Source organism: Flaviflexus ciconiae (assembly GCF_003971195.1).
In the GTDB taxonomy this organism is placed as follows: domain Bacteria; phylum Actinomycetota; class Actinomycetes; order Actinomycetales; family Actinomycetaceae; genus Flaviflexus; species Flaviflexus ciconiae.
Map to the genome: position 1 here is coordinate 2,709,461 of NZ_CP034593.1, position 110,978 is coordinate 2,820,438.

The window sequence follows — 110,978 nt, forward strand, 5'->3', positions numbered from 1 at the left end:
AACATGTTGCCAAGGACTACCACGAGAACTACGACCTCGACGCAGCCATCAACCTCGTTGAGGAGCTGGCGACCGCTCACGGGATCGTGGCGATCGGGGAGACCGGCCTCGACTACTTCCGCACCGGAGAAAAAGGACGAGCGGCTCAGGCTGAATCCTTCCGTGCACACATTGCCCTCGCCAAGCGTCTCGGCCTGCCCATGCAGATCCACGACCGGGAAGCCCACGAAGACACCGTCCGCATTCTCCTCGAAGAGGGAGCCCCGGACCGCACCGTCTTTCACTGCTTCTCGGGCGACAGGGCGCTCGCGGAGATCCTTGCCGAGCACGGCTGGTACGCCTCCTTCGCGGGAACGGTCACGTTCCCCAAGAACGAGGACCTGAGGAAAGCGGCCCAAGTTCTTCCCGCCGAGCTCATCCTCGTCGAGACCGACGCCCCCTACCTCACCCCACACCCCTACCGCGGTCGGCCCAACGCTCCCTATCTCATCAACCTCACGGTGCGTTATCTTGCCAAGATTCGGAGTGTGGCGCTAGACACACTCTGCACCACGCTTGTGAATACCACGAACTCCGTCTATTTCGTGTGATTTCAACGAAAAGTCCCTGTCGTGCAGATGTAAAAGTGCTTATTGTCTGACTCTGGCCGGTCTCTTCCTTCGAAGACTAGGTCACGTTTTGATTACAATCGAGCAACATTTGATTACACTCGATCAAGTATTCAGAACATCCAGACTGATGAGGTTAAGAAATGGGACGACACTCCCGCAAACCGAACCAGGCTCCTGCCGTCCCGCAGGCACCGAGTGAGACCCAGCTGCCAGCAGTTGCTGCCTGGGCCGGTGGAGACGCCGTTAAGACTTCCAGCTCGCATGCGAGCAAAACTCCCAGCTCCACCGTGAGCTCGCGCCGCTATGGCGCCGTTGCCGCCCTTGCGGCCGCAACCGCCCTTTCCGCGGTTGCCATGACTGCTGAGCCCGCCGTTCCCACGGCGCAGGCCGCTTCCTTTACCGCACCCATGCAGATCGATACGGCTGAGCCCGATCTTTCCGTTGATGTCATCATCGTTGCCGACGGCACCGCGCAGCTCGTCAACACCGAGGCTGACACGTGGGGCCAGGTTCTCTCCGAGAACGGAATCACCGTTGGCGAGGATGACATCGTCAATGTTGAACTGGGCGATCCTGTTGTTGCCAACGAACGCGTCACCGTGAAGCGCGTGACCTTCGAAGAGGTTGTTGAGGAGAACACGGACGAGTTCGAGACCGTCCGCGAGAATGACTCCACCCTTGAGAAGGGCACCGAGAAGGTGACGGCCGAAGGTCAGGACGGCGTTACCCGCACGACCTTCCGCGTCAAGTACGTCGACGGTGTCGAGGACTCTCGCGAGGAAACAATTAACGTCACCGTGTCCGAGCGGGTCGACCGTGTCATTGCAGTCGGCACCAAGGAACCCGAGCCCGAGCCCGAGCCGGAGCCGGTTGCTGAAGCGCCCGCCGCCACAACCGAGACTCAGACCCAGTCCGCCCCGGCACAGACCCAGGCGGCCCCGGAGCCCGAGCCGGCACAGTCGCAACCCGTCGTTGTCAACAAGGGCGGTAACAAGGGCATCGCACAGCAGATGGTTGCGAACAAGGGTTGGAACAACTCTCAGTTCCAGTGCCTCGAGACCCTCTGGCAGCGCGAGTCCGGCTGGAACCACCTCGCACAGAACCCGTCGTCCGGTGCCTACGGCATTCCGCAGTCCCTCCCGGGCTCGAAGATGGCGTCGCACGGTGCTGACTGGCGCACGAACCCGGCAACGCAGATTGCCTGGGGCCTCGACTACATCCAGGGCCGCTACGGCACGCCCTGCGGTGCACTGAACCACTCGTACAGCGTTGGCTGGTACTAGTCTCCTCACCCCGAGTGATATCCGGGAGCTGAGCAACAAGCTTGGCATCCGTCCAACCAAGACACTCGGACAGAATTTCGTTGGCGATGGGGGCACGGTCCGCAAGATCGTGTCCCACGCCGGCGTATCCGAAGGCGACAGGGTCCTAGAAATAGGGCCCGGCCTAGGATCCCTCACCCTCGCCCTTCTTGAGGCGGGGGCCTTCGTGTCTGCTGTCGAGATCGACCCGAAACTCGCCGCAGCGCTCCCGGAAACCGTGAACGCCCGGCACGACCGTCCCGAACGTTTCGCAGTCGCCCAGTTCGATGCCTTACAGCTGGCCGACAATGAGCTGGCGGTCCCGCCGGAGCTCGACGCCTTCGTGCCCACGCACCTCGTGGCAAACCTGCCATACAACGTCGCGGTCCCCGCGATCCTCACGGCCCTCGAGCACCTTCCCAGTCTCCACATCGTCGATGTCATGGTCCAGCTGGAAGTGGCCGAACGACTGGCAGCCAAGCCGGGATCCCGGGTCTACGGTGTCCCCTCGGTCAAGGCTGCCTGGTACGCGGAAGCGGCCCGCGGCCCCCTGATTTCCCGGAGTGTCTTCTGGCCTGTCCCGAACGTTGACTCCGCACTCGTGCGCTTTGATCGTAGGCAAGAGCCCGATGCTGATCGCGAACTGGTCTTCAAGGTCATCGACGGTGCATTCGCCCAGCGACGCAAGACCCTGCGCCAGTCCCTCGCATCCTGGGCGGGAAGCCCGGCACGTGCCGAAGAGATCCTCCGCTCCGCAGGAATCGACCCGGCCCTGCGGGGCGAGAAGCTGACGATCGAAGACTTCGTTGCAATCGCCGAAGCCTCGCAGGCGTAGAAGCGAGCCCGAGACGAAAGATAGAAATTAAGAATAGGCATGATAGTCCGGGCCACGTGCTCCGGACTTTTGCTTTTGTTCGTCCGCTTCTCCCGGATTGGTTCCGTGCACAGTCGTCATTATTCGGTGAGCGCGCGTTACCGCGAGTATCCTGGCATAGTGCTGAATTCCGTGACTGTCCAGGCTCCTGCCAAGATCAATATGGCGTTAAGAGTGGGGAGCCCGCGTCCAGATGGATTCCATCCCCTCGCCACCGTGTTTTGTGCGCTTGATCTAAGGGACGAACTGACAGCCAGCGCAGCTGATGAATTCAGTCTTGAGATCCACGGAGTCCCTCTCGATGTCGACGAGGATAACCTCGTGTACCGAGCCGCCCGGCTCCTCAAAGAACGAACCGGAACCGATGCCTGTGCATCGATATCCATCGACAAGTCCATCCCGGTCGCTGGCGGTCTCGCGGGTGGGAGCGCGAACGCTGCCGCAACCCTTGTTGCCCTCAACGAACTGTGGGAACTCGGATTGAGCGCGGGAGAACTGCACGATCTTGGTGCGGAGCTGGGCTCCGATGTTCCCTTCAGCCTGCTCGGGGGCTTGCCCTCGGCACGTCGCGCGGAGAAGAGCTCGTTCCGATCCGTCCCGGTGCCTTTCAATCCTGGGTGCTGGTGATGGATGGGGAGGGGCTGTCCACGCCCGCCGTGTTCCGCGAGTACGACCGGCTGCATCCCGATCCGCACAAACCGGCCCCGGTCGATGAACTTGTCGAGGCTCTTGGTTCTTCTGCCATTTCCGATCTTGAGGGACTTCTCGTCAATGACCTGGCCGAACCTGCCTTTGCCAAGAGGCCCGATATTGCCGATACTTTCCGCAGCATTGAACATGCTGGGGTTGCCACTGTTCTTTCAGGGTCCGGCCCTACCATTGGTGTTCTGTGCGCGAGCGACAACGAGGCAGATGTTCTTGCCGGTCAGCTCCGTAACGACGGGTTGAAAACGGTTCGTGCGGATGGTCCGGCGGCCGGTGCACACATTGTAAGGAGCAGCTAATGGCGCACCTTCTGTCACTAGAAGATGTTGGAGTCACCCTCGGTTCCCGTCCCATTCTTGGGGGAATAACCCTCGGCCTGGATGACGGTGCCCGCGTGGGCGTTGTCGGCCCGAACGGCGGTGGCAAATCCACTCTCCTGCGTCTCATCACCGGTGACCTCGAACCGCAAGGCGGCAGGGTTACCCATTCCGGTGGCCTGCGGATCGCCATCCTCTCCCAACGTGATGATCTCGAAGGACAATCGGTCCGCGAAGCCATTCACGGCACCGCTTCTGAGCACGAGTGGGCTTCCGAGCGCGCGATCCGGGAACTCCATGCCGGGCTAATTCCCGATGTTGATCTCGACCGAAGCGTTGACGAGCTTTCGGGCGGTCAGCGAAGGCGAGTTTCCCTTGCCGCCGTTCTGACTGCCGATGCTGATCTCATTATTCTCGATGAGCCCACAAACCATCTTGATGTCGACGGTGTCGAGTACCTGCACCGGTACCTCAACGACCGCTTCGGCAGGGGCAAGGGCGCCCTTGTTACGGTCACGCACGATCGCTGGTTCCTTGACGCTGTCTGCGACCGCATGTGGGAAGTCGTGCCCGGTCACGATGGTGCCGGTGGACGCAATCCACAACCCGGTCATGTCGAACAGTACGAGGGCGGGTACGCCGCGTACATTCTGGCCCGCGCAGAGCGAGAAAGAATGCGTAACCAGGCGGAAGCTAAGCGAGCCAACCTGCTCCGCAAGGAACTGGCTTGGCTCCGCAGGGGAGCCCCCGCCCGCACCTCCAAACCCAAGTTCCGCATTGACGCTGCCAACGACCTGATTGCGGACGAACCGCCGCCGCGCGACTCCATCCATCTCGAGAAAATGGCAACCGCCCGGCTCGGTAAAGATGTCATCGACCTCGAGGACGTTTCCTTCGCATACGGTGATAAACCCATCCTCGACACCACGACGCTGCGCTTAGCGCCGGGGGAGCGGCTCGGAATTGTTGGTGCCAACGGCTCCGGCAAGTCCACCCTCCTCGGGTTACTTGCAGGCAGGCTCGAGCCGACCGAGGGCAGGGTCAAGCGAGGCAAGACGGTTGAGATGGCGGAACTGTCCCAGCACACGACCGAACTGGATCAGGTTGCCGACAAACGCGTTGTTGAATCCGTGTCTATGATCGCCACGTCCATTGAAGTCGCTGGCAAGGACATGTCGGCGGGTCAGTTGGTTGAACGACTTGGCTTCACCCGCGAACGTGCCTGGACCGAAGTGTCGAGACTGTCCGGTGGTGAGCGACGCAGGCTCCAACTGATCAGGCTCCTCATGGGAAGCCCCAACGTGTTGCTCATGGATGAGCCAACAAACGACCTCGATACCGATACCCTTTCTGCGATCGAGGACCTGTTGGACGGCTGGCCCGGTACTCTCATCGTTGTCTCCCACGACCGGTACCTGCTTGAACGAATCACAGACCGTCAGGTGGCCATTCTCGAAGGGCGTGTACGTGACCTGCCTGGAGGCGTCGACGAATACCTGGCTCTCCGTGCCGCACAGACCGTTGTTGACGAAGCCGCGGTGTCGGCCGACACCCCGGTCGTTTCCGATGCTGCGATTGCCCGCACAGCCAAGAAAACCATGGCACGGGTGGAACGACAGTTGACGAAGGAACGTGCGAACCTCACCAAGGTCCAAGAGGACATGGTCCAGGCCTCCCTCGATTTTGAAAAGCTCGGGAAGCTCACCGAGGATGCTCGGCGCATCCAGGACCGGATCGACCAGCTGGAAGAAGAATGGCTCTGGGCCGCCGAACAGGCAGAATAGTTTCCTTGAGCTCCTCACAGTGGAGCGCTGTTTGTTCGCTCATCTGCGGTCGTGGATGCTCTCCTAAATCTGCTTGTGAATCAATCGCCGACAGAGCAGCAGAGGGCGCTGTCGCGTGAGTATTGCAGGTATTCTCCTTGCTGGGTTCCTGCTTGCGAGCGGTGAAGAAATACGGCCCGTTGCGATCGGTGATTCCTATGCGTCGGGCAATGGTGCAGGGTCCTACAGCGATACTCTGTGCATGAGGTCAAATGATGCAGCGAGTGAGGTGGCCGCTGAGTTCTTTGGAGTGGATGCCATCAACGCATCTTGTAACGGTGCATGGACCCATCACTTGACTGAGCCGAGAATGATCTCGGATATGAGGAGGGATATATCGGATCCCGAGGGATTCGGATCCGCTGCCCGGATCGCCTCGCTACTTGCACAGTGCGGTGTTGGTATGGATGGTGCTCAGCCAGACTTCACAATAGAGCAGACTGAATCCGGGTTTACGGCACTGTGCTCAGTGACCCTTGACCCACAGATCCAAGCCTTGGGGGATGCCACCGATGTGTTCGTGACAATCGGCGGTAATGATCTCGGTTTTGTGTCCGTAGCTTCCGCGTGCTTAATCCAAGAAGATGAAGCTCTGTGTCGGACTGCCGTGGAAGATGCAGAAGAGCGACTGGACGGCATTCTTGAATCCGAACGGGTTGCGCTTGTTGCATTGAAGGAAATCAACCCGGATGCTCGAGTTCACCTCGTTCCGTACCCACGCCTGCTCGAGGGTGATCTGACCGTAGGCTCCTACGACGTATCCGGCGAGATCGAAGACCTGCAGGGGCGTTGGGAGACTGGCCTAGAAACCATGGCTGACGACCTGAATGAGACGCATGGCGGATTCTATTACGTTGGTGCGGTGACCGACGTGTGGGAAGGGCATGGGCTTGCGGGAGAGGAACCGTGGATTCACTCGGACGGGAATATTGCCGAGATTCTCCACCCAACGGTGGAGGGCTGGGCGGCAACCGGCCACGCATACCTCGTACACCTTGGGACGTCGATCCTCAACGGGCACCCCTGAGACCCAATATTGCTAACAGCATGACAGTTCCGGCTATCGCCATGGGTTCTCTCCCCACGGGTCTCTTCGCCAACTGGCGTAGCTCGGCGAAGTAACTATTATCGAAAGGTCAACACCCGTCGATGACCACCGGCGTCCGAGACCACACGTTGCGAATCCCGCACGGAAGGAAACAGCATGACCTCGAAGATCACCCACGGCGTCCACTCCGAAGTGGGCCAGCTACGCAAGGTCCTTGTGTGTCGGCCGGGGCTTGCACACGAGCGGCTGACCCCGTCGAACTCTGATGATCTTCTCTTCGATGATGTTTTGTGGGTCGAGGCGGCGCAGCGGGACCACCGGGACTTCGTTGACTCTCTAACCGGAAACGGAGTTGAGGTCGTCGAGCTCCATGACCTTCTTGCTGAGACCATGGCAATACCGGAGGCTCGTACCTGGGTCATGGATCGCAAGGTCATACCAAATCAGGTCGGTATCGGACTTGTCGACGGGACGCGGGCTTTCCTTGACACGTTGGCAGAGAAAAAACTTGCCGAATACCTCATCGGAGGTTTCTCTACCGAGGATCTGCCGGAGGACTATCGGACAGAGTCACTTGCTCTGGCAAGAGAATCGCCGGACTCCCGCGAGTACCTTCTGGCACCCCTGCCGAACACGCTCTTTACGAGGGACACAACCTGCTGGGTCTATGGAGGGCTGACCCTGAATCCGCTTTACTGGCCCGCACGTAAAGAAGAAACGTTGCTCATGAAGGCCATCTACTCCTTCCACCCCGAATACAAGGACTCGACGGTGTGGTGGGGTGATCCCGAAGAGGACTTGGGTAAGGCCACTCTCGAAGGTGGGGATGTTATGCCGGTGGGGAACGGTGTCGTCCTCATCGGCATGTCCGAACGAACCTCCCGCCAAGGCATTACCCAGCTAGCGAAAGCCCTCTTCGATAAAGGAGCCGCGACCGAAGTTGTTGTTGCCGGAATGCCACGGCTACGCGCTGCCATGCACCTCGATACGGTTTTCACGTTTGCCGACCGGGACCTCGTGACCCTGCACCCGAACATCATTAACTCCGTCCATCCCTTCGTCATCCGGCCCTCCGACAAGAGCCCTGGCTTCGAGGTAGAAGACTGCGGCCAAGAAACCAACTTCGTTGATGTTGTTGCACGCTCCATGGGACTGAAGAAGCTCCGCTACGTCGAAACCGCGGGCAATGTTTATGCCTCCGAACGTCAGCAGTGGGACTCCGGCAATAATGCTGTCGCCCTTAAACCCGGGGTTGTGTACACGTACGACCGTAACACCCTCACGAACGCGGCCCTGCGGAACGCTGGAGTTGAAGTCATCCCGATCGTTGGTGCCGAGCTTGGGCGTGGCCGCGGCGGCGGACACTGCATGACATGTCCAATGAGCAGGGATCCGCTTGACTAGCGCCCACCCCCTCACGCCTAGTCTCCAAGACGATTCTGCGCATTCAGTTCTTACTTTCCGGCGACTGAGCGGGGTAGAGAACAGGGATCGACATCGCCGCTGAGCATTTATCTCGATTTCGAGTAAACTGGGCGAATGGATGACAATGTCAGGAAGACTGACGAAGTTGATGAGATCGTTGCAGCGTGGCAACGCGAGCGCGGGGACCTTGATTCTTCACCCCTTGAGATCTTCTCGCGCCTCCTCCGACTCAACCGTCACCTCGACAAGTTTCGCCGAGAAGCATTCGCCGCACACGGCCTCGATGTGTGGGAATTCGAGATGCTGTCCCTCCTGCGCAGACAGGGCGAGCCTTACCAGGCGCAGCCTTCCCAGTTCATGTCGGAGCTCCTTGTGCCCTCCGGGACGCTGACCCACCGGATTAACACCATGGTGGAGCGGGGCCACGCCATCAGGCATCAGGACTCTAAGGACCGTCGCGTTAAGTACGTGCGTGCCACACCGCTCGGAATTGAGCGGTCTGACCGAGCCATGGCTGATCTTCTCGAGAGTGAAGAGGCAATGCTGGAGCCGATTCCCATGAAGGACCGCCGAGAGATCAGCCGGATACTCCGCGACCTCCTCCTGCCCTTTGGTGGGACCGGCTCCTAACGAGGAACAGGTCCAGGCCATCGATCGAGACTGAATGCCTGACTTGCACAGGTTTAGCCACCCTTCTTATCGGGTGGACACCCCGTACTCTCTTCGGATAGACACTGCATTCCCGCCAGGTCCTTTACCTCGTGCTTGTTCTGGAAAGGTAGTGTGACACTACTTACACCCTCCCGCCAGCATGTTGCTCAGATTGGATGATCATGGCTCTTGACCCGAACCTGTCAGAAGACGAGCTCATTAGCCTCGCCAAAGAACACCCTGAGAAGTGGGGAGAGATCTACCAGCATCCGAACCTCACGACGAAAGTTTCGGTTGCTATCTCCCAGTTTCATTCCCAGAGAATGGGGAGTCCCATCACCGGTGAACGGTGGGGTGGCGACATGACTGAAGAAGAACGAGCGCAGGCTGAAGCAGACACTATCGAACGCCTTATCGCCGAACGTGAGGCAGCCCGAGCTCAAGCAAGCGAGGCGGGGGAGAACCCCGAAGTCGCTACAAGCGCAAGCGCTACCCAACCCTTGGAAGAGGCTTCCATGGAGATCGGGAAAACTAAACCACGCTGGGCCTTGTGGCGGAAGTAAATTCTGTTGAAAGTGAGGTCAGCATAGTTCTCATTCGTGGCTAAGGTCCGGAAAAATTAGGTTGGGGGAGACCGGATATCCAGCCTCCCCCAATGACGAGAGCAGCCACTTGACGATCACTCAATCTGGGACTTTTCCCGTGATCTTAGCTCTTCTTGAACACCTCGGTGAGCTTCATGCGGGTACCGGTGTGCAGGATAGAGCGTTCGTAGATCTTTCCTGCCAGTGTTGCCAGGATTGGGATCGTGACGAGGCAGATGCCAACGGAGATGAGAACATCCGACATGGGGACCTCGGTGATAGCTGAACGGATCGGCAAGAGGAACGGGCTGAAGAACGGTATGAAGCCGATGATCTGAGTGAGCGTCGAGTCCGGGCTGTTCGGCACGTAGAACATGGCGAAGTAGAACGGCACGATCGACAGGAAAATGATCGGGGTCGTGATCGCACCAATGTCTTCCTGACGCGACACCGTTGCTGCGAGGCCGCCGGTAATCGAGGCGTAGATGATGTAGCCGAGCACAACCCAGAGGAGAAGCATCGGAACATACGTGGTGATGTTGATATCGGGGAGAATGCCGGCGATTGCCCCGGCCCCCACTATCGCGGCCGTATAGACCGCCACCATCAAGAAGATCGCGCCGCCAATGCCGAGGAACTTACCCATGAGCAGGTCCCTGGGCTTGATCGTGGCAAGCAGGATTTCGACAACACGTGACGATTTCTCTTCAACCACGCCCGTCGCCAGCATGGATACGCCCATGACGATGACGCCGTACACGAGAGAAACGGTTATGAGGCCGACAATAAAGGCGATTGGATCGAACTCGTTGGCGCTAAAGATCTCCACTGAAAGGTTCTGTGCATCAGCTAAATATGCTTTAGCTTCCGGTGTTGCCTGGTCCCCGAACGTGTCGGTCAGGACGTAGCTTCCGGCCGCGGATTCGGTTGCTTCGGTAATGAAGTCAAGATGCTCAGCGTTGTCGAGAGCAAAGATCTGGGGCCTGCTCGGCTCCGCGGCAATAACCGCATTTAGGTCCTCATTTGCGGTGAGGATGTCCTCGGCAGGGCCTTGGACGTCAATGACGGTGAGGCCAGCGGCCTCCAGGTCTTCAGTCAGCGGGGAAGCCGAGTTGGTGACACCAACGGTGGCGACAATCTGGTCGGGGTTGTCGTCTGGCTCGAGGAGGAACCTGCCGAGGACACCGGCGGCGAGGATCAGCACCGCCATCACCACAGTCGAAATGATGAGTGCCTTGGAGCGGGTCTGGGCAATGAACTCGCGGCGTGCCACGAGGAAGATCGGGCTCATCGGTTGTCCTTTTCGGCGTCGGGGGCGGTGGATACGACATCTCGGAAGAGTTCTTCGAGATGTGGGCGGCGGGGACTGAACTCGTACACGGGACCATCAGCTAGAGCGGTGCGGAGGATCGACTGACCGTCGAAGCCTTCCGGTGTGACGATGCGCCTTTTCATCCGGTCGCCCTCGATGCGTTGCTCGGGAACCTTCACCCCGAGATGGTCGAAGCTGGTCCGGGAGTCCGCGTGCGTGACGAGGATGTACTCGGGGGTGTCCGTGTGGCGCAGTTCGTCAATGGTGCCCACGGAGACCATCGCTCCCTGGGAGACGATGCCAACGCGGTCGCAGAGCCGCTCAACAAGGTCGAGCTGGTGGGAAGAGAAGATCACGGGGACGCCCTCGCGTGTCTTTTCCCGAAGGACCTCACTCATAACGTCAACCGCAACGGGATCTAGGCCCGAGAAGGGCTCGTCAAGAACCATGAGCTTCGGTTCGGACACGAGAGCGGCTGCGAGCTGAACACGTTGCTGGTTACCGAGCGACAGGGTCTGAACGAGATCGTCACGGCGATGGGCAATCCCCAGCTTCTCGGTCCAATACTCCATGTCGGACGTCGCCTTGTCGACCGGGTCGCCGTGAAGCTGAGCCAAGTAGATGAGTTGCTCGCCCACTTTCATGCGCGGATATAGACCGCGTTCCTCCGGCATGTACCCGATTTCCTTGCGGGTCGCGAAGTCGACCTTGCGGTCGTTCCAGGTGACCGAGCCGGAATCGGATGCCAGAACACCAAGAATGATTCGCATGGCGGTGGTTTTGCCGGCACCGTTCGAGCCAACGAAGCCGAACATCTCTCCGGGATGGACCTGGAACGACATTCCGTCCAGGGCTTTGACAGTTCCGTAAGATTTATACAGATCCTCGATGACGAGCATAGGGGTTCCAATTGGAGTCGGGGACTGGGGTGTTGTAAACAATCAACAATTTACCCGAATCGCGTGTCTGCGGCGTGATGAGACGAGCCAGTCGGTGATAAGTCCACCTCGTGGTATCGGCGCTTTGCGTTACTCAGGATTCGGCGGGCACGATCTTTTCGCCCTCGTCCGGCCATCCAATCGGCCGGGGCTTGAGCTCGAGGTTGTGGATACCGTTCCACAGCAGGTTGACGGTGTGCGCGGCCACGTCTTCTTTAGTGAGCGGTGAGACGGGTTCGCCGTTCTCGGCGGCTTCCTTCTCGGAGATCCACCACATCCCGATCTGGGCGACGGCGCCACCGAGCAACTGGCCGTAGAGGGGCGTGCTGGTCGCTTCGAACCCGAGGCGTTCAAACATGGAAGCAAGGAGAGCCGTGAGGTGCTCGGTGACTTCTCCGATAACGGGGGAGAACACGCCCGTTGAAACCCCGTCGGGGGACTGGTGGGCGAGCAGTCGGTAGCCATCCGGGTTTGTTTCAAGATAGTCGAGGAGAGCGACCGTGGTGTGCTCGAGTGCCTTCCGAGGCGAAACGCCATCGGGCAGAGACTCTGCCAAGGTCGACATGAGGAGGGTGATTTCCCGGTCGACGATCACCTGGTAGAGGCCCTCCTTGCCACCAAAATGTTCGTAGAGGACAGGCTTAGAAACCCCTGCGGCTATCGTGATTTCTTCGATCGAGGTGGCGTCGTAGCCGCGTTGTGCGAAGCTGGCGCGCGCGATCTCGATGAGCTGGAGCCGCCTCTCGGATCGTGACATTCGGACTTTACGGGGTGCGGTGTGCTCGGTCATGTGACCAGTATTCCATGCCGCGCGGGCCGTATCGCTTTGTCACTGAGCATTAATAACTGGCAGACTAAAGGGCGTGCGGTCCGCCCTGGTGTAATGGCAGCACAGGGGCCTTTGAAGCCCTTAGTTCAGGTTCGAACCCTGAGGGCGGAGCCACAGAACTGGCGGTTCAGGCGCTATTCGGCGCCGATCCGTCGTAGGCTGGGAGCGTGATGGAGAAGACCGTGAACAACAGCCAACGTCCGACCGCGATCGTACTGGCCGCAGGTGCCGGCACGCGAATGAAGTCAGAGACCCCGAAAGTACTCCACGAAGTAGCCGGACGTAGCCTCGTAGGCCACGTCCTTCACGCGACTTCGGCACTGGACCCCGAAAACCTTGTTGTCGTTGTCCGGCACGAGCGCGAACGCGTTGCTAGCCACGTGACCGCGCTCGCCCCGAATGCGATCATTGCCGACCAGGACGATGTACCGGGAACGGGCAGAGCCGTCTGGTGCGCCATGGAGGCGCTACCAGTGGACCTCGAAGGCCCCGTTCTCGTGACGGTTGCCGATACTCCGCTCCTCGATGGTGACACCCTGCTCGCCCTGCTTGCGGCGCACGAGGGCAACACCGTCACCGTTCTGACGACGCGCGTTCCCGATCCGCACGGATACGGCAGGATTGTCCGAGACCAGGACGGCAATATCTCCTCCATCGTTGAGCATAAGGATGCGCTTCCCGAGCAGCTCTTGATCGACGAAATTAATGCTTCCATGTACATTTTTGATGCTGCGTTCCTGCGGGATTCGCTCGGTTCGCTCGGAACCGACAACGCGCAGGGCGAGATGTACCTGACCGACGTGGTTGAGGCCGCCTACAAGCAGGGTCTCCCGGTCGGTTCCTTCATTGGCGATTCGATGACTGTTGAGGGCGTGAACGACCGCGTTCAGCTCTCTGTGCTCGGAGCCGAAAAGAACCGCAGGCTACTGGTGAAGGCCATGAGGGCAGGAACCACGGTTGTCGATCCCGGTTCGACCTGGATCGATGTCGATGTGGCATTCGAGCCCGATAGCCGCGTTCTTCCCGGTAGCTATCTGACCGGCACCACCACGGTGGCCAAGGGTGCCGTCGTGGGCCCGCACGTGCGCCTCCACAACGTTACGGTGGGCCCCGATGCGTCAGTTGCTTTCGCAGATCTTTCAGACACCACCATTTCAGTCACTGACAGCGCAAAGTAAGGACGGACAGTCATGACAGGTATTCACTCCACCGGAGCCAAGCATCTTGTGATCGCAAGCGGCCGCTCCCACCCGGCACTCGCGTCGGAGGTGGCGGAGTCCCTGGACACGGAGCTGCTCCCGGTAACCGCCTACGACTTCGCAAACGGTGAGATCTACGTCCGCTTCGACGAGTCCGTGCGCGGTGCCGATGCGTTCGTCATCCAGACTCACACCCCGCCGGTCAACAAGTGGCTCATGGAGTCCCTCATCATGGTTGACGCACTCAAGCGCGCCTCCGCGAAGAGGATCACCGTCGTTTCTCCCTTCTACCCCTACGCGCGTCAGGACAAGAAGCACCGCGGCCGCGAGCCGATTTCTGCCCGCCTGATCTCCGACCTGTACAAGCAGGCCGGTGCCGACCGGATTATGAGCGTCGATCTCCATGCCGCTCAGGCGCAGGGCTTCTTTGACGGCCCCGTCGACCACCTTTGGGCCATGCCCACCCTGGTCGAATATGTCCGCACCCGCATCGATCCCCAGAAGACCGCGGTTGTTTCGCCGGATGCTGGTCGTATCCGCGTGGCCGAGCAGTGGGCCGACCGCCTTGGTGGCACTCCGCTTGCCTTCGTGCACAAGACCCGCGATATTTCCCGCCCGAACCAGGCCGTTGCCAACCGCGTTGTTGGTGATGTTGAGGGCCGCACCTGTGTCCTCGTTGACGACCTCATCGACACCGGCGGAACGATCACCGAAGCCGTTCGCGTTCTCCACGAGGCAGGAGCCGCCGAGGTTATTGTGGCAGCCACCCACGGCGTCCTCTCCGATCCCGCGGTCAAGCGACTATCCGACTCGGGTGCCCGCGAAGTCATCGTGACCGATACGGTTCCGATCGAACGGGAGAAGCGCTTCAAGGAGCTCACCGTCCTCCCGATTGCCCCGGTTCTCGCCCGCGCAATCCGCGAGGTCTTCGATGATGGCTCGGTCACGAGCCTTTTCGACGGCGCGATCTAATAGACATCGATCGCTTTCGTCGCACACGCGTAGACAGCCCGCGACCACTGTGCAGATGACGCAGCACAGGGAGTTTGCAAGTAGGTAGTAACGTCATGGCCTCCGAATTTCGGGGCCGTGACTCTCCCCGGTCCGCTGCCTGTTAAGAGGCTTCATCGGCCGCACCAGGATCGGGGTAATTGGTCGCATAGCCACATTGGCCCTGGCTGGGAGTACTACGTGAGCGGTGTCATTGCGGGGTGCCTTTCGGGGTTCTGGGCCGGTGCGCTACTATGTTGTGGTTGCCTCGGCGAGGGAGGCGGCTCTGCCGCACTCCGTTATCGACGCGGTCCAGGTGTCATCCGGCACGTGGCTTTCGAGGCTCATGCACGCCTCGGCGTGCCGAACACTAGGAGACATCATGGTTGATTCAGTAAAGCTGACAAACGAAACCCGCGAGGACTTCGGTAAGGGCGCTGCCCGCCGACTCCGCCGCGCTGGCAAGATCCCCGCGGTCCTCTACGGGGCAGGCGACGAGACCATTCACATTGCTCTCGACGCACACGAGACGTTCCTGGCTGTTCGCCACAACGCGAACGCCCTCGTCACCCTCAAGATCAACGGTAAGAACCAGCTTGCTCTCGTCCGCGACATCCAGCATCACCCGATGACCTGGGACATCGAGCACGTTGACCTCATCGGCGTCCGCAAGGGCGAAAAGGTCGAGGTTACCGTTCCGGTTACCGTTGTTGGCGAGCCGGCCCCCGGCACAGTCGTCACCACCGATCTTCTGTCGCTGGTCATCCTGGCCGATGCGACCGCGATCCCCGAGTCGATCGAGATCGACGTCGAGGGCAAGGAAGAGGGCACCCAGATCCGTATCGGCACCATTGACTTCCCCGAGGGTGTCACCACCGACATGGATCCGGAAGACCTCGTCGTTTCCGTTAACGTCCCGCAGGTCGACACCTCGATCGAAGAGGCTGACGCAGCGCTGGCCGCTGAGCAGTCCGCCGAGACCGAGGATGAGGCACCGGCTGAGGACACCGAGAAGGATTCCGAGTAACTTACTGAGACAGCGCCCGGGTGTAAAACCCGGGCGCTCCTCATGGGAGCAGGTATGAAGGCAATCGTTGGACTGGGAAATCCCGGGCCGAAGTATGCGAACACGAGACATAACGTCGGCCATCTTGTCATCGACGAACTCGTTGCGCGCTCGCAGGGCAAGCTGTCGGCGCACCGCTCCCGCACCTACCTCATGACGGGACGGCTCGCATCCGCCCCCGTCGGTGAAGGCGGCTTCGTTCTTGCTGTCTGCGATAGCTACATGAACGTATCTGGGGGCCTGTCAAGGGTCTCCTCCAGTATTTCAAGATTGAGCCCTCCGACCTGTTCGTCATTCACGACGATCTGGACATCACCGAGCACACGCTCCGACTCAAGGACGGCGGTGGGGAGGGCGGCCACAACGGCCTCAAGTCCATCTCATCCGCCATTGGCACCAAGAATTATCAACGCCTCCGCATCGGCGTGGGCAGGCCGCCCGGCCAGCAGGACGCCGCCGACTACGTGCTCAGCCAGATCACGGGTACCGCAAAAACCGAGTATGGCGTCACGGTTGCGAAGGCAGCCGACGTTGTTGAGGATGTTCTTTCCCGCGGCTTTGCTGCCGCCCAAGCAGACTTGCATACGAGCTGATGAAATCCATCCTCGATAGGCTCCGTCACGATGATACTCTGGCGGGGCTTCCCCTTTCCCGGGATAAGCGCCTCGACGTTGGCATGCCACTCGGCCTCATTCCTGGATCCCTCGCACTGCTTGCTGAAGATGGCGAGAGACCCATCGTTGTAGTCACCCCGACGGCAAGAGACGGTGAAGAGCTCGTTGGCGCTCTTGCCGCCTACCTGCCCCGTGACGAAGTTGAGTTCTTCCCCTCCTGGGAGACACTCCCGCACGAGCGGCTCTCACCCCGCGCCGACACGGTAGCGACCAGACTCTCCGTTCTTCGCAGGCTCGCCCACCCGGAAGAGTTCGGTAAACTCTCCGTCGTTGTCGTCCCGATCCGTGCGCTCCTCCAGCCGATCGTCAAGGGTCTGGGTGAAATGGCACCCGTGCGCGTGCGCACCGGGGACGAAATTGAGCTTGAGGCCCTCGTGCAGGGCCTTGTTGATGCTGCGTATATTCGCGTCGACATGGTGGAGTCCCGCGGGCAGTTTGCGATCCGCGGCGGAATCCTCGATGTTTTTCCGCCCACGGAGGCACACCCCCTCCGCATTGAATTCTTCGGCGACGAAGTCGACGAAATCCGCTCCTTTGCCGTCGCGGACCAGCGATCGCTCGAAACCGTGGGCGAAATGTACGCCCCGCCCTGCCGGGAAATCCTGCTCGATGACGACGTTCGTGCGCGTGCCCGCATGGCGGCAGATCAGTTGCCCGGGGCCCGGGACATACTGGAGAAGATCGCCGAGGGCATTTCGGTTGAGGGAATGGAATCCCTTGCCCCGATCCTCGTGGACGGCATGCAGCCCGTCCACGAACTGTTTGACCCTGCCTCCCGCGTTATTGTGGTTGAGCCCGAACGCGTTTACTCCCGCAGCGAGGACCTCGTTGCGACAACAGAAGAGTTCTTGGCGGCAGCATGGTCGTCTGCCGCCGCGGGCGGCGACGTTCCCCTGACCGTTTCCGACGCATCGTTCCTGGAACTACCCGCGGTCGCTTCTGCGATTCAGCGTGCCGGAATGTCCTGGTGGACCTTCGGCGGGTTCACGGGTGACAGCGAAATTGATTCGACCAAGAAGTCGGTGGACGCTCGCGAACCCCGCACCTTCCACGGCGATGTTGACGCTGCGTTGTTGGAGATGGGGATGCTAGCCAAGCAGGGCTGGTGGCCGATTATCGTCGTCGAAGGCGGAGGTCTTGGCCGCCGCATTGCCTCCGAGCTTGGCGAGCGGGACATCGCCGCCGAGTTCGTGACGGAGCTGGAGAAGCCAATTGCCGGTATGGTCACGGTGACTGCCGGGCCGATCTCTACCGGTTTTATTGCCTCGGGCATAAAACTCGCAGTTCTTGCCGCTTCCGACATCACGGGCCGTGGCGGCTCGTCGACAAAGGATATGCGGAAGATGCCGAGCCGCAGGCGGGCCGGTGTCGATCCGCTCCAGCTCAAGCCCGGCGACTACATCGTTCATGACCACCACGGTGTCGGCAAGTTCCTCCGCATGGATTCGCGGGATATTGACGGTACCGACGGTGCGAAGCGCGAATACCTTGTCGTTGAATACGCCCCGTCGAAGAGGGGTATGCCCGGGGATCAGCTGTGGATCCCCACCGACTCCCTTGACCTTGTTTCTCGGTACTCCGGCTCCGAGGCACCCTCGGTGTCGAAAATGGGAGGGGCCGACTGGGCGAAGACGAAGGCGAAGGCACGGAAGGCCACCGAGGCTATTGCCGGTGAGCTGGTCCGGCTCTATGCCACGCGCAAGGCCACCAAGGGTTACGCATTCTCTCCCGACACTCCCTGGCAACGGGAACTCGAGGACGCCTTTGCCTACCAGGAAACCCCCGATCAGCTGGTAACGATCGACGAGGTGAAAAAAGACATGGAGTCCGAGACTCCCATGGACCGCCTCATCTCCGGCGACGTTGGCTACGGCAAAACCGAGATCGCGATCCGAGCAGCGTTCAAGGCCGTTCAGGACTCCAAGCAGGTTGCAGTTCTCGTGCCGACAACCCTGCTCGTTTCCCAGCACCTGGAGACCTTCCAGGAGCGGTATGCAGGATTCCCGGTCAACGTGGCAGGCCTGTCTCGCTTCCAGTCCGACGAAGAGTCGGAAGAAGTGAAGATGGGAATCGAGGACGGCAGCGTCGACGTTGTTGTCGGAACCCACCGCTTGCTCACCGGGTCAATCAAGTTTAAGGACCTTGGCCTTGTCATCATTGACGAGGAACAGCGCTTCGGTGTTGAACACAAGGAAACGCTCACCCAGTTGCGAGCAAACGTTGACGTGCTATCCATGTCGGCAACCCCGATCCCGCGAACGTTGGAGATGGCGGTGACGGGAATCCGGGAAATGTCGACTCTGGCAACCCCACCCGAAGAACGTCACCCGATCCTCACCTACGTCGGCGCAGCAGAAGACAAGCAGATCACCGCCGCCATCCGGCGCGAACTGCTCCGCGACGGCCAGGTCTTCTACGTCCACAACCGTGTCCAGTCGATCCGTGCCCAGGCCAAGAAAATTGAGGAACTTGTTCCCGAGGCAAAGGTCGGTGTTGCTCACGGCAAAATGTCCGAACGCCAGCTCGAGACGATCATCCAGCAGTTCTGGGACCGCGAAATCGACGTGCTTGTCTGTACGACAATCATTGAAACCGGCCTCGACATCTCCAACGCCAACACGCTGATTGTCGATAATGCCGAAAAGCTTGGCCTGTCCCAGCTACACCAGCTGAGGGGCGCGTTGGTCGCGGTCGCGAGCGCGCCTACGCCTACTTCCTGTACCCGCCGGACAAGGCAATGACAGAAACCGCGGTGGCGAGGCTCCGCACGATCGCCTCCCACACCCAGCTCGGTTCGGGAATCCAGGTCGCCATGAAGGACCTTGAGATTCGCGGCGCAGGCAACCTGCTCGGTGGCGAACAATCCGGCCACATCGCAGGTGTTGGCTTCGACCTGTATGTTCGCATGATCTCCGAGCAGGTCGAGAACATGCAGGCAATGCTGACCGGCGGGAAAGTTGACGAGCCGGAACCGGCTCCCATCAAACTCGATATCCCTATCGAAGGTACCGTCCCCAACAACTATGTTCCGCAGGAAGGCCTGCGCCTCGATATCTACGCGAAGGTTGCGAACTCGACGAGCGAAGAGGAACGAGACCAGATCCGCGAAGAACTCGTCGACCGCTACGGCCCGATCCCACCCGCGGTTGAGCGCATGTTCCTCATAGCCCGGATCCGGGAAGCAATGAGGGTAGCGAAGCTCGAAGACGCCGTTGTTCAGGGAGAATACCTGAGGCTCTATCCGGTTGCCCTGCCGGATTCCCGGGAGGCACGTCTCAAGCGCCTCCACCCGCGCACCGTTCACAAGCCTGCCGTTCGTTCTGTACTGGTACCTATGCCAGTCAAGGAACAGGCCCGCCTTGGCGCTGCGCCCGAGCCGGTTATGAACGAAGAATTCGGTGAATGGTTCGGTGACCTGCTTCGCGCAGTGTTCCTACCCGATAGCGAAGGAAGCGGCGGTAACGACCCGGGTCTGCCGACCCGGTGAAATCCAGAAACAAGTCTTAAGATACTTATTAGTCAACACCTGGAGGAAAAGTGAAGAAGCTTGTCGCACTGGCTGGGGCAGGACTGCTCCTAGCCGCATGCTCGAACGACCCGTCGGCGGCCGCAACCGTCAACGGCGAAGAGATCACGATCGAGGAACTGTCGGAAACACAGTCCTACCTTCGTGACTACGGCATCGACTGGGAGTCCGCAGATGTTCTCAACCTCCTCATCGTTGCTGAAGTGACGAGCGACGTGGCAGAGGCCGGAGAGTACGACGGGCTCGCCGATATTCAGGAGCAGACTGAAGTTCTTCTCGGTCGTGACGACAACCCGGAGTACTCGGAAACCATCGAAGAGGTCGCTACCTATATTGCCCTCGAGCAGGCTAACGCCAGCCTGCTCCTCACGATGGAAGAGCTCCAGGAGGTTTCAACTTCCCTCCTCGAAGCCGACGTTGATGTCAACCCGCGCTTCGGTGAATGGGATAGCGAGATTGGCTCCCTCGTGGGCACCGAATACGAGTGGCAGGTCCCCTCGACAGAACAAACACTCCCGGGACTCTGAACAAACCCCATCAAGAATTTACTTCCTGAGAACCAATTCAGCAGAGCGTGGCCGTGCCTCTTGGCGCGGCCACAGCAGTATCCGAACGTCGTGCCAGTACCGAGCGGAAAACGAACCTCGGGCTGGTCGAGAGACCCCTTCTTCCGTTATCGAGGCGTTCGCTGACAGTTGGATAAACGCATATGCCACCGAGTGCCCGGAAGCCGGTGGCAACTTTTGCCAAGCGTGAACAGCATTCCTTACTTCCCGGAAGAATGCCGCCTGTCTGGCTTGAATGAAATCTCCGAGGGGCCCACGGGGCTGGGTGCTGGGGAGTGTTCGTGCTGGTAGGAGCGTCGAACTGTCTTCGAAGGTGATACTGGGGCGGACTGGTTGGAGGATATTGCCACCGGGTGAGGCAGGCGCGATTGTGCACCGACGTTCATCTTTCCTTGATGAATTCTGATCGGTAGTAAAGTCCCGGTTCAAAATGGGCAAAGACGGACTAGAATGAATGTTGGTTATACGACCGCATGTCTATCTTGTGAAGGAGTCCCAGTGGCCATTATTGAGGCACTGAACGCCCGCGAAATTCTCGATTCCCGCGGCAACCCGACCGTTGAGGTCGAGGTCCAGCTTGATGACGGTGTTTACGCCGTCGCACAGGTTCCCTCCGGAGCTTCCACCGGCGCCTTCGAGGCAGTCGAGCGCCGCGACGGTGACAAGGGTCGCTACCTGGGTAAGGGCGTCGAGGACGCCGCGAACGCGGTGATTGAAGTTATCGAACCCGAGGTCGTTGGCCTCGAAGCCGATGAGCAGCGTGTTCTCGACCAGACCATGATCGATCTCGATGGAACACCGAACAAGGGCAAGATCGGTGCGAACGCCATCCTTGGTGTTTCGCTTGCCGTTGCCAAGGCCGCAGCAGAGTCCGCTGGCCTTCCCCTCTACCGTTACCTGGGCGGCCCGAACGCACACGTTCTGCCCGTCCCGATGATGAACATCCTCAACGGTGGATCGCACGCCGACTCCAACGTTGACATCCAGGAGTTCATGATTGCTCCCGTTGGCGCACCGACCTTCAAGGAGTCCCTCCGCTGGGGCGCCGAGGTCTACCACGCCCTTAAGGCCGTCCTCCAGGAGCGCGGTCTCGCGACCGGCCTCGGTGACGAGGGTGGCTTCGCCCCGAACCTTGAGTCCAACGCAGCTGCTCTCGACCTCATTGTCGAAGCAATCGGCAAGGCTGGCCTCGAGCCCGGTAAGGACATCGCCCTCGCTCTTGACGTTGCCTCGACCGAGTTCTTCAAGGACGGCAAGTACGCCTTCGAAGGTGGTCAGAAGACCGCTGAAGAGATGATTGCTTACTACGAGAAGCTCGTTGCCGACTACCCGCTGGTCTCCATCGAGGACCCGCTGTCCGAAGACGAGTGGGACGACTGGACCGCGCTGACCACCCAGATTGGCGACCGCGTTCAGATTGTTGGCGACGACCTGTTCGTCACCAACCCCGAGCGTCTCAACAAGGGCATCAAGATGGGTGCCGCCAATGCGCTCCTCGTCAAGGTCAACCAGATCGGTACCCTCACCGAGACCTTCGACGCAGTCGATTCCGCACACCGCGCCGGCTTCAAGTCGATGACCTCGCACCGCTCCGGCGAGACCGAGGACACGACCATTGCCGACCTTGCTGTGGCCACTAATTCCGGTCAGATCAAGACCGGCGCACCGGCACGTGGCGAGCGCGTCAACAAGTACAACCAGCTGCTCCGCATCGAGTACGGCCTCGGTGACGCAGCTGCCTACGCGGGACACAACGCCTTCCCGCGCGCGGGCTACTGAGCCCTGCTGGCATAAGTCAGTAAACGCGAAATAAGCGACACAGAGTCCGGCCCTGCGGGAAAACCCGCGGGGCCGGACTTACTATTGGAACCATGAGTTCACGACGCCCAGGAGCTTCGCGCGGCCCAACACGGCCGGGTGCATATCGCCGAACCACCGGGGCATCACCCTCAGGTCGACCAAGCCCCCGCCCACAAAAGCCCGGTAAGCCGGCCAAGACCAGTAAATCCACTGGGTCGGGCAAGGGCGAAGAGAACAAGCCGCGGCTCAAGCCGAAGGAACGCGTCAAGCGGTCCATTATTCTCGGTGGAGACTCCGGCAAGGCCCGGGCCGTTAGCCTGCGCCTCATGTCTGTGGTTCTCATGGCGGTGCTCGCCGTTATTATCGTCACGCCGACGCTGACGAACTATCTTGACCAGCAACAGCAGATCCGCGAGCTCAACCGGTCCGTTGAGGAAGCCCGCGCACACATCGACTCCCTGGAGAATGAGCGTCGGCTCTGGAACGACGACGAGTACGTCCAGGCGCAGGCGCGGGAACGACTTGGCTACGTCAAACCGGGTGAGGTCCTCTACACGGTGGAAGACCCCGAAGAGGGTACTGCGGAGGACGAACGGAACGCTCTGGCGGTCGAACTCGAATACAACAGGCGTGCCGCGACCCCGTGGTTCACGACCATGTGGGATTCCGTGAGTGTTGCGGGATATAGTTCGGCAGGCGGATCTGAAATCGTCGATCCGACAGATCCGGTCTCGCCCGGAGAAACAGGAGAAACCGAGTGAGCGTATCCGAGAAAGACATTGAATCGCTTCGCAGGCAGCTTGAGCGCGTGCCACGCGGAGTCATCGGCGTCGCCGCCCGATGTGGATGTGGAGAACCCACCGTCGTTGAGACCGCTCCGCGACTCGAGGACGGATCCCCGTTCCCCACGCTCTTCTATCTCACTCACCCGCAGATCGTCCTCGAAGTTTCCCGCCTCGAGGGAAGCGGGCTCATGGCTGAACTGACTGCGCGCCTCGAAACCGACGAGGAACTTGCCGAATCCTACCGGGCCGCCCACGAAGACTACCTCGAGCGCAGGAACCGCCACGGTGAAGTCGAGGAGATTGCCGGTATCTCCGCGGGCGGCATGCCGACCCGCGTCAAGTGCCTCCATGCTCTCGTTGGCCACAGCCTCGCCGTTGGCCCCGGTATCAACCCCATCGGCGATATTGCCCTGTCGATGATCGAATGGACCGAAGATACCTGCACGTGTGCGGATGACGCAGAGTCTGACGAGAACTGACAGAGCAAGCCGAGCATGACCGGCGCGGCGCTCGAGCTGCACAGGGTGCGGCATAACGGGGCTGGGCGGATGTGCTGGTCGCAACGGAGGAACATCACGATTTCAGGCTCGAAACGGACCGGGGATCGTGGCACTCTTGAGGAGTGAAAGTTGCCGGTATTGATTGTGGAACCAACTCTATTCGCCTCCTGATTGCGGATGTGGAGCCAGGTAAGCCCCTTGTTGACGTTGTTCGTGCCATGGAGGTCGTTCGGCTCGGCCAGGGTGTCGATACGACCGGGAAGTTTGCCGAGGAGGCGCTGGAGCGTACCTTTGCGGCCACCGAACGTTATGCGGCACTGTGCGAAGAGCACGGAGTTCAAGCAATCAAGTTCGTTGCCACCTCGGCAACCCGCGATGCTGAGAACCGCGAGCTCTTTATCGACGGCATCCGTTCCCGTCTTGGGGTCACCCCGGAAGTAGTTTCTGGTGACCGCGAGGCTCAGCTGTCGTTCTTCGGTGCTGCCTCCGTGATCGACATCTCTGCCCCCGTAGCCGTTGTTGATCTCGGGGAGGATCCACCGAGATCGTCCTTGGCTCGAAGGCAGAAGGCGTTATCGGCGCGTGGTCAATGAACGTTGGATGTGTCCGCATGCAGGAACGACACCTCCAAACCGACCCGCCCACGGAACAACAGATCGAGGCGGCACGCGTTGATATTCGGGCCGCACTTGATGAGGCCACCAAACATGTTGACCTGCGCCGCGCAACCCGCCTCATCGGCCTTGCTGGCACGGTAACGACGGTGACGGCACGTGCGCTCGGTCTTCCCGCCTATGATCCCGATGCAATCGATGGAACAGAGCTCACGGTCGACCAGGTCATTGAGGCCTGCACGTGGCTCATGACCGCAACCAGGGATGAACGTGCCGCCGAGGGCTACATGCACCCGGGCCGTGTTGACGTGATCGCCTCCGGTGCCCTCGTGTGGTCGGAAGTCGTCAAGAGGTGCCAGGAAGACATGGTGTCACTCCCGGTCGTCACCACCTCAGAGCACGACATTCTGGACGGGATCGCCCTGTGGGCGGCAGGGGCACTCTCGTAGGTTTTGCCGCAGAGTAGCCGGGGCTCTCTCCCCGGTTGAACCTTGGGTGGTGGGGCTGTTCTCGGGAGTCTTGTCTTGTCTCCTTTCGTTATAAGCACGTGCGCTTGAATTGTTCCCCGGAGATAAGGGCTCCCCGGCCCACACGAACCTTTTGGTTCGGTGACCCCGGGGAGCCCTTCTAGAAGCGATCAGCCTGGCTTTGCCTTGCTTCTAGGCGGTGATCTTCTCGCTTGTGACGTCAGCCGGTGCCGCGGTGACCGCGTCTTCCTTCAGGGTGGGGCGGAGGAGCATCATGGCGATGGCGATGACGAGAAGCACGGAGGCTTCGTGGACCAGCATGCCGATCGACATGGTCACTCCGCCGAGCAGTACTCCGAGAAGGAGCAGGGCAACAACAACGAGTGCGACTGTGATGTTGAGGCGCATGGTACCGACCGTTCGCTTGGCAAGGCCGAAGGCGTAGGGGAGGCGGGGCAGACGGTCTGCCATAAGAGCCAGGTCCGCCGTTTCGATCGCGGCGGGGGAGCCAGCTGCACCCATGGCCACACCAACATTGGCCGTTGCCAGAGCCGGGGTGTCGTTCACACCGTCACCGACCATGGCCACCGTGCGTCCAGAGGCCTGGAGTTCCTTGACGATCGTGAGCTTGTCTTCCGGCATGAGCTCAGCACGTACCTCATCCACTCCGAGCTGCTTCGCCACGTTGTCGGCTACTCGCTGAGCATCGCCCGTTGCCATGACAACCCTGATGCCCTTGTCCTGCAGCTCCTTCACCGCAACCAGAGCGTCGTCCCTCACCGTGTCGGCAACTGCGACGATACCGATAGCGCGACCATCGAGGCCCACGAACATTGCGGTGCGGCCGCGCTCGTTCAGTTCCAGGATTCGTGACTGGTCCGCGACGTCGTTAAGAAGTTTTGCGGAGCCAACGGCAACGACTCGACCATCAACGTCGGCCCGGATACCCTGGCCGGCAATCGGCTCGGCCAGTTCAACCGGCTCGACGACCAGGCCGCGGTTCTTGGCGCCGCGGATAATTGCGTCGGCAAGGGGGTGCTCGGAGGCAGTTTCAGCGCGTGCCGCAAGGAGAAGAATGTCGTCTTGCGTGTAGGCAGGGTCCAGCGATTCAACATCCGTGAGCTCCGGCCTACCGTTCGTCAGGGTGCCCGTCTTATCAACAACAACGGTGTCGACCCTGGCAGCGGTCTCCAAGTATTCGCCGCCCTTGATGAGGACGCCGTCCTTTGCGGCGCGTCCGATGCCGGCAACGATCGAGACCGGGATCGAGATAACGAGAGCGCCGGGGCAACCGATGACAAGGAGGGTCAGAGCAAGCTCAACGTTCTGGGTGACCAGACCGATGATGAGAGCGAAAATCATGACGCCCGGGGTGTACCAGGCGGAGAACTTCTCCATGAAGGTCTGCGTCTTTGCCTTGTCATCCTGAGCGTCCTCGACGCGGTGGATGATCTTTGCAAGCGTGGAGTCAGAACCAATGCCCACGGCTTCGATACGGAGCAGACCTGCCCTCAGCCAGGTTCCCGCAAACACCTGAGAACCGGCAGACTTCTCGGCAGGGACGGATTCACCCGTGATCTGCGCTTCGTCGACACCGCCGTTACCGCTAATAACCGTGCCATCAACCGGCACCTGCTCGCCGTTCTTGACGATCACCGTGTCGCCGGGCTCAAGCTCCCACAGCTCCACAGTTTCCGTGGTGCCATCGGCATTCAGCTTCGTTGCGGTTTCCGGGGCAGCATCAACCAGGTCGCTGAGCGCCTGCCTCGTCTTGTTGAGAGTGGCCTTCTCCAGTGCGTTACCGAGTGCGAACAGGAAGGTGACAGCGGCGGCTTCCCACCAGTTCTGCAGGATCATGGCGCCGATGGCGGCGACTGACACAAGCAGGTCAATGGACACCATCTTGATGCGGAGAGCCTGAATAGCGGACCAGGCGATCTGGTAGCCGGCAACAACCGTTGCCACAATCATGAGGATATCGGGCGTACCAAACGACTCGGTGTCCTGACCAGTAATATCGGCCCCCGCGATAAGAGCAACGATGATGAGGAGGCCAGATACGATGACCACTCCCCATGTCTTCCACAGTGATTTCATTGTGTCCTTCAATTCGTTCGAAACTGCCTTGTTACTACCTAAGCTATGAGTTTCCGTTTCCCATCTCCTTGACCTGGATCAACCCGAGCATCGAGGACTTTTCACCCTAGATTGCAAGGAATTGTCCTGCTTGTGGCTACCGGTGATATCACGGAGGGAGCGCTGCTTCTCGGTCCAATGACGCTTTGCTCAACAGAAGAGCGGGCCACCCGGTATGGGAGGCCCGCTTGGCGGTCTGTGGTTTAGATGGCAGAGGGCTTGGCCGTGTAGCCAATCTCGGCAACAGCATTGACGAGGTCGCGAACGCCAACGGCGTCCGGGTTGTGGTCGACAATGATGCGGCCCGAGGAGAACTTGACCTCTGCCTTCGACACGCCTTCTAGTCCGTTGAGCTTCGTTTCGATCTTGCTCACGCAGGACGGGCATGAGAACTCGTCGGAGCGGAGAGTGGTGGTCTTGTTCTTAGCTGCGGTGGTCATGGTGTAATTTCCTTGTCTCCGGGCTGGGTTTCGACCCGGCTTGATTAACCATGACTTTATGGAAAGTGCAGGCTTCGTTCCTTGACCTGGATCAAGCGATGGACACGAAGCCGTGGTGGTATTCCTGGCCGGCGATCTAAGGGTGTCGTTGAGGAAAAAACGCTGTTTGAGGAAAGAAGTAAGCCCCCGAGGTTCGTCGGGGGCTTACGGCGTTGACGCTCAGAGGAGCGTTTGGGACCTCTACCGGGTCGGTTGTGAGCCGGTATCCGGGTCGGTGTTTGGCCTGCCGTCGAGGCGAATATCGTCGGATGTGGCATCGCGTTCGGTTGGGTCCGCCTGGGCGATTGGATCGAAGTTCGGCTTGCCATCAAGACGAATATTGTCCGAGGTTGCATCGTACTCGCTCGGCTCGTCGCCGCGGTGCGCCTTCGCCCTCATGCGCAGGGCGAAGCCACCAAGGATTGCGGAGATGACAGAGCCGATGATGACGGCAACGCGGGCGTAGCCGGCGGCCGGATGGTCGGGTGCGAACGACAGCTGTGCGATAAGGAGGGAGACGGTAAAGCCGACACCCGTAATGAGGGATACTGCGCCAACATCGGGAAGATGAAGTCCCTTGCCGAGGCGCAGTCTGAAGATCTTGGTGAGAAGTGCAGTGCCGCCCCAGATCCCGAGGAACTTACCGATTGGAAGTGCAAGATAGACGGCGATCGCAACCGGATGGGTGAACATGTCGAGGACACCACCGGAGTCGACCACATTCACGCCAGCCGCGAAGAACGCGAAAATGGGGAGAACAATGCCGGACGAGGTGAAGTCGATCTTTTCACCAAAGTACTCGGTCAGTGGCTTCTTCTCCGAGCCCTTTGCGAGTGCGGGAGCCGAGAGGCCGAGAAGGACGCCAGCAATGGTGGCGTGGACGCCCGAGGCGTGCATCGTGCCCCAGGCGATAAGAGCCAACGGCCACAGCATCCACCAGTGGACGATCCGCTTGTTAACAAGAACCGCGAAGATCGCGATCGCCACAAAAGATACCGCCATCCACAAGAACGAGATCCCGCTCGTGAAGAAGACCGCGATGATGGTGATGCCAAGGAGATCGTCAACAACGGCAAGAGTAAGAAGGAAGGTGCGGGCTGCCGTGGGAAGCCCCTTACCGAACAGGCCAAGGACAGCGAGAGCGAAAGCAATATCGGTGGCGACGGGGATTGCCCATCCGTCATAAACGTCGCTTCCAGAAATGGTGATGACTGCGACGTAAACAAGGATCGGTCCGATCATGCCGCAGACTGCCGCGATTATGGGGACAAGAGCCTGCTTCATGTCCCGCAGGCTGCCGGTAATGAACTCGGTTTTTAGCTCGAGTCCAATGACAAAGAAGAAGATTGCGAGCAAACCGTCAGAAGCCCAGGCCGCGAGCGACAGGTCCAAGTGAAGCGCAGAGGGGCCCACCGTGGTGCTCGAGATCGTGGCATACGTTTCTCGCCACGGTGAGTTAGCCCAAATAAGAGCGATGACTGCGCCGAGCATAAGGACACTGCCGGCAAAGGTCTCGGAATGCAGCTTCTTCTTGTACCAGCTGATCGGATTGGTGGTGGCCACGTTACTTCTCCAAACGGTGCTCCGCGTTGATCGTGTATAGGCCTAACTTTACCCCTCAGCGGTCCCTACGATTCTGAGAATATCGTCATGGTTCGGCATAATAAGGACGAGGCCCCCGTAGCCCAATCGGCAGAGGCAGTCGACTTAAAATCGATTCAGTATGGGTTCGAGTCCCATCGGGGGTACAGAAAACTGCGCGGAACCGGCAAAGTCTTAGAAATGGCCACGTGTTGCCAAGAATTACAAAGCATTGCAGTTATGCGGGACCAAGGGCCGAGAAATGCGTGTTGTTGAGCCAGTCACACCGTGGCAACGGGTTGGCAACCATGGCTCTGAGCGGAGTGTGCCGGTGGGTGCCACCTCTGGGCCAGTCCCGGGTGCAGTGCGTCTTCTCCGGTCTTGGGATCGGTAAGTTCCACGGTCGTGCCATCCGGGTCTTGAACGGGGAACGACCAGTAGCCCACCCAGCTGGGCTCGTCGAAGAGGTGGGGGAAGCCGGCGGCGGTTACTCGTTCGACCGCCTTGAGGAACTGGTCGGGTGAAAGTGCGATCGATGAGGAGCGCATGCGCGCTGTCTCCTGCTCGAGCGGGACCGGGCCATGACCCCAGCCGGGCTGGAACGCCCACCCCGTCGCACAATGCGCTACGTGACCGCGTGCCGTCTCGCCATGCTTGTCATCGTGAAATTGGGGGCCTGCTTGCGAGAAGAGAACCTGGACTGAGTCATGAATAAAGGCGAAAGAATCTTCTTCATCCCACACTGCCTCCATGCCGATCAGATCAAGATAGAACGCACGGGAAGCCGTGATGTCATCGGTGAACTCGTACGCGAACCATGTGAGCATGATGTCCCCTCTGTTCGGATGGGGTGAACGCTACCAGGCAGGCCACGTCGGAGACAGTGATGCGGAGAAGCCAGCCCGGGCCAGTACTGTTGCGAGCAGCCATGCTCCTCCACAGAAGGGCAGGGCGGCCGGAGTTGAGGATCCACGTGACCGGCACCGTGTCTTCAGGGTCTGCCCCGGCGCCTACCGGGCGATAGCGGGAAGCCGTTCACTCTGCCTTACGGGCGCGCCCCTAATCGAGCAATGTTTCGCCAATGTAGCCACCTTCGGAGCATCCGGGTGGGATTGCGAAAACGGAGGAACCAACCGGCGTGGTCCAAAGGTTGAGCATGTCGAGCTCGTCGAGACGCTGCTGGATCGGGACGAACTGTTTGTCCACATCTGCTTGGAAGGCGGCAAAGACTTGCCCAGCGTTTGAAGCTGTGGCCGTATCCTGTTCTCCCTCATAGTTGTAGGCGCGGCGAAAAATGACCTCGTCGGGATTGTCGCTGCGGGCCCTGCGGACGTGGGCGTAGTCGGCGATGATGGGAAAACCGAACTCGTTCACGGCCTCGAAGTCCGGTTCGTCCAACTCCGCACCACCCGTGAGGGGAGCGCCCGTACCCATGGTGCGCCCGACCGACTGTTCCCTGCCGGGGCGATCTATCTCATCCCACCCCTCCAAATCCATGTCGATACGGCGGATAACAAGACCGGTTCCGCCCGTGAGCCAACCATCCTGCGACCACACCACCCGGTCAAACTCTTCGGTTCCCGGAGCTGGATTAACCGTGCCATCGAGCTGGCCAAATAAGTTCCTCATTGTGAGCCCAACCTTCTCGGAACCGTGGGCCCGCCGGAAACCCTTCTGCGTCCATCGCAGTGATGCGAAGGTGCGAACATCCTTGAGGAGCATCCTGGAAGCGTGCGAGACAGTCAGGGGATCGTCAGCGGCAACTTGGATGAGGAAATCACCATCGGACCACGAGGGCTGGAGCCGGTCGATTGTGAACTCGGGAAGAGGCTTTAGCCAGGGCGGGACGGCGCTCGGATCGGCTCGGCGTACAAACTCGGGTCCGAATCCGAAGGTGATGGTGAGCCGTGCCGGGACTTCGGCGAGTTCCGGTTCTGAGTCCGCGAGAGCGGCCCTGCCCTGAGTCAGCCGCGCACCATCATCGGTCAGTAACCTCATCATTCGCCGCAGACCTTCCCGGTCCACGTCATCGAGCAGGTCGAATCCGTAGAACGTGGCATGCGCCTGCGGTGCGGTGGCAATGCCGGCCTGGTGGGTACCGTAGAACGGTTCCGTCTGTTCCCCGTGCGTAGCGGGTTGAGTCGATGATGGGCTGGTGCTGACGGCACGATCAATGCCGATAGCTGCCGCGGCCCCAAGACCGGCTGCGCCACCCAACAGTAGCCCGCGCCGAGAGAGGTTCCTTGGCTGATCAGTCAGTTCGTTATTCTTCATTGCGAGTCGTGATAGGTCTCGTTTGCTCCCGTGTATTCCTTACCGATTGCCTCAAACTCGAAGGTGGAACCATCGTCGAGCGTGACGACGAATGTCACGGCATCTCCGGCAATAACGGGCTCGGTCAATCCGACAAGCATGAGGTGATGACCGCCGGGCTCAAGGACAAGCTCCTCTTCGGGCTCAATCGTGAAGCCGCCGGAAATCTCCTGCATGCTCATCGTGCCGTCAGTTCCCATCACCATCTCGTGCATCTCCACGGTCTCCGACTTGTCGGAAGTGACTGAGGTGATAACGATTGGTTCGCTCTGCGAATGGGAAATGATCCCAAAGGCACTCGTCATGTTCTCATCGCCGGCCTTCACCCAGGCATCGACAACCTCGATCTGATCGGTAGCGCCCGCCGATGCTTCGGTGTCTGCGTCGCCGTTGGAGCAGGAAGTAAGAGCGAATGCGGCAGTGAGAGCCGCGGCGAACCTCAGCGTTCTTGACATGGTTCAGTTAACTCCTTCTCGGGAAGTAGGAAAAGTACGAGGTTGGCCCACTGCCGGGCAACACTGTCTGCGGTGTCGTCGTGGCAATCTTCCTTCTCCTGGCTGAATTATATCGATATGCTGGGCGGACTCGAATCAGATATCTCGGAGTGAGGAAGGAAATACCCCCTCATCACGAGTCCGGTATCCCTATCTCGTAAGTGGAGCGGATGTTCGCCCCAAGTTAACGAACCTTGGGTTGACGAGCGGGATTGGTTTCCTCAGTTTCCTCACGAGTGCAACGCGATGCTGATGAGAGGCTGGATTGGGTAGTTCGCCCCTCAACGAAATGCTATGGACGTTCTGGGAATGACCAGGTGACTTGTATAGACTGCTGGCAGTGCCAACTTAGATCTTGGAGGAATTGCACATGAGCAATCCGATTATGTCGCGCAACCCGTACTTCACGGAGCAGCGCACCCCCGCCGGGTACCCGGCGATGCCGGGCTACCAGCCCGGCGGTGACCAGAACCAGCAGGGCTACGCCCCGCAGGCTGATCAGTCGTACGGCCAGTACAATCAGCAGTACGGCCAACAGCAGTACGCACAGCAGGGCTATGGTCAGCCGCAATACGACCAGCAGTACGAACAGACCGCCTTCGGCGGACAGGACGTCAACCGCGCCGCTAATGGCGAGCCGGCCCTGACCAACGAAGATGTCATGATGAAGGTCGGCATCCTCCTCGGTGTCACCGTCCTCACGGCTGTCCTTTCCTGGATGTTCTTCGTCCCCGCCGACATTAATGCCAGCGGTTACGGCCTCGCCATGGGCATCGCGGTCGGTTCGTCGCTCGCAGCATTTGCTCTCGGCATGGTCATGGCTTTCAAGCGTCAGCTTGGGCCGGGCCTCACCATTGGCTATGCGGCCCTCGAAGGCGTCTGCCTGGGAACGCTGACCGGTGTCATTGAACTCATGATTCCCGGAACTGCCATTCAGGCCGTTCTTGCCACTGCCGCCGTTGTTGCGGTCTGCTGGTTCCTGCACTCGACGGGCCTCGTCAGGACCACCGCCAAGGGCATGAAGATCGCCATCACGGTTGCGCTTGCTGGAATTGTCTTCTCGCTCGCCAACCTTGCCCTCTCCTGGACCGGCGTTGTCGACGCTCCCTGGGGTATGCGTTCCGCCGAAGTTATGGGTATCCCGCTGGGTGTCATCCTCGGCGTTGTCATGATTCTCGTCGCCTCGTACATGCTGATCAATGACTTCGAGGTCGCCCAGATCGCCGTTGCCAACCGTGCACCCCGCTCCTTCGCGTGGACCGCAGCCATCGGCATCGTTATGACGATCCTCTGGATCTACCTTGAGATCCTCCGCCTGATTGCCATCCTCAACCAGGACTAACACTGAGCCGCGTGATGCGGACACAGCAGTAAATGAGTGGGCCCCGGTTTCAAACCGGGGCCCACTCATCAGTAGTTACGAGAGCCTACCTTATAGCTACCTGTTGGCTGGCGTCAGCGGACTCAGCAAAGGTGCCTTGGCCTAGTGGTAGCCGGTGTCAGCAGGTTCGTTCTATTTGACGCCGACGATGTCGACAACGAAGACGAGCGTGTCGGTGCCGCCAATACCTGCCTGGGGGACGCCACGGGCGCCGTAGCCCTTCTCCGGCGGGATCGAGACGATAAGGCGGGAGCCAACGGTCTTACCGACCAGCGTCTCGTCCCAGCCCTTGATAACCATGCCAACGCCGATCGGGAAGTTCGTGGTATCGCCACGCTTGTAGGAGGAGTCGAATAGTCCGCCGTTCCAAACCTGCCCGTGGTAGTTGACCTCGATCTCGCGACCGGGGTTCACGACGGGGCCGGTGCCCTCTTCAAGAACCTTGACGTGGAGTCCAGCGGGAGCCTGCTCGGTCGGGAACTCGAGGACGGGCTCTTCGCCAAACGAGCCGGAGGCGGCGGGAAGTTCAACAGCCATGGGTAACCTTTCGATGGAAATGGATGAACGAAACAAGTCTGGCACACTTCACCAGACGGATCTGAGCGTGGCTAGTTGGCGTTACCTAGCGACGGGGCACGCTAAGCCTGTGCGGGCGTGGCAGTTGTAGCCGAACGGATTCTTGTCCAGGTACTGCTGGTGCTCATCCTCGGCCAGGAAGTACGTCTGGCCGGGCTTGTTGACCTCCGTGACAATCGTGTCCCGACCGGCCCCGTCGAGGACCTCCTGGTAGAGCTCACGAGTACGCAGAGCAGTCTCATACTGCTCGTCGGTCGAAGCGAAGATCGCGGAACGGTACTGGGTGCCGCGGTCATTACCCTGACGGTTCAGAGTCGTGGGGTCGTGGGATTCAAAGAATGCCTGGAGGATCTCGCCGTAGGAGATCTTGTTCGGATCAAACACGACTCGAACGGTCTCGGTGTGCCCGGTCATCCCGGTGCACACCTCCATGTACGTCGGGTTCTCCGTGAATCCACCCATGAAACCAACGGAGGTGGTGTAGGCGCCGAGCTCCCAGAAGATCTTCTCCGCACCCCAGTAGCAACCGAGTGCGAGGAAAGTCTCTTCCATGCCGTCTGGAACCGGCCCATCAATGGGGGTGCCAAGAACCGTGTGCGGCGCGGGATTGGGGAGTACAGGTACGCTACGCCCCGGCAGTGCGTTATCCGCCGTGATTGTTGGTGGCTGGCCAAATTGAAGAAAACCCATGCCTGAATTGTCCACCCTCCGAAGGGCAGACTCAAGGAATCTCGCCCACAATGGAATGGCGGGTGGGAGACAATCTCCACGGAGCAACGAGGAGTGCCTATTGTTGGTCATCGGACCCGAGTACGGATACGGCAAGATGATGAGGCTGGAATATGGGGCTAGTCTGACAAGACCAACGGTCAGCTAGTAGAGCTAGGTCCCGTAATTGCCACTATCAGATGAATCCGCTGAGAAGAATGGAATGGTCGGCATTACAATGAGACGCAGTGAACTGAGAGGGAGCAATGCCGCAATCAACCGGTGACGACAAGCGAACCATTAAGCAACGCGCCCTCGAGCGACGGAAGCGACTGTCACAGGGCCCCGTCCAGCGGACAGATACTGCTTTCCAGTCTCGTCAGGAGGTCCCGGAGGACCAAGAAGGCGGTAGCTCCGTGCCCTGGGCCCTCAAAGCTGCGGCCAGCTGGTCATGGCGGATCATCCTTGTTGCGCTTGCACTCGCGGTCATTGGCCGTGTTCTTACGTTCTTTAGCGTCATTCTCCTGGCGATCCTTATCGCGATCCTGCTCACGGTCCTCACGGAGCCAATCATGAGGTTCTGTAGGTCGAAGCTGCGTATGCCGAGAACATTGGCCGCAGTTGTTACTCTCATCTCGTTCCTTGTTATTGTTGGCACCCTCGTAGGCGGCGCAGGAGCATCGATCGCTTCGGGCTTCTCCGACCTGACCGACAAGGCCGCGGATGGCTTCAATGAACTGCTTGACTGGCTTGCCGAAAGCCCGCTCGGTCTCGACTCGACGGTGATCAACCAGTACGTCGATGAGATCCAGTCCCAGCTCTCCGAGAATGCCTCCGTTATCGCCGGCGGTGTCGTTAGCGCCACCGGATCGCTCGTCTCGTTCTTCACAGGCCTGATCCTTGCTCTCTTCACGATGTTCTTCTTCCTCAAAGACGGTCGCAAGATGTGGTTCTATGTCGTTCGTCTATTCCCTGCACGGGCACGCAATGACGTGAACGAGGCCGGTATTCGGGCCTGGTACACAATCGGTGCGTACACGAGAACCCAGATCCAGGTGGCCTTTATCGACGCCGTCGGTATTGCCGCCGTTGCCGCAATACTCGGTGTTCCGCTCTGGTTCCCCATCGGCGTTCTTGTCTTCGTCGGTTCGTTTATCCCGATCGTTGGTGCTTTTGTCACCGGTGCGATTGCTACACTCGTGGCCCTCGTCGATCAGGGCGTTGCGGATGCGATCCTTATGCTTCTCGGTGTTCTCCTGGTGCAGCAAATCGAAGGCAATGTCCTCCAGCCGTTCCTGCAGGGCAGCAAGCTTTCCCTCCACCCCGTCGTGGTCGTCGTCGCAGTCGCTGCCGGATCGTCCGTCGCAGGTATCTTCGGTGCTCTCTTTGCGGTGCCGATCGTTGCCGTCGTCAATGTCGTCATCAACTATCTTGTGGGCCGTGACATGTATCCCGAACTCAACTACGACCCGAACAGGCCGGGCGGACCGCCCGAAGCCCTCGACGAATATTTCGTTGCAAGCGACGCGAAGCTTGCGAAGAAGGCGCAGAAAGCTCAAGCCAGGAACCGGGAGCGAGTCGCTGCCGAAATGGGCAACGGCAATAACTCGGATGATTCGTCATCCCATGTCGGCGAGGAAACCGGCCCCGATCACGATGAGGTTGAACGCCAGAATGACGATGCTTAGGGGCGCCCCTTAAGCGGCTTAGCTAAGCCGCTTCGCCACCTCAAGAATCATCTACGTATCTCCGCCCGTGTTTGCCACGCGGGCGGAGACGTCTGTTGGGACTTGCGAGTTAATCGTGGTCGTGGGCCGCATTCCGGATCACGTGATAGGTGGGTTCCTCATAGGGGTGGCTTGCGTAAAGAGTTTCGAGGACGTGCTTTTGAATTTCGCGGGGGAAGCTGATTTCGACCCTGTTCTCGGGTACGTGCTCGAGCGCGCCAACAGAACCAATTGTCGGATTCGCAGAGTCGACCGGACGGAACTGGCCCATCCCACGAGACACGAACGCGCATTCCCGGTACTCGCCAACAACTCCGGCGCCAGTCTCAAACAGGTCTCTGAGAACCGACTTGGTGTCGTCAATCGGCACGTAGAAAACAAGAACATCCAACATGGAAACTTACCCTCCTTTTGCTCAGTGTGTCACGGACGGGGACTGCTGGGGAGGGAACCCCGCTGATTGTAGTCGGGCAGGATGCGTGACCACGTTATTCATACTTTCGAGGAAACTGAGTATTGTCCGGATACGAGAGTGCGGCGGCAACCGAAATGGTTACCGCCGCACTCAAGAAGTCAGATAGCTACCCGTTTTAGCGGAGTGCTTCGAGGCTGATGATCTTGACCGTCATGTCCTTGCCGTTGGGTGCCTGGTAGGTGCGTTCGTCGCCTACCGATGCTCCCATGATTGCTACGCCCAGGGGAGCGGCCTCTGGGAAGACATTGATGTCAAGGTCCGCAGCAGCCTGGCGGGAGCCGAGAAGGAACTTCTGTTCCTTACCGTTGATCTCGGCGGTTACCACAACACCGGGGCCAACCTTCGACGTGTCGACGTTGCCTTCGCCGACCTGGGCGTCGCGGAGGAGGATCGTCAGCTCAACGATCCGCCCCTCCATCTTTGACTGCTCCTCACGAGCGGCCTGATATCCGCCGTTCTCCCGGAGGTCCCCTTCCGAGCGTGCCGACTCGATCCGTTCCGCGACTTCCTCGCGACCGCGAGTCTCGAGGTCGCGAAGCTCCGCGGAGAGGCGATCAAAGCTTTCCTGCGACAGCCACGTGGTCTGCGTTTCAGCCATCTTGTCTCCTTGGTGCGATAAGAATATAAAAAATATGCCGCTCTCTGCGGCATGCCTAAAGGCACATGTTAGCAGGTGTAACCTGCAGACTCCTAGGGGACCCGGGAGCAGTATTCGATCGAGCCGGATGCTGCGCGCTCGGAGGTGGCCAGGGTAAGAGCCCGAGTTTCGGTATCCTTTTCCATTGTCCACGTCCATTCCTTGGCGCCGACTTCCGCGAAATCATCGTTGACTGCCGTTGCCGAGCATTCGAGTTCCACACCGGCTTCGCCGTGAACCGTGTACGTGATTAGAACCGCGGAGTTCGATTGAACTGTGTGTCCGGTGTTGTGTAACTCAATTGTGGGTCCGCGGCCAATGAACTGCATGGCGATGGCGACAGCGGCAATGACGACGGCAAAAGCAACGAGCAGGTAACCGATGATCTTGGCGGGACTGCGGTTAAGACCGTAGCGGTCTTTCATCTCATCAGGTAGGTCGGCCATCGTCACGGCTTACGCCTTTCGGGAAGTAATTAGTCTTGACATCGATTATCTCAGTACTATCGGACAAGAACATAATTCTTGGAGGGACTGAGGACCAGTGTCGTTTGAACCGAGGCTCATGGCCGTTCACGCCCACCCCGATGACGAATCGTCAAAGGGTGCCGCAACAATGGCCCATTACGCCACTCTTGGCAGGGTGCGTGTCGTGACCTGTACGGGTGGCGAGCGAGGCTCCATACTCAACCCCCGCCTTGTGGGCCGTGCCGATATCGAAGAGAACATGCACGAAGTGCGTGTCCAGGAAATGGCGAATGCTGCCGAAGCCCTTGGCGTCGAGCATCACTGGCTCGGCTTTATTGATTCGGGATTGCCCGAGGGTGACCCGCTTCCGCCGCTTCCCGAAGGTTCGTTTGCCACCGTTCCGATTGAGGAACCGATCGAGCGCCTTGTTGCCCAGATCCGGGAATTCCGCCCCCAGGTTCTTACCACGTACAACGAGCTCGGCGGATATCCGCACCCGGACCACATTCGTACACACGAGATCTCAATCGCTGCTGTCAAGGCCGCGGCCGATCCTGAGCAGTTCCCGGAAGCTGGGGAGCCCTGGACAGTGTCCAAGGTCTACTACGACGTGGGGTTCAACCCTGAGCGGTTCAAGACGTTGCACGAAACGCTTGAGAGTGCCGGAATTGAGTCGCCGTACCGGGGCTGGCTGGATCGCCGGGGCCGGGCCCCGATGAGACGAGTGGATGCTCGTATCGAGATCGCCAAATACTTCCCCCAGCGCGATAGGGCGCTCCTTGCTCACGCCACCCAGATTGATCCTGAGGGGATGTTCATGGCGGTGCCGCGCGACATTGAAGCTGAAGTGTGGCCCTGGGAAGAGTTCGAGCTCGCCCACTCTGAGGTGGGTATGCCAGACGGGATCGAAACCGATCTGTTTGCAAGGATCGAGGAGTAATGCGCATCGACAGGCTCATTGAGCCCGAACCAACCAGCCCGGCAGATATTCCTACCGAACCGTGGGAAGCAACCCCGGGAGTTGAAGGCTTCCTTCTCGGGTTCTTCTTCATCGGAACTTTCCTCGCGTTCCTCATGTGGGCAATGAACCGTTCCCTGCGCCGTATCAAGCACAATGCGCAGAACGAAGATCGATCGGCGGCTCGCAACACCGAGGATTCAGCGGTGAAGAATGCAGCGAATGGCAGTTCTGCTCCGGATGCGACCAAGGAGCAGGATTCTGACAGTGTCGCCTCGAGCCCGTCCGGGACTGGAAATGGCACTGAAAGCCCAACAGGTTAACTGCGCCGGACGGTAACGAAACTACGACTGGTAGAGGGTGGGGCGGAGCCGTTGAGCTCCGCCCCACCCTCTACTTGAACGAGCTTTAATCGAGTTGCAGATAAACCCGAGTCAGCTAGTTCTTGGCGCCTTTACCCTTCTTCTTTTTCGACTTCTTATCCTTCTTCGACTTTTTGGACTTCTTGTCTTTCTTGGACTTCTTGGACTTGTTGTCCTTGTCTTGATCCTTGGCGCCTTTGCCGACACCGGTGGATGCGGCAGCCATCGTGCGGACGTTACTGAGCGCCTCGTCTTCCTCGGATTCTTCCACCGTCGGTGCCCTATCGCCATCATCGACAGTGGCGAGCTCCGCGACCTTCTCCTTGGTCTTCAGGTAGTCGCCGTGATCATCTTCGGCATCCGCCACCTGTTCGGCAACGGCCTGCTCGAGCTCGTCAACGATGTCCGGGTCAACGGTTTCAAAGAGACGCCGCTTTTGAACATCGACGTGCCAGCGGGGCTTGGGCCACTGCGGATCAATGTCGATAAGGGCCTGCGTGAGAAGCTCCGTGACGGCGACGCGTGAGTACCATTTCTTGTCGGCCGGAACAACGTACCAGGGGGCGTAGTCGGTGGAGGTCAGGCGGAAAACGTCCTGGTAGGCCTCCTGATAGTCGTCCCACTCTGCGCGAGTATCAAGGTCGCCAGGATTGTGCTTCCACCTCTTGTCGGGACGTTCGATCCGCTCAAGTATCCGGCCAGCCTGCTCTTCCTTGGAGCACATGAGGGCAACCTTGATGATTGTTGTTCCAGAGTCGACAATTTTCTGCTCGAACCTGTTGATCTCGTCGTAACGCTTGCGCCACACTTCTTCCTCAACGAGCTCGTCGACACGAGCCACGAGAACATCCTCGTAGTGCGAACGGTCGAAGACACCGATTTTGCCGGGCTCGGGTAGTTCCCTTCGGACCCGCCACAGGTAATGGTGGGAGAGCTCTTCTTTGGTGGGTACTCCAAACGACGCCATGGCGACACCCTGCGGGTCAACCATGCCCATGACGTGGCGAACAATTCCGCCCTTCCCGGCGGTGTCGAGGCCCTGGATCACAAGAAGAACGGATTCTTTGGCGCCATGCTTGCCGGCCGCAAAGAGCCGCTCCTGGAGTTCGTTGAGCAGCTCCGCGCGCTCCTCCATGCGGTCCTTCCCATCATCCTTGTCGCCGTCGAACCCGGGCGTGCTTGACCGGTCAAGACCAGCAAGATCAAAGTTGGCACCCGCTCGCAGTGCCAGATGGGGTGCGGTTTCCCAAAGCTTCTTACTCATGTCATCCTCCGTGATGTGGGACATAATTAGGATTTTCCGAGTCTATCGGACGAGTAAGCGCAAGGGAGAGCTCGCGGCATGACAAGGAGCCACTGGCGTAGAGAACCGAGCAGTGTTCGGCGTTGAGACGTGGGGTGCTTGGTAGAGAAAAACCTGTCCCGCCGACAAGGAGCTAGCCGGCGGGACAGAGTATGTGGCAGCGCGTGCGCGCTGATTATTCGTTAGGAGACGGCGTATGCGAGGGCAATGGCAACAGCATGGCACGCGTAGGCAAGCACCGTGCACAGGTGGAAGAACTCGTGGAAACCAAAGTGGCGTGGCCACGGGTTCGGCCACTTGGTCGCATAGAAGACGGCACCGACCGTGTAGACGACACCGCCAGCAATGATAAGAAGAACGATTGCGGGGGTCCCTGCCTGCCAAATCTCCGGCAGGTACCAGATCGCCACCCAGCCCACGGCAATGTAGAGAAGCACGTAGAGCCAGCGGGGGAAGTCCACCCACGACATGTGCATGATCGAGCCAATGATGGCTCCACCCCACACGAGGCTCAGGCAGGTAACGAGGGAGCTCCCTTCGAGAAGCGAGATCGTAATCGGCGTATAGGTTCCGGCGATCAGAACAAAGATGTTGGCGTGGTCGATCTTCCGCAGGATCGCCAGGGCCTTTGGGGACCAGTTGCCCAGGTGATAGAGGGCGGAGAACCCGAACAGGACGAGTGAGGCAATGAGGAATACCACGGCACCGATAACTTCGGCGGCGGACTCCGCAAACACAATGAGGACAACGCAGAAGGCAACAGCAAGGGGTGTGGCAACGAGGTGAAGAACACCGCGGGCAGCCGGCTTACCGGACTGCTGGCGTAACTCCCGGTAGCTGGGCCGCTCCGAAGATGTCTCGGGCTCGTGAGGGGGTACGTGATCAACCGACGTCATAACCTAAGCCTAACCTCATGAAGGCACGGTAACCTATGAATAGTTTCCGAAGGGAGCCGGCACAGGTGTCAGTTAAGGACTCAATTAAAGACATTCTCTATTCTGTCTACGAACAGAGGGTGTCCCATTCGCTTGAACGGAACCGGCTGCCTCGCCACGTCGGCGTGATTCTTGACGGCAATCGCCGCTGGGCAAAAACCATTGGTGCGTCCGCTGCGCACGGCCACCGCAAGGGTGCCGACAAGATCAGCGAATTCCTCAGCTGGTGCGACGAGGCAGGGATCGAACTCGTCACCCTCTGGCTCCTGTCAACGGAAAACATGAAGCGAGATGCCAAAGAAATCGATGACCTTGTTGAGATCATCGTCTCCACCGTCGAGTCTCTCGCGCACGTCGGCCACTGGAGACTACACCACGTGGGTGACCTCAAGGTCCTGAGTGAGGAACACCAGGAGCGTCTCGTCACCGCAATCGAATCAACGACCGACAGCAATGGTGCCCTCGTCAATGTTGCGGTGGGGTATGGCGGGAGGAGTGAGATCACCGAAGCCGTCAGGGAATTCATCCTCACGAAAGCCGAGGAAGGCCTCGAACCTGAACAGATCGCTGCCGCCGTCTCCGATGAGGAGATCGAAGCACACCTCTACACCCGTGGACAGCCCGACCCCGACCTGGTCATCAGAACATCCGGCGAACAGCGTCTATCGGGCTTCATGCCCTGGCAAACCGTCCACTCCGAATATTACTTCTGCGAAGCCTACTGGCCGGATTTCCGCAGGACAGACTTCCTCCGTGCACTTCGCGACTACGAAGCACGCGACCGCAGACGCGGCAAGTAACCCCGTACGCGGCGGTGAATAGCACCATATACGGCGGTCAATAACCACCGACATGACGTGACCAGTAGCCCGTCGTATTAGCGGGGGGACTGCGCTCGCGGTCGTTAGCTCCGTGACCGGGCGCCGCGTTCCTGCCTGCCCGGCAGCTGATGACTCGTCACTCAGGCTATGAGTAACTCTGTACCGGCGCCGCTCTAATAGCTTTCCCCGCCGGGCAGAGATGAACCGAGGCGGGGAAAGGCTGAGAAGGTAGACCGGAGCTATCCGGGAGGGCCCTAGACGTCGACGATCGAGTAGGACGAGACGAAGTCGAGAAGCTCGTCCCGCGTTGGTGCGACAGCTCCGCGGCGGCTGACAGCGATAGCGCCACCGGCGTTCGCATAGCCCGCAATTGTCTTGAGCTGGCGTTCTGACAGCAACCGCCTGGATTCGGCTGAGCCCGCTCCGAGCATGCTGGTCCGACCCAGAGCATCGATAAGGGCCGACATGAAAGCATCGCCTGCCCCAACCTTGTCCACGGCCTTAACCCTCGAGGCAGAAGATCTGATCCGGAGGTTCTCGGTAGCGAGAATGGCTCCATCCTTACCGCCGGTGATGGCAACAAGCTGGGGGCCCATATTCAGCCATTTTGTGATCACCGCCTGCTCGGAGAGTCCCGGATACAGGCCGGTAATGTCAGCCCGGGAAGCCTTGACAACGTCGGACAGTCCAATGAACTCTTCGGTACGCGTAAGAACCTCGTCGTGGGGGCCCATGGATTCGCGGTAGTTCGGGTCATACGAGATCGTGGAGACCGCCGACAGCGCGTTGATCCAAGCCTTGATGGCTTCGGGCGCAAGATGAACTGCGAGCGAGCCGGTGTGGAGGATGTTGGGTGAGACCTTGACGAGCTCCGCTGCTTCCTCCGTGCCGCCCTGGGGCGGCGTGGGCGGGGTGAAGTGCAGATCGAATTCGTAGGTGGGGGAGCCATCCTCCGCGATCGTGGGGTAGGCAACGGATGTTGGGTTTGTGCTTCTGCTTCCGGGCCACAGTTTCGTCTTTGATGCTGCGAGAGTGGATGCAAGCAATTCGGCGCGGTCGCCGCTACCGAGATCGGTTGCCAGATAGGCCCTTCGGCCAAGCATGCCGAGCCCGCGGGCCACGTTGTACGGTGCACCGCCGGGGAGTTCAACAACCCCTTCCTCAGTTGTGAAAACGTCGACGAGAGATTCGCCAACAACCAAGCACGTCATTCCTCATCTTCCTCTGCTGAGTCAGCCGGGACGCTCTTACCAACCTGAGCGGCCTGAAGGCGCGCCCGCGCCCCATCAAGCCACTGCTGGCAGCGTCTGGCGAGGGCCTCGCCCCGCTCCCAGGCCGTAATCGATTCCTCGAGCGAACCGGTTCCCTGTTCGAGCCGCGTCACGATCTCAATGAGCTGCTGGCGAGCATCCTCATAGCTCAGTCCAGCAACGTCCTCATTAGACTTCTTCTCGGTCATCACCGCTCCTTTTCGCTATGACTTCGAGACCGAGACGACCCGAGGCCAACAGAGCCTCGAGCCGGTCGCCCGTCTCAACACTTTCGGTATCGCGCACCACCGCGTCCGGGGTGCGCAGGACCGCATATCCGCGGTCGAGAATGGACTGTGGTGACAGAGACCGAAGGTGCCTGCGTAGCGCGTCGAGCGCCGTGGCGGCATCGGTAATCTTCCTATCCATGAGTTCCGTCAGCCGTTCGGCGGCACGGTTGAGCTCATCTTCCCGCGTCTCAATGATTGATTGCGGATTCGCAAGAACCGGGCGGGTCATGATTGATTCCAGTTCGGACTGCGCAGTGGACAGTTGCCTATCGATTGCCATGCGGCCGCGACGCAGACCTTCCTGGAGGATCTTCCGTTCCTCCGCAACGTCGGGAACGATCCTTTTCGCGGCATCCGTCGGGGTGGATGCTCGATAGTCTGCAGCATCGTCAACGATGGGACGGTCACCCTCGTGACCGATTGCCGTGACAACGGGAGTGCGGGCAGCGACAACGGCGCGCACCAGCCCCTCATCGGAGAACGGCATGAGGTCCTCAACGGACCCGCCGCCGCGGGCAATGACAATAACGTCAACGCCTTCCATAGCATCGAGCTCAGTCAGTGCTTCCCTGACCTGCCCAGGGCTCGATGGGCCCTGGACCTTTACCTCGCGGATCTCAAAGTCGACTTCGGGCCACCGTGCCTGAGCGTTGACGATGACGTCGTCCTTCGCCTTTGCGTTTGACCCACAAATAAGCCCGATACGCCTGGGCAGGAACGGGAGCGGAAGCTTCTTGTCGGAGAGAACAGACCCTCGCTCGCCAGCTTCTTCCGGAGCGCTTCGAGCCTCGCAAGGAGATCACCGACCCCGGCGAACCGGATCTCTGCGACCTGCAGGGACAGGGAGCCGTTGCCAACCCAGTAGTCGGGCTTCACCCGCAAAACAACCCGGGAGCCTTCCGCGAACTCGTCGGGAACAACGTTCGTCCACGCCTTGCAGTTAACAGAGACCTGCTCTTCAAGGTCACGGAGCGTAAAGAACTGCACGCGGGACGATCCACGTGGCGTGTACTGGAGGACTTCGCCCTCCACCCACATGGCAGACATCCGGGCAACGTACTCGGAAATTTTGGCTGAGAGCAGGGCAAGAGGCCACGGCCGGTCTGCAGTGGTTTCGGCAGCCAGCTGCGGCAAGTCAGATGGAATGACAACCTGCGAGCTCATAACTAGTAGTTTCCCATGTCAAACAGGGAGATATTCAAATTTGGTCCCAGGCCACGTAACCAAAAGACGACAAAGTCGGACAGGAGTGAAAAGAGAAATTCTGGAATAACACTGATTAATGTGCGGATTCGGACAATTGAGCGGATTTCGGACCATGGCGAAGATCATGGCCGAAGGTCACATGCTCGCGTACCCTGGATGGGTGAGCACCTCCACTAATCCAACGTCGCTTGCCGGGATCTCCGCATTCCCCGGCGATGTTCCCTCGACGCCCAATGCGGAGGGCAAGAAGGTTCTGCTTGCTGCCCCACGTGGATATTGCGCCGGTGTTGACAGAGCGGTTGACGCTGTCGAGAAGGCACTCGAGCTGTACGGGGCCCCGGTCTATGTGCGCAAGGAGATCGTCCACAACAAGTTTGTTGTCGAAACTCTGAGCAAGCGCGGTGCGATCTTCGTAACGGAAACCGATGAGGTGCCCGAAGGTGCGCGCGTCGTCTTCTCGGCCCACGGTGTCTCGCCAGCCGTACACGCCGAAGCGGCCGTGCGTCAGCTCGACACGATCGATGCCACGTGCCCGCTGGTCACCAAGGTTCACAAGGAAGCGGTCCGTTTTGCGAACTCCGACTATGACATTCTCCTGATCGGCCACGACGGCCACGAAGAAGTTGAAGGTACGCAGGGAGAGGCTCCCGACCACATCCAGGTTGTCAACGGGCCGGAAGATGTCGACGCTGTTGAGGTGAGAGATCCAGACAGGGTGATCTGGCTGTCCCAGACCACATTGTCTGTCGACGAGACGATGGAGACGGTGAACCTGCTTCGCAAGAAATTCCCGAACCTCCAGGACCCGCCGTCGGATGACATTTGCTACGCAACCCAGAACCGGCAGGGAGCCGTCAAGGAACTCAGCCCCAATGCCGATGTTGTCATCGTCGTTGGCTCCGCCAACTCCTCAAACTCCGTTCGTCTCGTCGAGGTAGCCCTCGAAGCCGGAGCCGGTGCCGCCTACCGCGTCGACAAGGCCGAGCAGGTTGACCTCGCCTGGCTGGAAGGCGCCTCCAACGTTGGCCTCACGTCGGGTGCTTCAGTTCCCGAGATCCTCGTCCGCGAGGTTCTCGAACTGCTCGCTGAGAATGGCTTCACCGATGTTGAGACTTTCAAGACCGCAACCGAGGACGTCTTCTTCACGTTGCCGAAGAACCTGCGTGCCGATCTCAAGGCCGCGGGCTACGAAGTGGACCGGCCCAAGAAGCCGCGTCCCGCCCGCCGCAAATAGCGACCCTGCCCGGGGTCAGTACCCGAGCACGTCATCGGGCACGGGTCCAGTGTTTTGCCAAGGCGCTGGTGAACCACGCACAGATCGTAGATCGACGCGGGGCTCGGTGCTGTGCTGAGCACATGATTGAGCGCCTTCTAGCCTCTGCATTCAAAGGTTGAGGGCTCGATACTTTGCACTGGCTCAGGCACCCGCACGGTGGTCGAACGGCTCGTGCCGATCATCACCGAGGTCATCGTCACCAAGGAGTTCACTGCGGGTGATTAACCTGATCTGATCGGAGTCCTTATCGAGCTGCGAAACCTCGAGATGGTCGGAGGGGAGCGACTCGAAGTTCCGTGCCGTGACCAGAAGCCTACTCTCAAGTGTGCCGATAGACCGGTTGTAGGCGGTGACCGTTCGGGAAAGGTTTGTGCCGAGCGTACTCAGGTGCTTGCTCAGGTCACCGAGCCGGTTCACGAGGTCCTTCCCGAGAGCGAGAACCTCGGAAGCTTCCTCGGTCACCCGAGATGATGACCAGGTGGCGGCGACAGAACGTAGCAGTGCCAGGAGCGACGAGGGTGAGGTGAGTGCAATGCCAAGACGTGCCGCCTCATCCAAAAGATTCGGATTCGCATGAACCGCTTCCGATAGTAGCGACTCGGTAGGCATAAACATGATCGTAATCTTTGGGGAATGCTCAAACTGGCTGGGGTAGTCCCGCTTGGAAAGAGCAAGAACGTGGGCACGAACCGCCTTCGCATGATCCTGGAGTAGTCGTTTGCGTTCCTCGCGTTCCGCAGGATCATCGTCGGAAAGCTCCGCTGCCCTGAGGTAAGCGCTAAGGGGTACCTTCGCGTCGACCGCAATCGTGCCATCGCCCGGGAGATAGATCAGCATGTCGGGACGCCGGCGGGTGCCGTTAGATTCGATAGAGGCCTGTGTATCAAAGTGGACGTGCGGGAGCATCCCGGCTGAGGAGACGATCCGCTCGAGCTCGGCCTCACCCCACACGCCGCGTGCGCTCGTCGATGTCAGAGCGCTCCGGAGTGATGAGGTGACGTTGAGCAGATCTTTGGAGGCCTCGCTGGTTGTGCTGAGTTGCTGGCCAAGCCTACTTGCAGCAGCAACCTGAGCTTTCTCAAGTTGCCCCACCTTGGTTGACATGTCGGCCAGCCGTGCAGAGATAGGGGAGAAGGCCTGGAGAAGGTTCTGGTCGCGGCCCGCCCTGTCAATCAGGCCGTTGTTCTCCTCCTCGAGCCGCTCGGCACGTGCGGTGAGCTGGGCAATCGTCACCCGATCATCGGCTGAACGCGAGGATGTACGGGCAGCGCCAATAAGGTAGCCAAGCCCAACCCCGAGCGCGAGAACGACGAGGATCAGAACAAGTAGAAGGGGAACCGAGATCTCCATGCACCCAACTGTGCCAAAGCCACCGGGCAGAACCGCGAGCAAAACTCCGAAAGGAGCGCGCCGTTAGTGCGGTGGTGCAGAGTAAATTCGCTGGGTTGTATGGCGTCAAGGTGGGTACGCTGGCAGGCGGGAAGGAAGAAGCATGTCGTACAGCAATACCCATCAGGACCCGAGGGACGTCCCCTCGTTTGGTCAGGAAGACCGGCCCGTTACGCTTGCTGCGCCGGTTTCCGAGTTCGATTCAATCCATGTTGCGACCTCGCCTCCGATCTTTGGCATGACGCTGATCCTGCGGATCGTCATTGCTGGCATGGCGGGGTGGTCTGCCTACGCGATGGTGCACAATGCCTACAACCGTGGGGGAGGCTCGTGGGAATCCGCGTTTGATCAGGCCATCTACTTCACCACATTCTCGGTGGTGATCGTTGCCCTTGCCTACGGGCTGTCGGTTCTAAGGGTTATCTTGCCGGGCTCCTTGAGAAGAAAGACCGAGGGCAACTACGGGTGGTTCCGGGGCCTCGCGGTTCTCATGTCCGTCATGACCGGCATCATCTTCGCGGCCCTACTTGATGGCACCTACCCGGATCTTCGAGGGCTCTTTGCGCATCTCCTTGTTCCCATCCTGGTCGCCATCGACTGGGTGTTTCTGGGCCGGAACCAAGAGAAACTTCATCCGGCCACTCCGTTCCTGTGGGCCGCGCTTATCCTTCCCTACCTCGCTGTCTACTGGTGGGATGCTGAACGCGAAGGTGGCGGTGGCCCCATGTACAACTTCCTCAAACCCGCCAGCTCCGATTTCCTCCAGACGGTCCTCATGCTCCTTGCCGGTTTCCTTATCGCAGGCTACGTTCTCTGGGGAATAGGTCGCCTCAAAGCACTGATGACCGGCACGAGCACAACGATCCCGTACAGCCACGTTGCCTCCTACCAGGTTGTCCCGAACAGTCAGGCGGCACTCAACTACCACCGGTACGATCCGAATGCAGACCCTCGATTCGGTGTTCACGAGCAAACTGCGCAGGGGAGCCCAGGTCAGCGCCACCCGGGTCAGGAACACACTGCGAACGACCATCCCCCGCAAGGTACCCAGCACTATCCACATGACAGGTCTTAGACAAACACCGGTCGTAGCTCGGAGCAAGTAACGGGCTGGGTCGCCGGAAGGTCCTGCTTTGGCTACGACTGTGGGATGTGTGACGGGACCGCTACGGTGAGGAAGCGTCTCATCTACTAGAATGGTCAACCGTGGCACTAACAATTGGAATCGCCGGTCTCCCTAATGTCGGCAAGTCGACCCTGTTCAACGCGCTGACTCGCGCGACCGTTCTCGCGGCGAACTACCCGTTCGCGACGATCGAGCCCAACGTGGGAGTCGTTCCGCTCCCGGACCCGCGACTCAATGTTCTTTCCGAGATCTTCAATGCTCGTAAGATCATTCCTGCCACCGTCTCCTTCGTTGACATTGCCGGCATCGTCCGCGGAGCATCCGAAGGTGAAGGACTCGGCAACCAGTTCCTCGCAAACATTCGCGAAGCGGATGCTATCTGCCAGGTGACCCGCGCCTTCTCCGACCCCGATGTCACTCACGTCGATGGCAAGGTCGATCCGGCCTCCGACATCGAGACCATCACGACCGAGCTCCTGCTTGCGGACATGCAGACGCTGGAGAAGCAGATCCCTCGCCTCGACAAAGAAGTTAAGGGCAAGAAGACCCCGAAGGAACACCTGGACACCGCCCAGGAGGCCCTCAAGGTTCTTGAAGAGGGCAAGACCATCAACTCGGTTATGGACCGTTTTGATCCCGAAATTATCAAAAGCTTCCAGCTCATGACAGCCAAGCCCTTCATTTACGTCTTCAACACCGACGATGAAGGTCTGGCTGATGAGAAGATGCAGAAGGATCTCAGCGATCTGGTTGCCCCCGCCGAAGCGATCTTCCTCGATGCGAAGTTCGAGTCCGAGCTTGTTGAACTTTCCGAAGAGGAAGCAGCAGAAATGCTCGAAGAAACCGGCCAGGAAGAAGCCGGTCTCGACAAGCTGGCCCGCGTCGGCTTCGAAACCCTTGGCCTTCAGACCTACCTGACGGCAGGCGAGAAAGAGACCAGGGCCTGGACGATCAAGAAGGGCTGGACCGCTCCCCAGGCCGCAGGCGTTATCCACACCGACTTCGAACGAGGCTTCATCAAGGCCGAAATCGTGTCCTACGACGATCTCGTCGAGCTCGGATCCATGCAGGAAGCCAAGGCCGCAGGTAAGGTCCGCATGGAGGGCAAGGAATACGTTATGCAAGACGGCGACGTGGTGGAATTCCGCTTCAATAATTAGTTGACTAGGGATTTCAGATGCCTATCGTTGTCTCGTGGACCATCTGAACTTCGTCGAGTCGACGCTGCCGCTGGACGGGAATCGGCCTCGTTCCCAGTATCTCGACCTCGTCGTGAACGGCTCATCCCTGCGCGCTTCGATCGGTGAAGATTTGCTGGGGTGGACTTCCACTCCGTTGCGGTCTGGATGGGATCTGGAAGCCGGGATTGGCTGGATAGCGTCCTTGTCCCTAGGGCTACAGGACAGTCTTCCTGGTGGCCGGGTGGAGCTGTACGTGTGTCGCGAGTGCGGCGACCTGGGCTGTGGGGCGCTGACGGTCAACATCGAACGATCCGGGTCAGTGGTGCGATGGAGCGAGTTCGGATGGGATGACAGCCTCAGTGATGAGCCGTACGACGCCATCGGGGACCCCTTGGAATTCACCTTCCAAGCGGCGTCCTATGACGAGACACTCCGCGCCGTGGGGGAGCGGCTGCTCGCGAGGCAACGTCCGCCAGCTCCGACCGGGCCTCAGTGGCGGCGTGACCCAGGCTTCGTTGCGATCGATCTGTGACGCCTATTCCCAACGCAATGAGGTCGAATGGAGATTCAATTTGTAGAAGAGCTGGTCAGAGCTGTTGGGCGCGAGCTGGTCGGGCGGCATGGGGGAGTGTTCGCGTCAACAACTGGCCTCGCGCTTGGGTTGGGGCATGACGCCGGACTCCGGGGTGCGGAAGATCTGCCCTGTCGCGGGGAGACCCTCGACCGTCTCTGCGACAGGTTTCTTCGGAGCCCAGTGGGGATCGGGATCCGGCTCGATCGTGAGCGGGGACCACCGGAACGGCAGGCCGGCGGCCATGGCCGCTTGGGGCCGGTCCATCAGCTGGAAGTGGAGATGGGGTTCGCTGGTATTCCCGGTGTTCCCGACCGCTCCCAGGACATCGCCGGCCCGGACTTTCTGCCCGACGCACACGGCTGCAGATCCGTGCTTGAGGTGGGCGTACATGCTGAACGTGCCGTCGCTATGGTCGAGGATCACGTGATTGCCGATGATGGAGCGGTGCCCGGCCAACTCTCGACCGAAGGCCTCGAGCGACATCATGTAGATCAGGCCGGGCCAGGTGTTCCGGGCGCGATGGTCACGCTTGCCGTCATGGGCAGCGATCACGGTGCCGGAGCCCGCTGCCAGGACAGGCTCCCCGAAGCTTGGGAACTCCTGGGGCTCGGCCTGTCTCCATTGCCAGCCGGGGGCGCTTTCGCGGGGAGAGTCTGATGCCTGCAGGATGTCGACTGCGAATGCCTGACCGAGCGTGCGAACGCCGTGGCTGGGGACCTTCGTCGCCGGGCTGTTGATGGCGACCCAGCGGCCCGTCACGGGAGCATGCATGGTCTGGGGAGACTCGTCGTCTGCACGTGGAGAAGGGACTGCGATCGCCAGGCCCAGCGGCGCGAACACGAGCCACACGGGGACCTCGATGACGAAGCTCAGCGCCACGAGCAGGACGAAGGCTCGAAGGAGCCAGGGGGAAGCCGCCTTGAGCATGCGCATCATCGGCGCGCCCCCAGAAGGGTGGTGAGCAGGGGGACGACTCGTTCGGCCGGCACCGTGTGTCTGCCCCCGGAGCCCGGCCTCAACCACCCGGCCGAGGTGAGGGCGCGAAGGTGGTGATACACCTGCCCGGTCGACCCCATGGACTCCAGTTCTGCAAGTTCGCGTGCGGTGCTGTTCTCCCCGGTGAGCACCTCTTTGAGGATGCGCAGGCGGATGGGGTGCGCCAGTGCGTCCAGCACAGCAGTGACCGTGTCCCACTCGTCGGAAAGGAGCTCGTCGGCGTGCGCTCCGATCTGCCAGGAGACGGGGCCGCTGCCCGGAAGCTCGACGGAGCCCACGAGCATGACGGTGCCGCCCTCGCTGTCATCCTCGTACTGCTTCAGGCCGCGAAGGGCCCAGAGGTGATCTTGTGTGCTTGGTGAACTGCCTTGCGCGCCGTTCGTATTTCCAGTGTCACCAGCGGCGGGGGTGGCGTGTGCCTCGACCGCGACCATCCGCTTCTCGAGTGCAGCTACTCGACTGGCCAGTGAGTCAGGTGCGTCCGGTGTCGTCATGGATACATAGTTCCAGAATTACGGAATACTGTAAAATCGCACTACGGACCTGCCGCGGGGGCGAGTAGGCGACCTCTGGGTGACGGATTTCGGTGGAGTCCGCTTCAACGTGCGAAGGTCCCTCTGCGCCCCAGGGCGGGCATGAAGGGCGAGGACGTTCTCGTAGGCAGTGCTTGACCGGGATTTCGCTCCCGCGCATTGCTGGCCTGGGTCATGGCGGTGATCCACAGGGGGTCTGTCGGGTCGGCCTTGCGGGCGGCGGGGAAACTCGTGAAGAGCTGCGAACCGCGATCATCACCTGGATCGAGCGGACCTACCGACGCCGCCGGCGGGCCTTCCTGGGTCGGTTGGCCCATCGATTGCGAGCCCCTCATGAACCCGAGCCTCAACCTAGTGGCCTAGACCCAGCTGCGCTTGCCCGTTCATTGGTCCCGTCGCGCCGATGTGCACCCAGATGGTTCTATCCATCGGAACGCGGTGGAGTTCCGCTTCAACGTCTAGTCGCGTTTCGAATTGACTTCCAGTGAGGCTGATTCGATGAGCGGGTTGGGTGCGGTGCTTCGGTGCCGGATCCAGCCCGCTTTTTTGCTAGTTTGGGGTGATGGCCACTCTTTCGTTCGCTGAACAAACGGCATGGTTGCATTCGATGCGACCCAAAACCGCGTGCATCGAGTTCGTCTTCAATGATGGAGACAAGGAGCACCCGTTACTTGAACTACTGCCGCACCTCGATTCGGTTAGAACGATCGGTGTGGGGCCTGGAAACGGCTACTATGGGAGGGCTCGTCCGACCGTGGTCAAACGCAGCTACGACTACAATCGTGACATAATTCTCGCGATCGAAAGGCTTGGTTGTTTCTTCCCAGAAACTGCGAGCAAAAAGCAGTGGACGGAGCTGGGAGATGTCGATGTTATTTTCCTCGATAGGCGCGGCAAGATGCTCGGGGCGACTGTGACCCACGAGCGCATGATCATCACGCCAGAGCACGAAGAACGTTCGATTCGTTAGCGATGCGGTTGGTATCTGCGGCGACGTGGTGGACTTCAAGTTCAACGTCTAGGTCCGTGGCAAGTCGGTAGCACGTTTTTCGATTCGACGCTTTGGGGCACTACTGGGGTTCCCGGTAGTCTTCTTAGGTTGAGCGGTTCAGTTTTCCTAACCTAAAACTCGTTTGAGCGTGCTATCCGCTGGTGTGCCTCCGATGCTGCTGCTCATAAGGGGCGGGCGCTTCATGAATACAAGGCGTAGGTCGCGCCTGAGGTCAGGTCGAGGAGGATGCCGTGGCTGACTGAGGCGTAGTCCGAGTTTCCGCACCCCTGGCCTCTGGTGTACGCGCTAGCCCCGCTCGGGGTAGCTCACGAGGAGATCGTTGCCGATGACTGCGCCGTCGTTGAGCGTTGCCTCGCTCACCTTCGCCCCGGCTGCCCCCAAGCCCATGATGTGGCCAACCTCGTCACCGTGGGCGATGAGATGGTCGGCGATGATACGCCGGTGGCAACGCCACCACACCGCCTCGGAGCACATGATCGCGGTGGGGGTTTCGGCGGCGTTCACCCGTAGCTGCGAGAGCGCGTCCGAGAACTCCTCGCCCAGCGCATGGTCGGCGTAATTGTGGAAACTGCGGTTACGCCAGTTGCCGTTAACTTCAAACGGCACCGAGTGGGACACGTTGCGCCGCCCGGTGAGGCCCTCGCTTCTGCTGTAAGTGATGCCACATGTAGGAAGGTGTTCGGCAAGGTGGTCGCTGTTGAACCACGGGTACTTCCTGGACCCGGGCAGCTTGCGCACATCCACGATGGATGCCACACCGGCAGCCTTCATCATTTCAGCGAAGTCCTCGAACTCGAGGTTGGAGTGGCCCACGGTGAAAATGCGCATGTCGCCAATGCTACGCGCCAAGCGGGTACACCCGCATCGGCGTCCGGGTATCGTGCATCGGCAGGTGGTCGGACCGGTAGAACGGGGGGTGCCGAGTCCCTAATAAGCGATCACATGCTGCCAACCGACCCTGGTGGCAACACCCCCCGGATCATTAAATAGACAGGGGCAAGACACCATGCCAGGGCGGCTGACCGACAGTCCCAATCAACACCCGCCAATCAGAACCTGTCAACAAGGTAACGGGGGAAGGCGCCGAGCTACGCCGAACTAGACGAGAGCACGAAACAGAGGATTAGGACCCCGGGTACATCAGGTGAGGCTGTTGACCCGGTCCACGGCAAGTACAGCTGGTATTCCATTGAGGTAGCCCACCCCGATGAAACCGGTGCCATTGCACTTGTCTACTTCCACCGGGATGCTGAAGATCGGCTCAACACAGAGCTACTTGTCCTGCTCGCCATCGCGGTAGCGGTACTCATCGCCGTTGGTGTTGTCGCCTACTGGGCATCCGGCCGCATCCTTGGGCACACGACCCGGTTCGCCGAAGAAGCAAACAAAGCCCTGCATTCACCGAACCTACGGCTACCTGAAGAAGGAACGGAAGAGTACGAGGCGCTCGCGAAGAGCGCCAACAAGCTCCTCGACAAAGCCGATGAGAAACTCGACGACGAGAAACGCTTCAACGAAGACATCACGTTCGCTCTCCGCACACCCCTTGCCATGATCCAAGGTGGGCTCGAGGGACCAGGACAGACCGGTGAGTGGTCCAAGGGCGATAGTGGGAAGCTCCTTGGCGAAATCCAGCATCTGCGCGACATGGTCGACAACCTTGCGGTGATTGCCCGGGTGAGCCGGGGTGACTACATCGGGCAGGGTGTGGCAATGGACTCCACCATGATCGCCCACGATGCTGTCATCGACTGGCGCGAACGCATGGAAGAACGCGAGCTTCCCGTCGTCATCGAACTTGACGCTTCACCCAAAGACGCCCATGTCGTGGTTGACCAGGCACGCCTGCGACAAGCCGTTGATGAAATCATTGAAAATGCTGTTGATGCTGTGCTGCATGCCCCGGACGAGCCGGCGGAAAACAACGTCATCACAGTACGGACCGCCTTCCACAGCGATGGTCATGAACGACGGGTGGCACTCGAGGTCATCGACCGCGGCCGGGGAATCCCCGAAGAAGACTTCTCTGTCGTACAAAAAAGATTTGGGAGGACTTCCAACGACCCCCACCCCTCAGGAGGACTGGGACTGGCAGTCGCAAAGAACATCGTTGCTGCCATGCGAGGCCAGATCGAAATCCGTAACAATCAGCCAGGGCCGGGCGTAACAGTCGCCATCAGCCTTCCCTACGTAGAAGACCCGAACGAAGAAGTGGGAAGCGAGTAGATGCCGTGCATACCTGATCTATATGGTTCATGACAATGACATACCAGTATGACGTTCTGAAGCCGTTGCCATGCCGAGTTCTTATGTTGGGTGGAGCCCAGTGCGATATGTAGTCGTCAGATGACGCACGAGTAGAGAAGACTCTTGTGAGCAACTAGTACAAGTTGTGCAATGGTGGCATGACTTCCGTGACCCTCTCCCAGTTTCGTAACCGCCAAAGCGACTATATTGCAGCGGCCCAGCGTGAACCCATTGAGATTACTTCTCGTGGTGCGGGTCGTCGCGCCGTGGTGGTCTCTCCCGACTTTTATGATCGTGCTGTGCGGGCACTTGAGGACCAGGCAGATATAGAGGCTGCTGCGCAAGCGCGGCGCGAAGAGGGTCGGATCTCGCACGAAGAACTTCTTCGGAGCCTTGACGACTGACATTTAACAATGCCGTACGAGATTATCTACGCTCCGTCGGCCGCTAAGACGATTCGTAAACTGGACCGGAATGTTGCCAGGCGGTTGCTGGTGGCCATCGGAAAGCTCGCTGAGGAACCGCGGCCTCCTGGATGTATTCAACTCAAGGGTGGCAACGGTGAACTGTGAATGCGCGTGGGGGACTACCGAGTGATCTACGTGCTGAACGATGGAGAGTTGGTGGTGCTAGTTCTTCGAGTTGGACACCGTCGCGAAGTCTACCGCTAGAGGAGATGCGCGAGGTTGTGTTGCTAGGCGGCACGGCCATAACAATGCGCTCTGTCGAGCATTGCGTTCGGGGTTTTATTGCGCCCAGTTGATCGAGGTGGATTATTCAGGTGAGCCTTGTTTGGAAACGTTGCACAATTTTGTCTGGTCCCTGAGGTCTCGTGACCGGCTGGAACTATTGAACTGCTTCACTGCGGATCCTAGGGGCTCGCTGGAGACTGCGAGCCCCGTGCTGGGAAACGTGTCGAGTGCCGATACTTCTCATGTGTGGCGATTGAGGGCTCGTCGTCACAATGGCGGTATACGACTTGGCATGCTCGAGTGCATGAGTATGACAACCATCAAAGTCTCAACGGAGCTGAGGGATCGCATCAATCGTGATGCTAAAGAGCGGGGTCTGACTGCCGCAAGCCTTATTGAGAAGCTGCTTGATGCATATGAACGGAATTGCCGCATGGAAGCATTTGGGCAAGCGTTTAAAGGTGCCGACGCTGAGTACTGGGATGAGTTTTCGGCATGGGACATTGCCTTAGAGCTTGCGGCAGATGAAAACTGAACTTCGCCAAGGCACGGTTGCCTGGGTGGATCTCGATCCGGGTCGGGGAGAGAGCAACCTGGTCGCCGGCCCGTCCTCGTGGTTGCGAGCGAGCTCTATGTGAAGCAGACAGACACCCTTGCCGTCACTCTTCCGTGCACGACGCGTGACCGAGGGTGGCCGAACCACGTGAAGCTCGCTGGGAAGGATCTGAAACTGCCCAGCGATATGTATGCCATGACGGAGCAGCCGCGGACCATTGCTCGGGAACGACTGACAGGTGTTGCCGTGATGATCGATGTCGCGGTGATGCGAGAGGTTGACATGTGGCTACGTGACTTCACTGCGTTGCCACAGTTCTCACGGTAAGAAATGTGGAGGCGGTTCGATAAAGCCTGAACTGCTTGCTGATTGTGCTGGATTGCCAGTTAAGAAGATGGCGCCTACCTGGTGTTTGACCGCCAGGTAGGCGCCAGTATTGCTAGCGGCCGAAACTAGAGAGCTCTCGTGTTTTCTTGGTCGGCTGCCTTGAGTGAGGCGTACGTGCCCTGGTATGCCTCGCAACCATCGGCGGGAACCGTGTAATTGTTGGTGACCGTGCGAAGCTCCGCAAAGAAGGCGTCTTTGTCGGAGGGGCTCTCGGCGCCTGCAATGGCTTCGGTTAGTTCACGGACCCGTGTGAGCTCGGGGTGGTTCGCGCCGTGAACGCGCTCAATAAGTGGTGCAAGCTTGGTTGCTTCGTCAAGGGCAGGCATTTCTATCTCCATTATCGTTGGGGCTGTTAAACACTCTGAGAATATGAGCTCCTCCCATAGGAGTCATTGACCTGCATCAAGTCCGTAAGCGCGGAGACAGCTCGATCTGCGTGAGGCGCTATAGAGCTCTTTGGCTGGGAGGTTGTGACCTGGGTGTGCATGGCCTGGGGTGGTTGTGGAGCGGTTCCCAGCATCTCGATCTTTTGTTGATATTCCATGGATCTTGAGGGGGTGTCAAATAGATTGTGTACGGGTCACCGATGAAAGGACATGATGGTGACTGTGACTGATACGCAACCAAACCCGAGACGGGCTGAAGAGATCGTTGATCGGCTCAAGGTATCTGGAGCTCTGGACGAGCTGTTCGCGAAGATTGATTCTGGTGAGGTTGAGCTGACCGGTGATGGTGGACTCGTGCCTGCCCTGATCAAGGAAACTCTCGAGCGTGGCCTGCAGGCTGAGATGACTTCGCATCTGGGTTATGCCGCGGGCGATCGTGAAGCGAAGACCACGACAAACGTACGCAATGGTTCGTACCCGAAGACGGTAGCCTCAGATGTCGGCGACCTTGAGATCATGGTGCCCCGCGACCGGGATGGGTTGTTCACACCGCGGCTGGTGCCCAAAGGCAACCGGCGGCTGGGCGGGCTTGATGACATGATCATCAGTTTGTATGCGGGCGGGATGACGGGTCGATGCCCTTTCCCTGCATGAGGCGCGCCCCGTCGACGATCTCTGCCCCGCGGCGGAGGATCTTCTTCGGGTCACAGCCTCGAAGCACGCACGTCCCGCCATAGGACAGGCTGTCGACGATGGCGACTCGCCATCCCTCCTTCGCGCATGCAGTTGCTGCAGTGGATCCGGCAGTGCCGGTGCCGATGACGATGAGGTGGGAGTCCGTCACTGTGCACTCCTCTCGGATGTGCTAGTCGTCGGGTTAAGGCGGAGCCGGGTCGGAGGTGCCGTTGACGACGTGTGCTGCGGGTTCGGCTCGGCCGATGCACCTCGCATGATGGTGTGATCCAGACTATATACGGTGCTATTCTTCAGGTTCACCGGAGGATCGGAAGCTTTCAGCTTCGCTGTCCGTGACGAGCCTGGCCGCGCAGGCAGGAAGGTCATCAAATGAACGAACATCACAGAATCTCCTACATCGAGCTCGGCGTCACCGATCTAGCAAAAACCCGCAACTTCTACGAAACGGCGTTCGGATGGGAGTTCAACGAGTACGGCCCCTCGTACTGCGGGATCAGGTCGTCCGATGGGGACGGGGAGATCGGTGGACTGGACGCTGGTTCGGCTCCGAGAGACGGAGGGCCGCTCATCCTCATTTTCTCCAACGATCTGGAGGCGTCTGTTGAGGCAGTGGAAAACGTCGGCGGAACCCTCGCAGTGCCGCCCTACGCCTACCCGGGCGGGCGCAGGTTCGAGTTCCTCGATCCCAGCGGCAACCGGCTAGGGGTCTTCTCAAACGAATGAGCCGGCGGCCAGTCCGCTCAGCTGCGGCCGGTGAAGGCCGGAGCGGTCGTGCTGGCGGTCAAGGTCTTCATGAGCGTAGCGCACTGTGTCGATGGTCGGCAGCGTATGAAAGGATCTCCCTATGTTTTTCGACTCCTGGTCAGATCTCAGCCGCATCCTCATCATCGGCGTCCTCACCTACGGCGCCGTCGTCGTCGCACTCCGGCTGACAGGCAAGAGGACGCTGTCGCAGCTCAACGCCTTCGACTTCATCGTCACCGTTGCGCTCGGCTCCGTCATGGCGACGATCATGCTGTCATCCGACGTCTCGCTCAGCGAGGGCGTCCTCGCCTTCGGGCTCTTGGCCGGGCTGCAGTTCGTCGTCGCTTTCGTCAGCTCCCGAGTGCCCTGGGCTCGCAAGCTCCTCACGTCCCGCTCGGCGCTCCTGGTGCACCAAGGGAACGTCCTTAGCGAGGCGCTCGTCGAGCATCGGCTGAGCGAATCGGCGCTCCGACAGGCGGTCCGCATGAAGGGATTCGGCGGACTCGACCAGGTCGGGGCTGTCATCCTCGAGACGAACGGAACGCTGAGCGTCATCTCCGTTGACAACATGGGGGACCGGTGGGCGCTCGCGGATGTCGAGGGCGCCACGGACCTGACCGAGCGAGACTGACAGGCCCGCTCCGTCGAGTGAAGCGAGGAGCGTGCGACCGTTGCGATGACCGGGAGCGAGGCGGACCTGTATCTTGACAGCATTAGACATCCACTGATCGGAGAACCGTGAGCACAGAAATTGATGCAGGCCGGTATGCCGGCCTGCGCAGGTACAACATCATTGCCGCGGTCATGCATGCGGCCCAAGCAGTTGCCGTGGTGTTACTCGCAACTGACTTCACGCTGCCGGTCACGGCCAGCTACCTCGCAGGCCCTCCGGGAAGCCCTCCCGGTGAGGCGGTCACGTTGTGGGACGTGCCAATTCCGATGGCGATCGCTGCGTTCCTTGCGCTGTCCTCGCTATTTCACATCATCGTGTCGATTCCGCCGTTCTTCCAGCGCTACCGAGATGGTCTGGCGCAGGGCCACAACTACTTCCGCTGGGTCGAGTACGCACTGTCAGCCTCGCTCATGATCGTCATCATCGCCCAGCTCGTCGGTATCTCCGACGTCGTTGCCCTCGTTGCAATCTTCGGTGTCAATGCCTCAATGATCCTCTTCGGCTGGCTGCAGGAGCGCTATCATCGGCCGGGCGATGGCGGGTGGCTGCCCTTCATCTTCGGATGTTTTGCAGGCGTCGTCCCCTGGATCGGCATCGTCATCTACACGATCGCCCCGGGCTCGACCACGGGAGCAGAGCCTCCCGGCTTCGTCTACGGAATCATCGTCTCCCTCTTTCTCTTCTTCAATGTCTTCGCGATTGTCCAGTGGCTTCAATACCGCCCCGTCGGAAAGTTCCGCGACTACCTCCTGGGAGAGCGCCTCTACATCACCCTCAGCCTCACGGCGAAGTCCGCTCTGGCATGGCAGATCTTCGCAGGAACCCTCGCCGCCTGACAGTTGAGCCACACCGGCCCGAGTTCGCTGCCCCTGAAGAAGGGATGCCCATGCGGACCAGCCGCGTAGGCTAATCCCCCATGAAGCGAACGGGGCTGGAGATGACGGAGGACGGTCGGTACATCGTCGTCAAAGGGCGGCGGTGGCGAGCATCTGATCCGAGCATTCCGGAAGAGTTGAAGGATGAGCTGGTGCGGGAGCTCATGCGGGCTCGTCGAGCCATCAAAGGCGGAGATATGTCAGCCCGCGCGCGGGTTCACGCTGCCAAGACGGCCCTTGGGGAGCGCGGAGAGCCGTGGTGGGAGCAGACTGCCGACGGGAGGCGCTCGCGAGCAGTGGCAACTGTGTCAGCTTTGCTGAGCGGCCGCGATGGGGAGCCTGTCCACTCGCGTGAGGTCGCGCAGGTCGTCGGCGGCGAGCAGTGGCAGAATATCGTCGAGATCGCCATGCGGGAGGCCGTCGGAAAACAGTGGGCCCTGCGAGAGCACGATGGTGGGCTTGCGGTCTCTCAAAAGCCAGTGGCCAGAGGCGGCGCAACGACGCCAGAGCCCAAGGAGAGCTGAACGGATCACCGCCTGAGCCAGACGAGATGCTCCTCGTCTCCCTGGAGCTCCAGCCGGCGCCAGAGGACACTGCCGGGAACGGCTTGCGAGGCGTGGTGAGCGATGGCGCGGCGCTGTGCAGAGCGGTCGACCGTGAGGACGAGGTCTCCGACCGTCTCGCATCCAGCGAAGGGTGCTCCCGTCTCTTCCATCAGAGCCTGGGCGACGTTGTTCGACAGCGTCCACGCCAGTACAGGAAGATCAAGCTCGTCTGCTGCAGCCACGGCCGCCTCGGAGGCTGCGATGTGGTCGGGGTGAGCGGTAATGCCGGTGAGATCGAAGACGAGCATGCCATCCGCATCAGTGCCTCGTGCGGCGTCTTCGACCCTTGTTCTCAGATCTTCGAAGTCCCAGGCGCCCAGTCCGCCGTCGGGCAGGTCGAGCAGCCTCGTTGACGCGGCGCCGATCTCTTGCGCCGCAGCATGGAGCTCGTCGGCCCGAATCTCAGCGAGGTTCGGCGCTGCGCCCAGCGTTGAGGCTTCTCCCTGGGTGAAGCACAGCACGTCGACCTCCGCGCCATTCTGCGCGAAAGCATCGATGATCGCTCCAAGTCCGAACGACTCATCGTCAGGGTGTGCAACAACAACGAGGACGCTCTTCCAATCGGGCAGACGTGGTGAAGTGGCCATGCACCCAATATACCCCCAGGGGTACCGTGAATGCGCGGAGAATTCTGAATTCGCCGTGTCGGCCGATCTGGTGGGCATGATCGCCGAGGCTGCAGAGCAGATGATGCGTCTCAGCGGCGGCTCAGCGGTCTGTGCGATGACGAAGGCGGGGACGTCTGTTCCCGGGATCAAGTATGCGGAACGCTGATGGGCAGGGCTGCGAGAAGTCGAACGTGCGATAGCGGGCGATTCGAACGCCGATGTTGCTGTGCACGCTGTGGCCGCACGGTGGCGTAAAGGGCTCGACACGGCGATTGAAAGGGATGCGGGACGCGATTGGGCGGCGTATTAGCACGGCGGAGTCGATGCGGTGGCCGACTTCGCTGATCGCCTGCGGTGAATGGCCGAGAAGGGAAATGTCCCGAGCAGCGGCGAAGCGTCGCAGATGCTGTCGTTCAGCGCTTGCTGCGGAGCATCCTCCGGTAATGTGTGGGCATGGCAAGCCACCTCAATCGATACCGTGAGATCGCAAACGTTCTGACCCGCAATGGACTTCGTGCCCTGGCGCTCCAAGCGGGGCTGGGGAGGTGGCTTCCCGCCGAAAGCGAGACGGTCGAGGCGGGAGATGACGACGCTCTGCCCGAGCTTCTCGTCTCCGCCTTCGAAGAGCTGGGGACAGCTTTCGTCAAGCTCGGCCAGCTCATCTCCATGCGACCCGACATCTTCCCTGAAGCGTATTGCACAGCGTTCGGCCGGCTCACCGATGACACGAATCCGATCCCCTTCGACGAGCTCGCTGAGGTCGTTCACGAAGACCTCGGTGCGACGGTGGATGAACTGTTCGAGTCGTTCGACCGCACCCCGCTCGCCTCGGCATCGATCGGCCAGGTCTACGCGGCGCGCCTGCACGACGGTCGTGAGGCCGTCGTCAAGATCCGCAAACCCGGAGTGGTGGAAGAGGTCAACATCGACCTTGAGATCCTCCACAATCTTGCTCGTCGCATGACCCGCAGCTCGGACATGCTCGTCGACATGGACTTCCCAAGCGTCGTCGAAGAATTCTCAGACGCTCTGCGAGCAGAGCTCGACTATCTCGTCGAAGCTCGCGCGTGCGAAGAGATCGGTGAGAATTTCAAAGATGTCGATGGTGTCCACGTCCCGTGGATTGACTGGGAGACGACGACCTCGAGAGTGATGACGATGGAAGGGCTGTCTGGCATCCGCATCGACGATGTCGACGCCCTCGATGAGGCAGGGATTGACCGCTCCGATCTCGCCTACCGGGCAGCCGAGATCTTCATTCGGATGATTTTCGAGGACGGAGTCTTCCATGCGGACCCGCATGCGGGGAATCTCTTCGTTGAGCGCGACGGCACCATCGGCATATTCGACTTCGGGTCCGTCGGCCGCATCAGTGAAGACCTCCGTCGCCGTTTCGCCAGCATGATGATGGCCTTTGTTGAGGGCGACACCGATGGCCTGGCCAGCTCTCTCCTCCGCATCGCCCCACCCCGGGGCCCGCTCGATCGGCGCCTCCTGCGAAGTGACGTCGCACGCATCACCGAGCGCATGGACGGCCAAACGCTTGCCGAGATCGACATCGACAGGCTCGCCAGCCAGATATTCTCGATCGTCCGCACGCACCGTCTCTCGCTCCCACCCAACGTTGTGCAGCTCTTCCGCATGCTTATGATCGCTGACGGGCTTGGTCGAACAATCCATCCCGATTTCGACATCAACGAGGCACTTACCCCTTACACGAATCGCCTAGTCGAGGAGAAGCTTGATCCTAAGTGGCTCGCAGAACGTCTACGGGCTGCGGCCATGACCGCTGCAGAGTTCAGCACCGAGCTGCCCAGCTACATCCGCACAATCATGGAGCAGATCGAGCGAGGTGGGGTCGACATCAACATCCGCGCAAGCGAGATCGAGCCGCTTGTGGAGCGCATGGAGCGGACGGGCGACAGGATGGTCGCCGCCCTCATCGTCGCCGCCATGATCACCGGCGGAACGAACCTCCTCGCGGCATACAAAGACAGCCTCGGCCGCTTCATCGGCCCCATCGCCGCGGCCGGTGGAGCGGCTCTCACCGGTGGCAGTGCCTACATCGCTTGGAGCTCGCGACCGCGTCGCCTGAGGTAGGTCGATCGAGCGGGGCAGGACAGACCTGTTATGCCCGCCAGTTGGACTGCCCGAGTATTCATGGGCAGCCCGCCTATGCTTGACGTCAACGCATTGATCGAATGGGAGACAAGAATGGCCGAGACAATCCGTACGACGCACGTCGGCTCGCTGCCGCGTCCAACCGCCCTCATCAACGAGAACGTCGCGCTCTAGAAGGGCGAACTAAGCCGCGCTGACTTTGACGAGCGCCTCCAGACGCACATCAACGACGTTGTTGCCCGCCAGCTCGACGCCGGCATCGACCTCGTCAACGACGGCGAATTCGGCAAGCCGGTCACCGAAGAGATCGAGCCGACCGCATGGGTCTACTACGCTTGGCATCGCTTCAACGGTCTCGGGTTTGCCGAGCACAATGATGGTGTCATGCCGAACGTGAACGAGGTGCCGGGCAAGTATGACGAGCCAGACGTGACGACCTACGCGAACAGGCGCGACTATTCGGCTTTTAAGGAGGCGTACCTCTCCGATCCGTACAATGCGGGAATCATGGCGGCTCTCGACAGCCCAACCGCCCCGGCGATCATTGAGGACGTCGCGTACGTCGGTCAGGATGCAGTTCGTGCCGACGCGGAAGGGCTCCGCGCAGCTCTCCGCTCTGCGGGCGCAGAGGGCCGAGGATTCATTTCCTCCATCTCGCCCGGCATGCTCTCTTCCATGGGCAACGCCCACTACGAGTCGCGCCACGATGCGGGCATGGCGCTCGCGGCCGAGCTCAACAAGGAGTACCGCGCCATCGTCGATGTTGGGCACACGCTGCAGATCGATGCGCCGGACCTCGCCGACTCGTGGGATCAGATGAATCCCGAGCCGACCGTCGAGGAGTACCTCAAGTACGTGCGCCACTCGGTGGAGGAGATCAACGAGTCGATCAGGGGAATCGACCGTGACAAGGTCCGCATCCATGTCTGCTGGGGCTCGTGGCACGGCCCGCACACCACTGACATCCCGTTCGACGACATCGTCGACACGATCTTCGAGGCGAACGCCGGCGCGTTCGCCTTCGAGGCCGCCAACCCCCGTCACGCGTGGGAGTGGAAGATCTGGAAGGATCGCACGCTCCCGGAGGGCACCAAGCTCATTCCCGGAGTCATCTCCCACAACACGAACATCGTGGAGCACCCGGAAACGGTGGCACAGTCGATCATCCGCTTCGCCGAGCTCGTCGGCCCCGAGAACGTCATCGCCTCGCCGAGAAGTACATGGGGCTGTAGGGCAGCGGGTCAGCCCGCGCGCGACGGTGCTCGGGGCAGCATAAGCAAGCTGGCCCTGTGCGAGGAAGGAATGCTCTGCTTCGCGCGCTGATACTGTCCGACCCCTTCGGAGGCGGCATCTCGTAACTCCCGGCCTCGTCGACCTGGTCCGAATGCGGCTGAGGTAGTCGGCGTTGCGCATCTCTCTCGATTCGGTGGTGGCCCCGGGCTGCGTCAGTCCGGGGCCACCACCCGCGCCTGCATGCTGCCGAGACGACGGACGAAGTCGATTTCTGCGGGCATGGGACTGGAGAGAATCTGTCAGCGGTGACGTTCATCCAGTGCTTTGGAGTTCGAGTTCTCGCACGGGCTGGCCGCAAGGGATGAATTCCGGTCGAACTCCTGAGATGAAATTGAGATCCATGTTACTCTTTGTCTACAAAAAGAGTCTTCCACAATGCCAGCGAGAGGAATCACCGTGTCCCACGCCTCGTCAGAAAAGGGTCGGCGCCAGAGACAGGCGCCGCACGACTCGACAGATTATGCGGCTGTACAAGGCGGCCTTGCCCCCGATGGGGCCGCGGTCGGCGAGATTGACCCCCACGATCACGAAGAGTTCATGCTGGAGCCCGTACCCCGGTTAGCGCGACGTTCGTGGTTTGCAATGTTCGCCATTTGGGTTGGATTCGGCTATGTCCCTACGGGATTGATCGTCGGTGGTCAGCTGGCTGGTCAGGGCGGCACGGATGGTATGCCCTTCGGTGAGGCAGTGCTCGCAATTCTCGTGGGAGAAGGCCTTCTCCTCGTTCTGACATTCCTGCTCGGCTTTGCCGCCATGAAGACGGGGCTCAACCTGTCCCTCATCTCGCGGATCTCGTATGGCAAACAGGGAATGATCGTCCCCATGCTCATCATGGCGTTGTTGACCCTGGGTTGGTTCGCCTCGATCGTCGGAATGGTGGGAGAGATTTTCGACGCTGCCGTCGGCGACATCACCGGCATCACGATCATCAACGATCTATCGCTTGAGTACGTTCTGTTCTGCCTCTTCTGGGGCGCCGTCTTCACCTATTCCGCTTGGCGCGGCATTACAGCCATCGAGAAGATCTCGGCCGCTGCCGCCCCGTTCGTGTTGATCATCGCCGTTATCGTCGCCTTTCTGATGGTCAACGAGTTCGGCGGATTTGGGAATGTCCTCGATGAAGCGGCTACACGCGATGGCATGAGCCAAGGAACGGCAGTCACCCTGCTGATCGGCGCCTGGATCGCTGGAGTTATCATGGGTGTCGATATCTTCCGATATGCCAAGAACCCCGTACATGTCTTCATCGGCGCGGCTGCCTGCTTCATTCTCACGAACCCGCTTCTCAACATCATCGGGTACACCGGATCCATTGCAACGGGTGACTCCAACTTCATCGCATGGATGGCGGAGAACGGCGTGCTCTTGACGATTCTCGGAGCCGTCCTGTGGGTCCTCGCGCTGTGGACGACCAATATGTCAGAGCTTTACTGCAACGCTCTCTACGTCGGTCCTGCTGCCGAATCGAGCGGCTTCAGGATCAAACGGGGAAAGATTGTCATCGTCGTCGGCACGATCGGAACGATCATGGGAGCAATGGGCTTCTACGCGTACTTCTTCGCGGACTTCATCACCGTGCTCGGCGCCGCATTCGTTCCGCTGGCAGGCCCGATTCTGGCTGACTTCTACATCGTCCGCCGGGCCGAATATGCCACAGCTGATCCCAACCGGATGCCCGCGGTGCGATGGCCCGCCATCGTCTCCTTCGTGGTCGGCGCCATCGCCGGCATCACGTTCCAGTATTGGCTGCCGCTGCCTTTCGATTTCCCAGCCGGGATCGCAGCACTGGCTATAACGTTTGTCCTCCATCTGCTCCTGTCGAAGGCGCTCGCATCGCGTCCTGAACAGCAGCAGGTGGTGACCGAAGGGTTCGTCAGCCCCAGCGCAGGCGCAGCGCGCGTCATCTAGAACTCGAGTCGCGCAGCGACCGGGCTGTTCCACCATTCTCTCGTGTCCCGGTGATCGGCGGCTGTCCTCAGGTGCCGACGGGCGGGAGCTGAGGCGGACATCGGGACGGGAACCAAGAATGCAGAAGGGGACGGATGATATGACGCTTCCGCGGATCAGCATTGGAGCTCTGGGCGGCACCATCGGGATGACGGCAGGACCAGACGGCACGGTCACTCCGCAGCTCGACGGCGACGACCTGGTCGCGGGGGTGCCGGAACTCGCGGCGCTCGCACAGCTCCGCACCCACACCGTCACCACGAAGCCGTCACCGTCCATCACCTTGGCCGACCTCGGATCCGCGCTGGAATGGGCTCACGCAGAAGTCGAAGGAGGAGCTCAGGGCATTGTCCTCACCCACGGCACTGACACCCTGGAGGAGACGGCATTCATCCTGGATCTCGTGTGGGGCCGACCTCAGCCGATCGTGCTGACGGGCGCCATGCGATCTGGGAGCCGATTCAGCTCTGACGGCCCCGCAAACCTCGCCTCCGCAGTCGTGGCAGCGGCGAGCCCAGACGCTCGCGACGCCGGTGTTCTCGTCTGCATGAACGAAGAGGTCCATCTCGCGAGACTCGTCACGAAGGCAGATTCCCAGGCGCTTGAATCGTTTCAATCTCCCGGTGCGGGGCCTCTCGGATATGTGAGGGAAGGCGTCTTCCGACGTCAATGGCACGCACAGCGCACTGCCATCGACGCGGTGGAAGGTTCTGGGTCTGCGCCGGAAGACACGTGGAGGGACCGCCCCATGGTCAATATTCCGATCATCGAGGCAGGACTGGCGGACGACGGAGCGCTTTTCCGAGCCCTGATAGATCACGGCGTCGGCGCGGTGGTAATCAATGGATCCGGCGTCGGGCATACATCGGCGTCGGCGGCTGAGCAGGTCCGGAACGCAGTCGATCACGGCGCGGCCATAGTCGTCGCCTCCAGGACTCATCAATCCGGCACAGCCCGAAAAATATACGGCTACGCCGGATCCGAGTCAGATCTGATGAGCGCCGGTGCGATTCTCGCTGGCCGGCTCAGTGCCCGGAAGGCTCGGTTGGCGCTTCGCGTCCTGCAGGATGTCGGGCTGAGCATTGAGGAGATGAGGGACGTTTTCGAACGTCATTGGGGTGGGCAGGCCTGAATCGGAAGAGCCCTTAGAGCAATGAACAAATTTTGCCGATAAACTGAAAGGTAGCAAAGGAAATGACGGAGAAGAACATCAAAGTATGCATCGGCGTTCACGTCGACGCGGTCGGCGGCTGGCTCGGCTCCTATGAGGGAGAAGATTCGCCGAATGACATCCAGCGCGGAATGTTTGCCGGCGAGGTCGGTATGCCGAGGCTGAACCAGCTGCTGTCCCGGCGAGGACTCCCCGCCACATGGTTCATCCCGGGACACTCCATGGAAACCTTCCCGAAGGAGACAGAAGCCGTCGTCGAGGCCGGCTTCGAAATCGGACTCCACGGCTATTCGCATGAGAACCCAGTCTTCATGACGAAACAGCAGGAAGCGGATGTCCTGGGGAAGTGCATCGAACTATCTGAGAACCTGACGGGCAAGAAGCCTGTCGGCTACGTGGCGCCCTGGTGGGAGATGAGCGAGAGCACCGCTCAGCTGCTCGCGGATAACGGCTTCAGCTACGACAACTCGCAGAGCTATCACGACTTCCTGCCGTTCTATGCGCGGGTAGGCGATTCCTGGACCAAGATCGACTACTCGAAGCCGGCGAAAGAGTGGATGAAGCCGCTGCAGCGCGGCAAGGAGGTTGACCTCGTTGAGATTGCGGCAAACTGGTACGTCGACGACCTCCCGCCCATGATGTACATCAAGGGGTATCCGAATTCGCACGGCTACGTGGCCCCACAGGTCATTGAAAAGCTGTGGACCGACCAGTTCGATTGGATCTACCGGGAGATGGATTATGCTGTCTTCCCGTTCACCATTCATCCAGATGTCTCAGGCCGTCCGCAGGTGCTCCTCATGCTTGAGCGCGTCTTCGACCATATCTCCCGCTATCCGGGGGTCGAGTGGTGCACGTTCGAAGACGTCGCAGCAGATTTCCGTGAGCGTTTCCCGTTTCAGGGCTGAGGAGTAACCTCGACGACTCCAGCCAGCGCAGCGGATGCCGTAAGGCTCCTCCTGCCGCCGGAGATATCCGGGGCTCACAGGTGCCGCAATTCGGGCGGCCGCGCCACGCCGCCCGAATTTCGGCAAACGGGAAATGCGGCGTGGCAGGCACCTTCGAATCCGGAGGATCAGCTGAGGGCTCGAAAATTGGCGGTCGGCAGGGCCCGCGTCTCATCTGAGAGTGTAGCCCCGCGGTTCTTCCTCACCCCGACACGAGACCTCGGACGGATCAAGGAGAGTTACCTGCTCTCCGACATCATGCCCGACTGGCAGAGGTGGGGCGGCTCGTCACGCGGACTCTGAGTCTGCTTCCGACTGCCGATCGCTCGAAGCGATCACTCCAGGCGCTCGCGGATCTCATGTCAGCCTCAAACAGCATCTGAGCGCTGCTCAAGTCGGCTGCTCGATTCTCGTCCCAACCGAGCCTCGCTGCTCCTGACAGGGGACGGGCGTCAGTCAAGTGAGGTGGATACGGGCGGCTCAGCCGCGCTCCTGAGTCGGTGAGCGCCGAAGAATCCGCGTTCTAGAACAGCGTCGTCGACGGTTCCGCGAAACAGAGGACGGAGTCGACCGAAGTCTCGCCGATGATGGGGATGCCGTAGCTACGCGCCTTCTCGGCCTTTCCCGACTGTGAGTCGGGATCGCCGGCGATAACAACCTTCGTCGATCGTGCAATGCCCGCGACCTGCACCTCCTGGGCCGCGAAGAACTCCTCCCAATACTGCTGGGTCTTCTCGACCGGCCCGGTCACTGTCACTCGGTCGCCTGGCTGCAGCGTGATTGCCAGCGGAGAATGGCCATCCTGCGGCCGCGAATCGCACGGCGCAGAAGCCTGCGGGATGTCGGCTCTGATCCCGAGGAGCTCCGACACTGAGGAGATGGTGCTCTGCTCCTGCTCGGTGATGATGCCGTCAGCTTCGGTCGCCCGGATGAGGAGGTGAACGTAGTCGAGGTGGAGACGTCGAAGATCTGCCGGGGACAGGCCGCTCTCCTCGGCGAAGCGGAGCAACTGGATCTGTTCTGTCTGGGACAGATATGGTCAAGCAGAACAGCGTCGAGAAGGGTGAAGTATCGCGCTTGTGTGACATCGTCGGGAATGTCGCGCGAGCCGATCGCGCGGTTCATCCACGCACCGTTCGCCAGGGTCTCCGGCGCTGCGGCCGCAGCGCCGCGATTGCGCAGCCGCTCCCGGGTGCAGTGGGGGTCGTGGATCGTGTATCCGCGGAAATCCAGCGATGCGCTGACGATCTTCTGCCAGTCGGGCGAGGTGCAGGCATCCTCGCGGATGAACGCCTGAAGGATTTCAGCGGTCGCATAGGCATCGGTCAGGGCGCTGTGCGCATTGCTGTTCTGGATTCCCAGTGCTGCGCAGACCTGCCCCAGTTTGAAGTTCGGCAGGTGCAGTATCCGTCTGGCGATCGCCATGGTGTCGAGGAACGGGATCCGGCTGCCGTCGAGACGTCGAGCGGCGGTGAGCTCCCCCCTGCGCAAAATCCGCATCGAACCGCGCGTTGTGGTCGACGAAGACGCTCCCCGAGAGTTCAGCCGCGAAGAGGTCGGCAATGTCCTCGAACGTCGGGGCTCCGATGACGTCGCGTGCGGAGATTCCGTGGATACACCACCGGCATTCGTGCCCTCGTCTACGACCGGAACGCCGCCATTGTGTCGTCCGCCTACACCGATTTTCCCGTCTACCACCCCAGCCAGGACAGGGTGGAGCAGGACGCGTCAGAGATCTGGAGCGCGGGGCTCGCCATGATCCAGAAGGCGCTGGCCGGCGCGCAGCTCCAGCCCGAGGATGTGACCGCAATCGGCATCACCAACCAGCGCGCTACCACCGTCATGTGGAACCGAGACACCGGTGAGCCGATCTCCCGTGCCATCGTCTGGCAGGACACCCGCACCTCCGACCGTGCCGCCGAGCTTCTGCCCGAGTGGGGAGAGAAGGCATACTCCCGCCCCGGCTGGTCGCTGGCTCCCATCTACTCCTCGCTCAGCATCGAATGGATCCTCGACAACGTCGAGGGTGCGAGGGAGGAGGCTCAAGCGGGGAAGCTCGCCTTCGGCACCGTCGACTCGTGGCTCATCTACAAGCTCACCGGCGGAAGGGTTCATGCGATCTCCGCCTCGAACGCAACTGTTGCCGGCTGCTATGACCTCCTGGCGGATGAATGGTACGAGGAGTTCCTCACGGCCCTCGACATCCCCATGAGCCTCTTCCCGAGGTGAAGGACGACTCGGGAATCTTCGGCACGACCGACCGGGACGTCCTCGGTGCAGAGATCCCCATCGGCGCCGCCATCGCCGACCAGCACTCTGCGCTCTTCGCTCAGGGCTGCATCGAAGCGGGCACGGTCAAGTGCACGCATGGCACAGGAACGTTCCTCGACATGACAGTCGGAGACAAGCCGGTCATCGACACGACAAGTGGGCTCACATCTCAGATCGCGTGGCGGATGAACGGAAAGACCACGTATGTCATCGAGGGATACGCAGGCACGACAGGAGCGGCCGGTCAATGGCTGCGCGACGGTGCCGGAATCATCTCCACCTCGGCAGAATCTGAAGAGGTTGCGAGATCGGTTCCAGACTCGGGCGGCGTCTATGTCGTCCCCGCCCTCACGGGGCTGTCCGCCCCGTACTGGGACCCGTACGCACGAGGCGCAATTCTGGGAATCACGCCCGGAACAACGCGCGGCCACCTCGTGCGTGCGACCCTGGAGGGCATCGTCTTCTCCGTTCGTGACTTCATGGATGTCATGAGCGAGATGTCGGGGTATCCGATTACGAAGATCGCCGTCGATGGCGGTGCCTCGCAGAATGATCTGCTGGTGCAGATGCAGGCGGACCAGCTCAATGCGACGGTCACCCGCCCCGCAAACACCGAGGCAACAAGCCTCGGCGCGGCCTTCATGGCGGGTCTTGCGACCGGCGTCTGGGATTCCGTCGAGGATGTCCTCAAGCTCGTCGAGCTCGACGCGACCTTCGAGCCGCAGATCTCCGACGAGGAGCGCCAGGCCGCCTACATGGTCTGGAAGCGGGCAGTCGAGCGCAGTCAGGGCTGGGCTCGGAAGTAGGGCGGCGAGGAGAGAGGTGAGGAGATGAAACGGCTGACGATCCCCGAGGCGCAGGGGCAGGATTTCGACCTCATCGTCATAGGCGGCGGAATCACCGGCGCCTCAACCGCCCGCGAGGCCGCGCTCCGCGGACTCTCCGTCCTCCTTGTCGAGAAGAACGACCTCGCATCCGGCACATCCAGCAAATCATCGAAACTCGTCCACGGGGGCCTTCGATATCTGCAGACCTACCAGTTCCATATGGTTGCGGAGTCGCTGCGGGAGCGCGAAAAGCTGGTTAAGACGGCGCCGCACCTGGTGAAGATGAGGCCCTTCCTCTACCTCGTGTACGAGGGGGACGATTACGGGAAGGGCATGCTCAACCTCGGCCTCACCTTCTACGACGTCGCGTCGGGGGAGTGGCGCAAGCGCCGCCACTCGATGCTGTCGAAGGACGAGGTGCTCAAGCTCGAACCCCACATCAGTCAGGAGGGGCTCCTCGGTGCGGGGAAATACTATGACGCGCTCACGGATGATGCTCGGCTGACGATCGACACGGTGAAGAGCGCCTACGAGTACGGAGCGCAGCTCATCAACCACGCCGAGGTCACCGATCTCATCCTGGAATCGGGGCGGGCCCGGGGAGTGCAGGTGACAGACACGATCACCGGAGAGTCGGCGGAGATCCGCGGACGCCAGGTGATGAGCGCCGTCGGTCCGTGGACCGACCGGGTCCGGCAATTCGAGCACAGCACACAGAAAGGGCCCGGGCTCCGTCCCTCGAAGGGCATCCACATCGTCGTCAAGAAGTCGGATTTCCCCCTCAACAACGCGATCTTCCTGACCTCGCCCGACGACGGCCGAACGGTGTGGCCGATCCCCTCGCTCGAGGAGGACCTCGTCTACATCGGGACGACCGATACGGACTACACGGGCGATCTCAACCATGTCGTTCCGGAGCCCGAGGAGATCCAGTACCTCCTCAACGTAGCGAACAAGGCGATCCCCACGGCGAACCTGCTCCACAGCTCCTGCTGGAACTGCTCCATGATGTGGCGCGGGGTGACGACGAGGATGCGTTCGCCCCTGCCGCGCCTGATGAGCTCCGCCAGCGTCATCCCGATCTCGAGGGTCTTGCCCAGCCCGACCGCGTCAGCTATGAGAACACGACGCCGGGGTTGTCCGTGGAGAGCGCCTTGCGGACCGCGCTGATCTGATAGTCGAGCGGGTCCGGGAGCATCTGATGGGAGACGGACAGCTCCTCCTGGTAGAGAGGGACCGGCGTCTGGCGCAGCGTGGTCTCCAGCCACAGTCGCGTCTGGCGGTAGCCGGGGGACCGGTCAGCCACAACCTCGACCTTCGTCGGGTCGAGGACCTCGATGTGATCGAGTGCGGTATAGAAGGTCGCTTCCTCATCGCGGACGTATTCCGACAGTCCGCGGACCTTGAGCCGATAGCCGTCGACCGAGCGGGCCACGTTGGTGATCATCCACATCTCGTCCCGCACAGCGACGACCGCGCCGGGCGCATAGTTGTGCTGAGAAATCTGCGTCGTTGCAGATGTTTGTGTTTCACCCATAGAGCCATCCTATACAAACCTGAAAGCCGATCAGCCATCGAGGCCGACGATGTCCCCGCCTGTTCACATCAGTAGCGCGCTTACACTTGTCCACTATGCACGTGCGGTGCGACAGAATGAGTCCTTGTATTCGACAACGGTCGATGACTAAATGAACATGTGCATCTCCCTTCCGAACTCAGGGCCTTCATCCGAGCATCGCTTGTCGACCGGGTGCAGGGTCGCCGCGAAAAGAGCCCAACGCAGGTCCGCAGACGCCGGATCGTCGTCACCATCACCCTCCTTCTCGGGGCCGCCGGGCTCGGAGCCGCACTGGACGTGGCTCCGGGAGAGCCCCTCTTCTATGTCGCCTCTCTCGGCGTTGCCGCTATCTGGACCATCGGCGCCTTTGCCTCAGGGCCGCTGTCGCGCGGGCGCTCGTGGACTAGAGAGGGCGAGCCGGGCGGGCGCGCGGTCGTCCAGGGTCTCATCCTCGGAGGATCGCTCCTCGCCGTGTTTCTTCTCGGGGCTATGGTCGTCGGCCAGGTCGATTTCCTCAGAGGCCCGGTCGATGATCTTCTGGAGCATGCGCACTTCGGCAATATCGCGATTGTCGCTGCCGTGACTGCGATCAGCGGCATCGGCGAAGAGCTGTTCTTTCGCGGCGCTGTTTTCGCGGCGATGCCACGCCGCTGGGAAATCATTGGCTCGGCACTGATCTACACCCTTTCGACCGTGCTTTCTGGCGTCCCGCTCCTGAGCTTCGCCGCGCTATGCCTGGGACTCTTGACGGGCGCGCAGAGGCGTGTCACCGGCGGAGTGCTCGGCCCAATTGTGTCGCACCTAACATGGTCGCTAGGTATGCTGTTCCTTCTACCGTCCGCACTATCGATTGGAGATCTCCTATGGTGAGCGAGAATAATGGGGCGCGGCGTGCCCTGGTCACTGGAGCCAGTGGTTTCATTGGATCGCGGCTCGTACCGGCCCTGTTGTCGGACGGGTGGAAGGTGCGCGTCCTGGCGCGGACGCCCGACAAACTCGATGTTGCCTGGAGGGATGATGTCGACGTCTTCCAGGGCGATGCGACTGATGATGAGGACCTGAGTCAAGCTCTCGACGGCATCGATGTCGCCTACTATCTCCTGCATTCAATGGACGGCAAGGGCGACTTCATTGAGCGCGACAAGAAGCTTGCCCAGGGCTTTGCCAAGGCCGCCGAGCGGCATTCCGTCGGCAGAATCGTTTATATGGGCGGCCTGCACAACGACGAGGCGGAGCTAGCTCCGCACATGGCATCTCGCGCCGAGGTTGGGCGGATACTCGAGGAAAGCGGCGTGCCGACCACAATCCTCCAGGCCGGAATCGTGCTCGGCGAGGACTCGGCCTCGTTCCAGATGCTGCGCCACCTCTCAGAACGGCTACCGATCGCGATCGCCCCCAAGTGGGTGACAAACCAAGTCCAGCCCATCGATATCGACGACGTCATCCACTTCCTGGTGCGCGCCGCGGACCTTCCGAGCGAGGAATCGGGCGCACTCGATGTCGGCATGGAGCAGACCTTGAGCTACCGGGAGATGATACGCCGCTACGCGGAGGTGACTGGGCTGTCGAAGCGGTTCATGGCGACAGTTCCGGTGCTCACCCCAGCACTGGCGAGCAGGTGGGTTGGGCTCGTCACCCCCGTCGGCGCCGGCGTAGCCCGACCCCTGGTCGGTAGCCTCATCGACGATGCGGTAAAGGGACAGGGTAGCGCGCGCGACGCATCCGAGGTCCTGGGGGACCCTGAACGCGGGCTCATGAACTTTGAGAAGTCTATCGAGACCCGGACGAAGGATGTGGACACGAAACGCTTCTGGCGGGTCGGACGCAGAGTCATCGCCGCCGTCGGAGCCGCGGCAGTCACCGGGAGCATCATGACCAAACCCGACGGAACCTGGTATCAGTCGCTGAAGAAGCCGTCCTGGCAGCCCCCCGCTGCAGTGTTTCCCATCGTCTGGACAGGACTCTACGCAACGATTGCGGCAGCATCGACGATGACGATCGCGGAGCGGATCGAGAATGGCGACGAGAAAGAGGCGCGCGACTACGCGACCGCGTTGGGCGCGAACCTCGTGCTCAACGCTGGCTGGTCGGGTGCGTTCTTCCGTGGGCATTCGCTCCTGCTCAGCGTCGCAACTGCCGGACTCCTCACGGCCAGCAGCGCCGACCTTGCACGGAGAGGCGGGCGGACTCGCCCGCAGATCGGCGCGCTCCTCAGCCCCTATGCCCTATGGTGTGGCTTCGCGACAGCACTGAGCGCTGCGATAGCGCGCCAGAACGCGTGAGCGGAAGATGACGACGCTGGTCGCGAGTCGTGCCAAGACGGACGGCGGCAGACGCGCAATAGTCTGAGACTGCCGAGGAGACGACGCGTTCGCGGTCCGCGACCTTCAAGAACGGCGATCTGAAGTGGCTTCGGCAGTCGTGGCTTGAATCCACGCGTCGGGCAGATTTCGATCTTGCTCAAAACCCGGCCTGGCGCGGGCTCCAGATCCTCGACGCGGTCCACGGCGGTCCGAACGACACATTCGATATCGTCGAGTCTTGGGCTACCTGCCTGGACGACCGTGGCGGGTTCGGTGTCCTCCACGAGAGCTTCCGATTTCTGAGGTAGGTCGCTTGTACTGCCTCGATGGAGAGGTGCGCCAGCCCTGTGACGCGCGGCAAAGCGGCTTGCTGTCTCTCGCTCCTGTCTGCTGAGCGGTCGCTATGCTCGCGGCAGCCCTTGACGCGGTAGGACCGTGAAATGAGAACCGGGGGGAGTGCAACACGAAGGCGTTCCGTGCTCAACTTCTCATAGCTATGATCGCCTCCCCGTCCGATTGCCCTGCGGTGTCGAAATGAGAACCGTGTTGCGACAGCGGCCTGTTAGCGAACGCGCTCCCCGACCGGACCGATCTCGGCCCGGTCGGACACCAGCTACCGACACGATGAAAGCCGGGGCTATGAGCCGCACCTTCGCAGAGCCCCAGGAGTTCGCGCAGAATGTCTGTGAGATGCAGAGCTAGTTCAACGACACGTATCCATAGTCGAGGCTCGTGAAGTCGATGTTGCGTTGATTGGAACGATCCGTCGAAACCGAAAGGCCGAGGGTAGAGATTCGGCGGTTGAGTATGTAAACGGTGATCAGAGAGTCAAGGTTTCCTCGTCTCACTCTCCTGTGCCGGGCAACCTGACGTAGTGTTCCCTACTTTTGAGCATATTGTAAGGGTCGTCTCATTCGGGAAACTCATGTGGATGCAAGCTCTCCGGCAAGCCGATGCACTTTCTCGTTAATCTCGTCGCGAACCAGGCGCATGCGTTCTTCACCTTCGATTCCACGTTCGGATGGTTCATCAATGGTCCACGTTTCGATCGTACCGACCATGTCACTAACGGGCTCAACCTTCGCCTCGTTTCCGATAATGACGATGCGGTTCACCGTTCGTAGCAGAGCGGGGTCCATCGGCTTGGGGTATTCGCCATCCATGCTGGCCCCTACCTCCTCGATTGCTGAGGCGGACATGGCGTTAAGTGAGGTTCCGGGAACAGTGCCGACGGAATGAACGTCAATGGCGCTACCGGCATGGTGACGCATGAGAGCCGCCGCCATCTGCGACTTACCGCCATTCTTTACGCAAATGAACAGAACGGAGGGTTTCTGTATTTCAGTCATGATGGGCTCCTCTGAGAATGGTCGATGGTCAATGAAATCTGGGGAGCGGGTATTGAGGTCGGCACGAGAGGTTGACGTGCCGAGGTCTGTTGCTGAGTTAAGCGTTCTCCCCAGTCTTGGTCGCGCGAATAATTGCCCCGTGTATACCCTCTGCAACCTCGTGGGTAAAGAGCACCTCGGCGTCGGTGAAGCCAGCTTGCTTGAGTCCTTCAAGGTATTCGGACTTGGAGAGCGCACCTGCAATGCAGCCGACGAACGATCCTCGTTCGGCGCGTTCGGTGGGATTGAGGCGATCCTCGGCGACAATGTCGGTTATGCCGATTCGGCCGCCAGGATTAAGCACGCGAAACATCTCTGTCATGACGGTGTTCTTGTCGATCGACAGGTTGATGACGCAGTTCGAAATCACAATATCCACCGAGCTGCCAGGTAAGGGTATGTCTTCGATTGTGCCCTTGAGGAATTCTACATTTGTGGCACCGGCCTTTGCTCTGTTCTGTTCGGCAAGCTCAAGCATTTCGTCCGTCATGTCCACGCCGTAGGCAAAGCCGGTCTTGCCAACACGGCGTGCTGATAGGAGCACGTCAATTCCGCCACCGGAGCCAAGGTCGAGAACAGTTTCGCCCTCACGGAGTTCAGCGACAGCTGTCGGATTCCCGCACCCGAAGGAAGCGGCAAGAGCTTCCGCGGGGATAGCGCCCTGCTCTCCGGCGGGGTAAAGGGCGGAGCCGAAGCCCTCCATGGTCGTTGCGTCGCTATCACAGCAGGAACTGGTCTTGGTAGGGGTGCAACAGGAAATGTTCCCGGCGGGCGCGCAACATGTGTCCTCGGTGGAGGTGCAACAGGAACCGTCGCTACTGGAAGTGTTGTGTGGGATCTCTTGGGCGGGCGCGCAACACGATTGGCCCGTGTCTGTGGCAGGTAGGCTCGTGCGATTGTCTAGGCCAGCGGCAACAGCCAGTTGGCCATATGCGTCGCGCACCTGCTCGCGAGTAATGCCGGTGCCTGGCTCCGTCACTATGAGCCTCCTATCGAAAAGCTTTAATGTATTAATCCTGCAGAACGTATCGAAGATTTTCAATACGTGATTTAGCATGGGGTCATGACTGTGAGGATCGAGCTGCCGATTGCACATATCGATTCGGGGGAGTGCTGTACTCCGGCGACCAGCAGCGTTGGCGACGATGCTGACATTGACCGGCTAACCCGCGTATTTAAAGCCCTCGGTGATTCCACCCGGCTGAAGCTGCTCCTCATGATTGCGGAGTCGGATCCGTCCGAGCTCTGTATTTGCGATCTGACAGAACCGGTTGGGCTTGGCCAACCGACGGTTTCTTACCACATGAAGCGTCTGGTGGATGCTGGGCTTGTCACGCGGGAAAAGCGTGGAAAGTGGGCGTACTTTCAACTGATTGATGGGGCATTGGAGTCGGCGGTCCGGGTATTGGGCTTGGAGTTATTCCAGACAAAATGACGTTCCGTGATTCCGATTGAGTAATGATGAGCGTCGAGGCTTAGCGGGCGGCTGAGAGGGTGGTGTCTCTTTTTCTTATCTATAGGATGGTTGAAGAAGGACGAACAATTCCGTTCAAAGCTACTGAGGGGAGTGTCTGTCATGACTTTCAACGTGTACCTTTCCGGTGAAATCCACAGTGACTGGCGTGAGGAAGTCCGCCGGGGTGCGGAAGAGGCAGGACTCGATGTTGTCTTCACTGCACCGGTGACCGACCATCCTGCGAGCGATGCGGCGGGTGATCATCTCGGTGATACCCCCAGTGACTTCTGGCGTGACCACCAGTCTGCGAAGGTTAATGCGATCCGCACCCGTACCTTGATTGAAAAGGCTGATCTTGTTGTCGTCCGATTCGGTGACAAGTACAAGCAGTGGAATGCGGCATTCGATGCTGGCTACTGCGCCGCTCTCGGCACCCCCTACATCACGCTCCATGATGAAGATATTGTGCATGCGCTCAAGGAAGTTGATGGTGGCGCGCAAGCCTGGTGCAAGACCACTGATCAAGTTGTGGAGACCCTCCGCTACGTCCTCGAAGATTAAGTTTCGGCGGGCACGAGTCCGCTTGCTTGGCTTGACGCGTCAGTGATTCGAGAAAACAGTTCTGAGGTGCCATCCGTTGGCGAACTCTGCGCGCACAGCGTTGGCGCGCAGCAACTTTGCCTTCCTGATGCGTGACGGCCAGTCCCAATGGAATGTGACGTTAACGGTCTGAGTCTTCTGGGGACGAAGCGGTCAATTGTATCCTGGACTGTCAGATCAGCGTGCCCTCGGTGGTAGAGGCTATGGCTCTGCGGTGCTCGATGCCTTTGTGTGCGGTTACATCCCACGAGAAATCGTGCTCAGTACCTTTGGGCTTGAGGGCAATACCGATGCTCTCGCGGCCGAAATAGACTCCCCGGCTACCCCTCGTATTGCTGAACTTGCTTAGCACGATCACGTTACTTGCTGATCTGAAGCTCGATCTTCCCTCCGGTTTTGCCGAGCGTCAGTTTGTTGCTGGTCCAGCCAGTCCTACGTCTGTGACAACTACGCCGCGACCTGGTCCGGGTTTACGTGCATGTCGTTCATCAACGAAGTCTTCGCGCGCCATATTGCCGGTTGGATTGTCGCCTCGACACTTAAACTGGAGTGTCGCCTCGACAGTTAAAGCCGAGATCCTTCCTCTCCAGGCCCTGGGAATGGCTGCCTGGCATATGGAACAACAAACGACTCCACGGCGAGTTCGCATACCAAACACCCCTCGAAGTTGAAGTGGCCCACTCTGCTGAACAGAATCACTTCTGGCGCCAACCCAGTGGCAGGGCGACTGGTCGGAACCAAACGCAGGTCAAATCATTTCCGGTTAGCGGAGCTTCTGTTCCCTTATGCGACCGTGCCAGCGCCACACCCGCCGCCCATCAGCTGTCTCGTGGAGGGACAGGCCGCTCGGGCGGTCGCCCTGGAAACCGTCAATGTAAAGGGTGCCGGGGACGTCGAGAGGAATCTGATATTCGCCTTCGGGCTTGTAAAGGACACGGATCCAGTCGGATACTCGGTTGCGGTTTGGGCGGGGCGGATTCATTCGGAAATTCCTGGCGCCAGGCAAACCGATTGTTGAATAGACCTGCGGTTGCCACGTCCCGTTCAGAGCGCTCTCGGCGGCTTTTTTGATTTTCTTGCGGCCCCGCCAAGCAAGCCAGCCAGTTACCCCTAGGGCAGTGGTTAGGAGAACGATCATGGAGCGCATCACCCATGGGCTTTCGGTGTAGGGCTCAGCCTCAGTGGACCAGACGGTCAGTTTGTCTCCGACGTCCCACGGGTCCCCACATCTCCCAACCGTCTCGGTCCTGCTCATTCCATCCTCTTGCCACGTCAGGGTGTATTGATCCCGGTTGCGACGAGTACAGAAATCAACTTTCTGAATGTTTGTGACGGTTGCGGTGGCCTTGGTGCTTTGCCCCATGATGTGCTGGACGTTGCCCGGATATCCAGCCACCCCGCCAAGCAGAACAATGACGAGGGCTATGACACCGACGAGGCCAACAGTAAACAGCACGCCGTTCCACATCTTGTGCGCACGCTCCAGGGCTTTCTGTTCTTCAAAAGACACAAACCATTTTTACCGAAAACGAGGAGCGTGTGGGTGAGATTCAATGGAGAGAGCAATCCAATGAAGAAGGGAAGTAAAGATCGATCCACCCGGTGCAGGCTGCCAATGACATCGAGAGTGAGTTGTAAAAGATGAGAACAAAGCAAGCAAAGTGCGAACGGTGCAGCGGCTGGGCGAGAGAAGCGACTGTTAGCATGGCGGGGACTTAATGAGCCGTATTCCAGGAGGAAACAGTGGAACTAAGTATGGATAAGGGCAACCAGTTTGTTGCCGAGACTCAGACACCCGAAGGCGCAGAAACCTGGAAGAAGCAACTGGATGAGTTCGCTCCCGGATCGTCCGACTGGGTTGTTGGAGCCGTCTTTGGTGGCACCTACCAGCGTGAAGGACTGGAGCTACGTGACCGGCAGATGTTGAACATGGCAGCGCTTGCCGCCATGGGAGGCGTCGAACCGCAGCTTACCGGCCACATCAAGACCGCTGTTGATGTTGCCGGAATGAGCAAGGAAGAGGTTGCCGAGTGCTTCGTCCACCTCATGCCCTACATCGGCGTACCCAAGACGCTTGCCGCAATGCGCTGCATGAAAGCGGCGTTCGGGGACTGATGCAACTGCGTCAGTGTTGAGCTGACCATTAAATTGCAACAGAGCCCCGGATGCGGAACAGCATGATTCCGTCCCGGGGCTTCGTGATGCTGGAGAAAGCGGTCGGTGCCTGGGTGTGTCGGTGCCGGTACGTCGTGAAACCGAGCGCCGATTCGGAAAGCACGGGCTAAGGTATGACAGCTGCCCGCTGCTCCATAATCTGCCAGGTTAGTTCTGATGAGTCTGGTTATCCCATGTAAACAACGGCCCGGGAGAGAGTTGCGAATGGGGCTTTCTGACTGCTGGGTTTCTCCCCAGCCATGACCCAATTGATCTGAGCATCAAGAATGTGGAGTACGTGATCTAAAGTGAAGATCTTAACGTTCAATGAGAACCGGAGAGGGCTGATGGATCCGGGAGGCGGTAGGGGCTTCGTTTTGGGGCGGTTTATCCGTGCTGAGGCCGCGGCCCGCACCACGTGACGTAGTGCTATCCACTGTTCGGTCGTTGCGGTGGCGAAAACGGTTCTCGTCAGAGCGACGGTGGCTAGCCTCTTTCCGTCATCCCTAAAAAACTCAGCTGAGTGCCCGGTGCGCGACCAGTGAATGAACCGGACCTCCGCTATGGCGGAGAACGGGAAGGTCCCCTTCTTGCTCCGGACCGTTCCTTCGGCGATAGAGATGGTCACGCGAGGTGGGAGTGCGTAACACGGAAGGATGAGGGCGGCCGTGGCTCCCGAGGTGATGAGAACAGCATCGATGGGAGCTTCGCTGCCGATAAGGCCGATGATGACCACGGCAACGACAGTTCCGAAAAGTAACCACATTTAAAGGCCGAGTCCCCGGTTACAGCGGACCGTGTGTGGAAGCGATGCAGGTGTCGTCACCCTGCCACTGTGACGACACGTAAGGCGTGGTGGTGATTGATAGTGGGGGAGGCAGACCCTGATTGTGGCGCTAAGAAAGGAATGTCCCCGGGTGCCTGTGAGAGGCTACCCGGGGACAGCGGTGAGTGAACCTAGTCCTTCTGCGTAGACCGTTCGGGGTTGGTCTCGGATTCCAACTCGGGATCGGTGTCCGATTCGGAGTCGGTTTCGGGACCTTCCCAGGTCTCGTCGATCTCGCCGCCGACTGCTAGGTCGCCAGCAACCTTGATGTCACCTTCGAGTAACCAGGCACCATCCTCATGTTGCCAGGTTGGCTCGGGGAGCGGATTGCCGTCCTCGTCGTATCCGGGTGCTGGCCTGCTAGCGCCCTCTTCGAGAGCGTCAGCGTCGAACGTTCGATCCCACTGCCTTGTCTTGACGGGGGCTTCGGCTGCGCGGTCTTCGCTCATTGCCTTGAGTAACGCCCACATCATGAAGAACTCGATGAGGAAGAACGGCAATGCCACGATAATGACAACGTGCTGGATTGCCGTGATGCCATCATCGGGTGCGATGAGGAGGAGGGCTGCGGTAACGGCGCCGATTCCAACCACCCAGCCGACGCGATAGATCGTGGGTGATTTGTTCTCTTCGCCGGTGGCAAACATGTCCATGACGAGCCCCGCGGAGTCCATTGACGTAATGAAGAAGACAACAATCACGATGAGTGCGATTGTGCCGACCAGGCCGTAGGCGGGATATTGCTCGAGCAGGCTGAACAACGCCATCTCGGTTCGGCCATTTTCGACTACGGGTTCTGTGAGAACCCCCGGATTGTCCTTTTCCATTTCCAGGGCAGCGCGGCCAAAGATCGAGAACCAGATGAGAACGAAGCCTGAGATTAGCCCAAGGACGCCGCCAATGAAGCCGCGGATGGTGCGACCGCGGGAGATTCGGGCAATAAACATCCCCACGTAGGGGCCCCAACAGATCGTCCATGCCCAGTAGAACGCCGTCCATGTGGATAGGAAGTCTGGGTTCTCGTTGTGGCTGTCAACCCAGAACATGAGCTCGGGGAGTGACGAAGCATAAATGCCGAAGGATTCGACGCTCTGCTCAATCAGGGTGAGGGTTGGTCCTGCGAGCAGGACGAAGATCATGAGCCCGGTGGCGAGCGCGATGTTGATGTTCGACAGGATCTTAATGCCCTTGTCGAGGCCGGTGCCGACGGAAATGCAGGCGGCGACGGTGATGAGAAGAATGATGGCAAGGTGAATGTGGGAGGCGATCGGCACATCCCACATGATGTTCATGCCAGCATTGATCTGGAGCACACCAAGACCAACCGAAACAGCGATACCGAACGTGGTGCCGATGATGGCGACGGCGTCAATGAGCTTGCCGGGCCACCTATAGATCTGGCCTTTAAGGAGCGGAGCGAACACGGAAGACATCCGCTCCGGCATTTTCCTCTTGTAAATGAAGTAGCCGAGCGCCAGGCCGGGCAGGGTGAAGACCACCCACATGTGCGCCGCGAAGTGATAGTACGTGAACTCGAAGGCCTGAGTGATGGCCTCCTGCGACATGGGTTCCATGTCGCCACGCGGTGGATTGTAAGCATGGTGCAGTGGCTCTGCCGCTCCCCAGAACATGAGAGTGGCACCAAGACCTGCAGCGAACAGCATCGCGAACCATACGGGAGTGGAGTACTCGGGTTCGTCACCATCGTCACCGAGCTTGAGGTTCCCGTACGGGGAAACAAACAGCACAATAAGGAAAATGAAGATCAGTGAGACGCCGCCAATATAGAGCCAACCGAAGTTCTCCATAAGGGCACCGGACACGTTGCCGTACAGCTGGCGGGCGCCCTCGCTAAATGCGATGGTGCCAGCGACAAAGACAAGAATGAATCCGCCTGCGGCTAGAAAGATCAGCGGATCTGTCTTAAGCCACGGCATAAACTTCCGGGGATTTTCCTGCCCGGTATCTGTCGTCTGTGCCTGATTTTCTGTGATCTCTGCGTTATTCGCTCTGGAAGACATAGTTCTATTTCAGGTAGGGAGCGGCGAAATTCTTAGCTTAGCGGGACCGCCATAACTATCCGAAGTGTTTTCCCAGAAAGTGTCTACTTGTCCATAATCAATGACTCATCGGGCAAAAGGTGATATTAGAAGCGCGTCAAAGAATGGTGCAAACGAATACTGACCACAGAGTGCTTCTAAAGGAGATTGCGAGAATCGAAACTGGGTGGAAAAGCTCCAGAAGATCTCCAAAAGGGTCATCAATGTGCGGAAACGTCGATCAACGTGGCGATGATCGGCCCGGGCGGATGAGAAAGCACAAGTCCCTGCCCAACGAATGTTCACCGGGCAGGGACAGGACCCTGAAGGGCTCGTTTGATTGAGGTCAGGCGGAGAGTGCGTCCGCTGCGGATGTTGACGGGCGGCCGATCAGATCCTGAAGGTCGGTGCTCTCCGAGTAGAGGGCGCCGTTTTCGATAGCAGGCTCCATCCCCGCAAAGGCAGCGGCGGCTTCCGTGGGGAGACCGAAGCTCTCGAGAGTGGCCCGGTATTCCTCGACGGACTGATCCACGTACGTGACCTCGGAGCCAATGACCTGGCCCGCGGCGTCGGCGATCTCCTGGTAGGTGAGGCTCGGGGAACCAGCAAGCTCGTAAACCTTGCCAGCGTGACCATCCGTTGTTGCCACAACGGCAGCGGCCTCGGCGTAGTCGCGGCGAGCAGCCCCCGAAACCTTCGCGGCACCGGCAGCGCCAAAGAACTTACCCGCGGCGCGACCGGAGTCGAGGGCGGAAGCGTAGTTCTCCCAGTACCAGCCATTACGCAGGATCGTGTGGTCAATTCCGGACTCGGCAAGGAGCTTCTCGGTATCCCGGTGTTCGGGAGCCAGGCCAAGCTCGGAGGTATCAAGGTTAAGAAGGCTCGTGTAGGCGATGAAAGAAACACCCGCGGCCTGAGCGGCCTCGATGATGTTCGAGTGCTGAGCAAAACGCTTGCCCACTTCGCTACTGGAAACAAGGACCAGACGATCGACATCCTCGAGTGCCTTCGTGAGAGCCTCCTTGTTCTCGTAGTCGGCTACGCGGATTGTCAGGCCGCGCGCTGCGAGATCGGCAGCCTTCTGGTCGTCGCGGACGATTGCGGTAATGACCTCGGGGGCCACACCCCGCTCAAGAAGGTAATCAATAACGAAACCACCAAGGTGGCCGGTTGCTCCAGTAACTGCGAAGTTCATGCTTGTCCTGACGTCGTGGGGAAGTCCAACACGAAAACAATAGCACTAACTAAAAGAAAGTGAATACTGGAAGTTAGTGAAGAAGTATTAGGGTGGGGGTATGGCCAGCAACGACGACACCCTTGGTTCGCTCCCGGACCCCAATGTTTTCTCGCGAATGTGCTCATCTCGCGACGTTTTTCATCACGTCACCGGAAGGTGGGGTGCGCTCGTCATCGTTGCGCTATCGGAGAACGGTGAGCCCATGAGATTCAGTGAGCTCCGCCGCCACGTGGACGGTGTCAGTGACCGTATGCTGTCCCAAACCCTTGCTCAGCTTGAACGTGAAGGGGTGGTAGTGCGAACCGTGCACAGTTCAATCCCGCCCCACGTCGACTACCAACTCACAGAGCTTGGAAACAAATTGTCCGGCCCACTCAGTGATCTCAAGGGAATCGTCGAAGGGGAACTAGGTGGCATTCTCCAGTCGCAAGAAGCCTACGATAAGGCCCATGCTTAGCTGATCGGGTGCTCGCTTAGGTGTTCGGGCGCTCGCTTAGCTGATGGGGCTGACACTTATCCGTTGAATCGCGCAGGCGTGTTTCCGAAGAATGGACCGGAATAGAAATCTGGGCGGAAGCACATAGGCTCGATTGCGAGACGAATGGAGAATTCGAATGGCTAATACAATCCGCACCACCCACGTTGGTTCGCTACCCCGCCCCGAAGCGCTAATCGCTGAGAACATTGCCCTTCAGAACAACGAGCTGGATCGAGCAGAGTTCGACGAGCGACTGCAGGCCCACATCAACCACGTTGTTGCCCGCCAAATCAACGCCGGAATCGACATCATTAACGATGGTGAATACGGCAAGCCCATGGTCGAGGAAATTGAACCGACCGCCTGGGTTTACTATGCCTGGCACCGCTTCGACGGCCTGGGCTTTGCCGAGCACAAGAACGGCATCATGCCGAACCCGAATGCTGTCCCCGGCAAGTACGATGAGCCGGAGCTCACGACCTACGCAAACCGTCGCGACTACCAGGCATTTAAAGAGGCATATCTCGCCGATCCGTACAATGCGGGGATCATGGCTGGTTTGGACAGCCCGACGGCGCCCGCAATCATCAAGGAGATCACCTACACGGGCCAGAATGCTGTGAAGGCTGACGCCGAGGGCCTCCGTGCAGCACTGTCTGGAGCGGGAGCTGAAGGCCGTGGATTTATCTCCTCAATCTCGCCCGGAATGCTCTCGTCCATGGGTAACGCCTTCTACGAGTCACGCCACGATGCTGGTATGGCGGTGGCGGCAGAACTCAATAAGGAATACCGGGCGATCGTCGATGCTGGACATACTCTTCAGATCGATGCACCCGACCTTGCCGACTCGTGGGACCAGATCAATCCCGAGCCGACCGTCGACGAGTACCTCAAGTACATTCGTCACTCAGTCGAAGAGATCAATGAAGCCATTAAGGGCATTGACCGCGACCGAGTGCGTATCCATATTTGCTGGGGTTCCTGGCATGGCCCGCACACCACCGATGTTCCGTTCAACGACATCGTTGACACGATCTTTGAGGCCAACGCAGGGGGCTTCAGCTTCGAAGCAGCCAACCCCCGCCACGCGTGGGAATGGAAGATTTGGCAGGACCGGAAGCTCCCCGAGGGCGTAAAGCTGATCCCCGGTGTCATCTCGCATAACACAAACATCGTGGAACACCCCGAGACCGTGGCACAGTCGATCATCCGCTTCGCGGAACTCGTGGGTCCCGAGAACGTCATCGCCTCTACCGACTGCGGTCTCGGCGGGCGCCTCCACTCGCAGATTGCGTGGGCAAAGCTCCAGGCACTTGGCGAAGGCGCTGCCCTCGCAGAAAAGTACATGAGCCTATAAAGGACTAAACCGTCTGGTTTTTGCGCTCCGATGACTGACAGCGCGGCGACACGATTGTGTCGCCGCGTCGTCCTTGGGGCGAAGTGGGACTGGCGGGAGCGGGGATTGGGTAGCAATGTCCGCTGCCAATGGACTTTTCCGCTGTCCGCAAGGAACCTAGCCAATACTGGGGACTGTCGATAGGTTGGGCCGAGGACAGGTGGCCGGTGAGAATGCCGGCGCTCGATATCGACGATTGGAATCCTTTTGGCTCGCGTACCACTCAGTGTTCTTGACCTTGTTGGCGTTTCGGAAGGGGCAACGCCCCGGGATGCAATCGAAGATTCGATGAAGCTTGCGAAGATTGCTGACACGCTTGGTTATACGCGGCTCTGGTTCGCGGAGCACCACAACACTATTAATTTGGCCTCGAGTGCCACCTCCATCCTGATCGGACGTGCCGCCTCGGAGACCGAGCGGATCAGGGTTGGCTCGGGTGGCGTCATGCTTCCCAACCACGCACCTCTCATGGTTGCTGAACAGTACGGGACGCTCGCACAGATGTACCCGGGCCGTATTGATTTGGGTCTTGGTAGGGCGCCCGGAACTGACCAGATGACAGCGCGGGCTCTGAGCAGGTCCTCGGCTGAGCCGCAGGAGTTCGCGCAGAACATTTATGAGATGCAGGGGTGGTTTAGCGACCGGGGTGCGGGGCAGACCATGCCGATTGTTTCTGCTGTCTCCGCGGGAACAAACGTGCCGATTTGGGTTCTCGGCTCTACCGTAAACGGCGCATCGATCGCTGGCCAGCTTGGCCTGCCGTTCTCCATTGCCTCGCACTTTGCTCCGGACCAGGTGAACCAGGCGATTGCCGTGTACCGGGAATCCTTCACAACCGAAGCCCCCACCGCACAGATCGAGAAGCCCTACGTTCTTGCTGGAATTAACGTTCTTGTTGCGGACACCGCTGAGGAAGCGGAGCGGGAGTTCACCACCATTCTCCAAATGTTCGCCGACACTGCTATGGGGCGAAAGCGGAAGATCCAGCCGCCGATCGACCCCGAGCAGGCGCGGGAAATTGATAACCCGATGCTCAGAATCAGAGCGGTCGGTTCCCCGGAAAATGTGGTCCGTCGGCTCGACGAGTTCGTCGAAGAAACTGGGGCCGATGAAATCATCACGACCACCTACTCCTACGATCCTGTCGTGCGGGAACGCTCTTTGAAGTTGCTTGCTGAGAACTGGTTCTAAGCACCTAGTTCAACGACTACATATGTTGGCGGATGGCAGGCTGCGGCCTGCCATTCTTGCTCCGTCGAGCAGGCGTTCTCGTTGAATGTGCATAGCAAGTCGGAGCGTAATCTTGCTTGGTATGGTGGCGGGGATATCGCCGTATGCAAGGAGTGCAATGGACACGCAGCAGTTTGACGGACTCGTTGATCTCTTCGAAAAAGCCACCGACGGGGAGGGCAATAAGCTCAACATGCATTACCTGCTGGTCAAGCAGGCGGACAGGGAATTCTTCCATGCCTTCGGCGGGCGAACCGAGCCGTCGGACATTAGGTCGCTGTCGAAGACTGTCATGGCCCTTGTCCTCGGCACGATCGTCGAGAGCCGGGATGACTTCACGGAAGAGACTCCCGTGTGGCCCATACTCGAGTCGCTATGTACTCTCACGAATGAGGAAAACCGCGAGAAGCTTGAGCGGGTCAAGATCAAGCACCTTATGAACCACACGATCGGTTACGACAAGGTCCTGATGATGAGAGGGGATATCGGGCACCTCGATCCCTCCGAATACATTGATTACATCGTCAACGCTCCAATTGTGCACGAGCCCGGCAAGCACTACCTGTACTCGAATGCTGGGTTCTACCTTCTGTCTGTTGTCCTTCAGGAACTCCTTGGAGAAGATCTCGAAGACTACGTGCAGCGAGTTCTTTTCAATCCGCTGGAAATTACCGATTACAGCTGGGAGCGGTACGGCAAGTACCTTGCCGGTGCGACAAGGCTTTGGTTGCACCCCCACGATCTCCTAAAGATCGGTGACGTCTTGCTCTATGAAGGCGCGGGAATTGTATCGCCCAAGTGGATCGAGCGCATGAAGCAGTTCACCGAGTTCACGCCTGAGCAAGACACCCCAACGAATCCGCTGTTCCGACGCTGGGCTTACGGCTCCAGTCTCTGGCTGGGCAAGAAGAACGAGATCTTCTTTGGCCACGGAACGGATGGGCAGTCGCTCGTCATCGTTCCCGATCGTGAAGCAGTTGTTATTACGACCGCCCACCAGGTTGATGTGGTTCGCCTGGAAGAACTCGTCGACAAGGCAGTTGCCCTTCTATACTGAACCGGTCAGTCGTCGCACTCTCGGGTATCAGGTCGTTCCCGCTAGTGGCCCAGGAGGCTAGGGAACTAGGAAGCCAAGTGAACTGCGGCGGCATGGCAAAGGGCCTTCCCCTGGAGAAATCAATCTCCGCGGGAAGGCCCTTTGCTGTTCCAGCTATTGGGGTGGGTTCTTGACTATGTCAAAGCAATTGATTGGCGAGTGCTGCTGACCTATCGCCCGGGCCTACGCGGTACCCTGGCTGTGGCGCGAAGTTACCTCCGCAAGCTCGTCGTAGACGTTTCCGTCTACAAGCGCGAGGAACGCCTTCTCGAACACGTGGAAGTACTCGGTGTAGACCGCGTGGTTCGCCATGTTCGGCTCAATGAAGCCGTGAGTATGGACCATGTTCTCGATCGCCTCGTCAAGATCGGGCAGTGCGCCTGCGCCAACGGCACCGAGAATTGCTGCTCCAAGGACGGCGCATTCGGATACCTTGAGGCGTTCGACCCGGCGGCCGTAAATATCGGCCTGCATCTGGCTCCAGAACAGGGACTTCGCACCCCCGCCCGACAGGCGGATTGTGTCGAACGGGCGGCCGAGTGCACCTTCCATGGCCTCCACCGCCATGCGCAACTCGTAGATGACACCCTCGAGTACGGCACGAGCGGCATGCTTGCGGGTGTGGATCTGGGTGATGCCAAGCATTCCGCCGCGAGCATTGTCGTGGAAGTGCGGGTTGGCCTGAGAGTTGAAGAACGGGAAGAACAGGAGCCCATGACATCCGATCGGGGCCTCGGCGGCCTCGAGGGTGATGATGTCGTAGGGATTGAGATCTAGGGCCTTTGCGGCCTCGACCTCCGGTTGCCCGTAGGTGTCGCGCCACCAGCGCAGGACGACGCCCGCAGCATGGGCTGTTCCCTCCATGTCCCAGCGGTGCGGGATAGCGTGAGCGCCGAACGAGACACCACTGGTCAGGTTTTCCACCATGTCCGGTGCTTCATCGAGCTGGGCCACCATGACGGCCGCAGTGCCAAGCGACAGCTCCGCCATACCAGCCTTGTTGACGCCCGAACCGACAGCGGCACACTGCTGGTCGCCACCGCCGGGGGAGAGGACCGTCCCCTCGGCAAAACCGGTGGCCGCAGCTCCGGCTGCAGAAACCGTGCCAACCCGGCGCAGGTCCGGAACGAGGGGCGGCATGAGATCCATGTCGAGCCCCGCACGGTCGAACAGCTCCGGGGCATAATTGAGGGTCGTAATGTCGAACATGCCGTTGTAGTTCAGCGCCGAAGGATTGGCGAACAGCTCGGTCGATCCGAGGTTGTGGAGAATCCACTCCTGACCGTTCACGAACTTCCAGGTCTTCTCGTAAACCTCTGGGCGGTTGTCCTTAAGCCACTTGATCTTCGGGTAAACCCAGATAGCCGACGGATTGAGGCCGGTAATCGAGTAGTACTCGTCGTGCCCGAACTCCTTATTGATCCACTGGGCTTCCTTCGTTGCCCTCGTATCTGACCAGACGATTGAATCAATAAGAGGATCCCAGTTCTCGTCGACAGGAACGAATGAGCCGCGCTGAGAGGAGACGCCAATCGATACGACCTGAGAGATATCGCCTTTGAACCTGCTGGTTGCCTGCTTGGCGGCAATGCAGAGGCCTGCCCACAGCTCGTGCATGTCCTGGTCGACCCACCCGGGATGAGGGTGCTTTGTGCGGTACTCCGAGTATCCGCTACTCATGATGTTGCCCTGGTCGTCGAAGATCATGACGGTCGTGCCCGTCGTGCCAGCATCAATGCCAGCAAAGTACTTTTCCATGATTTCCTTTCGTCGCATCGTTGCGACATACATAGCCCCGGGAACCGAGATGGGTTCGCCGGGAACGTCATAGTGAGGTTGGGGAAATGGCAGGATCCGGATCTGGATCCGATACGGATATGTGCCATAAATTATAGCTAAAATGTCAGCTGAATAACACTGATATAGTTTGTCGTTCTGTGCTCACGCGAGCGGCCCAATCGTCGTGGGCGAGGGTGAACGACGTGGCCCCGCGATTAACTTCTCCAGTCAGAAAGCGCTGATCATGAGCTATGACGATCCGCGACTCGTCGCGATCTACGACATCGACAACCCGGACGGGCCGGACCATGACTTCTTCCGAGCCCAGGCCGGTGAACTTAAGGTGCGAACGATTGTCGACCTTGGGTGCGGAACGGAGATTCTTACGGTCACGCTCGCAGCGCCCGGCAGAAGAATCCTGGGAATTGATCCGTCGGAGAGCATGCTCAATTTTGCTCGGCAGCGGCCAGGTTCCGATCGGGTGGAGTGGGTGCGTGGCACGAGTAGTCGCATCGAACCGGATTCGGCTGATCTGGTGATTATGAGCGGCAATGTTGCCATGCATATCCTCGGCGACGATTGGCATCGCACCCTCGCCGATATTTCGGCTGGACTCACCTGTGGTGGACGGTTGCTTTTTGAGTCCCGCAATCCGCTCCGCGAAGCGTGGAAAGAATGGAACGACATGCCTTCGGAGAGAGATACTCCTGCAGGCAGGCTACGTGAGTCGCTGGTGACCGAGCCGCCCGGCGCCGACGGCATCGTCGTCATGCATGTTCGCAATGAATTCCTGGAAAGTGGCGCCGTCCTTCAGTGTGACCAGAAGTTACAATTCCGAAGCGCAGAACAGATACGAGCGGACCTTGAGAACGCGGGGCGCAGGGTGGCGAATGTGTGGCGAGACTGGGAGCGAAACCCGTTTGAGGGAACTCCGGCTGAGCCTCTTATGGTGTTCGAGGTGGCTCGGGCCGACGATGTGTGATGACTAATTGTCGAGTATCGAACACCGCGGCGGTGGCCGTGCTGAAAAAGCTATGCCCGACGATGCGTTGTTGGCGCCGGGCCTTTGCCTGGAACTGCTCTGTTGTTTGAGAGAGTAAGAGTTCCCCGGTCGCAAATGGACGTTATTATTTTCACCTAGTTCGGCGATTTCAGAATCTCGTTGGTACTCTGATGCTTGCCTAAAAGATCAAGGCTGGTGTGGTTATTCCAGCCCTCTTAGTGAGATGAAGTCGCATCCGTGCGAACCCCTGGCGCTATACATCCACTTGTGGGCGGAAGCGCCATCTCGCCGTGGTGCTGCCGTCCGCCAGAAAGAGATCTATCTTGAGCAAGAAGTAGCTTTTCATCACGCAGGTCATTATGACTTTCATTATGGTCTCGGTTATGTCGGGCCTCCTCAGCCTTATCTTCTCCGGCCCCTCCATGGAATGGCTGAAGGCCTGGCCCGGCCAGTTCATCATCGCTTGGCCCATCGCATTCTGCTTGACGATGGTGGCGTGCCCGGCCTCGATGGCACTCGGCAAGAAGGTTATGGGCCTTTCCAAGCCTCGCCCGGTTGCGACGCAGGAGGCTGAGCCGGTGACGGTTAATGCCTAGAAGCAGGCTTTAAGACAGCAGTGGGGGATGGTACTTACGCCATCCCCCACTTGTTGAATGCCTCGTTGTTCAGTGCCATCGACGTGCCCCCGCTGTTGAGCTTGACTGCCCGAGCAATGATTGCCCGAGGCCTTTGTGTCTGCACCGAGCAATTACTGCGCGAGCACCGGAGCCTTGGACGCCCTTCTCTGGTGCAGTGTAAGAACTCTCTGGCGTAACGGTAGGATGAATTCTGGATCAGAACGGGGGAGTGATGGACTCGAAGCTGATTGATGAGCTGGCTGAACTGCACGACCAAGCAAGCATGGTTGGCTGGGATTTTTCTCGGCTTGACGGTCGAATGAAAGCAGACGAGCCCTGGTGGGACTTTGAAGAGGACTGTGCCGTAGCCGTCCAATCTGCCGCAAGCGTCCTTGATATGGGAACGGGCGGTGGCGAGCGCCTAACGCGCCTCCTTGACGCGTTTGGATGGCAGGGGAGTCCAGCTATTTTGGCTACAGAAGGCTGGGAACCAAATGTTCCGGTCGCGAAAGAAGTCCTGTTGCCGCGCGGTATCGAGGTTAGACAGTACGACCCGGACAACGACGATCCGATGCCATTCGAGAACGACCAGTTCGATCTCATCATGTCTAGGCACGAAGGAATGGATGCGAGCGAGATTGCGCGAATTCTTGCGCCCGGAGGTCGATACCTGACCCAGCAAGTGTCGGGGTTCGATGCGGAAGAACTCCACGAATGGTTCGGCGCCGAATATCTCTACCCCGAGGTCACTGCTAAGTCATACGTCGCTCAGCTGGAAACTGCCGGGCTTGTTGTCGATACCGTGGATGAATGGGCGGGAGCAATGACGTTTGCGGATGTGCAGGCACTCGTCACCTATATTGCTCTTGTGCCGTGGGATGTGCCGGGCTTTCGAGTTGCCGATCATCGTGAAGTTCTAACCAAACTTGCGAAGAACTCTCCGATCGAAGTGACTCAACGCCGATTTCGCGTCTATGTGGTGAAATCACAGTGATGGTTGGGTTCCGCGTTGCTCGGAGAATTTGGCCGAGGGTCTTGTAGCCCATGTGATACCTACCTAGTGTAAACACATGAAGGTCGCATTCGTTAATGTCAGCATAGCGGTGCGTGACATCGAAGCCGCAATCGCATTCTTTACCGATCTCGGGCTTCACGTCGTTGGGCGCGACACCGTCCAGGGTGAATGGTCTGAGACGGCCGTTGGCCTCGACGGCAATCGTGCCAAGATCGCCATACTCGAGACGTCCGCTGGTGAGGGCCAGATCGAGCTTTTTGAGTACCTCTATCCAGAGGCAATCGAGATAGAACCGCTTGCGCCGAATACGGTGGGTATGCACAGAGTGGCCCTTGCCGTTGAGGATATTGATGTGGCCCTCGAGATCGCGGGAAAGCACGGTTGTCTCCCGCTGCGCGGTGTCGCGAACTACCAGGACGTGTACAAGCTGACCTATGTCCGTGGCCCCTCGGACATCATCGTCATGCTGGCGCAGGACCTTCGCTCGTCCTGATCCCTCGAAGGCCATTTGTGCCTGTTCGTACAGCGATTCTGGTGCTTTAGTCCCAAACCTTGCCGTGTGTGCACCAGAGACTTGGTCTGTCCGTTGATTCCCTTTCGCCAACCCCTATTATTTCCGTATATTGCCGTTAATATTGCGTGTGAGCCTACTTAAGGAGCGGGTATACATGAGGATTGTGATCGGGGCGCCTAGTAATGGTGCGGCGCTGAAGGAAGAAGTCAGGCAGTATCTTGAGCGCGATAATCGCGTCAGCAACGTTGTGGACCTATCGACTCCGGACGTTACCTATCCTGATGTTTCGATCCGGGCGGCGCAGATGGTTGTTGACGGTGAAGCAGACCGCGCCATTCTTATCTGCGGCACCGGTGTTGGTACCGCTATCGCGGCAAGCAAGGTCAGGGGCGCACGCGCCGCGACGGCCCATGACCTCATTACTGCACGGGGTGCGGTGGAGAACTACGATGCTCAGATCCTGTGCATGGGGCAGAACATTATCGCTCCCATCTACGCCACCGCCCTCGTTGATGTGTGGCTTGATGCGAAGCATGATCCGGCAGGTTTCTATGGGCCTAAGGTGCGCGAAATCAGTGACTACGAGTCCGGCACCGGGCGCGGATAAGGGGTAAACATGCCTGCAGAGAACGGAATCCTCACACCGGCGGAGATGGCGAGGGCAGCTGAAGACGCAGCTTTCGGTAAGGCCACAAGCCACCAGCTGAAGTCTTTTCTACTTGCACTGACCGCGGGCGGCTATATTGCCCTCGGCTTCGTTTTCTTTGTCACCAGCCAGGTTGGCGCGGCGGATATGCCATGGGGTGTCTCCAAGGTTCTTGGTGGCCTCGTGTTCTCCACGGGTCTCACCCTCGTTGTCTTGACGGGCGCCGAACTCTTTACTTCGTCTACTCTGACCTTGACTGCGCGTGCCAGTGGCCGGATTACGACATGGCAGTTGCTGAGGAACTGGGTGATTGTCTATCTCGGTAACTTCATCGGTGCCCTGACGATCGTTGCCCTGATTTTCTTCGCCAAGACCTGGGAGCAGGCCGATGGTGGGTGGGGAGCGGTCGTTCTTGATGTTTCGATGAAGAAGGTCAGCCACGGCTTCGGTGAGGCCTTCGCGCTCGGTATTCTCTGTAACCTCATGGTCTGCCTCGCAATCTGGGCTGCCTACGGCGGACGCAACACGATCGACAAGGTTGCGGCAGTCACGCTGCCGATCGCCCTCTTTGTGGCCTCCGGTTTTGAGCACTCGGTCGCCAACATGTTCATGATTCCCCTCGGCATCCTCATCGTTACCTTCGCAGGCGATGGGTTCTGGTCGGCGGCAGGGATCGACCCCGCGGCCTACGGTGACCTCACGTGGAGCAATTTCTTCGTTGACAACCTCCTGCCTGTCACGCTCGGCAACATTGTCGGTGGTGGCGTCATGATCGGCGTCCTCTACTGGACGATCTTCCACTTCCTCGACAAGCCCGGTAAGCCCATGCCAAACCCCAGCGTTGGTGGGCGCGAAGAAGATAAGTGAATGCTGTTGAAGGTGGTCGGTAGGCGAGCCTGAAGGGGCAGACGGAAGGCCCGAAGTGGGCAAGAGGGCGAGTTCTGTCCAGTCGAGTCAGCAGCAGATTGGGGATGCCGCCCGGGGAGTGTCGTGCTCCGGGCGGCATCCTTCGTATGTAGCTCTTTACAGTTGTCTGTGCAGTATCGATTTTCTCGTGTTGCCAGGGTCAGAGCATGAGTGCGGCGACCCAGGCGAACAGCAGCATTCCAACGTTGCAGTGCAGGAAGGTTGGGATGACCGAGTCCTTGATGTGGTCGTGCCTGCCGTCCGCGTTCAGACCCGCGGTGACGCCGAGCGAGATCGTTGAGGCGGGTGATCCAGCATCACCCAGGGCCGCGGATGCTCCCAGTAGTGCCATGGTGGCCAGCGGACTGAAGCCGAGCTCGAGAGCAAGCGGAATGTAGATCGGGGCGAGGATCGGAACGGACGCGAAAGAGTCGCCGAAACCGATCGTGATGAACAGGCCGATGAACAGCATGAGGAAAGCACCGAACGCCTTGTTGCCGCCAACGAAGTCCGCGGTGGCTGCGATCAGGGGTTCGATGTGGCCGGTCTGGGCAAGGAGCCCGGCGAAGCCCGAGGCAACGGTGATGATCACGGCAATCTGCGCCATCATCAGAAGGCCCTGAGTGAAAACATCATCCTGCGCATTCCACCTAAAGATCCCGCCAATGCTGAGCAGGATAAAGCCGACCATGGCGCCCATGAGTAGCGAGTCGAAGGCGATCTGGAAGTAGAGTGCGGCTGCCAGTGCCAGGATCGTCATGATCAGCGGGTAGGGGCGGAGCTTGATGCGTTCGGTCGCCGGGGCGGTTGCCAACGTCGAGGTGGAGAGAGGTGCCTCGTAGGTGCGGGGCTTGCGGTAGGTGACGAGCACGGCGAAAAGCATGCCGGCAAAGAGTCCCATGACGGGCCAGAACATGGCGCGAGGCGCCATGTCAGCCGTAGCCGTTAAGCCGTGGTCCGCACCGAAATCGTTGACGTTCGCCAGGAGAATCTCGTTGAGGTAGATCGCTCCGAAGCCTGTTGGCAGGAGCAGATAGGCGGCACTCATCGAGCAGGCAAGGATGCAGGCGACGGCACGCCGGTCAATCTTTAGGCGGTTGAGGACAACCAGGAGCGGTGGGATAAGGATCGGGATAAAGGCGATGTGGACCGGAACGAGGTTCTGCGAAAGCAGGGAGGCCACGACAAAAAGTCCGTAGAGGGCCCACTTCACACCCTTGTTCGTTTTCTGCTCGTCGGTCCCAACCTTCGTTGTCACCCAGTGGGCAAAGAGTTCAATGAGGCCGCTTCGCGACAGTGCGACGGCCAGAGCGCCCACCATGACGTAGGTGAGGCCCACCTGTGCCCCGGACAGCAGGCTGTCATTGAAGGCGCCTAGCGCCCCCTCCATTCCCATGCCGGCTTGGAGGCCGCCAAGCAGCGCAGCCGCAAGGAGCGCAATCGTCACCGGAACCTTGATGAGGCATAGCGCGACCATGACAACGATTGCCAAGACGACCGCGTTGACCGGATTCCCGGTGAGCTCCAGCGCGCCATAGACAGCCGCAAGGCCAAGGACTGTGACAACCACATGTCGTGGAAAGACCTCTTTTAGTTCAATTCGGTCTGACGATTTATTGGCTGCTTCTTCAGTTGTCATGCTCATTGCTAGCCCCCTTTCGCCCGTTATCGTAGCCCGCCTCATCTCCGACTATCGCTCGAGTTCACGTGCTGGATACGTGACGTCAGCGACTAGCCAAGCACCATTCGATACCAACTCGTTGGGTGAATATGTCCTGGATGAGACTGCTCGCCTACTCGTCGTGTCTGGTCGGAGGCTGAATGTTCTCGGTGCAGATTTGCCAGACTGTGGCGGAGGCCACCCGGCCTCGGTAGGGTCGAACAGAACGCAAAAGATCTTTGACTGGAATGCAAAGAAGACTCGGGAGGCTAAGGAAAATGGAACAGAGACCGGGACTGCGAGTCACCGACACGTGGGGCGCGGCAACAAACGACGACGTGACCATTGAACTGTTCGAAGCGCTCTATGAAGAACTCGGTGGCCCCGAACGGGACAATGATCTCATCACCCTCTCAGACGATGATGGGTGGAAACTTGAGTTCTCACGCGGGTCCGTCCGCTATCAGAACAGCGAAGCCGCCGGAGAAGTGGGCGCGCTCAATCTTGCGGACCGCGACGAGGCGCTCGCGGTAGCCGATGAGTTCATTCGCGGCGACCTCGAGGCACTGCTTGGCAGGTCCTGGGAGAAAAACTAGACCCGTGGCGTTCCAGACGCCAACGCTCGAGACCGAGCGGCTTACCCTGCGGCCCTTTGGGGCTGCCGATAAGGACGAGATCTACGCTCTTCAAAGCGATCCGTACGTACTCCGCTACTGGGACTCCTCGCCGTGGACTAGGCGGGAGCAGGCCGACCGCTTTATCGAGCGGTCGGCAACCATGGCGCGCGACGAAAAAGGTATTCGCCTGGCTGTTGATCGGAGATCCGATGGCGCGTTCGTTGGGTGGTGCGCTTTTAATGAATGGAACCCCGACTTTCGCAGTGGTGAGCTCGGCTACTGCTTTAAAAGGGAAGAGTGGGGCAAGGGCTACGCGACCGAAGCTGGGCGCGCCGTGCTTGAGTGGATGTTTGAGAACACGAACCTTAACCGGGTCCAATCGGCTGCCGACACTCGCAACCCAGCATCGGGCAAGGTGCTCCAAAAGCTCGGATTCATTCTTGAAGGGACAATGAGAGAAGACTGCATTGTTGATGGGGTCGTCTCCGACTCGTGGATCTTTGGGCTACTGCGCAAGGATTGGGAAAAGCTTCAAGCTTCGGCCTAGTAGGGAAGAGGGTACTGGCACTTCTCAGCCCAAGCGGTACCGGCAAGCGCGGAAGTGGGGCGTTGAATCTCTACAGCTTCTCGAGGCGGTAGGTTAGCCCGTCGAGGATGAGAGCGATCTTGTCCTTCCAATAGTCGCCGGGTACGCCGTCTTGGCCGAGGGCTTCCTCGAGAACCGTGATGTAGTCGGCAAGCTGCTCGTCGACGCCCGCTTCCATCGCCTCATGGAGGGAAGCGAGAGCGCCGGCTCGCATAGTCGGACCGTCGGGATTCGTCTTGGAATCGAGCTGTGAAATAAAGATGAAGGAGTCGATGACGGAATCCCCGACGCTGTCGACGACGAGCGCGGCCTCGCCGAGAGGGATATCGAATAGTTCGACGAGAGTGGTAACGATCTGCGCGGAACGGGAAAGCAGTGCCGGTGGGGCAATGGGCATGCTGCGCAGGTGTTGCGCCAGGCCCGAGTTGTTGCAGTAAAGCTCCCACAGTCTGTCGGCAATTGCTTCCAGGAACGTGCGCCAGTCCGTCATGGCTTCCTGCGGCCACCTGGCCTGCCGAATAGCCCTATCGGCGGCCTCGCCCAGCATGTCATCCCGATTCTTAATGTGGCCGTAAAGCGTTGAGGGGTCAACTGCCAGGCACTCTGCGACAGCAGCAATCGTTGCTCGGTCGATACCGATCTCGAGAACGGTATCGATGATGTTGTCTCGCGAAATCCGAGCAGGCCTGCCTACCTGCCGTGGCTGAGCGTCTCGCGCCATGATGCCCCTTCCCCTCGGTGCTCTTCACAACCTAGGATAAAGCACGGTTTCCCAATGAACATGGAAAATAGAGGGGGTTTGCATGGTCGAGGGTGTCCAGGCGTCCACAGAGGACATGGAATCGGCTGAATATCGGGCGGAAGAGAAGGTTGCGAGACCCTCTGTCCTTGCTCCGATCAGAGGCAAACTCATGGTCGCCAACGTCATGGTGCTCCTGTCGTCGATCTGCTCCGTGCTGCCCTTTATTCTCATTGTTGAAGCCTTCCGCAGGCTCCTTGAGGGGAGCGCTGAGGGGGTGTGGCCGCTTCTTATGTGGGCGTTGGCTGCTTACGCGGCGAGAGCGATCCTATACTCCGGTGCACTGTTCTGGACTCACTCGGTCGATGCCGACAATCAGCTCGGCATGAGGCGACTCATTTCCGACAAGCTTCGATCGGTTCCCTTGGGATGGTTCAACGAGCGACGGTCCGCGGATGTAAAAAGCTCCTCCAGGATGATGTGGAAGCAATCCACTACCTGGTGTCTCATGCGCAGGTCGAGTTCGTTGCCGCAGTGTCCGTCCCCGTCAATATCGCCGCACATCCCGCGGAAGTTCACGGTGCTGGCGACCTGGAAACAGTTAAGAGCCTTGGCGTCCGCCGCATCACCTTCGGCCCGCTCTGGCAGAAGTGGCTGACCGAAATCTCGGCACAGCAGCTTGCCTCCTGGCTCTAGCAGGCACCGATAAGCCGATGACTGTCGATACATTGCTGGGCTTTCAGATCGGAAATCTTTGAGCTGGAACCAGCACACTAAATGAGCAATGTGCCCCGATGGTACCCGAAGATCAGGTAGCGCCGGGGCCTTGCCTTGTTCACAAGGCTTGGACTTGTCACATCCAGGTGGCGCCTTCTTCGGAGTACTCGCGCACCCTCTCATTGACGAGAGCGTGGATAGCATCAGTGGGGACCGGGATGCTGTGCGGAATTTTGATAGAGCCCTTACCGGTCTCAAGATCGCCTAGCTTGTCGGCGACCGCCTCTTTAGCGCGGGGGGTGACCACAACGTTGGCGTGCTTCCTATGGCTGGAAAACATGACGAGAATCATTCCATCGGGATGGCAGAAAGCTGGGCTACCCCACTTGATCGCTTCGACACGGTCGGGAATGCGCTCGCGGATTGCCTCCCGGATCTCCTGGAGTCGAGGCTGGATTTCGTCGGGTGCGACGGAAATGTATTCGTCGATTGTTGCCGGCTTCACCGTTCACCTACCGTTCGTGGGCGGGGACTTCAAGCGTACGTCGGGAAGACGGTCAAGGGGAGGGCGCGCAACCCACAACCCCGAGGACTCTCAGGCTTCGAGTGCGAGCGGAAGACTGTCGCCCGGTTCCGTCATTGAAAAGGATGAAGTCCATCTGTTGAAGGGAGGGGACCGTCCCGGTGCCGTTCAGAGGAAGATCTGGGCGCAGGGAGATGCACACCCAAATTGAATAACGGCCTCGGTCGAGCTGGCTTCGGTGCTTCTTAGTCGAAGTCGTAACTGTCCGGCAGATAAATGTCGCGATTCGAAGCGATGTAGGAACGGCGGGCGTGAGCGAATGACTGGAAGTACTCGGCGAGGGCGAGCTCCTCCTGCCACCATTCCTCTTCCATTCCTTCCTCGTTAGCATCCTCCCGGAGCTCGTCGGGGTTCGTCTCCCGATAACGCAGGAAGCCAAGTTCGGGCCACACCGGCTCATTGGCAATATCCGTACTGTCGCTGGTCACGGCTGCTCCAAGAGCCCCGAATATCTGCTCGGCGGTTGGCCGCCCGCTGATCAGGGTTTTGCCCGATGCATCGAGAAGCTCGATGACCGGAGAATCCTCAGCGGACGTGGGCACCTCGACGAAGCTCAACTCATCATGCTCGAACTCAAGGTGGACGTTGGCGAGCCAAAAATCGTTGATGTCACCATCGGCCTCAACGTCGAGCTGGGAAAGGACATCGGCGGCAGAGGTGCCGAAATCAAGAGCGACCGTCTTTTCGTCAAGCACGATGGTCACGCCCTCGTAGGTGCGGTAGAAGACTTTGTTGGCGACCGGGTCGGCCATCATAGTTTTACTTATAACAAGACCCTACGATCCGGATCTGGTGAGGGTGTGATGATTGAGTGAACACCCGGAGATTGAAAGGTGAATTCCCCGGTATAAAGCCACTTCTTGACCGGCATATCTTTTCTCATCTCACACCTGGCGTTAGGCGATCGAGAGAAGAAACATCGAGAGAATCAGCAGGGTTACTGAACGGAATAATCGGACCGTAGCCTGCGGGATACTCGAGGCTTCATGCGGCATAACAGTAACGGCGCCGAGGTCTTGATTGAGTGAGGGACCTTCACTCGAGAAAGCCGAAATGGATGGAAAGCCTGCCGGGGATGCTTCACATTCACAGGCCGGTGACGCGGACGCAAGAGAAGCTCGCTGCTCAGATTGGCGGGGACGAAACGTTTGGCAATCATGCTGAAATTGCCTGGTGCAATGGCGGGGACGAGGTGCCTGGCTTACGATCAATTGGCGGATGAAAGGAAGCCCATGATCCATGCTGTTCTGCGAGGCTTGAGAAGTGATGATGCTGAGGATGTTCTTGCGGCCTTTCAATCGAATGATGACATGTCCCGGCAAGGCCGGGTCGCGAACCTTGATGAAGCACAGGATTACGTGAGGCGGCTTATTTCCCAAGACTCCGTCCATGTCCCGTATGCGATCGACGATGGTGGCCGACTGGTGGGGCTTGTCTGCGTGAGTGTTGATCGAGAAGACCTCACCGGCTGGTTCTGGTACTGGATCCACGCGGACTACCGAGGCTCAGGTCTCGTCAAACGTGGTGCAACTGCGGTTGCAAACTGGGCTTTGAACGATGGTGGTTTGGAACGGCTCGAGCTCGGCCATCGCGTCAATAATCCAGCATCCGGAGCCGTTGCTCGGGCCGCAGGATTCATCAAGGAAGGAACTGAACGACAAAAGTTCCTCGTTGACGGCAACCGCATAGATGTCGACACGTACGGAAGGCTTCGCACGGATCCTGCCCCGCAGGGTCCGGTCCTTCCCATGGAGTCATGCCTTCATTGATAGGGGAATGATACGGGTCTGGGCCATTGAAGACCCGTTTTTTCTCTCTCGAGGTCCGTGCGCATCCCGCCGATATCCGAGGGCACTTGGACCAACTGTGCCTTGTACATGGCTACTTGTGGAGCTTTCGCATCGCTATCTTCTTGAGCATGCAGTGGGGTTCGTATTTGAACCCGGTCGGAATTGACCCCGGCCGCGGCGCAGGTTGACAGCAGGAATCAATTTCCCGCAAGGCCGCACATGAAGCTGGAGGGCCACGCGAGAGGCTAGAGGACTGCACGAGACGACAGCTGGCCTCGTGCCTCACCGTGCCTGACATTTCTCGGGGTCTGTCGCGACAGCCTGGGTTCCTCTCGGGCAGGGACTCTTCTTCCCGCCCGGTCAGCTTTTCGTCCTTGTTCTGGGCAGGTAACCGCTTGATAATCGAAGCATGACGGCTCAGTTGCGGGACGAACGTAGGGATGTGGCCTGTGCGGTTCTTCGGCAGGTTGGGCCGAATGCGCCGACTTTGTGCGAAGGATGGAGTGCGTACGATCTTGCCGTGCACCTTTGGACGCTCAACCACTCGCTCATCCAAGCACCCGCTGACACGCTGGGGATGAAAAACACTGCCAGACGGTTGATGGAACGCACGAAGGAACAATGGCCTTACGAGGAACTCGACAGCCAACTTGAAAGCGGCCCCGCTTCGTTTCGGTGGATGCCATGTGATTTTCGGGAGGACTACCGCCACTCGCTTGGCGAGTGGTACATCCACGGTCAGGATGCGAGGCGAGCAAACGGAATACCCGTGGAGCAACTTGGCGAGAAAACCCAGAGTGCACTGTGGGAGAGGCTTAAAGTCTCGGCCAAAGCAGTTAGGCGCAAGCAAGTTATTGCTTTCCGTACCCTGGATGGAGATTCCTCCTCGATCGGAAAGACTGCGTCAAGCGGCTCCAAGGGCCGCGGGGTTGTGGTGACAGGGCTACGGTCGGAACTGTTTCTGTGGGCTTACGGCAGAGAAGCCGTGGCGAATGTTGAGGTCGCGGGAGGCACGACCATCTGAGTGCAGAGTGAATCCGTGTGCGGGGAGGTCCGGGACTCAGCGGTTTATGTACGGGGGTGCCTGAGCTGGGACTGCGCTAGAGCGTGACTAGGTAGATAGGCCCATCATTTACATGGATGAGACCGGCACAATGAGAGCCAGATCTCTCCCGTAGTTTTGAATGTGGTGCCGTCATGACACGTCTTTTCCGTCTGATCGTAGTTCTCCTATCAGTCGTTGCTCTTGCTGGTTGCGGAGGTAGCGGTGATGGTGATGAGGGATTCATCAAGGAATACGAAGATCTCAACGGGATGATGACGCAGAGGGGGACCGCTTTCTTGGAGGTAGAGATCCCTGATGATCATGTCTTCTCGCCGGCCTCGGAGGATGAGGCGCGGGGGCTACTGGATGATGGTCATGGGGTCATTTACTTCGGATTCCCGTCGTGTCCGTGGTGCCGGAATGCTGTTGGGCCGATGGATGAGGCGGCGAAGGAATCGGGGATCGAGGAGATCCACTACGTCAATGTCTCCCAGATTCGTGACGGTCAGGAAGGTGCCGACTACTACGCATTCCTCCTTGAAGAGCTAGGTGAGTTCGCTCCCGAGTATCCGACCGAGGAGGATCCCGGTGCTCGACGTATCCTGGTTCCCCTGGTGGCTGCAGTTGTTGATGGCGAGGTTGTTGGTAGCCACCTGGGAAGTGCCCCGTCGCAGACCGATCCATCGGTTGCGCTGAGTGATTCCCAGCGCGAAGAACTCATCGGGCTATACACCGACCTCTTCTCCGCGGTCCCGTAACGCCTGGGAGTGAGCGTAAAACCATCTTCTCTTGATTCTTGGCAGTGTCGGTCGATGTCGTAGCGAACCGGCCTAACTGAACCGGCCCATCGATCCGGAGGCCTGAGTCATGCGGGAAGCCACGGTGTTGTGGGGCAGGCTTACTCCTGTGGCTCGTTGATCTCGGAGGCCGCGGGAGATTGGCGGTTTCGGATAAAGAGGGAACCAATGATTCCGAGAATGCCGAGGGAACCGGAAACAATGAAAGCCACGTTGGCTCCGTGAATGACTCCCTCAATTCCGTAAACGGCAGGATCCTTGGCCGTGGCGGTCATAATCGTCACCATGACCGCGGCACCGATCGAGGAAGAGATCTGGCGGAGCGTGTTGTTGACGGCAGTACCGTGCGGAATCATGCGCTGCGGCAGCTCGTTCAGGGCCGCCGTTGTTACCGGCATGATCACCATTGCAACGCCAAGCATGCGGACCGCATTGACGATCGCCAGGTACTCGAGCGTCGTGTCGAGTGATAGTTGGGCGAGCATAAACGTGGATGCGGTGGCGAGGATAAAGCCGAAGAACGACAGCCATTTGCCGCCGAATCGGTCGAACACCCTGCCCGTGATAGGGGAGACGACTCCCATGACAACGGCACCCGGCAGGAGAGCAATGCCGGACTCCATGGCCGTAAAGTCAGCCATGTTCTGCATGTAGAGAGGCAGGATCAGCATGCCACCGATCATGACCACAAAGATCGTCATACCAAGCAGGGTTCCGAGCGTGAACATAGGGTTCGAGAGAACCCGAATATCAAGCATGGGCTTTTCAAGGGTGAGCTGACGGCGAGTGAACCAGGCAAGAGCGAGAAGGCCAACGACCAGGGGGCCGATCACATTTGCGCTCCCCCATCCCGCACTTCCCGCGGTACTGAAACCAAACAGTAGCCCGCCAAAACCAATTGTGGACAGGGTGAGTGACAGGAAATCGAGCTTCGGGTTCGTGTTCTCCGTGACGTTGCGGAGCAGGAAATAGGCGAAGACTGCGTCGATCAAAGCAATCGGCAGCATCATGATAAACAGGGTCTGCCAGGGCATGTTGTCAACGATCCAGCCCGACAGGCTGGGTCCGATTGCCGGAGCAAAGGAAATGACAAGGCCCAGGGTTCCCATGGCCGAACCGCGACGATGGAACGAAAACATGGCAAACACAATGGTCTGCATAAGAGGCATGATCATGCCGCCACTCGCGGCCTGAACAACGCGACCAAGAAGGAGAACGCCGAAGGACGGTGCCGCCGCACATATTGCCGTGCCGACCGAGAAGATCAGCATCGCCGCCATAAACAGTTTCCTCGTGCTGAACTTCTCGATCAGAAATGCTGTCACGGGAATCATGACGCCATTGACGAGCATGAAGACCGTCGTCACCCACTGGGCGGCATTCTCCGTGATCCCGAACTCCTCCATGAACGTCGGCAGAGCCGTATTCAGCAGGGTCTGGTTCAGAATGATGATGAACGCACCCGAGAGGAGAACCGCAAGAACAATATTGCGCTTCACCGGTTGGGATTCTGGTTGGGACATGGGTACCTCAGTTCGGTGTGCCACCCATGCGAATGCATCGGGGCGGGAAAGAAAGCAGAAAAGTCGGATGTCGCAGGTCGTAAGTCGATGTGGTGGGGCAGTGGGTGGAATGCCTACGGGAGGGGCCTTGGCCAGGGATGGCCGCGAAGCTCCTCAAGTGATTCGTTGAGTCTGCGCGTGAGTGCTGTGAACTGGGAAACCTCATCATCAGTCCAGTCGGCAGTCACGCGAGTAAGAGTGTCGCTGCGCGCATTCAACTCCCGGTCGAGCGCCGCAAGGCCCTCCTGGGTTGGAACATGACGGCGAGCCTGGGACCCGCTCTCTCCCGGAATCCGTTCGATCAACCCGCACGATATCGCCGCCGCAACCTGACGATGAACCGTCGATGTGTCGAGACCAAACCCGTCGGCGAACTCACTGACCGACATCGGGCCCGAAGCCGCAAGGCGAGCAACAAGAAAGGCGGCGCTCCTATCCAACTCCCATTGCCGACCGTGCGGCGGAGAGTTTTGCGAGGCTGCGCGCGAAAGAATCATCTGCTCGTAAACGAGCTCGCGACGAGAAACGGCCACGGGAAACTCAAATCCAACCGGACATGTGAACACAGGTATTGCATCATACAATTGCATGATGCAAAAGGCCCAGTGGGCATCACCTCAGGGAGCATCTGGAGAACGAGTAGCCGGGCGTGTTTTCGGTAGTGCTATTCGATCATGGGGAATGTCGCCAACCGGTGACAGAAACTATGACTGAGCGGCCATATGCCCATGTTCATTGGTAGCCGGAGATCGCCCGATCCGGTGAGAGCGCTAGTGCCAATAACGGTGCTGGTTGGTGTCGAATAGGATGGAGCTGTGGAACCGACAACTGCTGAAGAACTCATGAGGTCCCGCTTCGACGCCTTCGCGCGAAGCGACGAAGAGTGGTTGCTTCGCACCTGGCATCCCACGACCCGCCCGGAGACGGTTGACCTGACGGACAATCCGCAGTGGCGGGGGTTGCAGATCGTCGACGTCGTTGACGGAGGCCCGGAAGATACTGACGGAATAGTCGAATTCCGAGCTACCTATAAGGAAGCCGGGGGAGGGATTGGCGTCCTTCAGGAGCGCTCGCGGTTTGTCCAAGAAAGAGGCCGTTGGTTCTACGTGGAAGCCATCAATTAGAAGCAGATGTATGAACTGCCGAGGTTTTCGCTTCCAAGAATGGCGAGGATCCGTTCGTTCGCCTTGGAGAGTCCGAATCCTCCCGTTTTGAGCCTGTCCTCGGTTGGCTAAATGGAACTTTTCTAGCGCGTAGAATGAGGAAGAGCACACTTTCACAACTCAATGAGGAGTCAATCCGTGGTTTCCCCCAGTCCCGGTTATTCGATTACGTTCCGTGTAGAAACTCCCGCATCATTCTCCGCCAGCTCGGACCTGACCGCGGCAATTGCTGAAACGGGAGCCCAGATTACGGCCCTCGATGTCACCGGTTCAGGTGTTGACCACATGGTCATTGACGTCTCTGCTAATGCTCGTGGTCAGCGCCACGTCGACAAGATCACCGCGAAGATTGATGCGCTTGAGGGTACCCGGGTCAAGCTGGTTTCCGACCGCACCTTCGTTATTCATTCGGGCGGAAAGATCGAAACCACATCGAAGGTTCAGCTCCGTAACCGTGAAGACCTCTCCCGCGCCTACACCCCGGGCGTAGCTCGAGTCTGCAATGCGATTGCCGAAAACAAGGAGAATGCTCGTCGCTTCACCATCAAGGCAAACACTGTTGCTGTTGTTACCGACGGCACCGCAGTTCTTGGTTTGGGCGATATTGGCCCCGAGGCCGCCATGCCGGTCATGGAGGGCAAGGCGATCCTGTTTAAGAAATTCGGCAACGTAAATGCGTGGCCGGTGGCTCTCGATACGAAGGACACCGAGGAAATCATCTCGATCTGCAAGGCGATTGCCCCGCCTACGGCGGTATTAACCTCGAGGATATTTCGGCGCCGCGTTGCTTTGAGATCGAGAGGCGGCTCCGCGACGAGCTCGATATCCCCGTCTTCCACGACGATCAGCACGGCACTGCGATTGTCACGCTCGCAGCCCTCAACAATGCTCTCAAGGTCGTGAACAAGAATATTGAGGACGTGAAGGTCGTTGTCTCCGGCGTCGGTGCCGCGGGCTTCGCCATCATCAAGCTCCTCAGGGCCTCCGGTGTTAAGCACATCCGTGCGGCCGGCCGCGCAGGAGTCATCGAGCGCGGTTCCTCCCATGCCGATGAGCACCGTAACTGGCTTGCCAGCAACACGAACGAAGAAGGCTTCTCCGGAACCCTCAAGGAGGCGGTTGTCGGCGCCGATGTCTTCATTGGAGTATCGGCACCCAACCTGCTTGATGGTGATGACATTGCTGCCATGAACGACGACGCGATCGTATTCGCCATGGCAAACCCAGATCCGGAAGTCGATCCGGAGGAAGCGTCTAAGCACGCGGCAATTGTCGCGACCGGCCGTTCGGACTTCCCGAACCAGATCAACAATGTTTTGGTCTTCCCGGGCTTCTTCCGCGGCCTGCTCGATGCTGGGGCCACCGGAGTTTCTGACGAGATGATGGTTGCTGCCGCCGATGCAATCTCGGCAACCATCACGGCCGAGGAACTCAATCCGAGCTTCCTCATCCCCTCGGTGTTTGACAAGCGAGTGTCCCCGGCCGTCGCCGAAGCCGTTGCCGAAGCGGCGCGGGCCAGCGGCCATGTGTCCACGATCGACAAGAACGTGGATGTTGTCCGTTAATACAAGCTGTAGTCGCCGGTTTTAAGCCGGTGTGAAGGAGCAAGCGCGCATTTAGACGTGGTGGGGTCGCGGGCGGGATCAAAATCTCCTCCGCGGCCCCGGTCGTTCTCTTCAGATGCCAGCGGGTATGCACTTCCGATCTTGTACTTACATCGTGAACTGGCCAGCGGCCGGTCTGGCTGGGGTGCCGGTGCCCTTTTTATCCAGTATTGGAGCCATTACGTTGCGGGTATGGGAGAGCTACCTTTTAACAATGAAATGAACGACCGGGTTCGATCGGCTCAGCCGCACTGTAAGCCAAAGTTCCTGCGGGACCGCCCCGAACTGGAGAAATGGTTCTGGGCAGGCGGGGCTATCCTCATTGGCGCACTTATTGCATGGTTGATCCTTGCTAGCAACAGGCTGATGTACGAGTCGCCTGATTGGCTAATTGGTGCAGAGGACCGAGAACTCGAGGATCACAAGAAAAACTGGCTAGAGTCCGCGGAGTCACGATTCTCGCATGAGACGGTCGCAACAATGCTGTGGTTCGCTTCCGGTCTGAGCTTTGTTGGGCTACTGATCCGCGCTGTCGCCCAGCCCAGCGAAACAGCGTCGAGGGTCTCCCAGTCGTTCCTCCTATGTGCGGCGTTCCTGGCCGTAGTCGTTATGGGCTACGGCAACTTCTTCATCTACGTCGTCGAATAGCTACCTGAGAATAGGAAACCGTTTTCGTAACGAAAGATGAATAGCTCTCCGGGATAGAAAACAGTGCGGGAAGCGGTAGCTATCTCGGAGTCGGATAGTGGTCCGCGGTAGCGAAACCTGCGGCGGGATCTAGACTGGAGCGGTGCCCGCCAGTATTGCGGGATCGTTAGAGTCTGGAGATCAAGAACCCGTGAATGTCCTTGTCGTCAGCGCGCCGCTGTTCGCTCTCGTCCTCCTCGGCTACCTCGCAACGCGCTCACGGCTCATCCCCTCCGAGGCAGTCCAGGGCCTCAACACGTACGTTCTGTATTTTGCCATGACGGCAATGCTGTTCCGGGTCGGGGCACAGTCATCCATTGAGGAACTCCTCAACCCCGCCGTTATTGTCGTCTGGATCCTCGCCTGCTGGACAATCATTGGCCTCGGCCTCGTTCCCGGTCTGAAAAGCGGCCTTGGATGGCGCACCTCTGGCTTTGCGGCGCTCGCCGGCGCAATCCCGAATGCTGGGTTCATGGGAATCCCTCTCATCGGTGCCATCTTGGGCCAGCACGGCCTGGCGCTGCTCGTCCCCATTCTCCTGACCGACATCGTCATCATTCAATCCACTGGAATCGGGCTCGCTCATATTGGGACAGAAGGCGGGGGATGGCGGGCGAACGTCAAGACGTCACTTGCTGGTGTTCTCAAGAACCCGCTCATGTGGTCAATCGTCCTCGGTGCCGCTTGGTCGACAACCCCCTGGGCTACTCCCGAAATCATCGTCAACTTCCTCGACCTGCTGGCCGACTCGGCAACCCCCGTTGCTCTCTTCACGATCGGTGCGGTTCTCGCTCGCGAGCAACGCAATGCTCGTCCCGGCGTGACGGATACTCCAAAGGTCTACGTCGGGTGGCTCTCGCTCCTCAAGCTCCTTGGCCTGCCCGTAGCGGCATGGCTTTTTGGTTCACTGGCTATTGCGGTGGGAGCACCGCTGACATCAACCGATCTCGCTGTTCTTGTTCTTACTGCCGCTCTCCCCACGGCAGCGAACGTTCCGATCCTTACCGAGAGATTCCGCGGCGACAACAGGATCGTGTCGACCGTGCTCCTGGCAACCACTGCCCTTGGCTTCATTACCTTCAACGCAATTGCGGCAATCGTCGCCTGAGCAAGTACCCACTTTTCCTTCCGGTCCGATCTCTTCTGATCCCTTTCGATATCGCCGTTTTCCCAGTGCGTGATTTCTTCCCCTGCGCCCCACGGTTAATCCCCTACAAGAGAAGGTTGTTGCCGTGCACGTAAGGCTCGGTGACACTATTCGGTATGGGCCATCACGAGCACAACCACGAAGACAGCGATACGAATCCGGCAGAGTACTGGGATCGTCGTTACGGTGAGGCGGAACCCATC

119 protein-coding genes, 2 tRNA genes and 6 pseudogenes (2 of these 127 running past the window's edge) are annotated in these 110,978 nt (G+C 59.5%); 79 read left to right on the plus strand and 48 right to left on the minus strand.

Annotated elements, in window-relative coordinates:
• The 10 genes from EJ997_RS12145 to EJ997_RS12185 form a co-directional block, all read left to right on the plus strand.
• On the plus strand, positions 1-590 hold the 3' portion of the coding sequence (locus EJ997_RS12145; protein WP_126704779.1) for a TatD family hydrolase. The gene continues 340 nt to the left of window position 1, outside the view; only the last 590 of its 930 coding nucleotides appear in the window; its start codon lies off the left edge, out of view; its stop codon occupies positions 588-590.
• A 161-nt stretch (positions 591-751) separates the two neighbouring features.
• Positions 752-1,894: an aggregation-promoting factor C-terminal-like domain-containing protein gene (locus tag EJ997_RS12150; RefSeq protein ID WP_126704780.1), complete on the plus strand. Its 1,143-nt coding sequence runs from the start codon at positions 752-754 to the stop codon at positions 1,892-1,894.
• On the plus strand, positions 1,881-2,747 hold the full coding sequence (gene rsmA, locus EJ997_RS12155) for a 16S rRNA (adenine(1518)-N(6)/adenine(1519)-N(6))-dimethyltransferase RsmA (RefSeq protein WP_126704781.1): 867 nt from the start codon (positions 1,881-1,883) through the stop codon (positions 2,745-2,747). The genes EJ997_RS12150 and rsmA overlap by 14 nt, the downstream gene beginning before the upstream one ends.
• A gap of 159 nt (positions 2,748-2,906) precedes the next feature.
• On the plus strand, positions 2,907-3,413 hold the full coding sequence (ispE, locus tag EJ997_RS13635) for a 4-(cytidine 5'-diphospho)-2-C-methyl-D-erythritol kinase (protein WP_228201509.1): 507 nt from the start codon (positions 2,907-2,909) through the stop codon (positions 3,411-3,413).
• Positions 3,413-3,790, plus strand: a complete 378-nt coding sequence (locus EJ997_RS13640) for a hypothetical protein (RefSeq protein WP_228201648.1) — start codon at positions 3,413-3,415, stop codon at positions 3,788-3,790. The genes ispE and EJ997_RS13640 overlap by 1 nt, the downstream gene beginning before the upstream one ends.
• On the plus strand, positions 3,790-5,592 hold the full coding sequence (locus EJ997_RS12165; RefSeq protein ID WP_126704782.1) for an ABC-F family ATP-binding cassette domain-containing protein: 1,803 nt from the start codon (positions 3,790-3,792) through the stop codon (positions 5,590-5,592). Before EJ997_RS13640 ends, EJ997_RS12165 begins: the two co-directional genes overlap by 1 nt.
• A 115-nt stretch (positions 5,593-5,707) precedes the next feature.
• Positions 5,708-6,658 (plus strand): SGNH/GDSL hydrolase family protein, encoded by a 951-nt coding sequence (locus EJ997_RS12170; protein WP_164720006.1) that lies wholly within the window; start codon positions 5,708-5,710, stop codon positions 6,656-6,658.
• 177 nt (positions 6,659-6,835) lie between these two features.
• The gene (locus EJ997_RS12175) at positions 6,836-8,083 is read left to right on the plus strand and encodes an arginine deiminase (protein WP_126704784.1); all 1,248 of its coding nucleotides are present in this window, start codon (positions 6,836-6,838) and stop codon (positions 8,081-8,083) included.
• Between the two features lie 135 nt (positions 8,084-8,218).
• Complete coding sequence (locus EJ997_RS12180; RefSeq protein ID WP_126704785.1) at positions 8,219-8,734, plus strand: MarR family winged helix-turn-helix transcriptional regulator; 516 nt, start codon at positions 8,219-8,221, stop codon at positions 8,732-8,734.
• 203 nt (positions 8,735-8,937) lie between these two features.
• Entirely contained in the window at positions 8,938-9,318 is a 381-nt protein-coding gene (locus tag EJ997_RS12185; protein WP_126704786.1) for a hypothetical protein, read from the plus strand.
• 145 nt (positions 9,319-9,463) lie between these two features.
• On the opposite strand, the gene EJ997_RS12190 is transcribed toward EJ997_RS12185, so the two are convergent.
• The 3 genes from EJ997_RS12190 to EJ997_RS12200 form a co-directional block, all read right to left on the minus strand.
• The gene (locus EJ997_RS12190; protein WP_126704787.1) at positions 9,464-10,630 is read right to left on the minus strand and encodes an ABC transporter permease; all 1,167 of its coding nucleotides are present in this window, start codon (positions 10,628-10,630) and stop codon (positions 9,464-9,466) included.
• Positions 10,627-11,550, minus strand: coding sequence for an ABC transporter ATP-binding protein (locus EJ997_RS12195; RefSeq protein WP_126704788.1), 924 nt, complete (start codon positions 11,548-11,550; stop codon positions 10,627-10,629). Before EJ997_RS12195 ends, EJ997_RS12190 begins: the two co-directional genes overlap by 4 nt.
• Positions 11,551-11,683: 133 nt before the next feature.
• Positions 11,684-12,379: a TetR/AcrR family transcriptional regulator gene (locus EJ997_RS12200; protein WP_228201511.1), complete on the minus strand. Its 696-nt coding sequence runs from the start codon at positions 12,377-12,379 to the stop codon at positions 11,684-11,686.
• Between the two features lie 79 nt (positions 12,380-12,458).
• Here EJ997_RS12200 and EJ997_RS12205 point away from each other — a divergent pair.
• From EJ997_RS12205 to EJ997_RS12255, 11 genes and pseudogenes are all read left to right on the plus strand, one after another.
• Positions 12,459-12,532, plus strand: a tRNA-Gln gene (locus EJ997_RS12205).
• Positions 12,533-12,588: 56 nt separating this feature from the next.
• Positions 12,589-13,596, plus strand: a complete 1,008-nt coding sequence (locus EJ997_RS12210) for an NTP transferase domain-containing protein (RefSeq protein WP_126705070.1) — start codon at positions 12,589-12,591, stop codon at positions 13,594-13,596.
• A 12-nt stretch (positions 13,597-13,608) separates the two neighbouring features.
• On the plus strand, positions 13,609-14,589 hold the full coding sequence (locus tag EJ997_RS12215) for a ribose-phosphate diphosphokinase (RefSeq protein WP_126704789.1): 981 nt from the start codon (positions 13,609-13,611) through the stop codon (positions 14,587-14,589).
• Between the two features lie 262 nt (positions 14,590-14,851).
• Positions 14,852-15,634, plus strand: coding sequence for a 50S ribosomal protein L25/general stress protein Ctc (locus EJ997_RS12220; RefSeq protein WP_323052615.1), 783 nt, complete (start codon positions 14,852-14,854; stop codon positions 15,632-15,634).
• Positions 15,635-15,688: 54 nt separating this feature from the next.
• A pseudogene (gene pth / locus EJ997_RS12225) lies at positions 15,689-16,266 on the plus strand (aminoacyl-tRNA hydrolase).
• Positions 16,266-19,834 (plus strand): annotated as a pseudogene (gene mfd, locus EJ997_RS12230) (transcription-repair coupling factor). The pseudogenes pth and mfd overlap by 1 nt, the downstream one beginning before the upstream one ends.
• 50 nt (positions 19,835-19,884) lie before the next feature.
• Positions 19,885-20,400, plus strand: coding sequence for a hypothetical protein (locus EJ997_RS12235; RefSeq protein WP_126704791.1), 516 nt, complete (start codon positions 19,885-19,887; stop codon positions 20,398-20,400).
• Positions 20,401-20,937: 537 nt separating this feature from the next.
• Positions 20,938-22,218 (plus strand): phosphopyruvate hydratase, encoded by a 1,281-nt coding sequence (eno, locus tag EJ997_RS12240; RefSeq protein ID WP_206501684.1) that lies wholly within the window; start codon positions 20,938-20,940, stop codon positions 22,216-22,218.
• A gap of 92 nt (positions 22,219-22,310) precedes the next feature.
• Positions 22,311-23,000: an FtsB family cell division protein gene (locus EJ997_RS12245; protein WP_126704793.1), complete on the plus strand. Its 690-nt coding sequence runs from the start codon at positions 22,311-22,313 to the stop codon at positions 22,998-23,000.
• Positions 22,997-23,503: a DUF501 domain-containing protein gene (locus tag EJ997_RS12250; protein ID WP_126704794.1), complete on the plus strand. Its 507-nt coding sequence runs from the start codon at positions 22,997-22,999 to the stop codon at positions 23,501-23,503. The genes EJ997_RS12245 and EJ997_RS12250 overlap by 4 nt, the downstream gene beginning before the upstream one ends.
• A 239-nt stretch (positions 23,504-23,742) precedes the next feature.
• A pseudogene (locus EJ997_RS12255) lies at positions 23,743-24,587 on the plus strand (Ppx/GppA phosphatase family protein).
• 210 nt (positions 24,588-24,797) lie between these two features.
• On the opposite strand, the gene EJ997_RS12260 reads toward EJ997_RS12255, so the two are convergent.
• The 3 genes from EJ997_RS12260 to nhaA form a co-directional block, all read right to left on the minus strand.
• Positions 24,798-26,702: a heavy metal translocating P-type ATPase gene (locus EJ997_RS12260; protein WP_126704795.1), complete on the minus strand. Its 1,905-nt coding sequence runs from the start codon at positions 26,700-26,702 to the stop codon at positions 24,798-24,800.
• 242 nt (positions 26,703-26,944) lie between these two features.
• Entirely contained in the window at positions 26,945-27,181 is a 237-nt protein-coding gene (locus tag EJ997_RS12265) for a heavy-metal-associated domain-containing protein (protein ID WP_126704796.1), read from the minus strand.
• A gap of 240 nt (positions 27,182-27,421) precedes the next feature.
• A complete protein-coding gene (gene nhaA, locus EJ997_RS12270; protein ID WP_228201512.1) occupies positions 27,422-28,783 on the minus strand; it encodes a Na+/H+ antiporter NhaA in 1,362 nt (453 codons plus the stop codon).
• Between the two features lie 111 nt (positions 28,784-28,894).
• Here nhaA and EJ997_RS12275 point away from each other — a divergent pair.
• Positions 28,895-28,968: transfer RNA gene (locus tag EJ997_RS12275), tRNA-Leu, on the plus strand.
• Between the two features lie 114 nt (positions 28,969-29,082).
• On the opposite strand, the gene EJ997_RS12280 is transcribed toward EJ997_RS12275, so the two are convergent.
• The 3 genes from EJ997_RS12280 to EJ997_RS12290 form a co-directional block, all read right to left on the minus strand.
• Positions 29,083-29,628 (minus strand): VOC family protein, encoded by a 546-nt coding sequence (locus EJ997_RS12280; protein WP_126704797.1) that lies wholly within the window; start codon positions 29,626-29,628, stop codon positions 29,083-29,085.
• A gap of 232 nt (positions 29,629-29,860) precedes the next feature.
• On the minus strand, positions 29,861-31,075 hold the full coding sequence (locus tag EJ997_RS12285) for a Dyp-type peroxidase (protein ID WP_126704798.1): 1,215 nt from the start codon (positions 31,073-31,075) through the stop codon (positions 29,861-29,863).
• Positions 31,072-31,569: a copper chaperone PCu(A)C gene (locus EJ997_RS12290; RefSeq protein WP_126704799.1), complete on the minus strand. Its 498-nt coding sequence runs from the start codon at positions 31,567-31,569 to the stop codon at positions 31,072-31,074. Before EJ997_RS12290 ends, EJ997_RS12285 begins: the two co-directional genes overlap by 4 nt.
• 409 nt (positions 31,570-31,978) lie before the next feature.
• Between EJ997_RS12290 and EJ997_RS12295 the strand changes: the two genes are divergently transcribed.
• Entirely contained in the window at positions 31,979-32,950 is a 972-nt protein-coding gene (locus EJ997_RS12295; protein ID WP_126704800.1) for a Bax inhibitor-1/YccA family protein, read from the plus strand.
• Positions 32,951-33,121: 171 nt separating this feature from the next.
• On the opposite strand, the gene EJ997_RS12300 is transcribed toward EJ997_RS12295, so the two are convergent.
• Both EJ997_RS12300 and msrA read right to left on the minus strand, forming a co-directional pair.
• Positions 33,122-33,526, minus strand: a complete 405-nt coding sequence (locus EJ997_RS12300) for an FKBP-type peptidyl-prolyl cis-trans isomerase (protein ID WP_126704801.1) — start codon at positions 33,524-33,526, stop codon at positions 33,122-33,124.
• Positions 33,527-33,607: 81 nt separating this feature from the next.
• Positions 33,608-34,255: a peptide-methionine (S)-S-oxide reductase MsrA gene (gene msrA, locus EJ997_RS12305; RefSeq protein WP_126704802.1), complete on the minus strand. Its 648-nt coding sequence runs from the start codon at positions 34,253-34,255 to the stop codon at positions 33,608-33,610.
• 284 nt (positions 34,256-34,539) lie between these two features.
• Between msrA and EJ997_RS12310 the strand changes: the two genes are divergently transcribed.
• Positions 34,540-35,961: an AI-2E family transporter gene (locus tag EJ997_RS12310; protein WP_126704803.1), complete on the plus strand. Its 1,422-nt coding sequence runs from the start codon at positions 34,540-34,542 to the stop codon at positions 35,959-35,961.
• Between the two features lie 109 nt (positions 35,962-36,070).
• Here EJ997_RS12310 and EJ997_RS12315 read toward each other — a convergent pair whose 3' ends face one another.
• The 3 genes from EJ997_RS12315 to EJ997_RS12325 form a co-directional block, all read right to left on the minus strand.
• Positions 36,071-36,394 (minus strand): hypothetical protein, encoded by a 324-nt coding sequence (locus tag EJ997_RS12315; protein WP_126704804.1) that lies wholly within the window; start codon positions 36,392-36,394, stop codon positions 36,071-36,073.
• A 196-nt stretch (positions 36,395-36,590) separates the two neighbouring features.
• Positions 36,591-37,073 carry a transcription elongation factor GreA gene (greA, locus tag EJ997_RS12320; protein WP_126704805.1) on the minus strand — a complete coding sequence of 161 codons (483 nt, stop codon included), beginning with the start codon at positions 37,071-37,073 and terminating at the stop codon, positions 36,591-36,593.
• 92 nt (positions 37,074-37,165) lie between these two features.
• Positions 37,166-37,558: a DUF4307 domain-containing protein gene (locus EJ997_RS12325; RefSeq protein WP_126704806.1), complete on the minus strand. Its 393-nt coding sequence runs from the start codon at positions 37,556-37,558 to the stop codon at positions 37,166-37,168.
• A gap of 97 nt (positions 37,559-37,655) precedes the next feature.
• Between EJ997_RS12325 and mca the strand changes: the two genes are divergently transcribed.
• Entirely contained in the window at positions 37,656-38,519 is an 864-nt protein-coding gene (gene mca, locus EJ997_RS12330; protein ID WP_126704807.1) for a mycothiol conjugate amidase Mca, read from the plus strand.
• Entirely contained in the window at positions 38,519-38,860 is a 342-nt protein-coding gene (locus tag EJ997_RS12335) for a hypothetical protein (protein WP_126704808.1), read from the plus strand. Before mca ends, EJ997_RS12335 begins: the two co-directional genes overlap by 1 nt.
• Positions 38,861-38,975: 115 nt before the next feature.
• Here EJ997_RS12335 and EJ997_RS12340 read toward each other — a convergent pair whose 3' ends face one another.
• Together EJ997_RS12340 and trhA are read right to left on the minus strand one after the other, a co-directional pair.
• Complete coding sequence (locus EJ997_RS12340; RefSeq protein ID WP_126704809.1) at positions 38,976-40,163, minus strand: PPK2 family polyphosphate kinase; 1,188 nt, start codon at positions 40,161-40,163, stop codon at positions 38,976-38,978.
• A gap of 221 nt (positions 40,164-40,384) precedes the next feature.
• The gene (gene trhA, locus EJ997_RS12345) at positions 40,385-41,098 is read right to left on the minus strand and encodes a PAQR family membrane homeostasis protein TrhA (RefSeq protein WP_126704810.1); all 714 of its coding nucleotides are present in this window, start codon (positions 41,096-41,098) and stop codon (positions 40,385-40,387) included.
• Between the two features lie 35 nt (positions 41,099-41,133).
• Here trhA and EJ997_RS12350 point away from each other — a divergent pair, with 35 nt between their 5' ends.
• Positions 41,134-41,937, plus strand: a complete 804-nt coding sequence (locus tag EJ997_RS12350) for an isoprenyl transferase (protein ID WP_126704811.1) — start codon at positions 41,134-41,136, stop codon at positions 41,935-41,937.
• Positions 41,938-42,212: 275 nt separating this feature from the next.
• Here the strand turns inward: EJ997_RS12350 and EJ997_RS12355 are convergent, their stop codons facing one another.
• From EJ997_RS12355 to EJ997_RS13650, 4 genes are read right to left on the minus strand one after another with little or no spacing between them, the layout of a single operon-like run.
• The gene (locus EJ997_RS12355; RefSeq protein ID WP_126704812.1) at positions 42,213-43,169 is read right to left on the minus strand and encodes a PfkB family carbohydrate kinase; all 957 of its coding nucleotides are present in this window, start codon (positions 43,167-43,169) and stop codon (positions 42,213-42,215) included.
• Entirely contained in the window at positions 43,166-43,417 is a 252-nt protein-coding gene (locus EJ997_RS12360; protein ID WP_126704813.1) for an exodeoxyribonuclease VII small subunit, read from the minus strand. The genes EJ997_RS12355 and EJ997_RS12360 overlap by 4 nt, the downstream gene beginning before the upstream one ends.
• Positions 43,398-44,213 (minus strand): exodeoxyribonuclease VII large subunit, encoded by an 816-nt coding sequence (gene xseA / locus EJ997_RS13645; protein WP_228201649.1) that lies wholly within the window; start codon positions 44,211-44,213, stop codon positions 43,398-43,400. The genes EJ997_RS12360 and xseA overlap by 20 nt, the downstream gene beginning before the upstream one ends.
• Positions 44,102-44,662: an exodeoxyribonuclease VII large subunit gene (locus tag EJ997_RS13650; protein ID WP_228201514.1), complete on the minus strand. Its 561-nt coding sequence runs from the start codon at positions 44,660-44,662 to the stop codon at positions 44,102-44,104. The genes xseA and EJ997_RS13650 overlap by 112 nt, the downstream gene beginning before the upstream one ends.
• Positions 44,663-44,900: 238 nt before the next feature.
• Between EJ997_RS13650 and EJ997_RS12370 the strand changes: the two genes are divergently transcribed.
• Entirely contained in the window at positions 44,901-45,938 is a 1,038-nt protein-coding gene (locus tag EJ997_RS12370) for a 4-hydroxy-3-methylbut-2-enyl diphosphate reductase (RefSeq protein WP_228201650.1), read from the plus strand.
• A gap of 183 nt (positions 45,939-46,121) precedes the next feature.
• Here EJ997_RS12370 and EJ997_RS12375 read toward each other — a convergent pair whose 3' ends face one another.
• Positions 46,122-47,330, minus strand: coding sequence for a DNA recombination protein RmuC (locus tag EJ997_RS12375; protein WP_126704814.1), 1,209 nt, complete (start codon positions 47,328-47,330; stop codon positions 46,122-46,124).
• A gap of 142 nt (positions 47,331-47,472) precedes the next feature.
• Between EJ997_RS12375 and EJ997_RS12380 the strand changes: the two genes are divergently transcribed.
• From EJ997_RS12380 to EJ997_RS12390, 3 genes are all read left to right on the plus strand, one after another.
• Positions 47,473-48,444, plus strand: coding sequence for a hypothetical protein (locus EJ997_RS12380; RefSeq protein WP_126704815.1), 972 nt, complete (start codon positions 47,473-47,475; stop codon positions 48,442-48,444).
• A gap of 131 nt (positions 48,445-48,575) precedes the next feature.
• Positions 48,576-49,655 (plus strand): redox-regulated ATPase YchF, encoded by a 1,080-nt coding sequence (gene ychF, locus EJ997_RS12385; protein ID WP_126704816.1) that lies wholly within the window; start codon positions 48,576-48,578, stop codon positions 49,653-49,655.
• 34 nt (positions 49,656-49,689) lie between these two features.
• Positions 49,690-50,208 carry a hypothetical protein gene (locus tag EJ997_RS12390; protein WP_013161559.1) on the plus strand — a complete coding sequence of 173 codons (519 nt, stop codon included), beginning with the start codon at positions 49,690-49,692 and terminating at the stop codon, positions 50,206-50,208.
• Between the two features lie 105 nt (positions 50,209-50,313).
• Here EJ997_RS12390 and EJ997_RS12395 read toward each other — a convergent pair whose 3' ends face one another.
• The 3 genes from EJ997_RS12395 to EJ997_RS12405 form a co-directional block, all read right to left on the minus strand.
• Positions 50,314-51,186 carry a M23 family metallopeptidase gene (locus tag EJ997_RS12395; protein ID WP_123575316.1) on the minus strand — a complete coding sequence of 291 codons (873 nt, stop codon included), beginning with the start codon at positions 51,184-51,186 and terminating at the stop codon, positions 50,314-50,316.
• The gene (locus tag EJ997_RS12400; protein WP_013161556.1) at positions 51,183-51,740 is read right to left on the minus strand and encodes a winged helix-turn-helix domain-containing protein; all 558 of its coding nucleotides are present in this window, start codon (positions 51,738-51,740) and stop codon (positions 51,183-51,185) included. The genes EJ997_RS12395 and EJ997_RS12400 overlap by 4 nt, the downstream gene beginning before the upstream one ends.
• 104 nt (positions 51,741-51,844) lie before the next feature.
• Positions 51,845-52,114 carry a hypothetical protein gene (locus EJ997_RS12405; protein ID WP_126704817.1) on the minus strand — a complete coding sequence of 90 codons (270 nt, stop codon included), beginning with the start codon at positions 52,112-52,114 and terminating at the stop codon, positions 51,845-51,847.
• A gap of 227 nt (positions 52,115-52,341) precedes the next feature.
• Here EJ997_RS12405 and EJ997_RS12410 point away from each other — a divergent pair, with 227 nt between their 5' ends.
• Entirely contained in the window at positions 52,342-52,749 is a 408-nt protein-coding gene (locus EJ997_RS12410; RefSeq protein WP_126704818.1) for a hypothetical protein, read from the plus strand.
• A 327-nt stretch (positions 52,750-53,076) separates the two neighbouring features.
• Here EJ997_RS12410 and EJ997_RS12415 read toward each other — a convergent pair whose 3' ends face one another.
• From EJ997_RS12415 to EJ997_RS13015, 3 genes are all read right to left on the minus strand, one after another.
• Entirely contained in the window at positions 53,077-53,619 is a 543-nt protein-coding gene (locus EJ997_RS12415) for a DUF488 domain-containing protein (RefSeq protein WP_126704819.1), read from the minus strand.
• Between the two features lie 444 nt (positions 53,620-54,063).
• Positions 54,064-54,189, minus strand: coding sequence for a hypothetical protein (locus EJ997_RS13840; protein ID WP_265936826.1), 126 nt, complete (start codon positions 54,187-54,189; stop codon positions 54,064-54,066).
• 15 nt (positions 54,190-54,204) lie between these two features.
• Positions 54,205-54,429 carry a hypothetical protein gene (locus EJ997_RS13015; protein ID WP_164720010.1) on the minus strand — a complete coding sequence of 75 codons (225 nt, stop codon included), beginning with the start codon at positions 54,427-54,429 and terminating at the stop codon, positions 54,205-54,207.
• 9 nt (positions 54,430-54,438) lie between these two features.
• Here EJ997_RS13015 and EJ997_RS12420 point away from each other — a divergent pair, with 9 nt between their 5' ends.
• The 5 genes from EJ997_RS12420 (at position 54,439) to EJ997_RS12440 (ending at position 56,613) form a co-directional block, all read left to right on the plus strand.
• Positions 54,439-55,017 (plus strand): sensor histidine kinase, encoded by a 579-nt coding sequence (locus EJ997_RS12420; RefSeq protein ID WP_164720012.1) that lies wholly within the window; start codon positions 54,439-54,441, stop codon positions 55,015-55,017.
• Positions 55,018-55,196: 179 nt separating this feature from the next.
• Positions 55,197-55,442 (plus strand): type II toxin-antitoxin system Phd/YefM family antitoxin, encoded by a 246-nt coding sequence (locus EJ997_RS12425; protein ID WP_126704821.1) that lies wholly within the window; start codon positions 55,197-55,199, stop codon positions 55,440-55,442.
• Positions 55,443-55,610: 168 nt separating this feature from the next.
• Complete coding sequence (locus EJ997_RS13655; protein WP_126704822.1) at positions 55,611-55,709, plus strand: type II toxin-antitoxin system RelE family toxin; 99 nt, start codon at positions 55,611-55,613, stop codon at positions 55,707-55,709.
• Positions 55,710-56,034: 325 nt separating this feature from the next.
• Complete coding sequence (locus EJ997_RS12435) at positions 56,035-56,265, plus strand: ribbon-helix-helix protein (protein WP_126704823.1); 231 nt, start codon at positions 56,035-56,037, stop codon at positions 56,263-56,265.
• A 99-nt stretch (positions 56,266-56,364) separates the two neighbouring features.
• Positions 56,365-56,613: a type II toxin-antitoxin system PemK/MazF family toxin gene (locus EJ997_RS12440; RefSeq protein WP_265936827.1), complete on the plus strand. Its 249-nt coding sequence runs from the start codon at positions 56,365-56,367 to the stop codon at positions 56,611-56,613.
• 125 nt (positions 56,614-56,738) lie between these two features.
• On the opposite strand, the gene EJ997_RS12445 is transcribed toward EJ997_RS12440, so the two are convergent.
• Entirely contained in the window at positions 56,739-56,999 is a 261-nt protein-coding gene (locus EJ997_RS12445; protein ID WP_206501687.1) for a hypothetical protein, read from the minus strand.
• Positions 57,000-57,272: 273 nt separating this feature from the next.
• Here EJ997_RS12445 and EJ997_RS12450 point away from each other — a divergent pair.
• Positions 57,273-57,695, plus strand: a pseudogene (locus tag EJ997_RS12450) (transposase); the annotation flags it as partial.
• Here EJ997_RS12450 and EJ997_RS12455 read toward each other — a convergent pair.
• A complete protein-coding gene (locus EJ997_RS12455; protein ID WP_206501689.1) occupies positions 57,664-57,903 on the minus strand; it encodes an FAD-dependent oxidoreductase in 240 nt (79 codons plus the stop codon). The pseudogene EJ997_RS12450 and the gene EJ997_RS12455 sit on opposite strands and share 32 nt — an antisense overlap.
• A gap of 221 nt (positions 57,904-58,124) precedes the next feature.
• Here EJ997_RS12455 and EJ997_RS12460 point away from each other — a divergent pair, with 221 nt between their 5' ends.
• From EJ997_RS12460 to EJ997_RS12475, 4 genes are all read left to right on the plus strand, one after another.
• A complete protein-coding gene (locus tag EJ997_RS12460; RefSeq protein WP_126704825.1) occupies positions 58,125-58,478 on the plus strand; it encodes a VOC family protein in 354 nt (117 codons plus the stop codon).
• Between the two features lie 121 nt (positions 58,479-58,599).
• A complete protein-coding gene (locus tag EJ997_RS12465; protein ID WP_126704826.1) occupies positions 58,600-59,130 on the plus strand; it encodes a DUF421 domain-containing protein in 531 nt (176 codons plus the stop codon).
• A 107-nt stretch (positions 59,131-59,237) separates the two neighbouring features.
• The gene (gene heR / locus EJ997_RS12470; RefSeq protein ID WP_206501691.1) at positions 59,238-60,008 is read left to right on the plus strand and encodes a heliorhodopsin HeR; all 771 of its coding nucleotides are present in this window, start codon (positions 59,238-59,240) and stop codon (positions 60,006-60,008) included.
• Between the two features lie 80 nt (positions 60,009-60,088).
• Entirely contained in the window at positions 60,089-60,571 is a 483-nt protein-coding gene (locus EJ997_RS12475) for a DUF3253 domain-containing protein (RefSeq protein ID WP_126704827.1), read from the plus strand.
• Positions 60,572-60,576: 5 nt separating this feature from the next.
• On the opposite strand, the gene EJ997_RS12480 is transcribed toward EJ997_RS12475, so the two are convergent.
• On the minus strand, positions 60,577-61,239 hold the full coding sequence (locus EJ997_RS12480; RefSeq protein ID WP_126704828.1) for a PIG-L deacetylase family protein: 663 nt from the start codon (positions 61,237-61,239) through the stop codon (positions 60,577-60,579).
• 55 nt (positions 61,240-61,294) lie between these two features.
• Here EJ997_RS12480 and EJ997_RS13845 point away from each other — a divergent pair, with 55 nt between their 5' ends.
• The 3 genes from EJ997_RS13845 to EJ997_RS13850 all read left to right on the plus strand — a co-directional run bounded on the left by EJ997_RS13845 (position 61,295) and on the right by EJ997_RS13850 (position 63,555).
• Entirely contained in the window at positions 61,295-61,426 is a 132-nt protein-coding gene (locus EJ997_RS13845; protein ID WP_265936828.1) for a hypothetical protein, read from the plus strand.
• Positions 61,427-61,713: 287 nt separating this feature from the next.
• Positions 61,714-63,360, plus strand: coding sequence for an ABC1 kinase family protein (locus EJ997_RS12485; RefSeq protein ID WP_126704829.1), 1,647 nt, complete (start codon positions 61,714-61,716; stop codon positions 63,358-63,360).
• Between the two features lie 60 nt (positions 63,361-63,420).
• A complete protein-coding gene (locus EJ997_RS13850) occupies positions 63,421-63,555 on the plus strand; it encodes a hypothetical protein (RefSeq protein ID WP_265936829.1) in 135 nt (44 codons plus the stop codon).
• A 9-nt stretch (positions 63,556-63,564) separates the two neighbouring features.
• Here the strand turns inward: EJ997_RS13850 and EJ997_RS13020 are convergent, their stop codons facing one another.
• The gene (locus EJ997_RS13020; protein WP_164720014.1) at positions 63,565-63,723 is read right to left on the minus strand and encodes a hypothetical protein; all 159 of its coding nucleotides are present in this window, start codon (positions 63,721-63,723) and stop codon (positions 63,565-63,567) included.
• Between the two features lie 42 nt (positions 63,724-63,765).
• Between EJ997_RS13020 and EJ997_RS12490 the strand changes: the two genes are divergently transcribed.
• The 4 genes from EJ997_RS12490 (at position 63,766) to EJ997_RS12505 (ending at position 68,700) form a co-directional block, all read left to right on the plus strand.
• On the plus strand, positions 63,766-64,704 hold the full coding sequence (locus EJ997_RS12490; protein WP_126704830.1) for a uroporphyrinogen decarboxylase/cobalamine-independent methonine synthase family protein: 939 nt from the start codon (positions 63,766-63,768) through the stop codon (positions 64,702-64,704).
• A gap of 345 nt (positions 64,705-65,049) precedes the next feature.
• On the plus strand, positions 65,050-66,582 hold the full coding sequence (locus tag EJ997_RS12495) for a purine-cytosine permease family protein (protein ID WP_126704831.1): 1,533 nt from the start codon (positions 65,050-65,052) through the stop codon (positions 66,580-66,582).
• A gap of 139 nt (positions 66,583-66,721) precedes the next feature.
• Positions 66,722-67,753 (plus strand): asparaginase, encoded by a 1,032-nt coding sequence (locus tag EJ997_RS12500; RefSeq protein ID WP_164720016.1) that lies wholly within the window; start codon positions 66,722-66,724, stop codon positions 67,751-67,753.
• 62 nt (positions 67,754-67,815) lie between these two features.
• Positions 67,816-68,700 carry a polysaccharide deacetylase family protein gene (locus tag EJ997_RS12505; RefSeq protein WP_126704833.1) on the plus strand — a complete coding sequence of 295 codons (885 nt, stop codon included), beginning with the start codon at positions 67,816-67,818 and terminating at the stop codon, positions 68,698-68,700.
• Between the two features lie 562 nt (positions 68,701-69,262).
• Here EJ997_RS12505 and EJ997_RS12510 read toward each other — a convergent pair.
• Positions 69,263-69,496: a hypothetical protein gene (locus tag EJ997_RS12510; RefSeq protein WP_126704834.1), complete on the minus strand. Its 234-nt coding sequence runs from the start codon at positions 69,494-69,496 to the stop codon at positions 69,263-69,265.
• Positions 69,493-70,239 carry a PolC-type DNA polymerase III domain-containing protein gene (locus tag EJ997_RS12515; protein ID WP_126704835.1) on the minus strand — a complete coding sequence of 249 codons (747 nt, stop codon included), beginning with the start codon at positions 70,237-70,239 and terminating at the stop codon, positions 69,493-69,495. The genes EJ997_RS12510 and EJ997_RS12515 overlap by 4 nt, the downstream gene beginning before the upstream one ends.
• A 96-nt stretch (positions 70,240-70,335) precedes the next feature.
• On the opposite strand from EJ997_RS12515, the gene EJ997_RS13285 reads away from it, so the two are divergent.
• The 3 genes from EJ997_RS13285 to EJ997_RS12525 are packed head-to-tail and all read left to right on the plus strand — an operon-like array spanning position 70,336 to position 73,007.
• The gene (locus EJ997_RS13285) at positions 70,336-70,968 is read left to right on the plus strand and encodes an FGGY family carbohydrate kinase (RefSeq protein WP_206501694.1); all 633 of its coding nucleotides are present in this window, start codon (positions 70,336-70,338) and stop codon (positions 70,966-70,968) included.
• Positions 70,965-71,816 carry an FGGY family carbohydrate kinase gene (locus EJ997_RS13290; protein WP_206501696.1) on the plus strand — a complete coding sequence of 284 codons (852 nt, stop codon included), beginning with the start codon at positions 70,965-70,967 and terminating at the stop codon, positions 71,814-71,816. The genes EJ997_RS13285 and EJ997_RS13290 overlap by 4 nt, the downstream gene beginning before the upstream one ends.
• Positions 71,817-71,840: 24 nt before the next feature.
• Complete coding sequence (locus tag EJ997_RS12525; protein ID WP_126704836.1) at positions 71,841-73,007, plus strand: glycerol-3-phosphate dehydrogenase/oxidase; 1,167 nt, start codon at positions 71,841-71,843, stop codon at positions 73,005-73,007.
• On the opposite strand, the gene EJ997_RS12530 is transcribed toward EJ997_RS12525, so the two are convergent.
• A complete protein-coding gene (locus EJ997_RS12530; RefSeq protein WP_126704837.1) occupies positions 72,952-73,374 on the minus strand; it encodes a hypothetical protein in 423 nt (140 codons plus the stop codon). The genes EJ997_RS12525 and EJ997_RS12530 overlap by 56 nt on opposite strands.
• Positions 73,375-73,533: 159 nt before the next feature.
• Between EJ997_RS12530 and EJ997_RS12535 the strand changes: the two genes are divergently transcribed.
• The 3 genes and pseudogenes from EJ997_RS12535 to EJ997_RS14175 form a co-directional block, all read left to right on the plus strand.
• Complete coding sequence (locus tag EJ997_RS12535) at positions 73,534-74,265, plus strand: CPBP family intramembrane glutamic endopeptidase (RefSeq protein WP_126704838.1); 732 nt, start codon at positions 73,534-73,536, stop codon at positions 74,263-74,265.
• A complete protein-coding gene (locus tag EJ997_RS12540; RefSeq protein WP_126704839.1) occupies positions 74,259-75,677 on the plus strand; it encodes a tryptophan-rich sensory protein in 1,419 nt (472 codons plus the stop codon). The genes EJ997_RS12535 and EJ997_RS12540 overlap by 7 nt, the downstream gene beginning before the upstream one ends.
• An 80-nt stretch (positions 75,678-75,757) precedes the next feature.
• A pseudogene (locus EJ997_RS14175) lies at positions 75,758-76,006 on the plus strand (YchJ family metal-binding protein); the annotation flags it as partial.
• A 615-nt stretch (positions 76,007-76,621) separates the two neighbouring features.
• Here EJ997_RS14175 and EJ997_RS12550 read toward each other — a convergent pair.
• Positions 76,622-77,047 carry an arsenate-mycothiol transferase ArsC gene (locus tag EJ997_RS12550; protein ID WP_126704840.1) on the minus strand — a complete coding sequence of 142 codons (426 nt, stop codon included), beginning with the start codon at positions 77,045-77,047 and terminating at the stop codon, positions 76,622-76,624.
• 97 nt (positions 77,048-77,144) lie between these two features.
• Positions 77,145-78,182 carry an arsenite methyltransferase gene (gene arsM, locus EJ997_RS13660; RefSeq protein ID WP_323052617.1) on the minus strand — a complete coding sequence of 346 codons (1,038 nt, stop codon included), beginning with the start codon at positions 78,180-78,182 and terminating at the stop codon, positions 77,145-77,147.
• Here arsM and EJ997_RS12560 point away from each other — a divergent pair.
• Both EJ997_RS12560 and EJ997_RS12565 read left to right on the plus strand, forming a co-directional pair.
• Complete coding sequence (locus tag EJ997_RS12560) at positions 78,150-78,521, plus strand: ArsR/SmtB family transcription factor (RefSeq protein ID WP_126704842.1); 372 nt, start codon at positions 78,150-78,152, stop codon at positions 78,519-78,521. The genes arsM and EJ997_RS12560 overlap by 33 nt on opposite strands.
• Before the next feature lie 141 nt (positions 78,522-78,662).
• On the plus strand, positions 78,663-79,103 hold the full coding sequence (locus EJ997_RS12565; protein WP_126704843.1) for a YtoQ family protein: 441 nt from the start codon (positions 78,663-78,665) through the stop codon (positions 79,101-79,103).
• 802 nt (positions 79,104-79,905) lie between these two features.
• Here EJ997_RS12565 and EJ997_RS12570 read toward each other — a convergent pair.
• Entirely contained in the window at positions 79,906-80,652 is a 747-nt protein-coding gene (locus EJ997_RS12570) for a hypothetical protein (RefSeq protein WP_126704844.1), read from the minus strand.
• 233 nt (positions 80,653-80,885) lie between these two features.
• On the opposite strand from EJ997_RS12570, the gene EJ997_RS12575 reads away from it, so the two are divergent.
• A complete protein-coding gene (locus EJ997_RS12575) occupies positions 80,886-81,257 on the plus strand; it encodes a carboxymuconolactone decarboxylase family protein (protein ID WP_126704845.1) in 372 nt (123 codons plus the stop codon).
• 28 nt (positions 81,258-81,285) lie between these two features.
• Here EJ997_RS12575 and EJ997_RS13855 read toward each other — a convergent pair whose 3' ends face one another.
• The 4 genes from EJ997_RS13855 to EJ997_RS12590 form a co-directional block, all read right to left on the minus strand.
• Positions 81,286-81,420, minus strand: coding sequence for a hypothetical protein (locus EJ997_RS13855; RefSeq protein WP_265936830.1), 135 nt, complete (start codon positions 81,418-81,420; stop codon positions 81,286-81,288).
• A gap of 63 nt (positions 81,421-81,483) precedes the next feature.
• The gene (locus tag EJ997_RS12580) at positions 81,484-82,062 is read right to left on the minus strand and encodes a hypothetical protein (RefSeq protein WP_126704846.1); all 579 of its coding nucleotides are present in this window, start codon (positions 82,060-82,062) and stop codon (positions 81,484-81,486) included.
• A 191-nt stretch (positions 82,063-82,253) separates the two neighbouring features.
• Positions 82,254-84,143 (minus strand): BCCT family transporter, encoded by a 1,890-nt coding sequence (locus EJ997_RS12585; RefSeq protein WP_206501700.1) that lies wholly within the window; start codon positions 84,141-84,143, stop codon positions 82,254-82,256.
• Between the two features lie 364 nt (positions 84,144-84,507).
• Positions 84,508-85,356: an SDR family oxidoreductase gene (locus EJ997_RS12590; RefSeq protein ID WP_126704847.1), complete on the minus strand. Its 849-nt coding sequence runs from the start codon at positions 85,354-85,356 to the stop codon at positions 84,508-84,510.
• 100 nt (positions 85,357-85,456) lie between these two features.
• Between EJ997_RS12590 and EJ997_RS12595 the strand changes: the two genes are divergently transcribed.
• The 4 genes from EJ997_RS12595 (at position 85,457) to EJ997_RS12610 (ending at position 89,559) form a co-directional block, all read left to right on the plus strand.
• Positions 85,457-85,855 carry a winged helix-turn-helix transcriptional regulator gene (locus tag EJ997_RS12595; protein ID WP_126704848.1) on the plus strand — a complete coding sequence of 133 codons (399 nt, stop codon included), beginning with the start codon at positions 85,457-85,459 and terminating at the stop codon, positions 85,853-85,855.
• A gap of 157 nt (positions 85,856-86,012) precedes the next feature.
• Positions 86,013-87,233, plus strand: a complete 1,221-nt coding sequence (locus EJ997_RS12600) for a cobalamin-independent methionine synthase II family protein (RefSeq protein WP_126704849.1) — start codon at positions 86,013-86,015, stop codon at positions 87,231-87,233.
• Between the two features lie 246 nt (positions 87,234-87,479).
• On the plus strand, positions 87,480-88,463 hold the full coding sequence (locus EJ997_RS12605) for an LLM class flavin-dependent oxidoreductase (RefSeq protein ID WP_126704850.1): 984 nt from the start codon (positions 87,480-87,482) through the stop codon (positions 88,461-88,463).
• 157 nt (positions 88,464-88,620) lie between these two features.
• Complete coding sequence (locus EJ997_RS12610; RefSeq protein ID WP_164720018.1) at positions 88,621-89,559, plus strand: serine hydrolase domain-containing protein; 939 nt, start codon at positions 88,621-88,623, stop codon at positions 89,557-89,559.
• Between the two features lie 222 nt (positions 89,560-89,781).
• Here EJ997_RS12610 and EJ997_RS12615 read toward each other — a convergent pair whose 3' ends face one another.
• Entirely contained in the window at positions 89,782-91,356 is a 1,575-nt protein-coding gene (locus EJ997_RS12615; RefSeq protein WP_126704852.1) for an FGGY-family carbohydrate kinase, read from the minus strand.
• A 265-nt stretch (positions 91,357-91,621) separates the two neighbouring features.
• Between EJ997_RS12615 and EJ997_RS12620 the strand changes: the two genes are divergently transcribed.
• The 6 genes from EJ997_RS12620 (at position 91,622) to focA (ending at position 96,039) form a co-directional block, all read left to right on the plus strand.
• Positions 91,622-92,359: a class I SAM-dependent methyltransferase gene (locus EJ997_RS12620; protein ID WP_126704853.1), complete on the plus strand. Its 738-nt coding sequence runs from the start codon at positions 91,622-91,624 to the stop codon at positions 92,357-92,359.
• Between the two features lie 380 nt (positions 92,360-92,739).
• A complete protein-coding gene (locus EJ997_RS12625; RefSeq protein WP_164720019.1) occupies positions 92,740-92,976 on the plus strand; it encodes a DUF2798 domain-containing protein in 237 nt (78 codons plus the stop codon).
• Positions 92,977-93,229: 253 nt separating this feature from the next.
• Entirely contained in the window at positions 93,230-93,991 is a 762-nt protein-coding gene (locus EJ997_RS12630) for a class I SAM-dependent methyltransferase (RefSeq protein ID WP_126704854.1), read from the plus strand.
• A gap of 76 nt (positions 93,992-94,067) precedes the next feature.
• On the plus strand, positions 94,068-94,505 hold the full coding sequence (locus EJ997_RS12635) for a VOC family protein (RefSeq protein ID WP_126704855.1): 438 nt from the start codon (positions 94,068-94,070) through the stop codon (positions 94,503-94,505).
• 175 nt (positions 94,506-94,680) lie between these two features.
• Complete coding sequence (locus tag EJ997_RS12640) at positions 94,681-95,133, plus strand: RpiB/LacA/LacB family sugar-phosphate isomerase (protein ID WP_126704856.1); 453 nt, start codon at positions 94,681-94,683, stop codon at positions 95,131-95,133.
• Between the two features lie 9 nt (positions 95,134-95,142).
• Positions 95,143-96,039 (plus strand): formate transporter FocA, encoded by an 897-nt coding sequence (focA, locus tag EJ997_RS12645; RefSeq protein ID WP_126704857.1) that lies wholly within the window; start codon positions 95,143-95,145, stop codon positions 96,037-96,039.
• A gap of 199 nt (positions 96,040-96,238) precedes the next feature.
• On the opposite strand, the gene EJ997_RS12650 is transcribed toward focA, so the two are convergent.
• Positions 96,239-97,723, minus strand: a complete 1,485-nt coding sequence (locus EJ997_RS12650) for a Na+/H+ antiporter family protein (protein ID WP_206501702.1) — start codon at positions 97,721-97,723, stop codon at positions 96,239-96,241.
• Positions 97,724-98,016: 293 nt separating this feature from the next.
• Here EJ997_RS12650 and EJ997_RS12655 point away from each other — a divergent pair, with 293 nt between their 5' ends.
• Together EJ997_RS12655 and EJ997_RS12660 are read left to right on the plus strand one after the other, a co-directional pair.
• Positions 98,017-98,334, plus strand: a complete 318-nt coding sequence (locus EJ997_RS12655; RefSeq protein WP_126704858.1) for a hypothetical protein — start codon at positions 98,017-98,019, stop codon at positions 98,332-98,334.
• A 4-nt stretch (positions 98,335-98,338) separates the two neighbouring features.
• On the plus strand, positions 98,339-98,902 hold the full coding sequence (locus tag EJ997_RS12660; RefSeq protein ID WP_206501704.1) for a GNAT family N-acetyltransferase: 564 nt from the start codon (positions 98,339-98,341) through the stop codon (positions 98,900-98,902).
• Between the two features lie 70 nt (positions 98,903-98,972).
• On the opposite strand, the gene EJ997_RS12665 is transcribed toward EJ997_RS12660, so the two are convergent.
• Positions 98,973-99,662: a TetR/AcrR family transcriptional regulator gene (locus EJ997_RS12665; RefSeq protein ID WP_126704860.1), complete on the minus strand. Its 690-nt coding sequence runs from the start codon at positions 99,660-99,662 to the stop codon at positions 98,973-98,975.
• A 447-nt stretch (positions 99,663-100,109) separates the two neighbouring features.
• Here EJ997_RS12665 and EJ997_RS13300 point away from each other — a divergent pair, with 447 nt between their 5' ends.
• On the plus strand, positions 100,110-100,376 hold the full coding sequence (locus EJ997_RS13300; RefSeq protein ID WP_206501705.1) for a hypothetical protein: 267 nt from the start codon (positions 100,110-100,112) through the stop codon (positions 100,374-100,376).
• A 157-nt stretch (positions 100,377-100,533) separates the two neighbouring features.
• Here EJ997_RS13300 and EJ997_RS12675 read toward each other — a convergent pair whose 3' ends face one another.
• Together EJ997_RS12675 and EJ997_RS12680 are read right to left on the minus strand one after the other, a co-directional pair.
• Positions 100,534-100,902 (minus strand): iron chaperone, encoded by a 369-nt coding sequence (locus tag EJ997_RS12675; protein WP_126704861.1) that lies wholly within the window; start codon positions 100,900-100,902, stop codon positions 100,534-100,536.
• Positions 100,903-101,165: 263 nt separating this feature from the next.
• Positions 101,166-101,735: a hypothetical protein gene (locus EJ997_RS12680; protein ID WP_126704862.1), complete on the minus strand. Its 570-nt coding sequence runs from the start codon at positions 101,733-101,735 to the stop codon at positions 101,166-101,168.
• 477 nt (positions 101,736-102,212) lie between these two features.
• On the opposite strand from EJ997_RS12680, the gene EJ997_RS12685 reads away from it, so the two are divergent.
• The 3 genes from EJ997_RS12685 to EJ997_RS12695 all read left to right on the plus strand — a co-directional run bounded on the left by EJ997_RS12685 (position 102,213) and on the right by EJ997_RS12695 (position 104,573).
• A complete protein-coding gene (locus EJ997_RS12685; protein WP_126704863.1) occupies positions 102,213-102,749 on the plus strand; it encodes a GNAT family N-acetyltransferase in 537 nt (178 codons plus the stop codon).
• A 430-nt stretch (positions 102,750-103,179) separates the two neighbouring features.
• Positions 103,180-103,794 (plus strand): maleylpyruvate isomerase family mycothiol-dependent enzyme, encoded by a 615-nt coding sequence (locus tag EJ997_RS12690; protein ID WP_126704864.1) that lies wholly within the window; start codon positions 103,180-103,182, stop codon positions 103,792-103,794.
• Positions 103,795-103,967: 173 nt separating this feature from the next.
• Positions 103,968-104,573, plus strand: coding sequence for an LptM family lipoprotein (locus EJ997_RS12695; protein WP_126704865.1), 606 nt, complete (start codon positions 103,968-103,970; stop codon positions 104,571-104,573).
• Between the two features lie 140 nt (positions 104,574-104,713).
• Here EJ997_RS12695 and EJ997_RS12700 read toward each other — a convergent pair whose 3' ends face one another.
• Together EJ997_RS12700 and EJ997_RS12705 are read right to left on the minus strand one after the other, a co-directional pair.
• Entirely contained in the window at positions 104,714-106,135 is a 1,422-nt protein-coding gene (locus tag EJ997_RS12700; RefSeq protein ID WP_126704866.1) for an MDR family MFS transporter, read from the minus strand.
• A 113-nt stretch (positions 106,136-106,248) separates the two neighbouring features.
• Positions 106,249-106,707 (minus strand): MarR family winged helix-turn-helix transcriptional regulator, encoded by a 459-nt coding sequence (locus EJ997_RS12705; RefSeq protein ID WP_206501707.1) that lies wholly within the window; start codon positions 106,705-106,707, stop codon positions 106,249-106,251.
• Positions 106,708-106,989: 282 nt separating this feature from the next.
• Between EJ997_RS12705 and EJ997_RS12710 the strand changes: the two genes are divergently transcribed.
• From EJ997_RS12710 to EJ997_RS12730, 5 genes and pseudogenes are all read left to right on the plus strand, one after another.
• A complete protein-coding gene (locus tag EJ997_RS12710) occupies positions 106,990-107,298 on the plus strand; it encodes a YchJ family protein (RefSeq protein WP_206501708.1) in 309 nt (102 codons plus the stop codon).
• A 177-nt stretch (positions 107,299-107,475) separates the two neighbouring features.
• A pseudogene (locus EJ997_RS12715) lies at positions 107,476-108,902 on the plus strand (malic enzyme-like NAD(P)-binding protein).
• A 231-nt stretch (positions 108,903-109,133) separates the two neighbouring features.
• Positions 109,134-109,589 (plus strand): hypothetical protein, encoded by a 456-nt coding sequence (locus tag EJ997_RS12720; RefSeq protein ID WP_126704868.1) that lies wholly within the window; start codon positions 109,134-109,136, stop codon positions 109,587-109,589.
• Between the two features lie 190 nt (positions 109,590-109,779).
• Positions 109,780-110,736: an AEC family transporter gene (locus EJ997_RS12725; RefSeq protein WP_164720021.1), complete on the plus strand. Its 957-nt coding sequence runs from the start codon at positions 109,780-109,782 to the stop codon at positions 110,734-110,736.
• A gap of 155 nt (positions 110,737-110,891) precedes the next feature.
• Positions 110,892-110,978, plus strand: partial view of a class I SAM-dependent methyltransferase gene (locus tag EJ997_RS12730; protein WP_126704870.1) — the 5' portion only. It continues 561 nt past the right edge of the window; only the first 87 of its 648 coding nucleotides appear in the window; its start codon is at positions 110,892-110,894; its stop codon lies beyond the right edge, outside the window.

Excerpts from the sequence above, each read along its gene's own strand:
- EJ997_RS12195 (WP_126704788.1), bottom strand. The coding sequence starts at position 11,550 with ATGCTCGTCATCGAGGATCTGTATAAATCTTACGGAACTGTCAAAGCC.
- EJ997_RS12590 (WP_126704847.1), bottom strand. The coding sequence starts at position 85,356 with ATGAACTTCGCAGTTACTGGAGCAACCGGCCACCTTGGTGGTTTCGTT.
- EJ997_RS12415 (WP_126704819.1), bottom strand. The coding sequence starts at position 53,619 with ATGCGCATTTTCACCGTGGGCCACTCCAACCTCGAGTTCGAGGACTTC.
- EJ997_RS12295 (WP_126704800.1), top strand. The coding sequence starts at position 31,979 with ATGAGCAATCCGATTATGTCGCGCAACCCGTACTTCACGGAGCAGCGC.
- EJ997_RS12435 (WP_126704823.1), top strand. The coding sequence starts at position 56,035 with ATGAGTATGACAACCATCAAAGTCTCAACGGAGCTGAGGGATCGCATC.
- EJ997_RS12360 (WP_126704813.1), bottom strand. The coding sequence starts at position 43,417 with ATGACCGAGAAGAAGTCTAATGAGGACGTTGCTGGACTGAGCTATGAG.
- EJ997_RS12500 (WP_164720016.1), top strand. The coding sequence starts at position 66,722 with ATGACGCTTCCGCGGATCAGCATTGGAGCTCTGGGCGGCACCATCGGG.
- EJ997_RS12580 (WP_126704846.1), bottom strand. The coding sequence starts at position 82,062 with ATGTGGTTACTTTTCGGAACTGTCGTTGCCGTGGTCATCATCGGCCTT.
- EJ997_RS12525 (WP_126704836.1), top strand. The coding sequence starts at position 71,841 with ATGAAACGGCTGACGATCCCCGAGGCGCAGGGGCAGGATTTCGACCTC.
- EJ997_RS12380 (WP_126704815.1), top strand. The coding sequence starts at position 47,473 with ATGTCGTACAGCAATACCCATCAGGACCCGAGGGACGTCCCCTCGTTT.
- EJ997_RS12685 (WP_126704863.1), top strand. The coding sequence starts at position 102,213 with ATGATCCATGCTGTTCTGCGAGGCTTGAGAAGTGATGATGCTGAGGAT.
- EJ997_RS12290 (WP_126704799.1), bottom strand. The coding sequence starts at position 31,569 with ATGTCAAGAACGCTGAGGTTCGCCGCGGCTCTCACTGCCGCATTCGCT.
- EJ997_RS12565 (WP_126704843.1), top strand. The coding sequence starts at position 78,663 with ATGACTTTCAACGTGTACCTTTCCGGTGAAATCCACAGTGACTGGCGT.
- EJ997_RS12625 (WP_164720019.1), top strand. The coding sequence starts at position 92,740 with ATGACTTTCATTATGGTCTCGGTTATGTCGGGCCTCCTCAGCCTTATC.
- EJ997_RS12260 (WP_126704795.1), bottom strand. The coding sequence starts at position 26,702 with ATGAAATCACTGTGGAAGACATGGGGAGTGGTCATCGTATCTGGCCTC.
- EJ997_RS12620 (WP_126704853.1), top strand. The coding sequence starts at position 91,622 with ATGAGCTATGACGATCCGCGACTCGTCGCGATCTACGACATCGACAAC.
- EJ997_RS12420 (WP_164720012.1), top strand. The coding sequence starts at position 54,439 with ATGGTCGACAACCTTGCGGTGATTGCCCGGGTGAGCCGGGGTGACTAC.
- EJ997_RS12680 (WP_126704862.1), bottom strand. The coding sequence starts at position 101,735 with ATGATGGCCGACCCGGTCGCCAACAAAGTCTTCTACCGCACCTACGAG.
- EJ997_RS12585 (WP_206501700.1), bottom strand. The coding sequence starts at position 84,143 with ATGTCTTCCAGAGCGAATAACGCAGAGATCACAGAAAATCAGGCACAG.
- EJ997_RS12615 (WP_126704852.1), bottom strand. The coding sequence starts at position 91,356 with ATGGAAAAGTACTTTGCTGGCATTGATGCTGGCACGACGGGCACGACC.
- EJ997_RS12485 (WP_126704829.1), top strand. The coding sequence starts at position 61,714 with ATGGCAAGCCACCTCAATCGATACCGTGAGATCGCAAACGTTCTGACC.
- EJ997_RS12425 (WP_126704821.1), top strand. The coding sequence starts at position 55,197 with ATGACTTCCGTGACCCTCTCCCAGTTTCGTAACCGCCAAAGCGACTAT.
- EJ997_RS13300 (WP_206501705.1), top strand. The coding sequence starts at position 100,110 with ATGGTTCAACGAGCGACGGTCCGCGGATGTAAAAAGCTCCTCCAGGAT.
- EJ997_RS12665 (WP_126704860.1), bottom strand. The coding sequence starts at position 99,662 with ATGGCGCGAGACGCTCAGCCACGGCAGGTAGGCAGGCCTGCTCGGATT.
- EJ997_RS12445 (WP_206501687.1), bottom strand. The coding sequence starts at position 56,999 with ATGCCTGCCCTTGACGAAGCAACCAAGCTTGCACCACTTATTGAGCGC.
- msrA (WP_126704802.1), bottom strand. The coding sequence starts at position 34,255 with ATGGGTTTTCTTCAATTTGGCCAGCCACCAACAATCACGGCGGATAAC.
- EJ997_RS12175 (WP_126704784.1), top strand. The coding sequence starts at position 6,836 with ATGACCTCGAAGATCACCCACGGCGTCCACTCCGAAGTGGGCCAGCTA.
- arsM (WP_323052617.1), bottom strand. The coding sequence starts at position 78,182 with ATGTGCAATCGGCAGCTCGATCCTCACAGTCATGACCCCATGCTAAAT.
- EJ997_RS12635 (WP_126704855.1), top strand. The coding sequence starts at position 94,068 with ATGAAGGTCGCATTCGTTAATGTCAGCATAGCGGTGCGTGACATCGAA.
- EJ997_RS12340 (WP_126704809.1), bottom strand. The coding sequence starts at position 40,163 with ATGAGTAAGAAGCTTTGGGAAACCGCACCCCATCTGGCACTGCGAGCG.
- EJ997_RS12265 (WP_126704796.1), bottom strand. The coding sequence starts at position 27,181 with ATGACCACCGCAGCTAAGAACAAGACCACCACTCTCCGCTCCGACGAG.
- EJ997_RS12600 (WP_126704849.1), top strand. The coding sequence starts at position 86,013 with ATGGCTAATACAATCCGCACCACCCACGTTGGTTCGCTACCCCGCCCC.
- EJ997_RS13850 (WP_265936829.1), top strand. The coding sequence starts at position 63,421 with ATGGGCAGCCCGCCTATGCTTGACGTCAACGCATTGATCGAATGGGAG.
- EJ997_RS12650 (WP_206501702.1), bottom strand. The coding sequence starts at position 97,723 with ATGAGCATGACAACTGAAGAAGCAGCCAATAAATCGTCAGACCGAATT.
- EJ997_RS12655 (WP_126704858.1), top strand. The coding sequence starts at position 98,017 with ATGGAACAGAGACCGGGACTGCGAGTCACCGACACGTGGGGCGCGGCA.
- EJ997_RS12375 (WP_126704814.1), bottom strand. The coding sequence starts at position 47,330 with ATGGAGATCTCGGTTCCCCTTCTACTTGTTCTGATCCTCGTCGTTCTC.
- EJ997_RS12410 (WP_126704818.1), top strand. The coding sequence starts at position 52,342 with ATGGCCACTCTTTCGTTCGCTGAACAAACGGCATGGTTGCATTCGATG.
- EJ997_RS13655 (WP_126704822.1), top strand. The coding sequence starts at position 55,611 with ATGCGCGTGGGGGACTACCGAGTGATCTACGTGCTGAACGATGGAGAG.
- EJ997_RS12300 (WP_126704801.1), bottom strand. The coding sequence starts at position 33,526 with ATGGCTGTTGAACTTCCCGCCGCCTCCGGCTCGTTTGGCGAAGAGCCC.
- trhA (WP_126704810.1), bottom strand. The coding sequence starts at position 41,098 with ATGACGTCGGTTGATCACGTACCCCCTCACGAGCCCGAGACATCTTCG.
- greA (WP_126704805.1), bottom strand. The coding sequence starts at position 37,073 with ATGGCTGAAACGCAGACCACGTGGCTGTCGCAGGAAAGCTTTGATCGC.
- EJ997_RS12190 (WP_126704787.1), bottom strand. The coding sequence starts at position 10,630 with ATGAGCCCGATCTTCCTCGTGGCACGCCGCGAGTTCATTGCCCAGACC.
- EJ997_RS12185 (WP_126704786.1), top strand. The coding sequence starts at position 8,938 with ATGGCTCTTGACCCGAACCTGTCAGAAGACGAGCTCATTAGCCTCGCC.
- EJ997_RS12280 (WP_126704797.1), bottom strand. The coding sequence starts at position 29,628 with ATGCTCACATGGTTCGCGTACGAGTTCACCGATGACATCACGGCTTCC.
- EJ997_RS12395 (WP_123575316.1), bottom strand. The coding sequence starts at position 51,186 with ATGATGCGCATGCTCAAGGCGGCTTCCCCCTGGCTCCTTCGAGCCTTC.
- EJ997_RS12480 (WP_126704828.1), bottom strand. The coding sequence starts at position 61,239 with ATGGCCACTTCACCACGTCTGCCCGATTGGAAGAGCGTCCTCGTTGTT.
- EJ997_RS12335 (WP_126704808.1), top strand. The coding sequence starts at position 38,519 with ATGCGCATCGACAGGCTCATTGAGCCCGAACCAACCAGCCCGGCAGAT.
- EJ997_RS12310 (WP_126704803.1), top strand. The coding sequence starts at position 34,540 with ATGCCGCAATCAACCGGTGACGACAAGCGAACCATTAAGCAACGCGCC.
- EJ997_RS12630 (WP_126704854.1), top strand. The coding sequence starts at position 93,230 with ATGGACTCGAAGCTGATTGATGAGCTGGCTGAACTGCACGACCAAGCA.
- EJ997_RS12595 (WP_126704848.1), top strand. The coding sequence starts at position 85,457 with ATGGCCAGCAACGACGACACCCTTGGTTCGCTCCCGGACCCCAATGTT.
- EJ997_RS12640 (WP_126704856.1), top strand. The coding sequence starts at position 94,681 with ATGAGGATTGTGATCGGGGCGCCTAGTAATGGTGCGGCGCTGAAGGAA.
- EJ997_RS12690 (WP_126704864.1), top strand. The coding sequence starts at position 103,180 with ATGACGGCTCAGTTGCGGGACGAACGTAGGGATGTGGCCTGTGCGGTT.
- EJ997_RS12475 (WP_126704827.1), top strand. The coding sequence starts at position 60,089 with ATGAAGCGAACGGGGCTGGAGATGACGGAGGACGGTCGGTACATCGTC.
- EJ997_RS12405 (WP_126704817.1), bottom strand. The coding sequence starts at position 52,114 with ATGAGGGGCTCGCAATCGATGGGCCAACCGACCCAGGAAGGCCCGCCG.
- EJ997_RS12695 (WP_126704865.1), top strand. The coding sequence starts at position 103,968 with ATGACACGTCTTTTCCGTCTGATCGTAGTTCTCCTATCAGTCGTTGCT.
- focA (WP_126704857.1), top strand. The coding sequence starts at position 95,143 with ATGCCTGCAGAGAACGGAATCCTCACACCGGCGGAGATGGCGAGGGCA.
- EJ997_RS12490 (WP_126704830.1), top strand. The coding sequence starts at position 63,766 with ATGCCGAACGTGAACGAGGTGCCGGGCAAGTATGACGAGCCAGACGTG.
- EJ997_RS12700 (WP_126704866.1), bottom strand. The coding sequence starts at position 106,135 with ATGTCCCAACCAGAATCCCAACCGGTGAAGCGCAATATTGTTCTTGCG.
- EJ997_RS12560 (WP_126704842.1), top strand. The coding sequence starts at position 78,150 with ATGACTGTGAGGATCGAGCTGCCGATTGCACATATCGATTCGGGGGAG.
- EJ997_RS12355 (WP_126704812.1), bottom strand. The coding sequence starts at position 43,169 with ATGACGTGCTTGGTTGTTGGCGAATCTCTCGTCGACGTTTTCACAACT.
- EJ997_RS13650 (WP_228201514.1), bottom strand. The coding sequence starts at position 44,662 with ATGAGCTCGCAGGTTGTCATTCCATCTGACTTGCCGCAGCTGGCTGCC.
- EJ997_RS12215 (WP_126704789.1), top strand. The coding sequence starts at position 13,609 with ATGACAGGTATTCACTCCACCGGAGCCAAGCATCTTGTGATCGCAAGC.
- EJ997_RS13840 (WP_265936826.1), bottom strand. The coding sequence starts at position 54,189 with ATGCAGGGCTTTGTTTGCTTCTTCGGCGAACCGGGTCGTGTGCCCAAG.
- EJ997_RS12200 (WP_228201511.1), bottom strand. The coding sequence starts at position 12,379 with ATGACCGAGCACACCGCACCCCGTAAAGTCCGAATGTCACGATCCGAG.
- EJ997_RS12315 (WP_126704804.1), bottom strand. The coding sequence starts at position 36,394 with ATGTTGGATGTTCTTGTTTTCTACGTGCCGATTGACGACACCAAGTCG.
- EJ997_RS13640 (WP_228201648.1), top strand. The coding sequence starts at position 3,413 with ATGGATGGGGAGGGGCTGTCCACGCCCGCCGTGTTCCGCGAGTACGAC.
- EJ997_RS12325 (WP_126704806.1), bottom strand. The coding sequence starts at position 37,558 with ATGGCCGACCTACCTGATGAGATGAAAGACCGCTACGGTCTTAACCGC.
- EJ997_RS12245 (WP_126704793.1), top strand. The coding sequence starts at position 22,311 with ATGAGTTCACGACGCCCAGGAGCTTCGCGCGGCCCAACACGGCCGGGT.
- EJ997_RS12150 (WP_126704780.1), top strand. The coding sequence starts at position 752 with ATGGGACGACACTCCCGCAAACCGAACCAGGCTCCTGCCGTCCCGCAG.
- EJ997_RS12285 (WP_126704798.1), bottom strand. The coding sequence starts at position 31,075 with ATGAAGAATAACGAACTGACTGATCAGCCAAGGAACCTCTCTCGGCGC.
- EJ997_RS13015 (WP_164720010.1), bottom strand. The coding sequence starts at position 54,429 with ATGCTGGATTTCGCCAAGGAGCTTCCCACTATCGCCCTTGGACCACTC.
- EJ997_RS12465 (WP_126704826.1), top strand. The coding sequence starts at position 58,600 with ATGTTTTTCGACTCCTGGTCAGATCTCAGCCGCATCCTCATCATCGGC.
- EJ997_RS12720 (WP_126704868.1), top strand. The coding sequence starts at position 109,134 with ATGGGAGAGCTACCTTTTAACAATGAAATGAACGACCGGGTTCGATCG.
- EJ997_RS12460 (WP_126704825.1), top strand. The coding sequence starts at position 58,125 with ATGAACGAACATCACAGAATCTCCTACATCGAGCTCGGCGTCACCGAT.
- EJ997_RS12530 (WP_126704837.1), bottom strand. The coding sequence starts at position 73,374 with ATGGGTGAAACACAAACATCTGCAACGACGCAGATTTCTCAGCACAAC.
- EJ997_RS12350 (WP_126704811.1), top strand. The coding sequence starts at position 41,134 with ATGAATAGTTTCCGAAGGGAGCCGGCACAGGTGTCAGTTAAGGACTCA.
- EJ997_RS13020 (WP_164720014.1), bottom strand. The coding sequence starts at position 63,723 with ATGCCAAGCGTAGTAGACCCATGCGGTCGGCTCGATCTCTTCGGTGAC.
- EJ997_RS12210 (WP_126705070.1), top strand. The coding sequence starts at position 12,589 with ATGGAGAAGACCGTGAACAACAGCCAACGTCCGACCGCGATCGTACTG.
- EJ997_RS12540 (WP_126704839.1), top strand. The coding sequence starts at position 74,259 with ATGGTGAGCGAGAATAATGGGGCGCGGCGTGCCCTGGTCACTGGAGCC.
- EJ997_RS12505 (WP_126704833.1), top strand. The coding sequence starts at position 67,816 with ATGACGGAGAAGAACATCAAAGTATGCATCGGCGTTCACGTCGACGCG.
- EJ997_RS12495 (WP_126704831.1), top strand. The coding sequence starts at position 65,050 with ATGCCAGCGAGAGGAATCACCGTGTCCCACGCCTCGTCAGAAAAGGGT.
- EJ997_RS12180 (WP_126704785.1), top strand. The coding sequence starts at position 8,219 with ATGGATGACAATGTCAGGAAGACTGACGAAGTTGATGAGATCGTTGCA.
- EJ997_RS12610 (WP_164720018.1), top strand. The coding sequence starts at position 88,621 with ATGGACACGCAGCAGTTTGACGGACTCGTTGATCTCTTCGAAAAAGCC.
- EJ997_RS12515 (WP_126704835.1), bottom strand. The coding sequence starts at position 70,239 with ATGCGGATTTTGCGCAGGGGGGAGCTCACCGCCGCTCGACGTCTCGAC.
- EJ997_RS12400 (WP_013161556.1), bottom strand. The coding sequence starts at position 51,740 with ATGACGACACCGGACGCACCTGACTCACTGGCCAGTCGAGTAGCTGCA.
- EJ997_RS12165 (WP_126704782.1), top strand. The coding sequence starts at position 3,790 with ATGGCGCACCTTCTGTCACTAGAAGATGTTGGAGTCACCCTCGGTTCC.
- EJ997_RS12550 (WP_126704840.1), bottom strand. The coding sequence starts at position 77,047 with ATGACTGAAATACAGAAACCCTCCGTTCTGTTCATTTGCGTAAAGAAT.